The sequence below is a fragment of the Enterococcus montenegrensis genome, assembly GCF_029983095.1.
Lineage (GTDB): Bacteria > Bacillota > Bacilli > Lactobacillales > Enterococcaceae > Enterococcus_C > Enterococcus_C montenegrensis.
The window spans coordinates 956,200-1,040,000 of record NZ_CP120467.1; the positions used below are offsets into that span (position 1 = coordinate 956,200).

Consider the following 83,801-nt stretch of genomic DNA (forward strand, 5'->3'; position numbering starts at 1 on the left):
AAGCAGTAATCACAAAAGTGCTGAAGTAGGAAGTCTCTCACTTTACATGAAAGGCGTCTGTAAAATTTCGATTTTAGCTCTTGAATGAATGCTGCTAATGATAATTTTTGGAGGGGTATAAAATGACAAAAAATGTACTAATTATGGCGGCGAACGGTCAGATTTCACAAATTATTGAGCAACGGATTTTAACAGAAGCACAATTTTCCGATGTTCACTTGACTTTATTCTTGCGTAAAAAGTCTCGCTTAAATCAACTTGTTAATAATGAGCGAGTGACATTGATTGAAGGCAGTCTCGACAGCATGGCAGATATCCAAGCAGCTGTAGCCGGTCAAGATATCGTGTTTGTGGGTGTGGTGGATCAAACAGCGGATAATCATCAAACGCAATATGTTGTGGACGCCATGAAAGCAGCCGGAGTCGAGCGCTTGATTTATACAAATGTCTTGGGAATCTATAATGAAGTGCCCGGTGAATACGGTCGGTGGAATCAAGAAACCATTGGAAGTGGCTTGCCATCCGCGTTACGCTCCGATGAAATTATGGCAACTTCCGGCTTAACTTATACCACATTGCGCCTGCCATGGCTGAATGATCGGGATATCAAGTATGACATTACCCATAAGGATGAACCCTATCTAGGTGTTTCTGGTTCCCGGGAAAGTATTGCGGATGTGGTTTTACGAATTGTCGCGGATCCTAGTTTCTTGGCAAATGATAGTGTGGGGATTGCCGATCCGGATACGCAAGGCGAAGATCGACCAGTTTATTAAGTCCAGTTAACGTTAGAGAGGAGCGGTGATTCTTATGTCTAAGAAGTCATTGATTATTTATTTTTCATTATCAGGGAAGACGCAACAAGCTGCAATGCAACTACAGCAAAAAACGGCTGCAGACTTGTATCAATTACAACCCGTAGAACCTTATTCAACCAACTATGATGATATCGTTACTCGAGGGGAAAAAGAAAAGGATCAGGAGATTATGCCGGCGATTTCCGGTGAGTTGCCTGACTTCACCCAATACGATCGCATTTACGTGGGGTATCCAAATTGGTGGGATCGGCCGCCGATGATTATTCACACCCTCTTTGCCCAACCAGATTTCACTGGTAAACAGGTGATTCCCTTTGCGACGAGTGCCTCTAGCCCTTTATCTGCTACCATGGCAGAAATGAAGAAACTAATCGAATCTGCTGGAGGAAGCTTTGTTGAAAATGAATATTAAGGAGCAATCAATACGATAATGGGTTGCAAGTGACAGTAATACTGAGGCGGAAAATAGCATCATCTGATAGATTTTCATAGACGCTAAAAAAGAGCCGTAATCGTAAGCGAAAAATACGATTATGGCTCTTTTTGTTTATTAGGGAATCCTAGTCCATCTGGCTGACGATGACTAAGGACTTAATTGCCTCCCGCTTATCCATTGCCTCATAAGCCGCTTGGATATCATCCAAATTAAATTGCTTATTAAAGACTTTCCCCGGTTCAATCTCGCCTTTTAAGACGACATCGAGGAGGATTTCTTTATCATAGGTAGTAACTGAAGCAACGCCACCTCTTAGTCCAATGTTTTGTCAGAAAAGGGCACTGGTATTCATTTCATTTTTTTGTGGCACGCCTACACGACCAATTACCGCTCCGGTACGACATATCTTTGCGGCAGTATCCATGGACATTTCCGTGCCTACACATTCCAACACGGCATCTGCACCATCGTTATGAGTAAGTTCCATTACTTTAGCAATCCCTTTATCTCCACGCTCAGCAATAATATCTGTAGCACCGAACTCCCGGGCTAATTTTTGCCGCTCTTCGTATTTACTCATGGCGATGATCCGCGTTGCTCCAAGCAATTTAGCTCCGATAATCCCGCAAAGACCAACGGCACCGTCGCCAATGACAACTACGGTGGACCCCTCTACCACTTCAGCTGATTTTGCAGCATGGAAGCCTGTGGCCATGACATCGGCTAAAGCCAAAAAGGAATTCAATATAGTTTCAGAATAATCGGCAGGTTTTCCAGGGATTTTAATTAGTGCCCATTGTGCATTGATAAAGCGCAGGTATTCGCCTTGATAACCACCATTTGCACCAGCTTCTCGATTTGTACAATTGCCATCAAAACCAGCTTTACAGGCAGCACATTCCCCACAGCCGTGAGTGAATGGGACGATGACAAAATCACCAGGTTTGACTGCAGTTACTGCGGCACCGACTTCTTCGACAATCCCGATGGCTTCATGACCAGTCGTGCTGTTGGGTTCTCTTTTGGAGATGCCGCGAAACCACCATAAGTCAGATCCGCACACGCAAGCTCGGACAATCTTGATGATGGCATCCGTGTCTTTTTCGACAACTGGTTTTGCTGTTTCTTTTATTGCCATTGTCCCGGGTTCAATAAATGTTGCGACTTTCATAAGAACACTCCCTATATTGTTTTTAGAAATACATTGCGAAAATCTCTTCTTTTATTGTACTCCATGGAGTTCACTTTAAGGCAAGGCTAATAAGCTGGAATCTAGCAGAAAACTATTTCGAAAATGGAGATCGATGTGTGAGATTCCATGGATAGATTTTTTTATTTTGACTATAGTCAAAGATTGAGGTTAACAAGAAACGGGATTTATCAGGAAAATATAAGAGAATACGGGCTTATGATCGTTCTTCCATCTTTCTCCAGCAAAAAGCTTGCCCTAGAGTCCGCTCTAGGGTTTATCATGTTTGTAAGAGATTGAGGAGGTCATGATATGAATATCAAAAAAGCCGCAGAGATGTTTGATTTAAGTGTGGATACGTTACGCTACTATGAACGGGTTGGGGTGATTCCCCCAGTTCATCGTAACAAAAGTGGTTATCGTGAGTATTCCACTAATGATCTAAACTGGATTTATCTAGCCAAAAACTTGCGGAATGCCGGTTTATCGGTGGAGTCTCTCATTGAGTTTGCCAATTTAGCTCAATTGCGAGGAAAACAAGATGTGGAAGAATCTCAAAAACAGATTTTGTTTGATCAATTAGAAGAACTGGATCAAAAGATTACGGAAATGCAAGAAGTCAGAGAGTTACTTCTTTATAAGTATCAAGTAACCGTTCGGGATTTAAAAGAAGCTGTCAACAATGTAGAAGATAAGTTTTTGACGGTAGATGAGTTGAGGACGTTCTTGAACTATGGCATTGTCCATGAAGAATTACCTATGTCAGTTCTCTTTCATGTTCTATTCTATACAGGCTGTCGCGTTAGTGAGGCACTTGCTTTGCAACCAGAAGATATTGATTTTCAAAGAAATGAAATTCTCTTTTATAAACAGACAGCGGTTAAAGGAAAGAGTAAAGAGTTTCGTATTGAAACTACTAAGACAGTTAGTTCTGCTAGACGAGTGCCGGTAACACCATTGGCGATGGAAAAACTAAAGCAATTGATTCGTGCTTTAGCTGAGATGAGAGGGCATCATCGCTTTATTGTGGATGGGACTTATTTATTTGTTTATCTAGATGCTAGTAAACGTGGGGTGCCTTATCGCAGGGAATATGTAAATGATCACGTTAAGCGGTGCGTGGAGCGGTCAGGGATTGGAAAGTCATTCCATACTCACTTAGCTCGCCACACAATGGCTAGTCTAGTAGCCGAGTATTGTAGTTGGGATGTCTTGAAGGATCGATTAGGTCATACGGACAAAACGACTTCAAAAATCTACCGTCATTTGACTAATAATGAAAAGGTAAAACCATTACTTGCATTTCGTTCTTTGGAAGACTAAAACACGGTGAAAACACTGGTATTATAGGATTCCTAAAAGACCAATTTTTAATAAAGTAGTCAAAGTGTAGTCAAAGGGAATAAAAATCGTTATATAGTAATGCTTTAGCGACTTTTCACAAGTATCAAAGAAATCAGAAGATAAGAAAGCAAAATTCTGTCTATCAAATTTCGAATGTGAGAAGTCCTTGTCTATCAAGGGCTTTTTTTTTACTCTCTTTTAGTATAAATTTTTTTTATTCCAGATTTCCTCAAGGTTTCCGCTTTTGACTACATACGCAGTCAAAAAGGTAAAAAACAATCTGGAATGATCTGACAACATTTTCAAAGAAATACAAAGTGAGAAAAAATTTGAGTTTTTTTCCTCCTACATTTTTATTGAATTTTTTAGTTGAAGTTCAAAATTCTCTATTTCTAAATTGTTAGAAATTCGCGTAAAGGGCTCATTAGAAAATATTTCGACATAAAACTAAAAGTATTTCAAGACTGCTAACTAAACTTTTTTTGAATTTTATTTTTACAGTATAAGTTTTCCATTTGAAAAAATTTTATTGAATTAAAATCTTCTAAAGATGATTTGATTGTATGATAATCTGTTCTTTTCAAATCCTCTTGACTTAATGTTCAGGTTAAGGAATATGCTATTAGTCAAGTAGGCGATGAAATTTGTCTGTTTTTGATGGATTAGTAGTCAGGCGCAAAATAGATTCCTTTAAATAGAAATGTATTACCAGTGTGGGGCAGATATGGACTTTGAGCGATCACCTATAAACATCCTATTTCAGAATAAATAGTTATGTGTCTTACATCAAGCAAAGCATCATTTTTGCTGGCTTAAAAATCTCAGTAACTATCGTGAAAAGTGAATACTGCGACAATTAATAAAAAAGGGCATCAATGCAGACGAAGTGGCCGAACCAAACTTTTTTGCTAATACTACCGCAGTGGCTGCATTAACAGTGAATAATGCGAAATATACTGATTTTATTCGTGAAAAGACAAAATTAATCGTTTCAAAAGGCAGTATGATCGTAAGAAATGGTAGAGGTTTTATATGTTTGAATTTTGCAACACCTAAGAATCCGCTTTTGGATGGGTTAATCCGATTGGAGATTGCTATTAATTCGTATGAAGATTCCCTAAGTTGATAAGAAAAAGATGATGAAGGAGCGAAGCTATGAAGAAGGTAATACTATTAGTATCAAGTATTTTGTGTCTTGTAATGCTAGGTAGTTGTGGTAGTGAAATCTCAAAAATAGGAGGGGAAAATGAAGACATGAAAATTGGAACAGCAAAAAGGACAAAAAGAGAGAGAGGAAAAGAAGATAAATATTTAGTCGCGTATTTTTCTTGTACAAACAATACGAAAACTGTTGCTAATCGCTTAGCTGAAACGTTATCAGCTGATATTCATGAGATTCAACCAGAAGAGAATTATACGGCAACCGATTTAGAGTACAATGATCCAAAGTCACGATCTAGTATTGAGCAGAATGACCCAAATTCACGGCCAAAATTATCTAGTCAATTGAATGATGTCTCGCAATATAATGTCATTTTCTTAGCATATCCAATCTGGTGGGGGAGTGCCCCAAAAGTGATTTATACTTTTTTGGAGAGTTATGATTTTACAGGGAAAACCATCGTTCCTCTATGTACGTCGGGAGGTAGTGGAATCGGTTCAAGTGGCGAGGAGCTTGAGAGCATTACAAATGATCAGACGAATTGGTTATCTGGAAAACGTTTTGATAAAAATGTTTCAACTAAAGAACTTAAAACATGGTTCTCAAAGCTAAATATACCTAAGAAGACAAGTCAAGTTACGGATATTAGTAACTTTAATCTAGAGCATGGCAAAAATGGAAATGCTTCATCTATCACTTTAAATAGCGGCTACAAAATGCCAGTAGCTGGAATTGGAACTTACAGCTTAGAAAACGAAGAATGTGAAGATGCAATTTTGTCTGCATTGGAGAGTGGTGTTCGTCTGATTGATACAGCTTATATGTATCGTAATGAGGAAGCCGTTGGTAATGCAATTCGTAAATCAGGTATTCCGCGTGAAGAAATTTTTGTCATCACTAAAATTTATCCTAGTCAATTTGATAAAGCGAATCAAGCAATCGATGAAGCAATGGGGAAATTAAACATTGGCTACGTTGATTTGATGCTTTTACATCATCCAGGAGAGGGTGACGTTAAAGCATATAAAGCAATGGAAAAAGCTGTAAAGGACAAGAAAATTCGTTCAATAGGATTATCTAATTGGTATGTAGAAGAATTGGAAGAATTTTTGCCTCAAGTTGAAACAACTCCCGCCTTAGTTCAAAATGAAATCCATCCATATTATCAAGAGAAAGAACGCTCACCAGTAAAATGTTGTTGTTCAATGATCTTTTTCATATTCATTCCTCACTTTATTTTTTATAATAAACTTTTTTGATACAAAAACTGCGAATAAAACAGTGGTGATGAATGAGAAAATAATTTCTCTGACCATTTTTGCCGCTTTCTTCTCCAATAGTTGTATCACTGTATGGTCACTCTAGCACTTAAGGTCAAGGTTAAGTCAATAGAAAAAAATGAATCTCTTTAAAAAATCAATGTATATTCTATTGAGCCTTATAGGTTGACTTAATCTAAAGGTTAAGTCTTAGAATGAATAGCAGAAGAAGAAATCAACTGTTGAAAGCAGAAGAAAAAGGAGAAAAAAGATGTATTTAATCAATGTTTCTATCAAGGAAAAACCTTCGGATCCATCAGCAGCAGAACATTTGAAGGAACACCAAAACTGGTTTGGAAAATATTTTGATGAAGGAAAATTTTTGATGGTTGGACCATCAAAAACATATGAACTATCGGGAGTTATTCTTGCACAAGTTAAAAATCGTGAAGAATTAGATCAAATTCTTTCAGAAGATGTTTACTTTCCCAACGATGCTACTTATGAGGTAAACGAATATGTGCCATCTAGAATATCTAAAAACATTACTATGTTTGAAGGTAAATAGGAGGAAAAGAAATGACAACAATACAAGATAAATTGAAACTACCTCAAATTGCTTTAGGTGCATGGGCTTGGGGGGATACAAAAAATGGTTATTTTGGAAATGAGTATACAGTTGAAGATTTTCGTCCTGTTTTTCAGAAAGCAATGGCTGAAGGACTAAATTTATGGGATACCGCAGCTGTTTATGGGATGGGGGCTTCTGAACAGATTTTAGGAGAACTTACAAAAGATATTCTTCGGAAAGATTGGATTCTTTCAACTAAATTTACACCACAAATTGCGGATGAAACATCTGAGGCTGTTACACATATGTTTGCTGAAAGTATGGAGCGCTTAGGGACAGATTATGCAGATATTTATTGGATTCATAATCCAGCAGATGTAAAGCGTTGGACGCCGCAAATCACTCCTTTAGCAAAGGCTGGTAAAATTAAATTCATTGGCGTCTCTAACCATAATCTAGATGAGATTAAAATGGCGAAAGAAATTTTAGAAAATGAAGGGTTGAAATTATCGGCCATCCAAAATCACTTTAGTCTTTTAAATCGTTCATCTGAGGAAGCGGGAATAATTGATTACTGCAAGGAAAACGATATTGCATTCTTTTCTTACATGGTTTTAGAACAAGGCGCACTATCAGGAAAATATGACAGAGATCATTTATTTCCAGAAGGTAGCGAAAGAGCAAAGTCATATAATCCTTTTATGACGTCATTAACTCCATTGATAAGTGAGATGAAAAAAATTGCTGCAGAACATCAGGCAACTGTCGCACAAATCGCTACTGCTTGGGCAATAGGAAAAGGGACTATTCCAATTATTGGAGTTACTAAAGTGGATCAAGTAGTGGACGCTGCTTTTGCGACAACCATTTCCTTACAGATTGAAGAAATCAATAAACTAGAAAAATTAGCTTCAGAAACACGAGTGAGTACCATTCGTGAATGGGAAAAAGATATGAATGAATAAATAAGTAGGCAATAATAGGAGGAATAATCAATGAGTAAAATTATGATTCTCGGTGCAAATGGTGCGATGGCACGATTAGTTACAGAAAAGCTATTAAATGAAACGGATCATCAATTGGTTTTATTTTTAAGAAATGCAGATCGTCTAAGTCAATATAAAAATAATAATCGCGTACAATTAGTTGACGGAGATATCTATGACACGCCAATATTACTTGAAGCCATGAAAAATGTTGATATTGTTTATTCAAATCTAGGTGGTGTTGATTTAGACGAACAATAATGCGCTTGTAAAATTGGCAAAGGATACCTTTGGCAAAATCGATGTGATTTTCTTAAATGCAGGCTTAATGCCGAACTCACCATTATCAGAGCTAAAGACAGATGAGTGGAATCGTATGGTCGATGTCAATTTGAAAGGTGTTTTAAATGGAATTGCTTCAGTGCTTCCAACTTTTAAAGAACAAAAATCAGGTCATGTTATTACCACATCATCAGTCGCGGGTCTAAAAGCTTATCCGGGCGGAGCAGTTTATGGCGCTACAAAGTGGGCAGTACGTGATTTAATGGAAGTATTGCGCATGGAGTCTGCTCAAGAAGGTTCGAATATTCGGACGGCAACAATTTATCCTGCAGCAATTCAAACAGAGTTATTGGATACCATTACGGATACCGAAACTGAAAAAGGAATGTCTGCAACGTATGAAAAATATCAGATTGGGCCAGAAAGTATTGCAAGTATCGTTGCATTCGCCATTGATCAACCAGAAGATACGAATGTTAATGAGTTTACTGTTGGACCAACTAAACAGCCTTGGTAATAAATTCAAATTATTTTTCATAAAGTTATGATTATGAATCCGCAAGATTGTTTAAGTCCAACAGTCTTAGCGGATTTTTTTGTTATCCCCAAAAATATTGATTTCAGAAATGTATTACAAGTCCTTCAAGATGGAACAGTCAATTCTTTCAATGGTGGACGCGATGATCTCAAAAAAGATAATGATTCTTCTGTAAAGTTCGTCGTGCGAAATTGTACTACTTGCGCGCTTTACACGGGAAAGCTGCTCGTATAGAACCCTTATTCTATAAGGGTTCTTTTTTTACTTTGTTAGTCCCTATTATTAATCCTTTACTTAGCTAAATAAAAGACATTTTTAAATACACAAAAGAATACGAGTATAAAAAGTTAGTGGTAACAAACTTTTTATACTCGTATTTCAAATAAGTCTAAATTCGTTTATCAATTAATCCAACCAAAAAGCCGTCGGAAATTTTATCTTTACGTGATTCATGGACTAACATGAATTTATTGGTGACTTTAACTAATGGGTTGTCCACCTCTTCTGTTAGTGGAGTGTTGGTGCCTTTGATTAGGGCGATGGCCTGTTTATAACCCGTTTTGTTTGTTTCAATTGGACTGTAGTGCAAGGTTGTGCCAAATAGCTCAATTGCAGTTCCTTTTTCTAATAAAAAACTTTCCATTAATTGGGCGTCGTAAGTATTGTTGACAATGTCATAACGATGCCCAACAACTAATAGCGCATCGGTTACAGCGACGATGACTTCACTGCCTTGATGAAATTCAATTGCGGTAATGGCGTGGTTGTGACCGGCTCCAGAACCAAATTGAATCGATAGGCCAGCAAAAATATTTTTTCTAACCCAATCAAATTCTGGCAATGCTTCAATAGCTGGTACTGATGCGATATATTGATTACCAGATTCTGGTACACCAATCATGTTCTTTTCTTCCATTGCTTGAATCATGTTGCTGAAATCATGTTCTGTGATAACGCGGCCATAAGATTTGAAAGATGAATCTTTTACTGTTTTCATTTCGTAACCCCTTTCTTTTTTCATTTTTATTTTACTACTTTTTGTTTGTATTTGCATTATTTTGTTTTTTTTGGTTTGAATATAGTGTGTGAAGTGTTTGTTTAATTGCTGTTTTCTGAAAAATGATGAAGATTTTTATAATTCATATCGTTAACAAGATCGACAGTAAAATCATCTAAATGATAAACAATTGATCATTCTGTTTGTCATTCACCATTCCACGGGATACTCACTTTTTATAATAGATTCATCGTTTCTTTGCCAGATAACGTATTTTTTAATAAATTTATGGTTTATTTTGTCACTGCGGCTTTATCTAATAGTATGCGTACAGAAACTGTGGTGATACTAGGTATCTTACCGGTACTTTGTGGGTAGGTTCGATCTGTAATTAAAGAACAGAAACGCTTAACACTTTTTCAAAAGAAAAATTGATTGCAATGATTGCAACGATTGATGAAGAAATAAGTAATCAACTAGTTAAGAAAAAATTTTCAAATCGGCTTAATTTATGAAGCTCACTGCGCTTTTAGCAAATTGATTAATGTGAAAAAACCAACCTTTATCTCATGAAAAAGATTATAAAAGCCTGATTTAAAAATAACCCGCTTTATCTTGAAAATGAATTTTTAATTGTGGTTAAAAAAAATAGTACTTTCCCCAAAATTCTCTCAGTTAATTATTCTTGAATTTTATAAGTGAAAAGAATAAACTAGTCCCTGTGAATTTTCAGAAAAATTTCTTTATTTTAAAAAATGAAGCAAAAGGGGCTTTTTTATGGAAGAAAAAACTTTTATGGGGCAACCGCGAGGGCTAGCGACATTGTTTTTCACTGAAATGTGGGAACGATTTAGCTACTACGGTATGCGCGCAATTCTACTTTATTATATGTATGATGCCGTTACAAATGGCGGCTTGGGTTTGCCTAAATCAACTGCAGTTGCTATCATGTCGATTTATGGTTCGTTAGTTTATATGTCGAGTATCGTGGGAGGCTGGATCTCTGATCGATTGTTGGGATCCCACAAGACAGTATTTTATGGCGGTATTTTTATTATGTTTGGTCATCTTGTCTTAGCAACGCCTTTTGGTTTAGCAGCACTTTTTATTTCGATGATTTTAATTGTGATTGGCACCGGGATGCTCAAATCAAATGTTTCCGGTATGGTGGGCCATCTTTACTCCAAAGAGGATTTACGCCGCGATACAGCATTTTCCATTTTTTATATGGGGATTAATATCGGTAGTCTGATCGCCCCGCTTGTGGTGGGGACGCTAGGACAAAATGTTAACTACCACTTAGGTTTTTCAATTGCAGCAGTGGGGATGTTCTTTGGTTTAGTCCAGTACCGTATCCAAGGACGCAAAACTTTAGCAAATATTGGCGTTAACGTTGCCAATCCATTAGTCGGCGCCGAACGGACCAAATTTTTCCGCAATTTGGTTGTGGCTGTAATTTTAGTTGGCATCCTTTTTGGTGGAGCGTTTATTTTCAACCGTTTGGATGTTGATTTCTTTATTGACAGTATTAGTGTTTTAGGAATATTGCTGCCGGTCTATTACTTTACGACGATGTTACGTTCAAAAGACGTTACCGCTGATGAAAAGAAAAAAGTTTTAGCCTATATCCCATTGTTTTTATCCGCGATAGTTTTTTGGTCACTAGAAGAACAAGGCTCATCAATATTGGCACTTTTTGCGGCGGATCGTACCCAATCTACCATTTTTGGCATCGCGATTCCGGCTAGTCTATACCAAACCTTAAATCCGTTGTTCGTCGTATTGTTGACGCCAGTTTTTGTCGCTCTATGGACAAAGTTAGGTAAAAAACAGCCAACTACAGAAGTGAAATTTGCGATTGGCTTGATCTTAGCAGGGCTTTCCTTTGTATTGTTGATGTTTCCAAGCTTAATTTTCGGCGTTGATCATAAAGTAAGCCCAATGTGGTTAGTAGGGAGTTTCTTTATTATGATTGCCGGTGAGATGTGCCTTTCACCGGTGGGCTTGTCTGTCACGACCAAATTAGCGCCAAAAGCTTTTGAAGCGCAGACCTTGGCTATTTGGTTATTAGCAGATGCTTCTTCACAAGCAATCAATGCGCAAATAACCCGTTTTTATTCACCTAGCACAGAAGGAAGTTACTTTGCGATTGTTGGTGGGGTAGCCGTTGTTGTAGGAATCCTACTTTATTGTGCTAAAAAACCAATTCGTCGGTTGATTGGTAATATTCATTAATAAAAAGACTGAAGAAATCCCATAACTTAGAGCAAAAGTATTTAAATCACCATTTTTACTTGTGATAAACTTATCCTTTCTTATCGATTTACAAAAGTACGTTGTCAGTTTCTTTAAAGAGGCTGGCAATGTGCTTTTTTTATTTAAATACTAGCTTTACAGCTATTTGTTTTTCCAAAAAGGGGCTGAGAAGGAAATTTTCCTTAAGAAATTCTTAATATTTATTGCTGTTTTTTTATTACGTGAAAATTTCTGTTTTCCTAAAAGAAAAGCTATTTAATTAACTCTTTAATAATTTCTTAATACGTTGACAAACAGTAGCTTGATAGGAATAAAGGAACCTTTTTAATTCAATATTATTTGTTTTATATCATTTTTCTTCAATATTTTTTTGTTTTTTTATTATGAAAGCACTTTTTCTTAGATACACTTTGTTTAAGCTTTTTTTCAGAAAATGCTATGATTTTTATAGAAGTTAACAAAAAGTAAACGTTTGAAATTCTTTTAAAAAGGAGGGGTATATCATGGGATTTATTTGGTCGTTAATTGTTGGTGGTGTAATTGGAGCGATTGCTGGTGCAATTACAAATAAAGGTTCTTCAATGGGACTAATTTTAAATGTACTAGCAGGATTAATTGGCTCATCAATTGGTCAAGCTCTATTTGGCACATGGGGTCCTGTAATCGGAGGAATGGCAATTTTTCCATCTTTAATTGGTGCAGTTATCTTAGTTGCGGTCGTATCATTTTTTGTCGGTAAAAAAGCAGCCTAAAAGGAAGTGATTGTATGCGAAAAAGTACAAAGGTAGTTTTACTTTTAGTAATCTTTTTCTTATTCTTTCCCCTTTTTCACACTTTGATTACAACACAATATGTGGCAGGCTGGTCTTTTGTACTACGCCCTTTTACAACGTATCCACTTATTGGTGATGCCATGGGGCAATTTTTATTTTGGTCGGCAGCAGGTTTGTTAATTTTGCTGATTATTAGTATTTTTGTGATTATTTTCTTTCCTAAAGTTAGTAATGAATTGGAAATTAACACTGAAAATGGAACGTTGACAATCCAAAAAAAGGCAATCGAAAGCTACGTATTAACAGCAGTCAAAGAGGAACCTTTTATTGCTAATCCATCAGTTAAAGCTGTGATTAAGAAAAAGAAAATTAAAATCTACGTTAGTGGTCAAATGCGCAAAGTCTTTCAGACTACACAAAGACAACAAGCGCTTGCAGATAAAATCAAGACCGATTTAAACCAATTATTTGGTGCCAAACAGGAAATCGTAACGGATGTAATTTTCAAAGATTTTCGTGATCAAAAACACGAAAACGATGAGCCAAGAGTTCTATAGGAGGGATAATGATGAAAGAATTAGCAGCACAATATAAATATCCTTTGATTTGTGGAGCCCTTGGTTTATTACTGGCAATATTAATTCTTACGATTGGTATTTTAAAGACATTATTGTTAGTAATATTTACTGCAATTGGCTTATATTTGGGTTTTTATCTGCAATCAATTGGTTTTTTTGAGCAATTCCGCTCAAAGCGTTAAAAAATTTAAGTGATTAAACCGCAAGTTCGGTTAACAAATATTTAGGAGGAATTTAACATGGAAAACAAAACACCAGGTATGAAACCAGAAACAAAACCGGTACCACCAAAACCACCAGTACCAAAAGCTGAGGGGATTAAAGGTGAATTGACTTTTGATGACAAAGTTGTTGAAAAAATCATCGGTATCGCTCTTGATGAAATCAGCGGTTTACTAACAGTAGATGGTGGTTTCTTCTCTAATATTGCTGGTAAATTAGTGAATACAGACAACCCAACTTCTGGCATTGATGTTGAAGTTGGTAAAAAACAAGTGGCAGTAGATCTTTCCATTGTAGCTGAATATGGCAAAGACATTACTTCTATCTACAATCAAATCAAAGAAGTCGTTGCCCGTGAAGTGAAAAATATGACAGGATTAGATGTTATTGAAGTTAACGTTGACGTTGTCGATGTGAAATCAAAAGAACAATATGAAAAAGATTCTGTTACTGTTCAAGATCAGCTATCTGACGCTGCATCTGCTACAGGTGAATTTGCTTCTAAACAAACTGAAAAAGCAAAAAATGCTTTAGGCAAAGCCGGAGATAAAGTCAGTGATGGCGCGCAAGACGTGAAAGAAAATGTACAACAAGCAAGAGAACCACGGGTAGAGTAGCGACTTACCTTTTTAAATTAATCCGACAAATCAGCAAGTTTTATACTTCTGATTTGTCGTTTTTTTTGTTTTTACAAGATAAAGCATGAAGGCTTTATTTATATGCTCGTCAAGTTAATATTTGTTTAACGTTCTCATTTGGCGTAACATAAAAGAAAGGCATAAAAAAGGAGAGCCGTGATGGGGGAGTCGACAGAAAATTTTTGGGATAAAATTTTAGAAGAAATGATGAATAATATTCAAGATCCAAATGAGTTCAGTGGTAAAATTGGCATGTCAGTCGTCTTATTACTACTGTTAATCGGTTTGGAGTGGCTTTTTCATCAGCTTTGGCGCAAAATTATTGAAGATGTCAAAACGTTAAATATCGTGGGAACAATTACACGTTTTTTATTGCGTTTTTTATTTTTAATTAGCTTAACGCGCCTGTGGTTAAATGCGTTGGATACATTATTAATTGTACTGATTTTTATTGGTCTAGTTCTTTCGTTGGCGATTAAAGGATTAATCAGTAATGTGGCCGGTTGGTTTTTAATTGTGAATAAGCATCACTTTAGAATGTATGATCGAATTGAAATTGGTAACGTTAAAGGTGAAATCATCTCTGTTGGCATCTTATATTTTACACTCATGGAAATTAGTCATTGGTTTGACGCAGAAGCCCCTACAGGCCGAACTGTCAAAATTCCCAATAGTAAAATTTTGACAGAAGCAGTTTACAATTATAATGAGATGACGCCTTTTGTCTGGAAAGAAATCAGCTACAATTTGGCTTTTGAAAGTAATTGGCAACTGGCACAAAAAATTATAGCTGCATCTCTTTTAAACTATTATGAAAATTTTGAAAAAGAATACTTAGCAGATGAGCTGTTTAAAAAAGCTGTAATGAAAAAAATGCAGTTGTTTGACGGTGAATTAAAACCAGTTCAAATTGTTGATGTCACAAAAGACGGAATTGTATTAAAAGTTCGCTATATTGTCTACTATACAGAGGGTACTTACGTCGCAACACAATTGCACCAAGAAATATTACAAGCATTTCAGACTGAAAAAATTGAAATGGCTGGTAGAAGAATCTATTTTACCCAAGGAGAGAATACAAATGGTTAAACCAACGATTACGATGAAAGATTTAGACAAGATAGATATCCGTGTAGGGAAAATTGTTAAAGTTTTTGATATTACTGCCTCTGATAAGTTAGTGGGTTTAGTGGTAGACTTCGGTGAATTCCAACGAACCATTTTAGTGGGGATGAAAAAAGAACGAGAAAATCCCCAAGCAGAAATTGAAGGCAAGCAGGCATTATTTGTCGTTAATTTGGCACCCAAGCTGATGTTTGGGATTGAATCCCATGGGATGCTTTTTGATATAGGCTATACCAATAAAATTACGCCGGTTTTAGCAATACCAGAAAAAGAAGTTCCCAATGGTACAATTGCTGGTTGAATACAGTTTTACTAATAAAGAGGATAAATTAAAAGGCATCAGGTCAAACTGGCATTTTAATTTATCCTCTTTATTTTTAGCGTGATTTTAAAGTTTGCTCCCAAGACTGGCTAAATGTGGGTGAGTCTCCAAAATTAAACCAGCCGTTTCTTCGATTGAGCGATTTGTGACATCAAATGATTGGATACCATATCTTTGGTACAGTTCTTTTGCATAGCGCATCTCGTTTTGAATACGGGTTTCGTCGGTATAACTGCTACCATTGGTAAGACCCAAGGCATAAAGTCGAGAGTGACGGAATTTTTTTATATATTGGGGATCGGCCATTAAGCCAACAATCTTTTCTTTAGGGACTTGTTCTAATTCTTGCGGTAAACTCACTTCTGGAATTAGGGGCAAATTGGCAACTTTAATCGACTGGTTGGCCAAATACATGGAAAGTGGTGTTTTTGACGTTCGAGAAGGCCCTAGAATAATTAAGTCTGCTTTTAAAAAGCCTTTGGGATCTTTACCATCATCATAACGAGAAGCAAAGTTAATGGCATTCATTCGATAATAATATTGATCGTTTAATTGACTAACCGTCGAAGGGTCGCTGATTGGTGCTGTATCTGTCAAGGTTTCGAACATGTGCAAAATGGAGTTTAAAAGCTCTTGATGTTGTAGATTATTTTCCTGACAAAAGCTTTTGACTTCATTAGCTAACTCATCTTGAATAAAAGTAGTCAGGACTGCACTCTTATTTTCTTTTGCTTCTGCTAAAATTTCCTTTAGCGTTTGTTTATCACGAACTAAAGGATAACGTTTCAAATCAATATCTTTTCCGCGAAACTGTCCGGCGGCAGCATTGGCTAAAACTTGGGCAGCATCACCTGAGACATCTGAAATAACTACAATCGATAACTTTTCCATCGGCTTACTCCTTTATATTTTCAATTAGATAATCGTGAATACGGGTTTTGGTAATTTTACCTACAGCAACTTTGGGATTGCTTTTTTTTAGTACCGGTAGCGAGTCAACGTGCAGTGTGCGCAATTTTTCTGCAGCAGTTAAAAGCAGATCATCTTCAAAACAAGTACTAATTTGCGGGAGTCGCGTCATGACCACTGTTACGGGTGTCTTATCAATCATCTTATTTAATGAGGCCCGTAATAAATCTTTGCGGGACAATAAACCGACTAATTCGTGGGCATCGTTTACTACATATAAGGAACCGACATCGTACATGAAAAGGGTGGTAATTCCATCGTAAATCGTACTTTCTTGTGAAATATTTAAAGGGGGAATCATAATTTCTCTCACAGGTACCGCGAGTAATTCCTCCAAGGTTTCACTCTGGTTTATTGGTCCAGCATAAACATAGCCAACTTTTGGACGTGCTTGCAAAACACCTGTCATAGTCAAAATGGAAAAATCATTTCGTAAGGTGGCACGAGATAGACCAAGAATTTCAGCAATTTTTTCTCCGCTGATTGGTTGGTTTTTCTTTACGATTTCAGTGATTGCTAATTGTCGCTGAGATAATTCCACCACAATCCCTCCAATCTTTTATAAAATACTATCTTTTGATTTTATCACTTTTTATGCAGGTGTGACACATTATAATTATATAGTGTAACTAAATTAATTAACAGTATATCACATATTTTTGTTGACAAAATATATTTCCAAAGGTATAGTCGTTTTATATTAAATAGTATATCACTTTGGAGGTAATGGTGTGACTAAATTAACGTATCGTTTTCAAGAAGGTAAAAAAGAATGGAAGGATCTTTTGGGCGGCAAAGGCGCTAATTTATGTGAAATGACAAATCTTGATTTACCAGTGCCAAATGGATTTATTGTTAGTACAGATGCATGTAAAAATTATTTAGCTCAAGAAGAAAAAACACTATCAAAAGGCTTGATAGCTGAAATTAATTTTCAAGTAAAAGAATTGGAAACGCTAACGAATAAAAGTTTTGGTATAGGTGTTAATCCGTTGCTAGTATCGGTTCGTAGTGGTGCGAAATATTCGATGCCAGGAATGATGGATACAATTTTGAATTTGGGGTTAAATGATGAGACAGTTTATGCACTAGCTGAAATTACCCAAAATAAAGATTTTGCTTTTCAGTGCTACTGTCGCTTCATTCAAATGTTTGCTGATGTTGTGTATAATATTCCAGCTGAAAATTTTGGAGCAATTCCAACTGGGACAAAAGAAAAGTCAGATTGGGAAACTATTATCTCGAATTACCAAAAGATTTTTGCGCATGCAACAGGGCGAAAATTTCCTCAAGATGCCTTTGAACAATTACAAATTGCCGTGGAGGCAGTTTTTTCCAGTTGGAATAATCAACGCGCCAAGGTATATCGTCGTATTCACAATATCTCGGATAATTTAGGCACTGCGGTTACCATTCAACAAATGGTTTTTGGTAATTACTCTGAAAATTCTGGAACTGGGGTGATGTTTACCCGCAATCCCGCCACAGGAGAAAAAGGCGTATATGGGGAGTACTTACTAAAAGCGCAAGGAGAAGACATCGTCGCAGGAATTAAAACCCCCGAACCAATTTGTACGCTCCAAGAAAAAATGCCAGATGTATACGCTGAATTAATTGAAATTGCTATGCAACTTGAAAAGCATTATTGCGACATGCAAGATGTTGAATTTACGATTGAAGCAGGAAAATTGTATATGCTGCAAACTCGCAATGGTAAACGCACACCCCAAGCGGCAGTTGCAATCGCCTACGATTTAATGAAAGAAGGCGTAATCAGTGAAGAAACATTGATTAATCGCCTTGATGAAGAAATGATTGCGCAATTGATGCATCCAAGTTTTACCAATGATGCTAAAAAGAAAGCAGCAATTGTTCGCGGTTTACCGGCAAGTCCAGGAGCTGCGGTGGGTCAAGTGGCTTTTACCGCGAAAGCCGCAAAAGAAATGTCTGATAAAGGCAGCCAGGTAATTCTAGTCCGTAATGAAACTTCCCCAGAAGATATTGAAGGTATGAGTGTCAGTGAGGCTATCGTCACAGCTCGTGGCGGAATGACTTCTCATGCAGCAGTTGTCGCTAGAGGAATGGGAGTATGCTGTGTTGTAGGGTGTGAAGACTTGCAAGTCGATGAAGAAAAAGGGGTTGCTAACTTTACCGATGGGATTTTAAAAACAGGTGATTTTATTTCAGTAGATGGTAGCAGCGGTCGTATTTATTTAGGTCAACTGGCTTTAAATGAGGCCGAAACTTCAGCGGTTTTAGAAAAAGTTTTGAAAATCTGTGATGCCCATACCACAATGGCTGTCTATGGGAATGCTGAAACACCGCGAGAAATAAAAGAGGCACTTTTAAAAGGAGCAAAAGGAATTGGTTTAGCACGCACCGAGCACATGTTTTTCCAAAAAGAACGCCTCAAGATGATGCGGCAATTAATATTAGCTGACGATCGTTCTCGCATGGATGAAGCACTAGGGTATATCAAGGAAAAGCAAAAAAGTGATTTTCGTCAAATGTATCAAATTTTAGGGAAATTGCCTTGTACAATTCGTTTATTGGATCCACCATTACATGAATTTTTACCTCGAGATAGATCAGAATTGCGTGCAATCGCCAAAGAGTTGAATTTGAATGGTCAAGAGGTAATCGCCAAAGTAAAAAGCTTAGCAGAGGTAAACCCAATGTTAGGTCTGCGGGGTGTACGCCTAGGAATTACCTGTCCGGAGATTTATCAAATGCAAGTAGCAGCGATTATGGAGGCGGCACTTGAAATATCTGCGCAAGAAAAAATTACCATAACGCCCCACATCATGATTCCTTTAGTGGGGACAGTCAAAGAATTTAGGATAGTAAAGGACAGTTGTCAGGAAGTTATTAACGGCTTGTTTGAAAAAACAGGAACAAACTTGCCTTTTGAAATTGGAACGATGATTGAAATTCCTAGAGCTTGCCTGATTGCTGATCAATTAGCAGCAGTAGCAGATTTCTTCAGTTTTGGGACAAATGACTTAACCCAGCTGACTTATGGTTATTCAAGAGATGATGCCCATAAATTTTTGCCAACATATACGCATCAGGAAATTTTGCCAAGTGATCCTTTCCAACATTTAGACCAAGAAGGCGTAGGAAAATTAATGCGTTTTGCTTCAAAAAATGGCAAGCAAGAAAAAGAATCTTTGTTAGTTGGAGTTTGCGGAGAGGTGGGGGGAGATCCAGCGTCTATTGCTTTTATCCAAACCTTACCGGTGGATTACGTCTCTTGTTCACCATTTCGAATTCCTAACGCCCGTCTCGCTTGTGCCAAGGCTGCAATTGCAAATAAAAAACAACTTATAAAATTGTAGCTTGAAGGCTGTCGTAAGATAATACAAACCCGCCACTTTTATAGAGGCGGGTTTTTTAATTATCAGGAAAGTATCCCATTTTTTACGCACATTTTCATAGAATCTTTTTGGAATTGAGAATAATTTATAAAAAATCCCAATCTCAAAATTCGATCCGCTTTCATAAGTCGTAATAAAAGACAGATGAAGTAAACTAACTTATAATAAGTAAATCGAAATTCTTTTTTAAAGAAAGTAGATAATCTTAACGTGATGTTAGAGGAATTATTTGGGGGTATTCGATGACTACTTTATTAATTATTGCTGTATTGGTGGTTTTTGCTGCACTGCTTTATGTGTTTTGGCGCCAACAGCAAAAACACTTGAAATTTTCAACCCGCGTCTTTGTGGCATTGTTTGCTGGGATTGTTTTTGGCGGACTATTGCAATTAATTTTTGGCACAAAAGACGCTGTGACCGCTGGTGCTTTAGAATGGATTCAAATTGTCGGGAATGGTTACGTAAGCTTATTACAAATGTTGGTTATGCCACTTGTCTTTGTTTCAATTGTGTGTGCTTTTACACGCATGAAAGAAAGTAACAAGCTAGGAAAAATTAGTTTTACCGTCTTGGCAACGCTCTTAGCAACAACAGCTGTTGCGGCGTTAATTGGTTACACGAGTATTGTGGTATTCAATTTAGATGGCGCCTCTTTTACGCAAGGTGCAGCTGAATCTGCTCGCATTGCTGAATTGGCACAACGCCAGACACAAGTGGAAAACTTATCAATTCCACAACAGATTCTATCTTTTATTCCAACTAACGTTTTTGCTGATTTAGCTGGCACACGGGCAACCAGTACGATTGGGGTTGTAATCTTTTCGGCATTTGTCGGTGTTGCTTATCTTGGTGTAAAAAGAAAAGCGCCAAAAGAAGCGGAATTTTTTGAAAAGTTGATGGACAGTCTTTACAAAATTGTCATGCGGATTGTAACTTTGGTTTTACGCTTAACACCATATGGCGTTTTTGCCTTAATGACCAATGTATTGGCTTCAAGTGACTTTGCGGCAATCGTTAACTTAGGCAAATTTATTTTGGCTTCTTATAGTGCATTAATTGTCGTGATGTTGGTCCATTTACTTGTATTAAGTTTTGTCAAAGTCAGTCCAGTTACTTATTTGAAAAAAGCATTGCCAGTTTTAAGTTTTGCGTTTACTTCACGTTCATCTGCCGGTTCAATGCCATTAAATATTGAGACACAAACCAAGGCATTTGGAGTGGATGATGCCACTGCGAATTTTGCTGCTAGCTTTGGTATCTCAATTGGACAAAATGGTTGTGCGGGAGTTTACCCGGCGATGTTAGCAACAATTGTTGCACCAACTGCCGGCATTGATATTTTTAGTATCCAATTTGTCTTAATGTTAATCGCCGTGGTGACGATTAGTTCCTTTGGTGTTGCCGGAGTTGGTGGTGGCGCTACTTTTGCTTCGTTGATCGTCTTAGGTGCATTGAATTTACCGATTGCTATTGTTGGTTTGGTTATTTCAGTAGAACCACTTATTGATATGGCTCGGACAGCAATTAATGTCAGTGATGCGATGGTGGCAGGAATTGTCACTTCCACAAGAATTAAAGAAATTGATCGTAGCGTCCTTGAAAATCCAGACGCTGTTATTGATACCCAAGCATAATAACAAAAACAGTAAGGAAAACGCGTAAAGTTAAAATAGAGAACTCTATTTTGTCTTTACGCGTTTAATCCTTACTGTTTTATTTCGTTTTAATAAAAATGTTTCACAAAAAAATATTGCAATCTACTTAAATGTAATAGATAGCAGAATTATCATTGTCTTATCGAAGATAAATTAAAAGCAAGTTTCTTTTCTTGCGGAGATGTTTCACAATAGGCCAATCTTTTTCCACAATTAAAAAAAGGTATTAGAAAAAATGGGGGAATCCGAGTGGAAAAAATTTAAAAAGGATTGTTTCCTGAATATCTTTTTGCTAGAATGGAAAATCAAGCCGAATTTCTTTTTTGTAACAAATTGGTAGAAAATAATTTTTATTGAAATTTTTTGGCTAAAAAAGTGATAATATTTCTTTTTTATCTTTTTTAGAAATTTTACTTTATGCTCTATGATATAATGGCAGTGTTTTTAAAAGGTAGTACCAATTGTTAGCAACTATCTTTTAAAGCTAGAGAAGAGGTTATACGATGTACAGAAGAGAACTCCTAAATGACTGGGATAAAAAAATTATGGAATTTCTCCGTTTTCTGACCCAAAGAGGAAATCGTGCTACTAAAAAAGCAGTCGCGCAAAAATTAGCACTGACAAGACCAACCTTGTTGAAACTAGTGGCAGATATTCAAGCAATTTTTAAGGATATGGAAGGGTTCCAACTGACTGCTTCCAACTATGAATATTATTTACATATTGATTTAACTCAGAATTTAAGTTTTATTACAAAATATTTGATGCAATATTCCCGTAAGTATAAGATTTTAAAAGAGATTTTTTTCGTGAAAATGTGAATGTTAACTATTTTTGCGATTTAAATGGGTTAAGTATGGCAACTTATTATGCTGAGGTAAAGGAACTGAATCAATTATTACTTGAATTTGATTTGGTTATTAAAAATAATCAAATTCAAGGTTCTGAATTGCAAATTCGTCATTTTTTCAGTTCTCTTTTTTTTCATACACTTCCTGTTACAAAGATTGAACAATTACAAGAGCAGTTGTTACCGACCGCGTTTATTTCTGATTTAGAACAATGCTTAGAAATTCGCGTTAATCATTGTTTTTTACATGAATTGACCCTCTACTTATGGGTCGTGAAAATTCGCAGTGAACAAGGAAAAGATCAGCTAGCCACTGAGGCTGATTTTGTGGCGGAAATCCGCAACCTAGGTAATCGGGAGAGCTTTATTAGTGGCGTGCAGGAGATGTCTAGTTTTGGCATTTTAAAAAATTTATGCCATAAGCATTTAGTTTATTTTCCGACCCAAAAAAATAGTGAAGTGAGCCGCTTGATTTGCTTTTTCATGAGCCATCATTTTTCTTCTTCGGATTCTTTATTGTTCAGAGAATTAAAAGATCTAGGTCGAAGACATAACTTTGTCAGCTTTCGTTTTGTGCAAACATTTCTTTTTCTATCAGAAGCTACCTCAACTAAAAATAGTTATGTCGTCTATAATGTAATCAAGTCGATTTGGCAAAATATTTTGCTAAAAGGACAGATTATGATGGATCAAGCTATCTTCTTTAATCGCTATTTAGAGGAATTGGAAGCTATTAATCAAAAAAAACATTTTGATGGGATTGTTTTGCAATTAGAAAGTTACTTTCCAGAATTATTTTTTCATCAAAAGATCACCGATCCGCTACGGGGTGATTTAGGACGGGCCTTTTTATATTTACAAGAAGAAAAAGAAGCCTTGTATCATGTGGGGATTTATTATGTCGGCAACCAACTTTTGGCCCGGCAGATGACGGAATATTATCTGTATGAGCTGAATAAGTATCCCAATCTATATGCCACTGCTTGGAATAGCAGTAGTGACTTTGATATCGTATTAAGTAATTATGAAATTGGTGATTTAATTCAAAAAGAACAATTGTTTTATATTAATGTTTCTCATCCGGAGTTGAATATTCAAGAAATTTTGAAATATGTAAAAACAAAACAAAAACGGGTAGGGTAAAAAAGTTAGGCTAAAATTAGTAGGATAAAGCTCCTAGCACAAATAGAATTCTCTTATTGGCTGTATATCGGCTAAATTTCATTTAAATACTTGTGATAATTGAGAAATCCAAAAGCGAAGTTTTATTGTCTGAGCTTTTGGATTTTTTAGTAGCTTAAAAATAGTTTCCCGATTTTTCTAATATTTTTACAGGGGTGTAAAAAAATCAGAACTTTTATTTCTATTAAATTGTTAGAATTTTATTAGATAAGGGGGAGTTATATGAGGAAAACAAAATTTACGAAAAAAATGATTTTAGATAAAGCCGCAAAGTTTGTTCAGACATATGGCTTTGATGAATTGACGACCCGTAATTTAGCCGACTATATGAAAATGAGTACCCAACCAATTTACAAACAATTTGATTCGATGCATGATTTAAAACAAGCATTGGTCATCAATTATTTTGCCAAAATTAATCAAAGTTTTGAAAAAGTCGATTATGCGAATGGTTTAGCCGACTTTGCCTTACATTTTGTCGTTTATAATCAGAAATGTTATGAATTGTTTTTACATATCTTTTTTTATCCCAAAAAAAGAGCACAACTTGTCGTGCGATTCAAACAATTTCCCAACAATTCTTTTATGATTTGATTCAAGCAGACCCCAAATTATGCCAGTTATCTACAAGTCAGCAACAGCAGTTACAAGAGCAGTATTTTCTACTTCTAATTGGAAGTGTGCTGACCCATCGCCGTTTCATTGAAGTGCAGCAAGAAAAAGTTATGTTGTTGCAACTAAATGATTTAGTAGACAATCTAACCCAACATATCGCCAAACAAAATTGATGAAGTCTTTTAGTAAAGTAGAAGTAGCCAAATTGTAATAATGGCTATCTGCTAGCTAAAAGGCTTTTTTATTGTGGTAAAAAAATCTCATAAAGGGGGATTTCTTTACTATTATTTGATGGAGGATTGTAAAATAGCTGTATTTTGCTACTCTGAATAAAGAGAGACGAAATAAATGGGGTTAGGGGCGATTTGATGAACTTAAGGTCACTACTGAGTAAAAGCATGCTACGGCATTTACACTTATTAGAATTACTACATGAAAGTCAATATGGACTACCAACAGATACGCTAATAAAGGAATTGCAATGTTCATTACCAGTCTTATTAAACGATATACGTCTAATTAATGAAGAACAAGATATCGCACAAATTGAGAAATATAAAGGATTACATCAGCTTAAAATGCAAAAATCATCCTCCGTTAGTCGTTTGTATGCTGAATTTTTGCGGCGATCCTCGGAGTTTCAGATTTTTGAGGCTTTATTATACGAGCAGCACGATAATATTACCGAACTGGCAGGAGAATTATATTTAAGTGTTTCCAATACGCAACGTTACTTGAAAAAAATTCAAGCTGCTCTAAAAGAAATCGGCGTTGAATTAAAACATCGCCCTTTACGCTTGGAAGGAAAAGAAAGTACTATTCGGCAACTCTATTATCGTTATTTTTCAGAAAAAAATTATCAATTGGAAATTAGTTTGCCAACCCTTACAAAAGAGCAACAAAATCTGTTGATCGACTTTGTAAAAGCGTTTCTTCAAAAAAATGGTTTTTTACAAAAACATATTTTTGTTCATCGTTTGGTTTATAATTTATACATTAGCTTATGGCGGATTAAAAATCACCATCATTTCTCAAAATGGCAATTACAAAATGAAGGTATTGCATTACCAACAGGAAGTGTGGCAACACAATTTCAGCAGTTGGTTTTTCAAGCTTTTAACTTTGCTTATGATGAGCAAAATTGCAAAGATTCATTTTGGCTTTTATATAGTGACAGCTTAATTTTGAACACAAATCAATTGGCAGCAATTTTGCAAAATAACGAACGTGGCAAGACTCATTTTGCCATTCACCAGCAACTGGTTGCCAAGTTTAGTGGACTGTTGACAAAACCCTTAACAAAAGAGGAACAAATAGAGCTTAGTTGTATTTTGCAAAATTTTTCTTTTCTCTATGCAACTGATGGTACTTGTGTAAATATTCTTCGTCTTGATAAAAAAGATTTCGTTGTCGCAATGGCAAAAACATATCCCTTTGGTGTAGAGAAAATTAAACAATTAGTAACAGATATTGCCACGAGCTATCATTTTTATTTTGAAAAAGACTTCATTATTGCTTATGTATACTGGCTTATTACCTTTGTACCAGATTGGATGGAAAAAATAAAATTAAGTCACAAGAGACTTAAGATTTTGCTGCTTTCGAGTTTGTCGCCTACCGCAGAAAGCTATTTAGCTATGCAGATTACCAAAAAAATTTATGGTAATTTTGAAATAGTGCAAGGAAATCAAGCCGAAAAAGACTTCATGACAGAAATTAGCCACTATGACTTAATTTTAACCACAGAAGATGTGAAACTAGATGATAATTTGGCTGTGCTACATATCGACTCGTATTTGTCTTGGCACAATATTTTTTTAATACAAGAAAAAGTCAGTGAATTAACTGAAAATATGACCGAACTAGCGGAAAAGGTGTCTTAAAAAGTGTTTTAGCGGTAAAAAAGACCGAATTATTTTAAAGATAGCAGTGGCTATTTTTAAATTATTCGGTCTTTTAAAAGCATACCAGTAATATTTATTTCAATTGAAAATCAAGCGTGACAGGATTGTGATCAGAATAAGCAAAATCTGTATCTACTACTGCGACATTTTTAACCGCAATATTATCTGAAACAATAAAGCCATCGATCAAAGTCACGAAGGTGTGGCCTCTTTTATAAGCCTCATTTAAATTTCGAGCAGAAGGAACTTTGGCAGTTGCTAAATTGTTTACGGGAATATGAAATCCTTTGGGTAACTTGTCTTTTGGAAAAGGATGCGTCCAAGTCAAAGGCGTTTTGGCAGTGCCAAAAACCGCAGGAGCATCTCCTAAAATATCGTGATTAAAGTCGCCGGCAACTAAAACGTAATTGCCTTTTTCATATTCTGTTGTCAAAAAATCTGTGAGTTTTTTTAATTGTGCATTTTGAATAGCTTTGTTTTTGGTATATGCTGATAAATGAATGTTAATTAAGACTAATGCTTTACCATTTTTGACAGGAGTTTTTGTTACTGTAAAGGCACGGTCATAGTCTAAAATTTTTGTGACGCCTTTATCAATGGGCAGCTGGTAGCGTTTGGCCTGCATTAATGAACTCTTACTCAACGTAACTAAGCCAGATTTTGTTTTGCCAATGGGCTCAGAAAAAGGGTAGAAGAGATAAGGTGAGTCATAGTTTACCCCATAGACACTATTATAGTTACCAAATTTTTGTTGGAGCAAATTTACTTCGTTAACGTGATAAGAACGATCACCATTTTCGTCAACTTCTTGATAGAAGACTAAATCTGGCTTTTGTTTTTTTACGGATTTGGTAATTCCTGCCAGATTTTTATAAACAATCCCTTTATTATCAGCCCGGGATTGTGTCCCGCCATCCATGAAGAAACTGTAAGTCGGTGGATAAGAAGCGTAGCCAATATTATACGTTAGTGCGCGGTAATTTGTGTTTGTTGCTAGGGTTTTCTCTTGCTGGGCTTTGACATTTAAATTTACATTATCGGCAATACGATGATAACTCAAAAAGACATACCCTAAATATCCGCTTACTACTAAAAGAAACGTGCCTATGAGTAGTAAAATTATTTTCAACCATTTTTTCATTTTCTTACCTCCTGGTAGTTATCCTACACAAAATCATAAAAACTGTCACACGATTGAATTTACGAATTATTTTTTAGATTTTTTTTACTAGAGTTAACTTTAATGAAGTATTTTCAAGCAGTTTGGGGTATAATCCCCAACAAGAGGTGATGTGCGTGGCTTGGACGAAAGAAGAAAAAATAGCTGCTTATGAATTATTATTACTGCAACAAAAAGGATTACTTGAAATCGAGGATGATCTATTGGCAAATCTCGCCAATTCTTCTGCTTTATTAAAGGAAACTTTGCCGGATACTGTATTTTCTGGCTACTATCTTTTTAAAGATGATCAGTTAATCTTAGGACCATTCCAAGGGCGCGTTTCCTGTACCCGCATTCAAATGGGGAAGGGTGTTTGTGGTGAAAGCGCTCAAAAACGACAAACAATTATCGTAGCCAATGTGAAAGAACATGAAAATTATATTTCCTGTGACTCTGCTGCGCTGTCTGAAATTGTCGTGCCTTTGGTTAAGAATAATGAATTGATCGGAGTCTTAGATCTTGATAGTAGTAAAACAGGTAGCTACGATGAAATTGATCAAAATTTTTTAGAGGAATATGCACAACTACTAATGCAATAAACAAAGTAGCTAAAAGAAAAATTACACAGACGATACGAAGAACAATTCATTAAAAATTAATGCTTTTCAATTTTTATTAGTTTAAAAAACTCTGGATAACAGTCTTTACGAGCTGTTTTCAGAGTTTTTTTGTCTTTTTTGTTAAAAATACTTGGCAGTATAATTAAATAATGGTATATTTATATTATAAAATAATGAAAATAAGGTTATAAAAGGAGAGACAATGAACAGAGATAATATTAGTTTAGGTCATGTATATGAATGTAAACCAGTCGGACTACAACGTCGTGTTATTGGTGAAGTTGTTAAAAAATTGGAGAATTGTCTAGTATTAAGCGTTGAAAAATATGATTTGGTTGATCATGATGAAATTCAAGAACGCTTTGGGAAAGTTGTTGTGAAATACTCAGAGGTTTATGGCAAAGCTGAAGTAGAATGTTTCTTTAGTTAAGTCAAACTAAGATTTTTAGAAAAAACAGGAGTCTAAAAATCAAAAAAGGACTTCAAAAAGTAGCTTGTAAGAATACGCTGCTTTTTGAAGTCTTTTTATAGTTTAGCCTGCGATAGTTAAAGAGGTGCCATACACCTGAGCTAACTTTTTATTTAAGACAACAAAGAATAGATCCAGTTAAAAGGGATAAAAAATAGTTTTTCCAAATTAAAGACCTCCTTTTTTATCATTTTAACATGCAAAGGAATTACATAATGATGAACTTTTTTTACAGTTTGGCAAAAATTAAGACAAAAGTGACAAAAATATAACAGCGGATAAATCATTTTTTACGGGACAATCAGTATGAAATAGTGCACTAAGTTTAACGTAAATTTAGTTAAAGAGATTAATCTTTGCAAAAAAATATTTTTTGTTTTGTCATGTTAAAATAATTGGACTATTGGTATCATTAAACTGGCAGAGAAACTGAAGGAAATATTTGTTTTTTTATCAAATTTGACATTTTTAAGTAACCGGTTTACCATAACGGATATAAAAACGCTTTAAAACTGGGAGGACAACACAGGTGAATGCTCCAAATCTTATATTTGATGTAACTTTTTTGGATGAAAGCATGGGCTACACAAAAGAAATACTATTAATTGATTTGCAAAAAATGGGTTTTAAAGGAATCACTATTCACCACAAAATGCTTGAAGAAGTAACAAAAACAGATGAAATAAAAAAAATAGCGGCCATGGCACAAAAATTAGGATTAAAAATTAGTTATGTTATTGAAGATGAATTGTTTAAAATGGGCCGGTTAAATAAAATGGTGCCGCATTATTTAATGGAAGCTAAAAATTTAGGAGCAACAGAGCTAATTTTAACTATTGGTGACTATAGCCCAGCTGGATTAAAAGCCCTTAGAAAATTAGATTCATTGGCCATTACAATTACAGTAACCAACGATCAAGCTTATCCATCAGGAAGACTCGATAAGATTGCAGAGTTTCTTTTAGCAGTTAAAGTACTTCCTATTAATCTAGGCTATCTGTTTAATCTTGGAAATTGGCGTTTTGTTGGAGAAGATGAGCAAGTTGCCGTAGACATGCTAAAAGAGTATATCACAGAAATTTTTTTGCAAGATGTTACATATATTAATGAATTACCGGTCATAACAACACCAGATTGTGGCTTTGTTGACTGGCGACAAGTTTTGCGCTGCTTACCAGCCAATGTAGATATTGTTCTTTCGTTTCCAACTACTTCTCTTGCTGAGATTAAAAAAGTGAGAGACCTAGTGCTGGAGCATAACGCTATTCCTTCAGTGGAAGCGAGCTAGAAAAATTAGTTTTCATTTTATTGTTAAAAATATAATCATCTATATAAACCATGCTTAAAAGGAGTTGATCTTCTTTTGAGCATGGTTTTTTTAAGGGCGTCGACTTTATAATCATGTTTCATTGATATGACAAGCGCCAAATAAAAATGACTGGCAGATTAAAAAAAGAAGTGCAAAACCACTTTTGTGATTTTGCACTTCTTTTATGGAGACGGCGGGAGTCGAACCCGCGTCCAAACACATCGCCACCCAAAAGACTACGCTCATAGTCCGCTCTTTTGAAATTCGCTTAGTAAAACGCCGAGAGACAGGCTTTTTACGTTGCTAGTCTGATAATCTCTGCTAAGTTTTACAGACGGAAAAACTTAGTGTATCCCACTAAATTTGAGACCCTTACCCGAGCACATGGGCGATGCCGGGAGGATCTACGCTAACTGTTTTTAGGCAGCTAAAGCGTAAGAGTTTTCGTTTTTAGCAGTTATATTTAACTGTAACGTTTTAACGTAGCCGTAACCTACGAAGCGCCATTCGAGCTCGAACTATGCCTGTCGAATCCGTAACGTCCCCCAAAATAAAGGGCATTACAGCAAAGATAATTATAACATGAAAGCCAGACTGTGAAAAGTCTGGCAACCTTTTTTACTAAATTAATTCAAAATGTTTTAAGGCGTGGACAATGCCGCCTTCGGTATTTTTTTTCGTAATAAAATCAGCTTTTTCTTTTAATACGTCAACTGCATTACCCATGGCAATTTTAATATCACAAGCCTCAAAAAGAGCTAAGTCATTGGGGCCATCACCAAAAGCGTAAGAAGGAACGTCAGTTAATTGTAGTTTTTCTTGCAGAATTTTTACAGCGTTACCTTTTGAAACAGTTTTTTTAACAGTATCAAGAGAAAAAGGGGTATTGCGATAAAAATTCAGTTGTGGAAATTGGCTCGTGTAATAGGTGTCATTGTCTTGGCCTAAGACAAGGAGCATGTTAACAGGTTTGATTAAATAACCTTCTGGATCAATAGGCGGAACAGGGGTGTGGATAAAGTCATAGGCACCTAGTAAAAATTCATTGTGCGCATTACACCAGATTTCCTTTTCATTGTAAAAAGAAATAACATCGTTGTTTTCTTTAACGGCATCGTAAACTTCTTTAATTAGTTCTTTATCATATACATCTGAAAAAATTATATCACCAGCGACGCGAATAAAGGCGCCATTCATAATAATATCACTATCGATATTGGCTTCTTTCATAATCGCTGCAACTTCAACTTCAGTTCGTCCGGTTGCGATTACCGGTAAGATGTTGTTTTCTTTTAATTGTGTCATGGCTTCTTTAATTTCAGGACGGACTTGCGATTTATCATCTAGTAAAGTACCGTCTAAATCAAAAAAAGCAGTGGCTTTATAAGTCATTTGCATTTCTCCTTTTTTTGCGAGTTGAATAAAGCTGAGGTAGATAACAAGGCATAGGTCATATGTTTTAGTCAAACTACCAAAAAATAAATTAATCTTCCTTATCACTTTAGCAAAATAATCACAGGCTTACTAGTAATTTTACTGGAAAAGTAAGCGAAATAGAAAATTGGAGTAGTTTTTAGAAAGTCCATTTATAAATGGATTTGATAGTGCCATTTAACAGTTATTGGCGCATATAAAAGGCAACAGTCAAATGTAAAGTGTGTTCTTTGTATTTTTCTTAGCAAAGGGTGAAAAAATCGGCAAGCTTGCTTGAAGAAAATGTGAAGTTGTTGGTCTTGCTTATAAATTTCAGTTATACTATGGGCAAGGAGTGAAGCAGTTGTGATTTTTTTATACGTTGGCGTCATTATGCTGGTTATTGGCTTTTGTTTCTTTTTATTTCCAGCGAAAAAGCCAAATCCAATTTATGGCTATCCCTCAATTTTAGCAAAGAAAAATGTTGGAAATTGGCGGTATGCTCAGAAAATAAATGGGCTTTTTTTATTAGGGATTGGCTTGTTTTGTACATTGATTGGATATTTACTAAAAGAAACGGGGAATACCAATTATTTTATTGCGGAAATGCTTTTAATTCCATTACCGATTATTGGTGTTTTTGCTGGAACAGAGGAACTGTTACAGCGTTTTGATCGTCGCCATACAGCAAAAGAGAAGGAAAGGTAGGGGACAAAAATGAATATTTTAATGATTGAAGACAATGAAGCTGTTTCAGAAATGATGCAGATGTTTTTTCTAAATGAAGGTTGGGAAGCAACTTTTAAATACGATGGGCAAGAAGGCTTAGACGCTTTTTTGGCGCAACCTGGACACTGGGACATGATTACCTTGGATTTAAATTTACCCGGTTTAGATGGAATGGCAGTGGCGCGGGAAATTCGTAAAATTTCCAAGACTGTACCGATTATCATGTTGACGGCTAGAGACTCAGAAAGTGATCAAGTGATTGGCTTAGAGATGGGGGCAGATGATTATGTGACCAAACCCTTTAGTCCATTGACTCTGATTGCGCGTATGAAGGCTTTACATCGCCGTAGTGAGTTGGCGGAAAAAGTAGCTACAGAAAAAGATGATGATGAGACTTTTGATATTGTCACAAAACACTTCAAAATGAACACGAAAACCAGAGAAGCTTATTTAGATGATACGCTGATTGACGGATTGACACCAAAAGAGTTTGACTTACTTTATACTTTAGCGAAAAAACCGCGTCAAGTTTTTTCACGGGAACAGTTACTGGAATTAGTTTGGGATTACCAATACTTTGGGGATGAGCGCACAGTAGACGCTCATATTAAAAAATTGCGTCAAAAAATTGAAAAAGTAGGACCACAAGTGATTCAAACGGTCTGGGGTGTTGGCTATAAATTTGATGATTCTGGGGTGGCATAATGCGCTACCTTTATCAGCAGTTAATGGCTTTTTGGGTCGTAATTGCCGTAATTTTATTAATTGTTGGTATTTCTTTTACCCAATTGACCAAACAGACCATGGAAGATAATAATTATCGGCAATTATTCGGTTACGCGGAATCGGTGGCTAAAACTGCGCAAAACTATGCGGAGTTGCCCAATGCTGGGGCTACAACGCCAGATGAAAGTCTTCATAATTCTTTGATGTTTACAGAACTTGCGTTAAATCAACAAGACGTTAATTTTGTTTTTGTGGATAAAAGTGGCAAGTCTACCTACCCCACGAATGCTAACGTTCATTTTTCGATTACCAAAACGCAGTGGACGGCGTTAAAAGCTGGCGAGCGACAGAAAAAAACTTCAGATACCAATGTATTTGGTGAACATGAAGTTACCTCCTATGCTATGGTTCCTTTTAATTTAGAAGGGGAATTTTACGGTGCGCTAATTGTGACGCAGCCGGCAAAAAACATTTCAGATAGCGTGAACGCAGTTACCTTGAACTTGTTTAAGGGTTTTATTATTTCAAGTGTGATTGCATTAATCATCAGCTATTTTTACGCTAGTATGCAGGTACGGCGGATTAATCGCATGAAAAAGGCGACTAAAGAAATTGCCAGTGGAAATTTTGATGTACAGCTGCCCGTTCACGATAAAGATGAATTTGATGAACTAGCAGATGATTTTAATAAAATGACGGTTTCTTTAAAGGAATCACAAGAAGAAATCGAACGGCAAGAAGAGCGGCGTAAACAGTTTATGGCAGATGCTTCTCACGAAATGCGTACTCCGTTAACTACTATTAATGGTTTACTAGAGGGGCTAGAGTACAACGCCATTCCTGAAAATCAAAAGGGAAATGCAGTCCGTTTGATGAAAAATGAAACAGAACGCTTAATACGTCTCGTCAATGAAAATTTGGACTATGAAAAAATCCGGACCAATCAAATCTCAATTGTAGTCAAAAAATTTGATGGTACCGAAGCTTTAAAAAATATTTTAACCCAATTAGAGGCTAAAGCTGAAGCGGCAGGAGATAAACTGCACTTTGAGGTTAAAGAACCCATCGAAGTGTATGCTGATTATGATCGTTTCGTTCAAGTGGTGGTTAACATCATTCAAAATGCCATTCAGTTCACGCAAGATGGCGATATTTATGTGAATTTGAAAAAAGGCTACTTAGAAACGATCGTAGAGATTCAAGATACTGGCATCGGCATGACCGAAGAACAACAACGTAACATTTGGGATCGTTATTACAAAGCAGATCCTTCTCGAAAAAATCGTAAATTTGGTGAATCGGGTTTAGGTTTACCAATTGTCCAACAGCTGGTGCGTCTTCATAAAGGGACCATCAAAGTTGAAAGTAAATTAAATGAGGGAACGAAATTTACCATTACTTTCCCAGATGTTGAAATTGTTGACGATACGAAAGAAAAATAAAATAGGAGTAAATCCCCCTTGAAGCTTTTGCGGGATTTACTCCTATTTTTATAACTATAATTATAACGACTCGAAACGTATAAAATTTTTATAGCAACAAATTTCTTTGCGTTAAATTATCTAGCTTATCCTTTACAAATTAGCTTTTATTGATCATAAGCCGAAAATTCAAAAATTTAAGTAGCAATTATAATTTCCTTACCTTATGACTAAAAGCTGCGGATATTATTAAAGCCTTATTTAATTTAAAACAAGTAGAACTGTAACTTACAGTTCTACTTGTTTTAAATTATCGACTAATGCCTCATCGGTCGTAAGAAGATAGATTACCAAGTCATCTTTTTCAATCAAATCGCGAAAAAGGTTGAAGAGTTGTTGACGTTGCGGGATATTTAAGGCGGTGGTGATATCTTCAAAACAGATAAATTTATTATTTGCTAATAAAGCACGAAAAAGCTGTAACTGAATGATTTCTACCATAGTTAAGCTTGCGACTTCTTTGTTTAAAAGTCCAGCGGTGATTTGAAGTTCTTTGGCTAAGGGCAGCTCGGTAATTTTTTGTTTATAAAACTTATTGGGAAAGCCCATTAATAGATTTTCAGTTATCGAAAGGTAAGGAATAAAATCAGGAGTTAAGCTGATTTTGCCAACATCTGCTGTGAGACGTTGTAATTCTCGCTGAAAATTTTGCTGGGCTTCTGATAACGTCCTACCATAAAAAACTTTAAAATTTTGTTGGCTAATTTTTTCCATAAAAACACTTCCTTTACTTTACATGAATAGCCTTTGCGCAAACTAAATAAGAATTATTGACTTCAATAGCTTCTTAATGATGGAATCATGACGAATCAATTTATGCTCTTTTTTAATAAGCGTATTTTGGTTAATAAAGCCCCAAGGGGTAACCCAATACCAAAGTTAATTAGCAATAAAAGTAACGTTTGCCAAGCTGTTTTAGTAAAAATCTGTAGCCAATCACGATTGCTAATGAAAACTGTCTGAATTAAAAGCGGGTAGTCCTTTGGTAAGCGGACTCCAAATTTTATATTATTATTTAGATTTGCTAAATCATTGGATCGAATGATTTGTGCAGTATGGGTATGAATCAATTCGCAAAGGCGTTGTACTAGTGGCTGGAAAATCAAAACAAGGCAAATTAGACAGCCAACAATGAAAAGCGCGGGTAAAACAAACTCGTAAGCAATTTGCAATGCAACTCGTAAATGAGAGCGACCTGAAGTAAAAAAAGTCTGTAGTTCTCGTTTGCGGCGAGTAAAAGCATGACCAGAAAACAAGAAGGTAAACAGCGTTAGCAAACTGACTGTTCCTAACACCACCAACCAGTAAATATTTTTCATTTGTGTAAAGAAAAATTGGAGTGAGGCGCTCCATTGTTTATTTTCATTAATTGGGTTGTTGGCAAGTAAATCTTGGAGACCATAGTAAATGGCCTGAGCTGAATTGACTAAACACAGTGCAAAAAATAGTGCGACAGTCAAAAGAACTAGTACGATAAAATAAGGAAGATAGATTTTTTTATGGTAACGTAAACTGGCAACTGCATAATGAACTGTCCGCATCTTTTTCACCTCATAAAAAATTATACGAGGTGAGTTTGAATAAAGTATGAAGTTGTTTTTGCAAAAAAAAGAAGTTCCGGTTAAAAACCGAAACTTCTTTTTATAAATTATTTATGACCTTCTGCTTCGTATTGTTTGTAGGTCTTAGTTTGGTATAAATCTTGAGTTGATTTATTCCCGTGTTCGGAATAGACACTAGTTGATTTATTCCCTAATTTGCTTTCTTGTTTGCCTAATTGATCCAAAGCATTTTTATAGTTGAATTTTTCAGGATCTAATTCTTTTAAGTTACTACCGGTATAAAAACGTAGCAGATCACCATTATTGATCTGATCAGAAGTTGCTAATTGTTTCCCAACTTCATCTTTCCATTTTGTAACTTGTGTTTTCAACTGTTCATCTGGAGCAGTAATCGCTTGAGCAGTTGCGTTATCGTATAGCGTTCCACCGTAATAAGTGTATTTGTCAGTAACAAAATCACCATCTCGGAAAGCTACAAGTTGTTCGTGTTGTTTTGAAAGTAAGTCTTGACCTAGTTGAATGTAATCTTTGGTATCCACACCCAATAAGTGTAACAAGGTTGGTAAGGCATCAACTTGACCACCATAAGTATGGTTAATACCACCTTTTGATTGACCAGGGATATGAATCATATAAGGAACCCGTTGCATTTGAGCATCGTCGTAACCTGTCCATGTTTCTTTATCTTTACCTAATAGTTCAGCTAAGTTTTTATTCCGTGAAGTTGAAATACCATAGTGATCACCGTATAAAACAATTACAGAGTTATCATATAAGCCACTAGCTTTCAAGTAATGGAAGAATTCTTCCACTGCGCGATCCAAGTAGTTAGCTGTAGCGAAGTAGCCGTTAATTGTTTCATCGTTTGTATCCGCCATTGGGAAACCTGCTTCATCATTTGTAAATTGTGAGTAAGGGAAGTGGTTTGAAACGGCAATAAATTTTGAATAAAACGGTTGTTGCAATTGTTCCAAGTATTTAACAGATTGTTCAAAGAATGGCTTATCATGTAAACCGTATTGGAATGAGTTACTGTCATTTACATCGTAGTAAGAAGCATCAAAGAAGTTTTGATAGCCCCAACGTTTATACGTTTCATTTCGATTCCAGAAAGTTCCGGCATTACCATGAAAGACGGCACTGGAGTATCCAAGTGTTTGATTTAGAATGTTTGGCGCAGATTGGAAAGTATTTTTTCCACCTAATTGGGTCATCAAAGCACCTTGATTTAAACCAAATAATGAGTTGTCCATTAATGTTTCAGCGTCCGAAGTTTTTCCGGCCTTCACTTGATGGAAGAAATTATCAAAGCTAAAAGTACTCTTGCTATGATATAAACTGTTGATAAATGGCATTACTTCATGTTCTTTACCTTCAGCATCTTTTAATTTGTAGTCAATTAAAAATTGTTGCGTACTTTCTAAATGAATGTAAATAACGTTTTTGCCTTTGGCCATCCCAAAGTATTCACTATTTGGTGCTGCATAATGACTTTTGACATAGCTTTGGGCTTCTTTCATGTCATTGGCACTTGCTTGGGCCCGAACTTGAGAAGCTTGATAGGTTTGAACACCGTCATAAACGGTAAAAGCGTTAATCCCTAAATATTTGACCAAATAATCACGAGAGAATGTTCGCGTTAATAATTCTGGGCGATCAACTTCAGCTAAAAATAAGTTACCAGAGAAGATCATCACAGATAACGTGGAGATAGCAAATGCCATCCGCGCGCGAACGGGACGATCATCCATCTTAATCTTTTTAGCAAATAACATGGCAACAAGTACCAAGATATCAACGAAGTAAAGTAAATCATAAGGGCGGAACAAGCGAATGGCACTTTCACCTAAACCGCTAGCAACTTTACCAGCTCCAAGCATGGTATTAATTGTGATAAAGTCGGTGAATTCACGGTAATATGAAACGTTAGCAAAAAGCAATAACGACATCAAAAAGTAAATCACCATCATAGTTATATAAGAAGCTTTTGTGCGTCTGACATATAATGCAATGGACAACAAGAATAAAGTTGTCGCGATTGGATTAATGAATAAGATGAAGTATTGACGCATACTTTCAATGCCTAAGTTAAAATCAACAAAATAGGCAAAAATGTTTTTGGCCCAAAAAAGAACGGCTAATAAGGTAAAGAAGCCCAGCCGTTTATTTAAGAAAGCGGGAGTTTTAATATTTTTCACTGTTTTATCCTTCCTTTTCCAAGTCTGCTTTTGCAAGCTGTAATGAAAAAATGAAAATATACACTGTTTACATTTTACTAATCTGATTTTTTTCTGTCAATTGAAATTGTGATAAGGCCAATTAATTAAGTAATTCTTTAACTTCATAAAGCACAGACAAATGCTGTTATTTTTGCTATACTTTTTTTGAAAGAAGAGCAGGTGAAAGTATGAAAATTCAAATGAATAAATTCGGCGTTAAAAAATTACGCCAACACTATCCATTAATTCAAGCAGATGATATTGCCACAGATCTAAAAATGAAATCCGGCTGGGTGGACTTTATGGATCAAAAAGGCAATTTTTTGGCCAAGGGGTATCTTGGTAAACAAAATAAAGGTATCGGTTGGGCGCTAACTTGGCAAGAAGAAGCCATTGATCACAGGTTTTATACTCAGGTATTTGCTAAAGCCAAGGCAATTCGCCAAGCATTTTTTAATGACGAAAAAACGACGGCATTTCGCATTTTTAATGGTGAAGGTGATGGGCTAGGGGGGATTACAATCGAGTGGTATGACCATTATGTTGTTTTTTCTTGGTACAACGATACTTTATATGAAGAAAAAAATAAAATTGTCGCTGCCTTTAAAGAAATTTATCCGGAAGTTTTAGGCGCCTATGAGAAGATTCGCTTTCACAGTGAGCTGCCAGAATCGCAACATGTATATGGCAAAAAAGCACCAGAACCGTTAATTGTAAAAGAAAATTCTGTCAATTTTGCGACCTATTTAAACGAAGGGTTAATGACAGGAATCTTTTTAGATCAGCGACAAGTACGGGGCCTTTTAGTAGATGGTCTAGCAGCTGGAAAAACGGTTTTAAATATGTTTAGTTATACAGGAGCATTTTCAATCGCGGCAGCTATGGGGGGAGCGCTTCATACAACAAGCGTTGATTTGGCCAAGCGTAGTTTGCCAAAAACAAGGGAGCAATTTGAGGTAAATGGACTTGACTTAGCAGCACAAAAAATTCATGTGATGGACGTTTTCAATTATTTTTCCTATGCTTTAAAAAAAGGGTTGAAATACGATGTAATTGTCTTAGATCCGCCAAGTTTTGCCCGCAATAAAAAACAGGTTTTTAAAGTAAAAAATAATTACGGTCAGTTAATTGCTGACAGTCTGCCAATTTTGACGGATGAAGGAATCATCATCGCCTCTGCCAATACGGCTAATGTTACCTTAGAGAAATTCCAGCAGATGATTGAAAAAGAGTTTGTTACTGCCAAGGTTGACTACAAATTATTGGACATCAAACGTTTGCCAGCTGATTTTCATATAAGCCAAACATTTTTAGAGGGCAATTATTTGAAAGTTTTAATTTATCAAGTGAAACAATAACAGACCTCAGTTACGGCTGAGAATGAAAATGAATGTTAAAAGGGGCGAAAAAAATGCAAGTTACGTTAAAAAATGTAACCTTTGGTAAGGGCGTGCCGAAAATTTGTGTGCCACTTACCGGTAAAGATAGTCAAACACTCTTAGCACAAGCACAATTGGCAGCAACTTCAGTTTGTGAAGTAGTAGAATGGCGTGTGGATTATTTTACAGACTTTTCAAATCAAAGCGCTGTATTAGAAGTTTTATCTCATCTTAAGACAGCGTTACAAGATAAAATTCTCCTATTTACTTTCCGAACATTAAAAGAAGGCGGAAAAGCTGACTTATCGTTACGGGAATACCAAAATCTTTATGTTGCGGTAGCCGAAAGCGGCTTGGTTGATATTGTTGATGTGGAATTGGAGCGAGCTGAGTTTTTAGGCCGAGGCTTTTTAAATCAGTTAAAAAAACAAAAAACAGCACTGCTTTTGAGTAGCCATAATTTTGACAAAACGCCAGCTGATGGAGAATTAGTCATGAAATTAGGCGTAATGCGCCAATTTGATGCTGATTTTGGAAAAATTGCGGTAATGCCCCATTCTTTAAAAGATGTATTGCAAATTATGGGCCTTTCTCAAAAAATGCAGGGCTTAGCTAGTGTACCGCTTATTTTAATTGCCATGGGGGATTTAGGTAAAATTACGCGGGTTGCAGGTGAGTTGATGGGGTCAGTCATGACATTTGCCGCATTAGAAGAAAGTTCTGCACCAGGGCAAATCGATATTACAGAAATGTCCCGAATTTTAGCGGCTTTGTCACTAGAGGAGTGAGTTGTTGTGGCAAAAAAGAAAGTAGTTAAAACGAATGCTATTCGCTTGGTGGAGCAAAAAAAGATTGCCTATCATGAGTATTCTTATGAGTGGAGTGAAAATCATTTAGGCGCAGCAGAGGTAGCGACAAAATTAGGTCAAAACCCCGCTCAAGTTTTTAAGACGTTGGTAGCCATCGGCAATAAGACCGGTGTAATTGTCGCAGTAATTCCAGGTAATCATGAGCTGGATTTAAAAAAACTGGCTAAAGCCAGTGGCAATAAAAAAGTTGACATGCTACATTTAAAAGACTTGGAACAAACAACGGGCTATATTCGAGGTGGTTGTTCGCCAATTGGCATGAAAAAGTTGTTTCCAACTTTTATTGATCAAACAGCAAAAACATTTCCTACTATAATAATTTCTGCAGGCAAGCGTGGCTTGCAACTGGAAATTGCTGTGGGGGATTTAGAAGGGTTAGTACAAGGAGAACTTGTTGATTTAATCGAATAGATAAATAACACGATATCAGACTTATCCCGAGTTCAAAAAGTTAGAGCAAAAATCTAACAGCTTGAGTTTGAGATTTTTACACACCTGACATCGTGTTTTTTTGTAAGCCATCAGAAAAGTATGAAGTTTTCACATGAATAAATCACCTGATGACAACAGGTTGTTTATGTCTAGTTTTGCAAACGACCTCTTTTTTTCCTTAACTCTCCAAAAATTTCGCACTTATTTTAGCGTTAGGGGAAGTTTACGCACTTTTCTGATTAATATTTTTGCCAGCTGGCAACTTCTGCTGCATTTTTGCCAGCTACATGGCCTGTACATAAAGCAGTTGTAATATTATAGCCACCTGTATAACCGTTGACGTCCAATACTTCACCGGCAAAAAATAGTCCTTGGCAAAGTTTACTTGCTAAAGTTTTTGGAATCACCTCTTTTAAATTTACGCCACCACCAGTAACAAAAGCACGTTCCAGTGCAAAAGTACGAATAATGGGAATTTCAAAATTTTTGGCAAGTAAGACTAATTTTTCCAATTGGTCTACGGTCACTTTGTCAGCAGTCATATCATTTAAATCTAATTGATTAAGAAAAAATTGCAATAGGCGTTCTGGTAACCACTGTGATAAGGCATTCTTTAAGCTCTTTTTCGTTTCCAATCGTAAGGATAAGTCCGCTAACAGCTCTGCATTGGTTTGTTTAGGAAAACAATCCAAGCAGACTGGAACATGTGGGGCGCCGTTACGCAGTTCTTGATTTATTGCATAGGAACAGCGAAGAGCAGCTGGACCAGAGAGACCAAAATGCGTAAAAAGTAAATCCATTGTATGACTCGTTACAATTTTTTTGCCCGCTAAAACACTTAATTTAACGTCTTGTAAGGATAGACCCTGCAAAGTTTTGCTTTGAATAAATGCAGCATCTGAAATTAATGGAGCCTCAGTTGGAAAAAGAGGGGTAACCGTATGTCCGCAGGATTTGGCCATTTTATAACCATCCCCGGTAGAACCAGTTCCAGGATAGGTTTTACCGCCAGTTGTAATAATGATACAAGGTGCGTTAAATTCTTCTTTATCACAACGAATCCCATAAACTTGTGTGTCATCATGAACCAACTTGGTAACGCTAGTATTAGTTAAAACGGTAACGTGAAGGCGTTTTAACTCTTCATATAAGGCATCGACAATTGTTTTAGCGCGGTCGGTAACAGGAAATACCCGTCCGTGATCTTCTTCTTTTAGCGCTACATTGCGACTGCTAAAAAATTCCATAATATCAGTATTGTTCCATTGTGCAAAGGTACTATATAAAAATTTTCCGTTACCCGGAATGTGGGTAATTAAATCATCAACGGGGCGATTATTTGTCACATTACAGCGACCGCCGCCGGTTAAGAGCATTTTTTTACCCAGGCGTTTGTTTTTTTCTACTAATAAAACTTCTGCATCATTTTCAGCTGCACTAATGGCAGCCATCATGCCAGCCGGCCCTGCTCCGATCACAATTACATCGTAATTTTTTTCCATGATTTCACCTCTGGCAAAAGTGTAGCATAGTTTTTAAGTTTGTTCTATTATCAAATAATTCTGACGATAAGGACGTTTTTTGGTAAAATAAAAACGTGACAAATATTTTACTTGGAGGGAAATTATGACAAACGCAAAAGAGTATATTCAACAAGTCCAACAAAGTCTTCACGAAAAAGATCGTGATCAAACAGAATTTTTACAAGCTGTAGATGAATTTTTCTCAACCATTGAGCCTTTTTTAGCAGAACATGATGAGTATCAAAAAAATAATTTGCTACAATTGATTACGTTGCCAGAACGCGTAATCCAATTTCGTGTACCGTGGCAAGACGACAACGGAAATTGGCAAGTAAACCGTGGTTACCGGATTCAATTCAACTCGGCGTTGGGACCATATAAAGGTGGCTTGCGTTTTCATCCAAGTGTGAATTTAAGTATTTTAAAATTTTTAGCTTTCGAACAAATTTTTAAAAATAGTTTGACAGATTTGCCAATCGGTGGTGGTAAAGGCGGTGCTGATTTTGATCCTAAAGGTAAATCTGATAATGAGATCATGCGTTTTTGTCAAAGTTTCATGACAGAACTTGCCAAACACGTTGGCCCAGATACAGATGTTCCAGCTGGAGATATTGGTGTTGGCGCTAGAGAAATTGGTTACTTGTTTGGCCAATATAAACGCTTAAAGCAATACGATGCTGGGGTTTTAACTGGAAAACCCTTGGAATTTTGGGGAAGTAAGGGGCGGACTGAAGCAACCGGTTATGGTGTCGTTTATTATGTCAAACATTTATTAGAAGATAAAAAAGACAGCTTTAAAGATAAAACAGTTATTGTTTCAGGGAGCGGAAATGTAGCGATTTATGCGATTGAAAAGCTAATGGAACTTGGTGCAAAAGCCGTGACTGTCTCTGATTCTAGTGGCTATGTTTATGATCCAGAAGGCATTGACTTAGACTTATTAAAAGAGGTCAAAGAAGTTCAGCGGGAACGTTTAACAGCTTATGTTAAAAATCGTTCGAATGCGCAATATTTTGACGGAGAATCAGTCTGGGATAGTGAAGTTAAAGCAGATATTGCCCTACCATGTGCTACGCAAAATGAAATTGATATTAAAAAAGCAAAATTAATGGCTGATAATGGCGTGAAGGTAGTCGCAGAAGGTGCCAATATGCCATGTACGATGGAAGCTGCGGAATATTTTATTGAACAAAATATTTTCTATTGCCCAGGCAAAGCAGCTAACGCTGGCGGGGTAGCCGTTTCAGCGTTAGAAATGGCGCAAAATTCACAACGCCAACAATGGAGTAAAGAAGAAGTTGATCGCCAGTTGGATGCGATTATGCTAAATATCTATCAAAATTGTCGCGATACGGCGGAACGTTACGGTAAGAAAGATAATTTAATGATGGGAGCCAATATTGCCGGTTTTGCTAAAGTAGCAAAAGCAATGTTAGCACAAGGACTTGTCTAAAGCTGGCAAACAGGTTGGTTTGTTGCGCTTTTCTTACAGTAAGTTACTTGAAAAAAAAGCATAAAAAACGTAAAGTAATACATGTATTAAATTTATCCATTTCAAGGAGGAGCTTAAATGTCACATATTAAATTTGACTATTCAAAAGTAGCACCATTTGTGAATGAACATGAATTAGGCTACATGCAAAGTCAAGTCACTGCAGCCCATGAAGCATTGCGTAACGGCACTGGTGCTGGAAGTGATTTCATCGGTTGGGTTAACTTGCCAACAGAATATGACAAAGAAGAATTTGCTCGCATTAAAAAAGCGGCAGAAAAAATCAAATCTGATTCAGAAGTATTAGTCGTTATTGGGATTGGTGGTTCATACCTAGGTGCCCGTGCGGCCATTGATTTTCTAAATCACTCATTTTACAACTACATGAATACAAATGACAAGTCAGCTCCACAAATTTTCTTTGCCGGCAATTCAATTTCTTCAACTTACTTGGCTGATTTAATTGAAGTTATTGGCGATCGTGATTTCTCAGTTAACGTTATCTCAAAATCTGGGACGACAACAGAACCAGCTATTGCATTTCGTGTTTTCAAAGAATTATTAATTAATAAATACGGTCAAGACGAAGCAAACAAACGTATTTACGCTACAACAGATAAAGAAAAAGGTGCGGTTAAAGTTGAAGCTGATGCGGAAGGCTGGGAATCTTTTGTAATTCCAGATGATGTTGGCGGACGTTTTTCTGTTTTAACTGCGGTGGGCTTATTACCAATTGCTGCTAGTGGCGCCGACATCGACGCTTTAATGCAAGGTGCAGCAGATGCGTCTAAAGATTATGCTTCGGATAAATTAGAAGAAAACGAAGCTTATCAATATGCTGCTATGCGTAATATTTTGTACCGTAAAGGTAAAGTCACTGAATTACTAATTAACTACGAACCAGGTATGCAATATTTCTCTGAATGGTGGAAACAGTTATTCGGTGAATCTGAAGGGAAAGACCAAAAAGGTATTTATCCTTCTAGTGCTAACTTCTCAACTGATCTACACTCATTAGGGCAATACATTCAAGAAGGACGCCGCAATATTTTTGAAACGGTAGTTAAAGTTGAAAAACCGCGTAAATCAGTGAAAATCCCCATAACAAAAGAAGATTTAGACGGATTAGGCTACTTGCAAGGTAAAGAAGTTGACTTTGTGAATACAAAAGCCTTTGAAGGTGTTTTATTAGCCCATACAGATGGTGATGTGCCAAACTTATTAGTAAAAATTCCAGAAATGGATGCATACACATTAGGCTATTTAATGTACTTCTTTGAAATCGCTGTTGGTATTTCAGGTTACTTAAATGGTGTTAATCCATTTGACCAACCCGGAGTAGAAGCCTACAAGAAAAACATGTTCGCACTCCTTGGAAAACCTGGCTTTGAAGAATTATCAAAAGAATTGAACGAACGTCTATAATCAGAAGACAAAAAAGACGGCTGCTAAAATGCAGTCGTCTTTTTTTGTCTGGTTACGAGCTTTTGAGCAATTAACGAGTAACTACGCGTCTTCTAAAACAACTGCTGTACCCATTACGGTTGGTAATGCTTTATCGGTTAGCGCAAAGCTTATTCCTAAAACAGCATTTGCTCCCAGTATCTCAGCACTTTTTTCAATATCTTTTAGCGCTTGATCTAGATATGTTGAGACGGCGGCAACAGCTCGAACTGGACGTAGTTTATCGTCAAAACCGTATACAATGCCCAAATCTTTAACTACTTTTTTACCGGGATAATACGAAAGGGTAGATGTAATCATTCTAAATCGCTCCAAACATAAGTTTTTAATTAGTGTAACAGATTAAAGAAAAAGTATCAGTAGCTAAAATAGAGGAAAAAAATATCATTTGATTTACAAACCGTGTTTTATATTTTGTCGATCAGCTCTTTAGGTTGTCATCTTGAATGCATTTGATTCTAGCGGCAGCTTTTGATGTTAATAAATCGTGATGCTAAAAGCAAATAACGTGGACGACAGGAATAAAACCTGCCTCTCAAAAAAGATAACTTATCGTCGCAAGTTACCTTTGAATAAAGCACCAAAACTCGCCCACTAAAAGAATAAACTAAAGATCGCTAAAAAACTTAATTCCTCCTTAAATCTTACAAAGTTATCCCAGAGGTGACAATTGTGTTAGGAAAACTAAGTCTAAAGTACGATACTTCTCTACTTGCAACCCGTTATGATAAATACATCAAGAAAAACAATTAAAGGAGTTGCAAATATATGTTAAAACGATTAATCAAAGGTGTAGTAGGCGTATCCGTAATTTTAGGTGTGTTAATTGGGGGCGCGGTAGTATTTTCAGATGATGCTTCTGGGGAGTTTGCTCAAATAGTTGATCGTGTGAATCCTTTTGTTAAAGAGGGGAATGTCTATGTGAAGACTACGCAGCCTGAAGAAGTAAATGGATACGGAACGGCTCGTTATCGTCAAGTGGCTGCTGATGAAAAAGGTAATAAACGCACAATTGAATTTTCAGGAATCTCAGAATTAAAAAAGGGTCACTATTTGAAATTGAAAAATAAAGGGGCTTTTGTCAAAACCTATGAAGAAGTCAAAAAAACCGATATTCCGCAAGCAGCCTTGGCTGTGATTGAGTGATGCTGAGTAAAGTAGCCAATATCGAGTAGATACTAACTAACAGGATACTTTAATCCTCGTGAAGTTTTAAATCATACGAATAAAAAAAGCTCCCAAAGCCGCAATTTTAGGCTTGGGAGCTTTACGTTTATAAAGACCGTTTCAAATTATTCTGGCGTGCCAATAACTTTAATGTAGTCATCAACATTTTTTATTTGCATATGTTTAATAACCAGTTGATTGCGTTGGTTGCGTTTGCCAGTGACTTTTAGTGTGTATTTATTATTAGGTAATCGAAAAATATAGTTAGAAAGATAGCGATCTTTAATAATTCCTTCGGTAATTTCACCATCTTTAGCCAATTTGATTAAGGATAGGCGCATAGGTTGTTCTTGTAAAAGGACAGTTTTTACTAGCAGCCCTTCGAATTCTTCCATTTTTTTTCACCTCATCTAAAATGTTCTTTCATCATTATAAAGGTTTTTGCACAATCCTGCATGAAAGAAGTTCAAAGAAAAATTCAAGTAAAAAAATATCTTACATGTATCATGTAAAATTAATAATGAACAAACTAGAATCAAGCTAAAATTAGCAGCTAAAAATTAATTCTGAACCTTCATTTTGGCTAAAAAGTGTTAAATTTTTTGTTGCAGTTTTAAAAAAGATAGCGATAATACTATTAAAAAAACAGCTCCCAATGGGAACTGTTTAGTATTTTATTTAGCAGGAAGATTAAGCTTCTTCTTCGCTACCTAAAAATTGTGTGACTAATGCCGCTAATACGCCACCGACAACCGGTGCACATAAGTATACCCAGTAGTGACTTAAAGCAGTACCACCAGCAAAAATTGCCGGACCAAAACTACGAGCAGGATTTAGAGATCCCCCCGTTAAGTTTAAGGCAACAATAATTAACAGTGCCAAGACAAGACCGATGGCAAAAGATGCTAACGCACCACTACCATATTTTTTACTAGTAGCCATAATAATAACAAAAATAAATAAGAAGGTAATTAGTGTTTCGACACCAAATGCCATACCTGCGCTAATTTCACTAAAGTCTGTTTGACCGTAAGAACCAGCAGGAACCTTCAACGCTTTGCCAAAGATACCGACAAAGAATGAAGCGACGATAGCACCAACAAATTGACTAATGATAAAAAAGATTGAATCTTTCCAAGAAACCCGTTTGTTAATTGCCATTGCAATGGTAACAGCAGGATTAAACAAGCCATTTGACAACGCACCGTGACCGACTGCTAAATCCATAATAGTAATCGTCAACCCGAATGCTAAACCAATCGCAAGTGGATCTGTTTTACCAACAACAACAGTGGCGGTTCCGACAAAAACCAACATGAAAGTGCCCATAAATTCACCAAAGCATTTTCTGAATAAAGCCATATTTTTTCATCTCCTTTCTATAAAGTTAATTATAGTAATAAAGTGGACGGCTGTAAAAAGATAGGCCCTATATACAAAAAAGAGAAGATGTGTTCAAATTAAAAGAAATAAATTCCGTGTTGTTTTTATTTATAGCGATAGTTATTTTTTAAAAAGTGTTTTCTAATTTAATTTTTGAAAAAAACATTCTTCTTTTACTATAATCTCTATTAATATTGTTTCATTTATAAATTGGTATTGGTTTTGATTGAAAGTGGGGAAGGAAGGTGAAAGACGGTTTGAGAAAAATTAATATCTGGGTAAGTAGCTTTATTTTGAGCTTTTTATTATGAAGTAAAAAAGAGAATAAATTATATTAGAAGTAAAATTGATAAAAAAATAATTTTGGTCTATATCGGAAACAAAAGAGTGGGAAAAATTAAAAAAATAAACAAAAAGCGTTTTCAAATTTAATTTTTTCTGTTATGATATACCTGAAATTAAGTGAGGGAGGTGTTATTAATGGAAGTAGAAGTTGGGAAAACATACTTATGCAAACCAGTCGGATTAACGAGCGAAGTCGCAGGCTTTGTCGAACATACATATACGAATACAGTCTTGATTTCAGTTACAGAATGTGAGCGTTGTGATCGACCTAAAGTGATTGAAGCGCAAAATCGCTTGTTGGTACGTTATGAAGATATTCGAGATATTGCGGTTGTAGCCTAATAAATGACAACTTTCTAGTCACGACTAGGAAAACAGGAATTGTCATTTTAAAAATTGAGTACAGTATGACTGCTGTATTTCATAATTAAAAAGGCAGCTGCGCCAAAGTTAGTTTGACTTTTGGCGCAGCTGCCTTTTTTTGCTTTAAAAGCAATCTGTAGGGTTAAGATAGAACTTTTCAACACGGCTTTTGAGCTTATTTACTTAACCAACTCCGATAACAAAGTTTAATAGCTTATCAGAATAAGTGACTTTAGTTTGTGCATCTTTAATAGTTTGATTTAACGTAGCCATTTGATCAGTAATAATGCCATCTACTTCGTAAAAAATCATCCGACTCATATCCTCACTACTATTTGGCGTCCAGACAAAAACCTTCTTGCCATCTTCTTTAGCAGAGGAAATGAAATTATGATTAATCGTCGAATATTCCATCGTTAGGAAATCTGCTTTTGTAATTGGTGGTCCTACCACGTTAAAAGGTAAAATATAGCCAACAGTAAGTTGAGGTACCTGTGTTTTCAAGGATTCAACAATTGAAAAAGATAGACTTTGCAGCATATGATGGTTTGAAACAATTTCATTTTGATACTTTTTCAAAAAAACTTGAACGATTGGTGCGGTATCTTTTTGTTGCGTCTTAATTTCGACTAATAATTTTTGGTTCAGGCGTTTTGCTTCCGCCAGATAAGAATCAAAAGTAGGGATTTTCGCAGTTTGATCATTTTCTTTTAAAGTCACTTTTTGAATTTCAGCAAGGGTCATTTTTTCCGGTGCTTGATTGACACCCCCTAAATTTTTCAAATTAAAGTCATGGATAACAACAAATTGATGGTCACTTGTCATTTGGATGTCCATCTCGACATAATCAGGATGTTGGCTTTGACTGGTTTTTTGTAAAGAAGCCAAGCTATTTTGAACACCATTGCCATCATCTACGCCACGATGGGAAATTGTAAGTGGAATTTTCGTAATTTCTTGATTGAGATAATCCATGTTGTACAAGCTAACACCAACTCCAAAAAAGACTGCAATTAAAATGAGTAAGGTATTTTTAATTCCTTCAAGGCGCGGATTAGGTAACGATTCTTGATAAAACCATTTAGGGATTTCTGGCAAGAAGCCTTCGTCGTTCATAAAATCGATAATAATATAAAAAATTCCAACCGTTGATAAAACCAAATTGACAAGTAAAAAAAATTGGAGCAACGTCATTGCAAAAACTGCACTAATTAACGCATAGTCGGGGAAAAATTCTTCAATCAAGGCTTGTGCTCCTACCACAATGGTAAAGCTAAGCCCGGTTATTAGTAAAATTGCACCACCAATAAATAAAAAACGACCAATAATGGCAAAAAAGCGCCGTTTTGTAATCAAAAAACTTTCCTTAAAGGCATCTCTAAAGGGACGATCACGTAAAATCATCTCTGGTAAAGCAAAGATTAAACGAATACCGATATAAATAAGAACAAGATAGCCCAAAACAAAACCTGAGATAATTAACAAACGGTTGGTAAAAATAAAATCCATAATAAAAGCAGGAATTTTAATGCGTGCTAATAAATCAGAATTAAAGCTCAAACCACCGATGGGTAAAATTAGTAAAAAGTAAAAAAGAAAAAAGATAAAAACGCTAGGCCGCAATTTTTTTAACTGAATCATCGTCATCCGTAACAGCTGTTTCAACGAAACGGGTTGCTTTTTCTCAATGAAGTACACACTTAAAAGTAAAAAGGTAAACTCAAAGAAAACCAACAATAAAATTAGCAGCAAGATGACCACTAATAAAAAAGTAACTGCTGGGTGTTGTGTCGCAATTCCACCTAAATTATCATAGGATAAATAATGAATCGCACCGCGTTTTAAAATAAATTTGGTTGAGCTGCTTAGAAGGGGAATGACAACAAATAAAATGAAGCCATGCATTAATAAGACATCACGAAAGTAAACATTTGTTTTGACTAAAAAATCCCAGGTATTTTTTACTGACTCTTTTAAATACTTCATCTTCATCACCTATCTCTATTGTAGCGGAAAAACAACTTTCAACAAAGAAAATAGAGCGGGTAAAAGTTAAATTGCAGATAAAAATGCCCCACTCAGAGTTAAGCTAAGTGGGGCATTTTTATTTCTAGCCAAGCAGTCCAGTCAAAAATGAACCGCCATAAATTAAAGCCATGCTGTATAAGAAAATAGATAGTGGTTTTGCTAATAAAATAATCCAAACGTATTTTTTAACTGAGATATTGGTAAGGCCGGCCATTAAACAAAGGGCATCATCAGGCGCAACAGGTAAGAAAATGGCTAGGGCAAACAATTTTTCAAAGCGGCTTTGATTATCTAACCAGCCAATATATTTATTATAAGTCTTGTCACTGATCATGCTTAAAATAAATGGTTTCCCGTAACGGCGTCCTAAAAGGAAAATAATGATTGAACCGATACAAATGCCCACATAATTGTAAACAAAACCAGCAAAAGGTCCAAAGATCAACACGCCTGCGGCACTAGAAATACCGCCGGGGATAATCGGAATGACAACTTGTAAAATTTGTAAGAGAATGAAGATGATCGGACCTAAAATAATCGAGTCACCGACTAATCCTCTTAGAGCGTTGATATCTTTAAAGACACCTAAATTGATAAAATATATCGTTAAGGCAATTGAAACTAAAATGCCTATAACAGAAATCGTATTAATAATTTTGCGAGAAAGAGCGATACTCATGGTCTCATCTCCTTTGTTTGATATACTAATATTATACAAGGAATTTTTTTATTTGCCCTGTGTTTTGACTGACAAAGAACAAACAAATTTGTAAGTTGGCTAATAAGTTTGAACCAACTGTATTATAAGAGCTTTTAATAAGAAAAGCTATCCTACTGAAGGCTGATTTATAAAAATTAAAGATTATTTGTTGCTTTTTAAATGTGTTTCTAGTTTACAGCTAAAAAAAATAGGTGTACACTCAGTTTGTCAAAAGTTTCGGTTAACCTAAAAAATAATTGAGTTGCATAGAAAAGAGTGATGAGATGAGTCATAAAAAAGAAAAATTAATTGAATACGCAAATGGACCAAGCTTAGAGGAAATCAATAATACAGTTGAGGTCCCTAAAAACGCTAGTTTCTTTCGCACACTGCTCGCTTATAGTGGGCCGGGTGCTTTAGTAGCTGTAGGCTACATGGATCCTGGTAATTGGATTACTTCAATTGCTGGTGGTGCAGAATACAAATATGCTTTGTTAAGTGTCATTTTATTATCGAGTTTGATTGCGATGCTGTTACAAAGTATGGCAGCAAAATTAGGAATTGTTACCGGACGCGACTTAGCCCAAGCAACACGGGAACACACATCGAAAAAGACCGGGTTTGTTTTATGGATTATTACTGAATTAGCGATTATGGCAACGGATATCGCCGAAGTAATTGGTGGTGCGGTGGCATTACAGTTATTATTTGGTCTACCTTTAATCGTAGGGGTTTTAATTACTACATTGGATGTTTTATTATTGCTATTATTGACGAAACTAGGTTTTCGAAAGATTGAAGCGATTGTTGCAGTTTTAATCGCAGTTATTTTCATGGTTTTTGCCTATGAAGTTGCGTTAGCACAACCGCAGCTCGGTGAAGTGTTACGTGGTTTTATTCCAGATCCCAAAATTGCCACCGATAAATCGATGCTTTTATTGGCATTGGGGATTGTCGGCGCAACTGTTATGCCCCACAACTTATATTTGCACTCCTCTATTTCACAAGCCCGTAAATTTGACCGCAACGATGAGGAAGAAAAAGCCAGAGCAATTAAATTTACCACTTGGGATTCCAACATTCAGCTGACTGTAGCTTTTGTAGTCAACTGCTTATTATTAGTATTAGGTGGAGCATTATTTTATGGGACAAACAGTGATTTAGGAAAATTTGTTGATTTATATGATGCTTTAAAAGATCCAAGTATCGTAGGAAATATCGCAAGTCCACTTTTAAGTACGCTCTTTGCTGTTGCGTTACTTGCTTCTGGTCAAAATTCTACTATTACCGGAACACTTTCAGGGCAAATTGTGATGGAAGGTTTCATTAATTTGAAGATGCCATTGTGGATGCGTCGAGTAGTAACACGTTTGTTAGCAATTGTGCCCGTTATTATTTGTGTCATTTTATATGGTGGTAGAGAATCTGCAGTTGAAGATTTGCTACTTTATACGCAAGTCTTTTTGAGTATTGCCTTACCGATTTCAATTATTCCATTAACAATTTATACGAGTGATAAAAAAATCATGGGTAGATTTGCTAACCCAACATGGATGAAAATTTTAGCTTGGGTGATCGCTATTGTTTTGACCGTTTTAAATCTGTTTTTAATCTACAGCACATTAACAGGTGCAAATGGGTAGAAAGGTGAGGAGTAATGAATACTTTTAAGTGTATTTTAGTAGCAGTAGATGATTCGAATGATTCAAAAAAAGCTTTTGAATATGCGTTAACATATGCAATGGAGCATCAAGCCTCTTTGACGATTACAACTATTTTCGAAATTAATCGCTTGAATGTGTACGAGTATCTAACGCCTGAAACAATTGCGCTGCATAAGCAAGATACAATTGCAATCGCGGAAAACTATCGTAAACAAGCATTAAGCAAAGGAGTAAAAGAGGCAACGGTTGTGGTCGATGAAGGAACACCGGCAACAGTTATTTTAGATAAAATTTTACCCGCGGTAAAACCAGACTTACTAATTTGCGGTTCCAAAAGTAAACCGAATCATGCCCCGCTAGTTTTAGGAAGTCAAGCTGCTTTACTCGCAAAAGGAGCAAGTTGTTCAGTTTTAATTATTCGCTAAAATAAAGTTGTGATAAAAACCACGATTTAAACGCCATTTATTTGTAATAAAATGGCCCACGTCTGCTGGTATAGCCGTAATAAAAAAGGTGAGACAAAAGTAAACTAACTTTTGTCTCATCTTTTTTTGATAGAAGGATTAAATTTAAACACCAGTGTTTCAACGAGTGATGTTATCATAAAGCCTGCGGCAATCGCACCGGCAGTCATAATGACAATTTTTAGATTATCTAACGATTTGGCAGAATCACCTAACACCAATTCACGAATGGCTTGATAAGCAGGACCGCCTGGAACTAGCGGCACCAAACTGGGGATGTTGAAAATAATCATCGGCATTTTAAGACGCCGCGAAAAAAAGATGCTGAAACAGCCAATCGCAATGGCAGCGACAAAGTTAGAAAAGCCTAATCCTTGCGCGTTTTGTCGTAATAACCAATACACCATCCAGCCGATGGCACCGGTTAAACCTGTTGCTAATAAGGAACGTTTGGGGATATTAGTGATAATACCAAAAGCTACAGTACTGATAAAACTAAAGAAAAAATGAATGCCATATAAGATCATGCGATACCACCTCCAAATAAAAGCAGCGTGGTCGCAATTCCAACACCAATAGCAGCCGCAATAAATAAAGCTTCAATCCCCCGAGCAACCCCGCTTAGCAGATCCCCTGATAAAATGTCACGAAATGAGTTCGTGATGGCTACACCAGGGACTAAAGGCATTACCGCTCCGATTATAATGTGGTCAACATTGCTGGCTAATCCCAGCTTTACACATGAAATAGCCAACGCACCAATAACAAAAGCTGCAACAAACATATCTAAAAAACGCATTTGTAACCATTTTTTTACATAAATTCCTGCGATAAATCCAAGACAGCCAATAAAAAACGTGGGGGTAAAATCTTGCCATGTCCCGCCAAAGATATACATTAAAGTACAACTAACAAAACCTGCTGCTAGCACTTGCCAAAGTAAAGAAAAACTCGGTGTGTCACAGTTCACACGTTTTAGTCGTGCATTTAACTCGTTTAAAGTAATCTTTTTAGCTGCAAATTCGCGGGAAAGATGATTGACGGCGACAATTTTTTCTAAGTTGATGGAACGTTCATGTACCTCTTCTAATTGAGAAAAAGAAGAATTACGTATACTCATAAATAGGCCAGTTGCCGTAACATAACTAACAGTGTTAGAAATCCCAGCGTTTTCTGCGATTCGATTCATCGTATCTTCTACACGATATACTTCTGAACCATTCTCCATCATAATTTTACCCGCCATAAGACAGGTACTTAAAACAAGCTCTTCTTTCATTTGTTTACCTCATTTGTAAAGTTGCTTCTATTCTATCATTTCGTTGTTTGAATTGCTTTTAATTTTTATTAGGTGAAAAGTTTTTTTGCCGTTTTATTCAAAAACACTGATAAAGAAATATCAGAAAATTGAGAAATTTTTGTTTTAGCTTAAAATAAATTAATATAGATTTAATAAAAATAACGGTTGTAATAGTTTGTGAAATGTCTTATTATCTTTTTAAGATATTTTATGTCATAAATTTATTGTGAACTGTTGGTTAATTTGGTATCTCTCGTTATCGTACGAATTTTTTTCTTTAAGATAGATAACTATTTTTGAGGTATATCATTTCCCAAAAATTCTATTTTTGTTTACAATAAACTTATGAATGATAAATGTTATTATAAAGGAGAGGTGACTTTCTATGCGTCGTAAGGTTTATACAAAAGATCAAATATTGAAAGCCGCTTATGAAGTTATTTCAAAAGATGGCTTCAGTAAGTTTACAGCCCGTAACATTGCTAAAAAAATGGGGATTTCAACCCAGCCGATTTATTTAGAGTTTAAAAATATGCAAGATCTTAAAAACACTTTGGTTGAAACAGTTATGCGTGATTTACAAGAAAATGTCTTTCCGATTAAGCATACAGGAAATCAAATTGTTGACTTGGGTTTGAATTACATTAATTTTGCCCAAGAAAATCGTAATTTGTATGTTGCCTTATTTGTTGATGAATATGGCGGCGGCAAAATGATGCACGAGTTTTCATATGAATACTTCAAAAATATGGTGGCAAATTGCCCAGAATATGCTGACTTGTCTGACGAGTACATCAAAGCACTTCATGATGGGACTTGGATCACAGTGACAGGAATTGCTTCTTTGATGTCTTCTGGTATTATTCACCCTTCTCAAGAACAAATTGGTGAATTAATTCAATCTGCTGTTGATGGTATTTTGAAAATGGAGGCTCCAGAAAAAATTTTTAATGGGGAAGGCTAGTTTACTAGTGAAAAATCACGCTTATAAAAGAAAGATGCGTCTTAGCTGTTCATAATACTTTTTCTTTCAAAGGCAGGCTGTTTTTAAAAGGAGTAGTCCATGACAGTTAATTCGCGTTTTTTTATGAGGTACATCTTAATTGACTTTTTTTCAATTTTGACGAAAATAAAAGAAGTAGCCCATGGAGAGTTGGCAGAGCGGTAATGCACTGGACTCGAAATCCAGCGAGCCGGTTTACACCGGTGCACGGGTTCAAATCCCGTACTCTCCTTATCTTGATTTTGTAAAGTGTTAGAAACCCTTATCTGAAGGCAATCAGTGGGTTTCCAACGCTTTATTTTTTTGTTTTGACTGCATTTTGACTGCATTTAGTCACTCATGACCTTCGCAAACACATTTGGAACCTCTTTTTCCATCTTTTTTGTAACATGAGAGTAGAGGTCTAACGTCACTTGAATTGATGAGTGGCCTAAGCGTTCCGAGATTACTTTAGGACTTACTCCAGCTTCAAGAAGTAGGGTTGCGTGAGTATGCCGGAAACCGTGGATAGTAATTTCTCGTAGTTTGTTTTTGTTAATAGTTTGAAGCATCCAAGTTCTTGGTTTGGAAAGTTGAATAAAAGAGTTGCTTTCTTGGCCAGAAAATACTAATTGATTTGGTTCCAAAGTGTTATGGCCAAACTGAAGCATAAGTGCCTTTTGTTCTACTCTCCATCTTTTTAGAATAGCAAGAGTTTGATCGTCCAATGCAACCGAACGATTAGAATGTTTTGTCTTTGGTGTTTCTAAATAGAGACGTTTATTTTTTCCTCTAGCGAGTGTTTGTCGTATATGAATACATTTGTTCTCAAAATCAACCGAGCGCCATTCTAAGCTTGCTGGTATAAATAAGAGCACTGGCTACAAATATCTGAAGGATGCTCATTTTATGGCTGAATACAGAGCTTTGAGACGAGAAGCTATGCAACAGTCACCGCTAACTACAGAAGGCCTCGGAAGAAGCTGTGGCTGTTTTAAAAGAGGTCATGCTGGACAAAGAAGCGGCTCCGAATGCCCGAGTTCAGTCAGCGAAGAATGTGCTGGACATTGCTTATAGGTCGATTGAGCTGAATGACATCCAGGAACAGCTGGACGAGCTGAAGCATACAGTGGGGGAAGCCTATGAAAAGGAATAGCAGTCTTCAAAGGCAGATTGAAGTCCTCCGTGGACAAGTGAACCACTGCTTTTCGCAAACGTGTGTTTATCCTTAAACGTTTCTACGGGTTGAATGCTGCTCAGATTTCTAAGCAAGTTGGGAAGTGGGGGAAGGTGATCACTGAGGAAGTAGATGTTGCAGCAGTTGCCTTCTGTCAGTCTCTGGGGATTCTGGAATAGATAGCTGTTGTTTGATATAATAAGTTGTCGGAAATATTACTTAGCGGTTGGAGGTGGCGGAGGCTTCGTGCTTCCGCTTTCTGCTATTCTAGGAAGGAGCCAGTGTGATGAATCTTAGACCATATTTTGAAAAGAATGTACGGATTGTTTATAAAGATGGCGAGGTAATTACCGGTTTCGTGAAGACTTACACCCCTGCAATTGATACCGAGGAAGAACTTTATGATGAGATTGCCTTGATTGGTACAAAGTACGGGGGCTTAAACGAAGTTGGCGAAGAGGAGATAGAATCCATTGAGATCATTGAATAGCTCTTTTGACGAATTTACGTTCGCCTGTTATCAGTGGTTTGTGGTATAATTTTGTCATAATCCTTTTAGATTATATCCGTTTGGTGGGCTTGGGAAACGCTTGTTTTCTAAGCTCACTTTTGATTTAATTGTGTTAACGGATATAAATAGCAGAAAGAAGGATTATGATGACATTAATTATTTCTAAAATGATTGTTCATAAACTAAATATCAACAATTTACGCCCTGTTTTGAATGATACATGCATTGATTTAAGTAATAAGGACTTGCAAGAAGCATTACCTTTTTTTCAAAAACATATTATAAATTCTAGAAAACAAGGGGCTATGAAAAGATGTCAGTTTGCAGATATTGAAGACAATTCAATTCGAAAATCCATGACTAAAATTATCGAAGCTCAAGATACTGATGAGCTTGATGGAATATTTATTGAAGAATCACGCTGGCTAACACAAAGATTGGCGGAGCGAATAAGACACTCATCATCTCGAAGTGATGGATCTCTTTTTGTGATACTGTACCAAGATAATGAAAAGAAATTTGTTGGGTTACTTAAGATGGATCCAAATGATGGTGTTCAAGTAAATGCCGATCTATCGATTACGGTACGGAGAGATATGCTGCCTTCGATTAATGAAAAGCTTCATAAATCGGCATTGATTGAGCTTAAAGAATATAGGGAAAATGAATTTCATCTGTTTGTTTTAGATAAGCAAAAAGGGATTAACGAGGCACGGTATTTTATGGAGTATTTTTTAAATGCCAAAGAATTATCCTCAGATAAAAACATGACCAAGTTTATTCAAAGCGAAATTGTCAACTCCTTTGATCAGTTAATAGAAATAGCATCTAAACCTAAATTAAATAGTGAATTGAGAAAGCGATTTTTGGAACAAGATAAGTTTGATATTGATACCGATTTAGAGCCTATTCTCAGACCACTATTGAAAGAGCCTTTTAGAAATCTTGACCTAGCAGAGAGCATAAGTGATTTTAAGGACAAGATACTACAAGTGTATCCAGATGCTCAGTTCACTTTTGTTCCGGATGAAGGAGTTGTAAAAGAAGTGATTTTTAGGACACCTAACAAAAATGTGGAATTTAGATTTTCTCCTACTCTTACATTTGAAGATGATTACTTTATTGAACCACGGCCAAACGGTGATGTTATAGTAACTTTGAAAAATGGAATTGGAAGCGAATTAGAACAAGTCCACACTAGGAGGTAGTAAAAATGCAAAATCAGATACTTAATTTTGTTGAAAAATATAACGATAAAGTTGTAACTGATGTTGCTCGTAGGATGGAATTGAGATTCATTGTTCCGGTTAATGAATTAGATAGTATTGACTTCTTAAACAAATCAGAGATCGTTAGCAACTCATTTATTTATGACTCTCTCGATCCTTTCGTTGGAAATGTAGCAGAGTTTATCAAATCGTTTGGAGACAACGGCTACAAAGAAGTCAGCAAGGAAGTACAAGTGACTGTGACAATAAAAAAGGACAAAATAGAATTCGATTTGATAGACAATTTTTACTTTTTCTTAAATCATGCTAATTTCTTTTCCGCTATTCCGGATGTTAAGGTTAATAATTCTTCAAAAAAATTAATTGTGCTATTAGTTGGAGAGAACTTGGAGTTTGAATCAAAATTTATTCATATATTTAATTTTGAACAATTCTCCAAAAATCTTACGACTGCGTTTAATGATGATATTGATGAGGAAGAACTCTCTGAATTGGAGGTTCTTAATTCAGTTTTCAAGAATAAAAAGTTAAATAATTATTTAGATTATCCGATATCTTGGATATCTATATCGGATAATACGCAGGCTAGGCCTTTATTTAAACATGCTGTGTTAGAAACTTTTTTTTCAATTGTAAGCAATACAGTAGTTTCTAAAACTAAATTCATAATTCGTGGTTATAAAACCGTTCATTTGGATATTTCTGGTAAAAAAGAAGTATCTGGAGAAGTTTGTAATATTATTGGAGAATTAATGAAGTTTATAATAGATAAACAGAGAAACCATGATAAGCTATTACTTTTAAGAAATACATGTACTTTGTATATGGATAGTGACGAAGATATTGCTGGTTTAGAAAAGAAAATTTTTGAGATAAAGAAGAATGTAGAATATAACTTTAATGCTTATATCCAAGACAAAATAAAAATATTTTTGGATCAAAAAAATCAGCTGCTACAAGAGTTTATTAGTACAACAAAAAAAATTGAGGAGCTTACTAATTCGCTAGTCAGTCAAATACGAACCGTCTTATTGAGCCTGTTAGGAACTATTTTTATTGGTTTAATAAAGGATATAAATAATAGTAAGTCTTCCGCAATGCTAAATTTAGTTTTACTGAGTTATATATTTTTCTTTGTTATACAATTAATTATTGTTATATATCAAAATCAGCAGCAACAGTCTTTGTTGAACAGTTTGAAAAGATACACTGAAGAATTTGGAAAAATAGAGACCAGTATAGAAAATGATTATTCTTTTTCAAGCCTAAAAAAAAGATATTTGGATAAATCAGTAGGCATTTATAATACTTATAGATGTTGGACTATCGTCCTTATGAGTGTACTTATTGTTTTGTTTGTATTATTATTTTTTTCAAATAGGTTTGTTAAATTTTCAATACCAAAAGATATAATAAAGACAATAATTGGATACTAAAATGAAATTAAAAACCGTCCACAAAGTGAACGGCCGCCCCACGTTAGATGAGAAATTTTGACTGCAAATTGACTGCATTAAAAATAATTATGTGAAATTACATGAGAGTATCTCGGATAAATTAAGTTTGAAAAGCGCATTTTAACAATCAGAAAAAGTGCTTAAATACAGCTCTTAATCTCGTACTCTCCTTAAAGATTACGCTAGGCAAAAGTTATTTTGACTTTTGCCTAGCGTTTTTTGTCGTAAGATATGTTTATATAGTTTTTTACTGACTATAATCTTTTGCAAGCTTTTATTTGAACGTGTTAGGGTGGTTGATTAAAACAAATGCTTTCCCAAAAGTGTTTGTGATATGCTTGCTTTTTAGTACCGTTTTTCAAAATAACAAATCAGATGGAAATTATAGTTTTAGTGTAGCAACTTGTTTTTTATTTAATTATTTGTGATGAGGAATTAGAGAGCTATTTGCTCCTTTTTTTCGTTGCTTTATGTAAAATTTTTTTACGATTTTTTTTATTTTTACTTTTTTTGAAATAAGGTTGTTGGTAATTTATTTGCGATTGATTAAAAAAGTGTTAAAATAAAAATAGAAAAAGTGGGATGAAATAATCAAGGAGGGATTAAAATGAATCACAAAGAAAATCAGATAGAAACGGATTTGACGAAAGAAGATTTGCGATATTTTAATGCTTTTGCCAATGTTCCGCTATCGCAAGCAGAGTATTCAGATTTTAAACAGCTTAAAGACGCCATTACAGGAAATGAAGAGAGAATTGTGGTGAAAGGAAAACTTGCATTTATGTTGCTAATTAGTGTTGTGCCATTATTTCCATTTATTAAAGCATCTAAAATGATTACTTCTGTGTTGCAATCTGGAGATGACTGCAATAGTGCCGAGCTGTTGATGAAGTTAGCTAAACGTAACAATGATGCTCACGGCATAGCTAAAGAGATGTACACCAGTTTGGCTTTGGTGGGAAATGCAGTGATTCGTTTGGGTGGGCAGACGGTTAACGTCTTAGCCCACGAATACGATTTGACATACAGTGGTGATATACAACAACGAGATTTCAAATTTATTTTTGAATTAAAACCTGTTGCTGCAGAGATTTGAAGTGGTAAATGAAGTGAATTTGAAATGAAAGACTTAAATGAGAAGTGATAGTTTTTATACCGCACACATTTTTTCGTGCATGGCGGGAAAATAAAACTTTAACCAAACTCATTTTGGTCTTTTTTTATTTCACTAAAAGTGTTAGATATCTATATAATAGAAAGAAAACAGGAGGCAATTATGCGTAGAAAAGATCGCGAAGTTACAGAAGTAGCAACAATAAAGCAAATAGTGGCCCAATGTTTGGTTTTACGTTTGGCAATGACGCAAGCAGACTACCCTTATATTGTGCCCGTTAATTTTGGTTATGAATGGTCAGGAGAAAATGATTTGACGCTTTTTATTCATGGTGCAAAGACAGGGCTAAAATTGGCGTTGCTGGCTAAAAATAATAAGATTGGTTTTGAAATGGACTGTGGGCAGCAACTGCTCATAGATGAAAAAAAACAATCCTATTCTTATGCCTACCAAAGCATAATTGGGACCGGAGAGGCATTGATTTTAACCGATGAAAAGAAAAAGAGAGCGGCGTTACAAAAAATTGTCACGCATTATGACCCAAAAAAAGAAGTGGTAATCTCTAACAAAGCGCTAAATGCCACAGCGGTGATTGCAATTAAAGTCAATAGCTTGACTGCAAAAGTCCACACGCCATAAGTGTGGAAAAAAGCAATAAAGTTAGTAGAAAATACATGCTGCTTTTAAGACAGCGGGCTAATTTTTTATAAAATATTAAGAGAAAGTAAAAAACTTTTTTGGATAAAAGGGCATTTGGTAAATTCAGTCGTAGGATTATTAATTTTATGTTATGATAAGTCCTGGTTTGTAGAAAATGAAATTTTAATAATAGGACGTGAAAATATGTGTGGCATTGTCGGCTTTGTGAATAGCAAGGATCAAAAACAAGAAATTATTGAAGATATGATGGATCGCATCGTCCACCGTGGTCCTAATAGTTCTGGTAAATATACAGATAAAAATGTAGCGTTGGGATTTCGTCGGTTGTCAATTATTGACTTAGAGGGCGGCTCACAGCCTATTTATAATGAAGATCGTAGCAAGGTTATTATCTTTAATGGTGAAATTTACAATTTTCAACCTTTGAGAGAACAATTAATTGCCGCTGGACACGTTTTTTCTACACATGCAGATACAGAAGTATTATTGCATGGTTACGAAGAATGGGGTGCTGAACTTTTACAAAAAGTACGGGGAATGTTCGCTTTTGCCATTTGGGATATTGAAAAACAAGAATTATTTGGTGCCCGCGATCATTTTGGGATTAAACCGTATTATTATGCTGAAATGAATGGTACGTTTATGTTTGGTTCAGAAATCAAGAGCTTTTTACCTCATCCAGATTTCAACAAAGAACTAAATACAGCCGCTTTAAAACCTTATATGACTTTCCAATATTCACCATTAAACGGTGAAACATTCTTTAAAAATGTTTACCGTTTACCAGAAGGACATTATTATACGTATAAAGACGGTAAACTAACAATTAAAGAATATTGGGATGCTGACTTTACGAAAAAAGATGACCATTCAAAAGAAGAATGGGTAGAAGAAATTGATAAGACAGTTGAAGCTTCAATTGCTGCTCACCGGATTGCCGATGTTGAAGTGGGAGCCTTTTTATCGAGTGGGGTTGACTCAAGTTATGTGACTTCGGTTTTACGTCCGGATCATTCCTTTTCGATTGGGTTTGATGACAAGACCTATAACGAAGCGATTGAAGCACGCAAGTTAACCAAAATGTTGGACTTAAACAATACAGCAGCTGTTATTGATGGCGATATGTCCTTTAAGGCATTTCCATTAATTCAATATCATCTAGATGAACCAGATTCCAACCCATCTTGTGTACCCCTTTATTTCTTGGCGAACCTAGCTTCACAATCTGTTCGGGTAGTACAATCAGGGGAAGGAGCAGATGAATTATTTGCCGGTTACCAAACATATGGTTTCCATACCAATTCTAAAATGGTACGCGTTTTTGCCCAAGGATTAAAAAAATTACCAAAAGGGATGCGCTATTCTATTGGTCGCAAGTTTGGGAAAATGAGTAATTTCCATGGTCGCATTCATTTGTATGAAGCAACCGCACCAGCACGCGATTTCTTTATTGGCCATGCTAAAGTTTTTGAAGAACAAGAAGCGGCTAGCTACTTGCAGCCAGAATTTCAAAATGCGCCTTCTGTCAAAGAAATTATGAATCCTCACTTTGATCAAACAAAAGGAATTGAAAGTGAAGTTAATAAAATGCAATACGTGGATGTCCACCAATGGATGCCAAAAGATATTTTATTAAAGGCAGACAAACTTTCTATGGCCAGCTCCCTTGAATTACGAGTGCCACTGTTGGATATCGAAGTGATGAAATTAGCACAACGCATTCCTGCAAAATATGTAATGAATCAAAACAATACTAAGGATGCTTTCCGCCAAGCAGCTAATCGTCACTTGCCAGAAGAATGGGCAAATCGGGAAAAATTAGGTTTTCCTGTGCCAATTAAAGCTTGGTTAAAAGAAGATCATGGTTATGAAGAAGTTAAAGCGTTGTTTACGGCTGATTTTGCTAAACAATTCTTTGATCAAACAAAAATCATGAAATTATTAGACGATCATCACGAAGGTAAAGCCGAAGTACAACGTAAAATTTGGACAATCTTTACTTTCCTAACTTGGTATAAAGTTTACTTTATCGATGAAGAAATTCCTACCGCAAAAGCAATTACTTACGAAACACTATAATGAAAAAACCAAACGTAAAACTTTTCAAAAGGCGCGTCTAAAAGTCCAACTTTTAGGCGTTGCCACTTGAAAGGTCAAGCGTTTGGTTTTTTTATCTGACAGATTTGCAAATTTTTGCTTATGACTTATGGCTAGGGAGTCCCTTAACTTTTCTAATTGTGATAAAGCTTAAGAGCGGTCGCAAAGTTTTTTATTTTAAAGGCGCATCACTTATACCGATATCGACAACGTGCAAATTACCACAGGCGTTACTTCCTGGTGAGACGGTGAAGCCAGTTTTCTTAAATTGAAAGGTGATTGTTGTGTCCGCACGAATAAATGCACCTAGGGAGCTACCTGTTGAAGCATCAATGCCAGAAGGGACATCAATGGCTACGATGGGTAATTTGCTGTTGTTTATTTGCACGATAACATTTTTTGCCTTTGTGCTTAGCTCGCCTGTAGCGCCAATCCCTAAGAAACTATCGATGATGATTGTAAAACCTAAGAAAGTTTCTAAGTGGTGTAAAATAGGAATTTGATAATATTGGCAAATATTATATTGTTGTCGGCATTCTTTTGTTAGATGATCTGAATTTCCGGCGAAATAAATCGTAACATTTTTGCCGGCAAGGTGAAGTAATCGCGCAAGTGCAAAACCATCGCCGCCATTATTGCCACTGCCACAGAGTATGAGAATTTGCGAAAGGTCATTCTTTTCATTTGTTAGTTTTGCAAAGACTGCCAATGCGGCTTTTTCCATGAGGACCATGCTAGGAATACCGATCGTATCAATGGTGTATTGCTCACAGGTCTTCATTTGTTGTACGTTCACTAATTGGGTCATAGTAATTCCTCCTACTTTTTATCCTTTAGCTAGATTGTAACGAAAACGTGGCTTTTTTACCAAAGAAGTCCTTATAAGCGCCGCTTTCTAAAAATAGCTAAACTTAAGCCAATAAATAAAAGGATAAGGAGAATAGCCAGCATAACACCAGGCCAATAGGGGGTAAAATCACTTTTACCGGTCAACCAATTAAGAGAATTAGTACCCAAGATAAAAGGATTGTAATGGTCTATTTTCTTAAAGATACCACTCAAACTACTAATTAAATAAAAGACTGCGACGATCAAAAGACTTTGGCCCATATTTTTGGCCAAGCTAGAGGCGAAAATAGTAGCGGTTAAAATGATGCTGCCATATAGCCAAAAACCAAAAAGTGGTAACAAAAGATGCGGGCTTTTGCCATCATTAAAATAATATGCAGTGTAGCCCAGATTGGTCACAAACGACAGAAAAAGCGTAAAAGTCCAAATAAAAAAGAGATATAGTGCTTTACTTATTACCAAAACAGAACGGGATAATCCTTTTGTGATAAAAGGAATAAGCGTGCCTTTTTCAACTTCAGTACTGATTATACCCGTTGATAATAAGACGATTGCCAATAAAAGAAATTGTGGCAAATTTTTATAATACTGTGTCCAACTATCAATAGAAGTAGATGCAGGTAAGGTGATAGTCATTTTTTCTGGTAGTAATGAAGCCATCATATCTGGCATAATTTTGGCTAAAAAAGGCGATAAAATACCAACAGCAAGAGCAATGATAAATAAAATCGGAATTTTTTTAGTCCGCCAATTAGCAAAAAATTCTTTAGCCAGGAAAAGTTGGAGTTGTTTCATTTTGTCACCACCTTTAAAAATATAGCTTCTAATGTTGGCTCGACTAGTTTAAATTCCAACGGCACTAGGTTTAATGTAGCGACTCTTTTGATAATTTGTAAGCCTAAATCTTCTTGCGGTAAACTTGGTAGGACGAGTTTTTGCGCGACTTGCTGCCAGTCTTGTGGATTTTGCTTTAAAAAAAGAGCCGTATCAGCGGGACTTTCAAAGCGTAATTCATAGTGATTAGGCTGAGCTGTTTTAATTTCTGCTAGTGGGCCAGTTAATTGGATTTTTCCGTCATTTAAAATGGCCACATGATCACATATGGCTTCTACATCAGCTAAAATATGAGAAGAAAATAAAACTGTGGTTTCATTTTTTAAACTTGCTAGAATGTCTAATACTTCTTTGCGTCCTAATGGATCGAGGGCGGAAGTTGGTTCATCACAGATTAATAACTGCGGTTCATTTAAGAGAGCTTGGGCTAAACCTAAGCGCTGTTTCATTCCCCGTGAGAAGCCACTAATTTTTTGATTTGTTGTTTGTAAACCAACTTTTGTTAGTAAGGAGGGGATTTTCAGCTGCAGTTCACTTTTTGACATACCGCTCGTACGACCGCATAAACTTAAATATTCTGTAGCCGTGAGGTAATCATAAAATGCGGGCACATCGGGAAGGTAGCCGATTTTTTGATTGGTTGTGGTATCGCCGTATTTTACTGTCTGTCCGGCAATAGTAACAGAACCACTATCAGCAGCTAAAAGTCCTAAAATAATCTTCATCGTGGTTGTTTTTCCGGCCCCGTTTTCACCAACAAAGCCAAAAATACTGCCTTTGGGGATGGTGAAGCTTAAATTATCAAGAATAAGGTTACTACCAAATTGTTTTTTTACATTTTGCAGGGTTAACATGGAAGTCATTTAATCTTCTCCTTTACCAAAAGCAAAATAGACAATCGGTCCGATAAAAGAAAATACAGCACAAATAATAATCCAAACAATTCGATTACCAAATTTGTAGTGGGGATGTTTTAATACGTCGATAATAGCGTAAATTGCCAGGCCAAGTTGTAAAATAATCAGTGGTATTAAAATAGGTAAATATTCGTGGACATTTAATTGCATGTAAATCACTCCTTATTTAGTTAGATTATTTTAATTGTATAGTTTGTATTAATAATTATAATACAAACTATACAAAGCTGCAAAGAAAAAAGGTTGGGAATTCTCATTCTGAAAATTCCCAACCTTTTTTTCTCTAGAAGTCTTAAATAGCAAGGTATTTTTCCAAATAATCTGCTAAACCATCTTCATCATTACTTTTAGTTGTAATATCATTGCTAATTGCTTTTGCTTCAGGACTCGCATTTTTCATTGCGACGCCCCAACCTGCGTAATCAAGCATCTCCAAGTCATTATGCTCATCGCCAAACGCGATGATATCTTTTCGATCGATTGCCATAGAATCAGCGATAATTTCAACACCCCGCGCTTTTTGAATTCCTTTGGCTACGATTTCCAAAATTGCATTAGGACCACCCCAAGTTCTAACGTCAATGTAGTCAGAAAACTGCGCTTTTAAGGTATCTGAAACCGTTTGTGCCAATTCAGTTTTGGTTTGAATCAACATCGAAGTTGGATTTGATTTTAGATTTTCTAACAAATTATCAGGGGTTGGTTTCTGATTATCAAAGAGATATTCACTGCCAAAATCCAAACGATCGACGTAGAATGTATCGCGATTTTCAGCGGCAACAAAATCTAATTGAAGATCATTTTTTTGTTTTAAAATTTCAAAGACAATATCGCGGCTAAAGAGTGTTTCAGATTCTGCAGCCCACTTTGTATAAGGCACGTGGACTAAAGCACCATTAAAATTAACCATTGGCGTATTTAAAGCCAATTGGTGATAAAACTTCTCACTAATGCGAAATGGGCGACCAGTCGCAATGCTGACGATGTGGCCAGTTGCCATCGCTTTTTTTAAAACAGCTTCAGTTTTAGGACTAATTTGGGATTTAGCGTTTAAAGTTGTACCATCTAGGTCAATGGCAATTAGTTTTTTATTCATATATATTCTCCCCTCGTATAAAAGATACGCTGTTTTAGTTTAACATATTTTATATTTTTCACAAGCGGACTGGTTCATAACAAAGATACCTTTAAAAAAAATTAGCGAAGTGAAATAAAGGAGTAGATAATTCGTTTTCATAGTAAAACACGAACATTATCAAGGCGCTGATCAAAAAACATCGAGAAAAAGATTGTTTTATTTTTGCTGAGAAATTATAATCAGTCTTTGTTGGATGATAAATCCGAAATATGCCCTTATTCTTTTGTAGGAGTGAACATTTTAATGGAAAAGTTTTTTAAATTGAAGGAAAGTAACACAAATGTTTCAACGGAATTTGTCGCAGGTTTAACGACTTTCTTTGCGATGAGTTATATTTTATTCGTAAATCCGACGATTCTATCAGCTTCTGGTATGCCGTTTCAAGCGGTGTTCCTTGCGACAATTATTGCGTCAGTAATTGGAACTTTAGTAATGGGACTTTTTGCCAATGTGCCATATGCACAAGCACCTGGGATGGGGCTTAACGCCTTTTTCACTTTCACGGTTGTTTTTGGCCTTGGTTACACGTGGCAACAAGCCTTGGCGATGGTCTTTATTTGCGGCTTGATTAATATTTTTATTACGATTACCAAAATTCGTAAAATGATTATCCACGCAATTCCAGAAAGTATGCAGCATGCTATTGGTGGCGGAATCGGGATTTTCGTTGCCTATGTTGGGTTGAAAAACGCGAACCTTTTGAGCTTTAGTGCGGATTCTGCAACCATTACAAGTAGTGTTGTGGAAGGGGATAAAGCCGTTAACGTTACGATGAATGGTGGGATTGTCCCAGCTTTAGCTAACTTTAATAATGCTCCGGTCTTATTAGCTGTTATTGGATTAGTTTTAACGACGATTTTAGTCGTACGTAATGTTCGTGGTGCTATTTTAATTGGGATTGTGGCAACGACAATTTTAGGTATTTTCATGGGTGTTGTTGATCTTAGTGCAATCGATTGGAAAGCTAATTCTTTAGGCAGTTCCATTAACGAGTTAAAAACCACATTTGGTGCGGCTTTTGGTAGTGAAGGTATGCAATCACTGTTTCGTGATGCTGGTAAAATTCCACAAGTTTTAATGACGATTATTGCCTTTAGTTTATCCGATACTTTTGATACGATTGGGACATTTATCGGTACTGGTCGCAGAACCGGAATTTTCTCGAAAGAAGACGAAGATGCTTTAGAAGACAGTCGTGGTTTTAACACCAAAATGGACAAAGCCTTATTTGCAGATGCGATTGCAACTTCAATTGGTGCGATTTTTGGTACGTCAAACACGACTACTTATGTCGAGTCTGCAGCCGGGATTGGTGCTGGTGGACGGACTGGTTTAACATCTGTTGTTGTGGCTGGTTTATTTGCAATTAGCAGTTTCTTTTCACCTTTAATTTCTATTGTACCTGCGCAAGCGACAGCACCGGCTTTAATCTTAGTTGGGGTCATGATGATGGCTTCTTTCAAAGATATTGAGTGGACTGATTTAGAAGAGGCAGTACCAGCTTTCTTTGCTGCAATTTTTATGGGCTTTTGTTACAGTATTTCTTACGGTATCGCAGCTGGCTTCATTTTCTATACAATTGTGAAAGTAATTAAAGGCAAATTTAATGAAATTTCTCCAATTCTTTGGGTTGTAGACATTTTATTTATCTTAAACTTTATTATTTTAGCTGTAATTGCTTAATTAAAAATTACTATCTCATTTATAAGATAAAAATCTAGGGAAAAAGTCGTTTCGGCTTTTACTCTAGATTTTTTTGTCGATTAATTCTTTAAAAATATTTCATAGAAGATAAGCGAATTCATTAAAAAATTGCTGTCTTTTTGCCACATATCTTGGCTTTCCAATTCACCTCTTGTGGAAAATAGGCTATAGTAGTAATGAAAGAGGGTTGACTATGAAGTTAGATTGGAAACGAAATTTATTTATCTCGTGGATTGGGTGTTTTTTTACCGGTGCTAGTTTTAGTTTGGTGATGCCCTTTATTCCTATTTATATTGAGCAGTTGGGCACACCCAAAAATCAAGTAGAATTGTTTGCTGGTTTGGCAATTTCCGTTACAGCCTTTGCCTCGGCCATTGTTGCACCTATTTGGGGGAATTTGGCAGATCGCAAGGGTCGCCGCTTAATGATGATTCGTGCTGCAATTGGGATGACGTTTACGATGGGCTCGTTGGCTTTTGTACCTAATGTATACTGGCTTTTGATTATGCGGTTTATGACGGGGATTTTATCAGGTTATATTCCGAATGCAACGGCATTAATTGCCTCCCAAGCGCCAAGAGAAAAAAGTGGATGGGCACTTGGAACATTGTCTACTGGTGCAGTTGCGGGGAATTTAATCGGTCCATCAATGGGAGGCGCGTTGGCTCAGTGGTTTGGTATGGAAAATGTATTCATTATTACCGGGACGGTTTTAGCAATTACGACTATTTTAACGATTTTCTTTGTTAAAGAAGACTTTGTACCAATTGAAAAAACCGACTTATTGACTGTTAAGCAGATATTCAACCGAGTCTCTAACCTTCAAGTATTGATTGGTTTATTTATCACTTCGTTAATTTTACAAGTTGGGGTAACGAGTATTAGTCCCATCTTGACGCTTTATATTCGCCAATTAAGTGGCGATAGTAGTAACATCTTATTTGTCAGTGGCTTAATTGTTTCAGTCGCTGGTGTTTCTGCTATTATTTCTTCGCCAACGTTGGGAAAATTAGGGGATAAAATTGGAAATCAAAAAATTCTACTCTTTGGCTTAGTACTGTCCTTTATTTGTTTTATTCCAATGGGATTTGTTAAAACACCGTTTCAGTTAGGTGTTCTACGTTTTATTCTCGGTTTTTCAACCGGAGCTTTAATGCCTTCTATTAATACGTTGATTTCAAAAATCACACCACCAGAAGGCGTTAGTCGAATTTACAGTTACAATCAAATGTTTACAAACTTTGGTCAAGTACTAGGCCCAATGGTGGGTTCAACAGTGGCACACGGGATGGGGTATCGTGCTGTTTTCTGGGTAACCAGTGGTTTTGTGTTCTTAAACATTTGTTTGTCGACTTTTAATTTTCGCAAAGTTTTAAACAAAAGACTTTAGTCTGATTAATTCAGCTGAAAAGCTATTTATAAAAAAGTTATTCATAATAAAAGGCTGTGATACGGCTTTTATCACAGCCTTTTAATTGTTTGTTGCAACGAAAGCCAGGATTAAACTTCAACAAAAGTAAATTTGTTTAATGAAGCAAAAGAAACAAAAAAAGATTGCAACAAACTGCAATCTTTTTGAGTCAAGTTGTGTAAAAGACACAACTGTTTGCTTATGCGTGTTTCTTTTTGGGCGTAGCCACTTCGGCAATTAGGATAATGATAACTCCTAAAATTAGGGAAATGATTGAGCTAAGTTTAAAATCATAAGTGCCGCTGTTTAAAGCACTACCCAGGTAGCCAACGACTTGACCTAAGATATACGTCCAAAACAAAGTAACCAAATATTTCATAGCAGACACCTCTTCTCTTGCTCATTTCTCGATTACAGTTTACCATATTTTTCTTGAATGTAAAGTTTTCAAGTGTTTTCAAAAAGGAGGACATACAGTGCTGCCACAATTATATACCGTGACTGCTTATTCTTTGTTGCAAAGTACAATTGAGATAAATCGGCTCGTGCAAACGGCTAAACAAAGAGGCTACGATACATTAGGAATATGTGATCGCAATGTCTTGGTTGGAGCAGTCACTTTTTATAACGCATGTCAGCGTGCGGGTCTAAAATCAGTGATTGGTTTGCACTTAGATTACTATTCACCTGTTCAAGCAGGTGAAAATGAGATCTTATTATTTGCTAAAAATTTTGCTGGTTATCAACAGCTAATGGCTTTAAGTAGTCAAAAAGAAATCAATGGTCAAGTTGATTTGACTGATTTTGCTCCACTAGATAATTTATATGGTGTTTTACCACTAAGAAATGAAGTCGATTACTTTTTTTCAAAAGATGTTGCTAAAGCAGAGAACCGTCTTAATTTTTTTCAGGAACTATTTCCTAAAGAACAATTTTTTTATGGTGTTTCTCCTCAAAAACAATTAGCGGAAGAATTGGTGCATTTTTATCTTCAACAAGGCGTAGCACCTTTTGCTATTAATGAAGTAAATACAATTGATCCAGCGGAAAAAGCAGCAATTGCAGTAATGCAGCACCTAAAAGGCGGCACGCAAATGCAAGATATTGCCGAATTGGAGCAAGGAAGTGGCGAATACTTAGTTAACGCAAGTCAACTAACGGAGTATTTTCGCCAGAACCAACCGCAAGCATTAGAAAATGCGCAAAAAACTGCAGCGGTTTGTAGTCAGTTTGAGCTACCCTTACACCAAAAACTATTGCCCCACTATCCTGTTCCCCAAAATAGACCTGCTGCTGAATTTTTGCGACAGTTGTGTGAAACGAAGCTGAAACAGCGGGTTGAAAATATCACGGCTGAATACAAACAGCGCCTTGACTATGAATTGCAAATTATCCACCAAATGGGTTTTGATGACTATTTTTTAATTGTTTGGGATGTAATGGATTTTGCTCACCGTAGTAATATTGTGACAGGTGCAGGCCGAGGTTCTGCGGCGGGATCCCTCGTTGCTTTTGTATTAGCAATTACTGATGTTGATCCGATTGAATACGACCTGTTGTTTGAGCGCTTCTTAAATCCAGAGCGCTACACAATGCCAGATATTGATCTGGATATTCCCGATAATCGCCGAGATGAAGTGCTACATTATGTGAAAGAAAAATATGGCACTTTTCAAGTAGCCCAAATTGCTACATTTGGTACAATGGCTGCCAAGATGGTCCTTCGAGACGTTGCTCGGGTTTTTGGTTTATCACAAAGTGAGGCCAATCGATGGAGCAAGGCGATTCCAAATACCTTGAAAATTACGCTAAAAAAAGCACTGGAAGAATCCAGTAGTCTGCGGGATCTGATTGCATTAAGTGAGCGAAATCAGCAATTGTTTGAAGTTGCTTTAACATTGGAAGGACTACCGCGCCATGTTTCCACCCATGCTGCCGGGGTAGTGATTAGTGATAAAAATTTACTGCAATTAATTCCTTTACAAGCTGGAGCCAATGATATTTTATTAACGCAGTTTACCATGAATGATGTGGAAGCTGTCGGCTTATTAAAAATGGATTTTTTAGGCTTACGTAATCTTTCCATTATTGACGATACGCTAAAGGGAATCAAAAAAGTTACAGGGGATAAACTTTCGCAAAAAGATATTCCCCTAACTGATGAGAAGACGTTGAAGCTTTTTCAAGCAGGCAATACATCTGGAGTCTTTCAATTTGAATCCGCTGGGATAAAAAATGTCTTACGTCGTTTAGGTCCGGAAAATATTGAAGAAATTGCTGCAGTCAACGCCTTATATCGACCAGGTCCGATGCAAAATATCGATCACTTTATTAAGCGGAAAAAAGGACAAGAAAAAGTAACTTATTTGGATGATAGTTTGATACCGATATTAAAAAATACCTATGGCATTATGGTTTACCAAGAACAAGTTATGCAAGTTGCAGCCAAAATGGCAGGGTTCACCTTGGGACAAGCCGATATTTTGCGCCGCGCCATCAGTAAAAAGAAAAAAGATGTTTTAGATGAAGAACGGCGCCATTTCGTTAAGGGCGCTGTAAAAATGGGACATAGTAAAACAAAAGCCAATGAGGTCTACGATTATATTGAACGATTTGCTGATTACGGCTTTAATCGTTCTCACGCTTTTGCTTATTCTTTTGTTGGTTTTCAAATGGGCTTTTTAAAAGTGCATTATCCGGCGCCTTTTTTTGCCGCCTTACTTCACTCCGTTCGCAATAATACTGCTAAAGTCAAAGAATATTTAACAGAGGCGAAAAAACAAGGAATTAGAATTTTGCCGCCTAGCATTAATGCCAGTGGTTTTAGTTTTTATTTGGTGAACAATCATGAAATTCGTTTTGGGTTAAGCAGTATTAAAGGTACTCGTCGTGACTTTATTGCCGCAATTATCGCGGAACGAAAGGAGAATGGTCCTTTTCAATCACTGGATAATTTCTTGTATCGCTTGCCAGCAAAGTGGCTTAAATTGGATTTAATTCAGCCTTTGGTGGAGATTGGTGCTTTCGATGAGGTTGAAAAAAATCGACGACAACTTGTAACAGGCTTAGACAGTAAAATTCAAAATATTGAATATAGTGGCGGCAGTATGGATTTATTAGATATTATGGCGTTAAAACCAACTGAAATTAGTGATTATTCGTTGACTGAGCGCTTGAATTTAGAAGAACAATATTTAGGTGTTTATGTTTCCGGACATCCGACTGAAAGTTATCCTGTATTAAAAGCTGCGCGTCAAGTACAGCTGATTAGTGAACTACTACCTAAACAAAACGTGCATCTTCTTTTATACGTTCGAGGAATCCGCGAGATTCGCACGAAAAAAGGTGAGCAGATGGCCTTTGTGGAGGCTAATGATCCGACTGGCGAAGTTTCTTTAACTATTTTTCCGAATAGTTATCGTCATGTGCGCCAAACTTTTGCAGTCGATGACGTCGTCTACGTTGAAGGAAAAACTGAAATCAGCACCTATAATCAAGAGATGCAAGTAATTGCAGATCAAATTGTGTTAGCCAAAAAAATTAGCGACATAAAAAGTGCACCAACTTGCTATATTCGTCTAACTGGTATAGCTGATACAGACAAGCAACTATCAGCCTTGTACGCTTTAATTAAACAAGCGCCAGGAGCAAGTAAAATAATTCTTTTTTATGAAAGTACTGGAACAAAAAAAATACTAGCAGAAAAATATCAAATTGCGGAAAATCCTGTTGTAACGCAAGACTTGAAGAATATTTTTGGTGAAAATAACGTAGTTTTCAAGTGACTTTCAGTAAATTTTACTTTTCGCTTTCAATTTTTTCAATTTTCTGCTCGTATCTCAAGACATTTCCATATTTTAATGGTAAAATGGACAACGTGGTTAATGCCAAAATGGTATTATTTAGGGGAACCTAAAAATATTTTAATGAGGTGAAATTGTAGATGAAACGCATCGGAATCTTAACCAGTGGCGGTGACGCACCTGGTATGAACGCAGCAGTCCGTGCGGTGGTCCGTAAAGCAATCTTCGATGGTATCGAAGTATACGGAATCAATTATGGATATGCCGGTTTAGTTGCTGGTGATATTCGCCGTTTAGACGTTGCTGATGTTGGGGATAAAATCCAACGTGGCGGGACTTTTCTTTATTCAGCCCGCTATCCAGAATTTGCTACTAAAGAAGGACAATTAAAAGGTATTGAACAGTTAAAAAAATTCGGCATCGAAGGCTTAGTGGTTATCGGTGGGGATGGTTCTTACCATGGAGCAATGGCCTTAACACGTCATGGCTTTCCTGCTGTGGGAATTCCTGGAACAATCGATAACGATATTCCAGGTACAGATTTTACAATTGGTTTTGATACAGCAATCAATACCGTCTTAGAATCGATTGACCGCATTCGTGATACAGCGACTTCTCACGTTCGTACTTTTGTTATTGAAGTAATGGGCCGTGGCGCTGGCGATATTGCATTATGGTCTGGTGTTGCTGGTGGTGCAGATGAAATCATCATCCCAGAACACGAATTTGATATGGCTGCCGTTGCAAAACGCATTCAAGATGGCCGCGACCGTGGTAAAAAACATTGTTTAATCGTTTTAGCAGAAGGTGTTATGGGCGGCAATGAATTTGCTGATAAACTTTCTGAATATGGTGATTTCCATACGCGTGTTTCTATTTTGGGCCACGTTGTACGCGGGGGCTCTCCAAGTGCTCGTGATCGTGTCTTGGCAAGTAAATTTGGCGCTTATGCAGTAGAATTGCTTGAACAAGGAAAAGGCGGTCTATGTATTGGCATCGAAGACAATAAAGTTGTTGCCGCTGATATTATCGACACACTTGAAAACAATAAACACAAACCTGATTTGAGTCTATATGACTTAAACAAACAATTATCATTCTAATTGACAGCTACTAAAAGTTAATAAAACAGCAATGTCTGTTTTAAATAAAGGAATAGGAGCGTTTACGTAATGAAGAAAACCAAAATCGTTAGTACGTTAGGACCAGCAAGTAATAGCGTGGAAATTATTTCACAATTAATCGAATCTGGAGCTAATGTTTTCCGTTTTAATTTCTCTCATGGTGACCATGAAGAACAATTAGGCCGGATGAATATGGTAAGAGAAGCAGTGAAGAAAACTGGTAAAGATGTCGCTATCTTATTAGATACAAAAGGGGCAGAAATCCGGACTACTGTTCAAGATACAACTGAAGCAGACTTCGGTCGTGCCGGTTATATCCAATTCAACGTTGGAGATACAACACGTATCGCGATGGATCCAGAATTAAAAGGAACTAAAGAAAAAATTGCTGTAACTTACCCAGGCTTGTTCGATGACGTTCACGTTGGTGGTCACATCTTATTCGATGATGGTTTAATCGACATGGAAATCACTGAAAAAGACGAAGCAAACCGCGAATTAATCGTCGTAGTGAAAAATGCTGGTATGTTAGGTTCAAGAAAAGGTGTTAACGCTCCTGGCGTTTCAATTAGCTTGCCTGGTATTACTGAAAAAGATGCAGACGATATTCGTTTTGGCCTAGATAACGATATTGACTTTATCGCGGCTTCATTTGTCCGTAAAGCACAAGACGTTCTTGAAATTCGTGAAATTTTAGAAGAAAAGAACATGACACATGTTCAAATCTTCCCTAAAATTGAATCACAAGAAGGTATTGATAATATCGATGAAATCATCAAAGTTTCAGATGGTATTATGGTCGCTCGTGGTGACATGGGTGTTGAAATTGCGCCAGAATTAGTACCAATGGTGCAAAAACGTATTATTCAAAAATGTAATGCTGCTGGTAAAGCTGTTATTACAGCAACTCAAATGTTAGAATCTATGCAACAAAATCCACGTCCAACACGGGCAGAAGCTTCTGACGTTGCGAATGCTGTCTTTGACGGTACAGATGCAACAATGCTTTCTGGTGAATCTGCAAATGGTGACTACCCAGTTCAAGCAGTAGCTACAATGGCTCGTATTGACGTTGAAGCTGAAAAAGCTTTATCAGAATTAGGTTCATTCCAAATCAATGAATTTGATAAAACTGATGTTACTGAAACAATTGGTTTATCTGTGGCTCGTGCAGCGAAAAACTTAGGTGTTAAAACAATCGTTGCTGCAACTGAATCAGGTTATACAGCTAAAATGATTTCTAAATACCGTCCAGATGCAGACATCTTGGCTGTTACATTTGACGAACGTACAAAACGCGGTTTAATGCTTAACTGGGGGGTATTCCCAACAGTTGCACAAAAACCAACAACAACAGATGAAATGTTCGATTTAGCTGCTAAAAAAGCTGTTGAATTAGGTTTTGCTAAAGAAGGCGAACTAATCTTAATTACAGCCGGTGTACCAGTTGGCGAACGTGGAACAACAAACGTTATGAAGATCCAATTAATCGGTTCTAAACTATTAGACGCACAAGGTGTTGGTGAAAGAACGGTTGTCGCAAATGCAGTTGTCGCTAAATCAGCTGAAGAAGCAAATTCTCGTGCTAAAGAAGGAATGGTCTTAGTTGTACCAACAACTGACAAAGATTACATGCCTGCATTTGAAAAAGCTGCTGCAGTTATCGTTGAAGAAGGCGGCCTAACTTCTCATGCTGCTGTTGTGGGTATCGCAAAAGATATTCCAGTTATCGTTGGTGCTGCTGATGCAACAACAACAATTCAAGATGGTGAATTAGTCACTGTTGACCCTCGTCGTGGTATTGTATACCGTGGTGAAACAACAGCTATCTAAGAAGCTATTTAGCTCTTTATTACTAGAACGAAGTAGTCTAGGCTACTTCGTTTTATTTTTTGAAAAGGTGTCAAGAAAATTTCATTGACAAGCTAAAATACTCCCTGTATAATAGCTTTTGTTGCTTAGAGGTGATAAAAATGAAGTGGTCTTTATTGGAATTAAACAAATACCATGAAACGCCGTTAACTTTTTCAGAGACATTGGATTTGAAAAAAGAATTAATGAAACGGGACAATCAAATACTAGATATCACTCCCATTGAAGTAAGTGGGCTTGTTACTGTATCAAAAAGTGATTATCTTATTCATTACACACTGAAGGCGACGTTGACGCTTCCTTCATCAAGAAGTTTAGACCCAGTTGATTTACCACTGGATTTAGTTGTTGACGAAGTTTTTATGACGCCTGAGCAGTTGCAAATGCGGACTGAACTGATTTCAGAAGAAGAGGTCTTGCTTATTGAAGGTCAGACAATCGATTTGGATGAATCAGTGGCTGACAATATCTTGTTAGCAATTCCGTTGCAGGTTTTAACAAAAGAAGAAGAACTCTCCAACCAAATGCCTGCTGGGCAAGATTGGGAAGTCATCTCTGAAGAAGACTATCTGCAACAAAGAGAAACAGCCGCACCCAAAATTGATCCTCGTCTTGCGAAATTATCAGAACTGTTTAATACAACAGAAGATGATGATAAGTAAGATTGGAATAAATAGCAATCTATTTATAGCTTGCTTTTCATAAACAAGGAGGTGTAACAAATGGCAGTACCAGCTCGTAAAACATCTAAAGCTAAGAAAAACAAACGTCGTACTCATTACAAATTGACTATCAACGGTTTGAACGAATGTCCAAACTGTGGTGAATTGAAAAAAAGCCACCACGTATGTGCCAACTGCGGTTACTACGATGGCAAGGACGTAACGACTAAAGAAGCATAATTCATTTTTTTGAGAAAATGAATGAAGAAAACCCGCAAAGCTAACCATGGAGCTTTGCGGGTTTTTATTTTGTATTTTTAAAATTACGAGCAAAGACAAAGCAAGAAACAATAGTCGATTTTTGGCTGTGTTGTATTTTATTTACCCCATTGTAATTTATAGCCTCCTTTAGTTTGAAAGCAAGGCTTTTTACGTTATAATAGAAAAGATTAAAGCTACTAGGAGGAACTCAAAATGACAAAACAGCAAATTGGTGTTGTCGGCATGGCCGTCATGGGGAAAAACTTAGCCCTAAATATTGAAAGCCGTGGCTATTCAGTAGCGTTGTTCAACCGAACAGCTGCGAAGACAGAAGCGGTAGTAAAAGAACATCCAGATAAGAAATTTAAAGCGACGTATACAATTGCAGATTTTGTCGAAGCAATTGAAAAACCACGCCGGATTTTGCTAATGGTTAAAGCAGGTGCGGCAACAGATGCGACAATTAAAGAATTATTACCTCATTTGGATAAAGGTGATATTTTAATCGACGGTGGCAACACTTTCTTCAAAGATACGATCCGTCGAAATGAAGAATTGGCTAACTCTGGTATCAACTTTATAGGTACGGGTGTTTCTGGTGGCGAAGAAGGCGCCTTAAAAGGTCCTTCTATTATGCCTGGCGGACAAAAAGAAGCGTATGACTTAGTAGCACCTATTCTAGAACAAATCTCTGCTAAAGCAGAAGATGGTGCGCCATGTGTAACCTATATCGGACCAAATGGTGCAGGTCATTACGTGAAGATGGTTCATAATGGAATTGAATATGGTGATATGCAATTAATTGCCGAATCTTATGATTTAATGAAAAATGTGTTGGGACTTTCTGTTGCTGAGATGGCTGACATTTTTAAAGAATGGAATGAAGGGGAACTTGATAGTTATCTAATTGAGATCACCGCGGACATTTTAACAAGAAAAGATGATCTTGGTACAGGCAAACCAATTGTCGATGTTATTTTAGATGCTGCTGGTAATAAGGGTACCGGTAAATGGACAAGCCAAAGTGCATTAGACTTAGGGGTGCCACTACCGCTCATTACGGAGTCTGTTTTTGCGCGCTATATCTCTGCTTACAAAGAAGAACGGGTAGCTGCAAGCAAAGTCCTACCTGCTCCAGCGAAATTTAACTATCAAGGCGATAAAAAAGAATTGATTGAAAAAATTCGTGAAGCTTTATACTTCAGTAAAATTATGAGTTATGCACAAGGTTTTGCGCAATTACGTACCGCATCAAAAGAATACGATTGGGACTTGCCTTTTGGTGAAATTGCTAAAATTTGGCGTGCGGGTTGTATTATCCGTGCCCGTTTCTTGCAAAAAATCACCGATGCTTATGACCATAAACCAGACTTAGAAAACTTGTTACTAGATGATTACTTCTTGGAAATTACCAAAAAATATCAGCAAGCCGTACGCGAAGTAGTCGCTTTAGCAGTCCAAGCAGGTGTTCCTGTGCCTACATTTTCTTCGGCAATTGCTTACTTTGACTCTTATCGTTCGGAACGTTTGCCAGCAAATATTATCCAAGCGCAACGGGATTATTTTGGGGCACATACTTATGAACGGACAGATAAAGAAGGAATTTACCACTACAGCTGGTATCATGAAGAATAAGTAAAAAACAATGAAAATTTGAATAATTCTAATTTGTTTATGGGAAAGACTGTTGGTGTTTTTGAAAATATCAACAGTCTTTTTTTATCTTTAGCGAATAAAAGTGGTATCTCGTGTGACTTTTGACGATTATTAACCTACTAATAAGATTTTCAGATACCTCTTTTTTCTTTCATAGTTTCATGGTAAAATGACTATAGTATTTTAATAAAAAAACAACTATTTTTTATTACAAAAAAATATAAAGAAAAGGGATCTAAAACCAAATGAGTAATATTTTAATTATTGAAGATGAAAAGAACTTAGCTCGTTTTGTTGAACTAGAGTTGACGCACGAAGGGTATCATACTGAAGTTCATTACAACGGACGGACTGGTTTAGATGCAGCACTAAATAATGACTGGGATGCAATTTTGTTAGACTTGATGCTACCAGAATTAAACGGTTTAGAAGTTTGTCGCCGTGTGCGCCAAGTTAAAAACACACCAATCATCATGATGACAGCGAGAGATTCTGTTATTGATCGCGTATCTGGTCTTGATCATGGCGCAGATGATTATATTGTAAAACCTTTTGCAATTGAGGAATTACTAGCTCGTTTACGTGCATTACTTCGCCGAATTGATATTGAAGGGGATAAAAATGTCGCAAAACAAACGACTATTACTTATCGTGACTTAGTCATCGAAAAGGAAAACCGTGTCGTTCGTCGTGGCAATGAAGTAATTGAATTAACTAAACGAGAATATGAATTACTATTAACCTTAATGGAAAATGTGAATGTTGTTTTAGCCCGCGATGTTTTATTAAATAAAGTTTGGGGATATGAAACAGAAGTCGAAACAAATGTAGTCGACGTGTATATTCGTTATTTGCGTAATAAAATTGATGTTCCTGGGGAAGAAAGCTACATCCAAACTGTCCGGGGAACTGGTTATGTGATGCGCTCGTGAGCAAAAAAAATAGAACTTTTAACAAAGAACTGAAAGGCCCATCCTTAACAATTAAGTGGGCCTTTGCAAGTTCTTTCTTTATATTTATCGTCTTTACGATTTTTGCGGTTATTACCTATAAGTCTTCGATTAACTTAATCGTAGCTAAAGAACGACACAATGTAGAAGAAGTCATTTCAGAGGTCACTTCCCGCTTGGCTAATGGACAAGAAGAATTGACAACGCAAAGTGCCTATTTTGCGATTGCAAAAATTTCCAATGAAGATCGTACGCCTGATGCTATTTCCCATTTAGATGGCGATATTTTACAACTTGATCAGTTTGTCTCAGAATTAGGGCAACCCGAATTAAACTTGTATGTCTACAACTTGAAAAAAGAGCCCATTTTAAAAACTCATGAAAATGATTTCGAATTAGTGCAGACAAAACGTAAAGAACCAACTATTATTACGATGAAAGGTTCAACTGGCTTTTTATCCATTCATCCAATCTTTTCCAAGGTGACAAGAGAAAAAATTGGTTATGCACAAACTTTTTATGAGTTGTCTTCTTTTTACGAAATTCGCAGTAAGCTATTATTAACTTTAATTATTTTAGAAGTAGTTTCATTAATTTTATCTAGTTTCTTAGGCTTTTTTTTGTCGACGTATTTCTTGAAACCATTAAAAGTTTTGCGCGATACAATGGATACTATCCGTAAAGATCCAGAATCTGATGCATATATGCCTAAAATTGACACCGATGATGAATTAGCAGATTTGGCGGATATTTTTAATGATATGTTAGAGAGGATGCGGATGTACATTGAACAACAAAAGCAATTTGTTGAAGATGTTTCCCATGAATTGCGAACGCCAGTAGCGGTTATAGAAGGACATTTAAGTATGTTGCAACGCTGGGGAAAAAATGAACCTGAAATATTAGATGAAGCCTTGAATGCAAGTCAACAAGAAATTAGTCGCATGAAAAGCTTAGTTCAAGAGATGCTTGATTTATCTCGTGCTGAACAAGTGGAGCTTCATTATGCAAATGAAGTAACGCAAGCAAAAGAAGTGACGTATCAGGTCTTTAATAACTTTAAAATGCTGTATCCAGAATTTACCTTTACGTTGGATGATGATTTAACAAAAGAAGAGACGTTAGCAATTTATCGCAACCATTTCGAACAAATTATTATTATTATTTTGGATAATGCCGTGAAATATTCAACTGAACGAAAAGAAGTACACTTAAAAATTGGAAAAAGTAACCAATTTTTTGAAATTGATATTCAAGACTTTGGCGAAGGCATCTCGGAAACAGACTTAGAAAAAGTTTTCCATCGGTTTTATCGTGTTGATAAAGCCCGTGCGCGCACAAAAGGAGGCAACGGCTTAGGTCTTTCTATAGCCAAGCAGTTAATTGACAGTTACAAAGGTGAAATTGTGGTTGATAGTGTTGTAGGACAAGGAACGGTGTTCAAAATATATATTCCAATTAAATAGTTTATTTCATGTGATAATTTTTCTATGGAATACCTGACTAGATATAGCTTTTTGCGGTTATGCAATAAAAGTTATATCTAGTCGGGTATTTTTTTGTCGTGAGATCTATTTGTTAGATTACGCCTTTAAAAAAATAGAAATCATTCCATAATTTTATGCGAATGATTTGTGAATTAAGAGGATTATTGTACGTCATTTGTTAGATGGAAATGCTTTATACGTCTGGGTTATGATAATAAAATTCGGTCGTGAAAAAAATCAAAATTTATTAGTGTTTTTTGTTGCTTTTTGGATTTAGAATTGCTATATTATTATTTGTTCCGAACAAATGCTATGTCTTAAAAAAAGTTAAAACTTTTACTTGACGTGCTAAATTGGGCATGATATTCTAATAAAGTTGTTGCGAATGAGTTGTTATTTACAACTAACAAAACAGTTCGAAAAAGTTGTTGACATCTGATTTTTAAGATGTTAAACTAACGAAGTCGCTGTTATTAAAAAGCAGGTTATTGAAATATCATTTCAAAAAGTTTTTAAAACTTTTTGAAAAAACAGTTGACAGAAAATAAGTCAGCTGATAAGATATAAGAGTTGCTGAAACATTTCAAAAAGCAATCAACTGCAAGTTAAATAAATACATTTAACTTCGCAAGTAGACCTTTGAAAACTGAACAAAGCAAGCAAACGAACCAATGTGTAGGGCGCTTTTTTATAGAAGCAAACAACATGCAAGCAATAGCTAGCAAAGTTAATTTTTATTTGAGCTTAACAGTCTATGACTGTTCAAACACTTTTTATGAGAGTTTGATCCTGGCTCAGGACGAACGCTGGCGGCGTGCCTAATACATGCAAGTCGAACGCTTCTTTTTCCACCGGAGCTTGCTCCACCGGAAAAAGAGGAGTGGCGAACGGGTGAGTAACACGTGGGTAACCTACCCTCAAGCGGGGGATAACACTTGGAAACAGGTGCTAATACCGCATAACAATACCAAACACATGTTTAGTATTTGAAAGGCGCTTTTGCGTCACTTGAGGATGGACCCGCGGTGCATTAGCTAGTTGGTGAGGTAACGGCTCACCAAGGCCACGATGCATAGCCGACCTGAGAGGGTGATCGGCCACACTGGGACTGAGACACGGCCCAGACTCCTACGGGAGGCAGCAGTAGGGAATCTTCGGCAATGGACGAAAGTCTGACCGAGCAACGCCGCGTGAGTGAAGAAGGTTTTCGGATCGTAAAACTCTGTTGTTAGAGAAGAACAAGGATGAGAGTAAAATGTTCATCCCTTGACGGTATCTAACCAGAAAGCCACGGCTAACTACGTGCCAGCAGCCGCGGTAATACGTAGGTGGCAAGCGTTGTCCGGATTTATTGGGCGTAAAGCGAGCGCAGGCGGTTTCTTAAGTCTGATGTGAAAGCCCCCGGCTCAACCGGGGAGGGTCATTGGAAACTGGGAGACTTGAGTGCAGAAGAGGAGAGTGGAATTCCATGTGTAGCGGTGAAATGCGTAGATATATGGAGGAACACCAGTGGCGAAGGCGGCTCTCTGGTCTGTAACTGACGCTGAGGCTCGAAAGCGTGGGGAGCAAACAGGATTAGATACCCTGGTAGTCCA

The 83,801-nt window shown here is 36.4% G+C and carries 77 protein-coding genes, 1 tRNA gene, 1 rRNA gene, 1 other RNA gene and 4 pseudogenes (1 of these 84 running past the window's edge); 59 read left to right on the plus strand and 25 right to left on the minus strand.

Annotated features, from left to right (window positions below):
* Window positions 1-122: 122 nt before the first annotated feature.
* Both P3T75_RS04675 and P3T75_RS04680 read left to right on the plus strand, forming a co-directional pair.
* Window positions 123-776, plus strand: coding sequence for an NAD(P)H-binding protein (locus tag P3T75_RS04675; RefSeq protein ID WP_010740261.1), 654 nt, complete (start codon window positions 123-125; stop codon window positions 774-776).
* Window positions 777-810: 34 nt separating this feature from the next.
* A complete protein-coding gene (locus tag P3T75_RS04680; protein WP_010740260.1) occupies window positions 811-1,230 on the plus strand; it encodes a flavodoxin in 420 nt (139 codons plus the stop codon).
* A 148-nt stretch (window positions 1,231-1,378) separates the two neighbouring features.
* On the opposite strand, the pseudogene P3T75_RS04685 reads toward P3T75_RS04680, so the two are convergent.
* A pseudogene (locus P3T75_RS04685) lies at window positions 1,379-2,425 on the minus strand (zinc-dependent alcohol dehydrogenase family protein).
* Between the two features lie 387 nt (window positions 2,426-2,812).
* Between P3T75_RS04685 and P3T75_RS04695 the strand changes: the two are divergent.
* The 8 genes and pseudogenes from P3T75_RS04695 to P3T75_RS04730 all read left to right on the plus strand — a co-directional run.
* A pseudogene (locus tag P3T75_RS04695) lies at window positions 2,813-3,766 on the plus strand (tyrosine-type recombinase/integrase); the annotation flags it as partial.
* A 943-nt stretch (window positions 3,767-4,709) separates the two neighbouring features.
* Window positions 4,710-4,913 (plus strand): plastocyanin, encoded by a 204-nt coding sequence (locus P3T75_RS04700; RefSeq protein WP_282462335.1) that lies wholly within the window; start codon window positions 4,710-4,712, stop codon window positions 4,911-4,913.
* A gap of 29 nt (window positions 4,914-4,942) precedes the next feature.
* Window positions 4,943-6,208, plus strand: a complete 1,266-nt coding sequence (locus P3T75_RS04705; RefSeq protein WP_282462336.1) for a flavodoxin — start codon at window positions 4,943-4,945, stop codon at window positions 6,206-6,208.
* A 271-nt stretch (window positions 6,209-6,479) separates the two neighbouring features.
* On the plus strand, window positions 6,480-6,776 hold the full coding sequence (locus P3T75_RS04710; protein ID WP_282462337.1) for a YciI family protein: 297 nt from the start codon (window positions 6,480-6,482) through the stop codon (window positions 6,774-6,776).
* Window positions 6,777-6,787: 11 nt separating this feature from the next.
* Window positions 6,788-7,744, plus strand: coding sequence for an aldo/keto reductase (locus tag P3T75_RS04715; protein WP_282462338.1), 957 nt, complete (start codon window positions 6,788-6,790; stop codon window positions 7,742-7,744).
* A gap of 30 nt (window positions 7,745-7,774) precedes the next feature.
* Window positions 7,775-8,026, plus strand: a complete 252-nt coding sequence (locus P3T75_RS04720) for an NAD(P)H-binding protein (RefSeq protein ID WP_407649832.1) — start codon at window positions 7,775-7,777, stop codon at window positions 8,024-8,026.
* Window positions 8,027-8,030: 4 nt separating this feature from the next.
* Window positions 8,031-8,564, plus strand: a pseudogene (locus P3T75_RS04725) (SDR family oxidoreductase); the annotation flags it as partial.
* Window positions 8,565-8,758: 194 nt separating this feature from the next.
* Window positions 8,759-8,887, plus strand: a pseudogene (locus tag P3T75_RS04730) (50S ribosomal protein L19); the annotation flags it as partial.
* An 86-nt stretch (window positions 8,888-8,973) separates the two neighbouring features.
* On the opposite strand, the gene P3T75_RS04735 reads toward P3T75_RS04730, so the two are convergent.
* Window positions 8,974-9,582 (minus strand): DUF4867 family protein, encoded by a 609-nt coding sequence (locus P3T75_RS04735; RefSeq protein ID WP_282462339.1) that lies wholly within the window; start codon window positions 9,580-9,582, stop codon window positions 8,974-8,976.
* Window positions 9,583-10,359: 777 nt separating this feature from the next.
* Between P3T75_RS04735 and P3T75_RS04740 the strand changes: the two genes are divergently transcribed.
* The 7 genes from P3T75_RS04740 (at window position 10,360) to P3T75_RS04770 (ending at window position 15,475) form a co-directional block, all read left to right on the plus strand.
* Window positions 10,360-11,817 (plus strand): peptide MFS transporter, encoded by a 1,458-nt coding sequence (locus P3T75_RS04740; RefSeq protein WP_230709116.1) that lies wholly within the window; start codon window positions 10,360-10,362, stop codon window positions 11,815-11,817.
* A gap of 524 nt (window positions 11,818-12,341) precedes the next feature.
* The gene (locus tag P3T75_RS04745; RefSeq protein ID WP_173103316.1) at window positions 12,342-12,590 is read left to right on the plus strand and encodes a GlsB/YeaQ/YmgE family stress response membrane protein; all 249 of its coding nucleotides are present in this window, start codon (window positions 12,342-12,344) and stop codon (window positions 12,588-12,590) included.
* Window positions 12,591-12,604: 14 nt separating this feature from the next.
* Window positions 12,605-13,168, plus strand: a complete 564-nt coding sequence (amaP, locus tag P3T75_RS04750) for an alkaline shock response membrane anchor protein AmaP (RefSeq protein ID WP_206904737.1) — start codon at window positions 12,605-12,607, stop codon at window positions 13,166-13,168.
* 11 nt (window positions 13,169-13,179) lie between these two features.
* Window positions 13,180-13,371 (plus strand): DUF2273 domain-containing protein, encoded by a 192-nt coding sequence (locus P3T75_RS04755; RefSeq protein WP_206904723.1) that lies wholly within the window; start codon window positions 13,180-13,182, stop codon window positions 13,369-13,371.
* A 57-nt stretch (window positions 13,372-13,428) separates the two neighbouring features.
* Window positions 13,429-14,028 (plus strand): Asp23/Gls24 family envelope stress response protein, encoded by a 600-nt coding sequence (locus tag P3T75_RS04760; RefSeq protein ID WP_206904721.1) that lies wholly within the window; start codon window positions 13,429-13,431, stop codon window positions 14,026-14,028.
* A 180-nt stretch (window positions 14,029-14,208) separates the two neighbouring features.
* The gene (locus P3T75_RS04765; RefSeq protein WP_282462340.1) at window positions 14,209-15,138 is read left to right on the plus strand and encodes a mechanosensitive ion channel family protein; all 930 of its coding nucleotides are present in this window, start codon (window positions 14,209-14,211) and stop codon (window positions 15,136-15,138) included.
* Window positions 15,131-15,475: a tRNA-binding protein gene (locus P3T75_RS04770; RefSeq protein WP_230709110.1), complete on the plus strand. Its 345-nt coding sequence runs from the start codon at window positions 15,131-15,133 to the stop codon at window positions 15,473-15,475. The genes P3T75_RS04765 and P3T75_RS04770 overlap by 8 nt, the downstream gene beginning before the upstream one ends.
* An 87-nt stretch (window positions 15,476-15,562) precedes the next feature.
* Here P3T75_RS04770 and P3T75_RS04775 read toward each other — a convergent pair whose 3' ends face one another.
* Window positions 15,563-16,387 (minus strand): pyruvate, water dikinase regulatory protein, encoded by an 825-nt coding sequence (locus P3T75_RS04775; RefSeq protein WP_206904710.1) that lies wholly within the window; start codon window positions 16,385-16,387, stop codon window positions 15,563-15,565.
* A gap of 4 nt (window positions 16,388-16,391) precedes the next feature.
* On the minus strand, window positions 16,392-17,006 hold the full coding sequence (locus tag P3T75_RS04780) for a helix-turn-helix transcriptional regulator (protein ID WP_282462341.1): 615 nt from the start codon (window positions 17,004-17,006) through the stop codon (window positions 16,392-16,394).
* Between the two features lie 190 nt (window positions 17,007-17,196).
* Between P3T75_RS04780 and ppdK the strand changes: the two genes are divergently transcribed.
* From ppdK to P3T75_RS04815, 7 genes are all read left to right on the plus strand, one after another.
* Entirely contained in the window at window positions 17,197-19,803 is a 2,607-nt protein-coding gene (ppdK, locus tag P3T75_RS04785; RefSeq protein ID WP_282462342.1) for a pyruvate, phosphate dikinase, read from the plus strand.
* 281 nt (window positions 19,804-20,084) lie between these two features.
* Complete coding sequence (locus tag P3T75_RS04790) at window positions 20,085-21,476, plus strand: L-cystine transporter (protein ID WP_282462343.1); 1,392 nt, start codon at window positions 20,085-20,087, stop codon at window positions 21,474-21,476.
* A 524-nt stretch (window positions 21,477-22,000) separates the two neighbouring features.
* Window positions 22,001-22,318, plus strand: coding sequence for a hypothetical protein (locus tag P3T75_RS04795; RefSeq protein WP_282462344.1), 318 nt, complete (start codon window positions 22,001-22,003; stop codon window positions 22,316-22,318).
* Between the two features lie 35 nt (window positions 22,319-22,353).
* Window positions 22,354-23,490, plus strand: a complete 1,137-nt coding sequence (locus tag P3T75_RS04800) for a helix-turn-helix domain-containing protein (RefSeq protein ID WP_282462345.1) — start codon at window positions 22,354-22,356, stop codon at window positions 23,488-23,490.
* A 261-nt stretch (window positions 23,491-23,751) separates the two neighbouring features.
* On the plus strand, window positions 23,752-24,123 hold the full coding sequence (locus P3T75_RS04805; protein WP_282462346.1) for a TetR/AcrR family transcriptional regulator: 372 nt from the start codon (window positions 23,752-23,754) through the stop codon (window positions 24,121-24,123).
* Window positions 24,120-24,317, plus strand: coding sequence for a hypothetical protein (locus P3T75_RS04810; RefSeq protein ID WP_282462347.1), 198 nt, complete (start codon window positions 24,120-24,122; stop codon window positions 24,315-24,317). The genes P3T75_RS04805 and P3T75_RS04810 overlap by 4 nt, the downstream gene beginning before the upstream one ends.
* Window positions 24,318-24,512: 195 nt before the next feature.
* On the plus strand, window positions 24,513-26,027 hold the full coding sequence (locus P3T75_RS04815; protein WP_282462348.1) for a helix-turn-helix domain-containing protein: 1,515 nt from the start codon (window positions 24,513-24,515) through the stop codon (window positions 26,025-26,027).
* Between the two features lie 94 nt (window positions 26,028-26,121).
* Here the strand turns inward: P3T75_RS04815 and P3T75_RS04820 are convergent, their stop codons facing one another.
* On the minus strand, window positions 26,122-27,189 hold the full coding sequence (locus P3T75_RS04820) for an endonuclease/exonuclease/phosphatase family protein (protein ID WP_282462349.1): 1,068 nt from the start codon (window positions 27,187-27,189) through the stop codon (window positions 26,122-26,124).
* A gap of 149 nt (window positions 27,190-27,338) precedes the next feature.
* On the opposite strand from P3T75_RS04820, the gene P3T75_RS04825 reads away from it, so the two are divergent.
* The 3 genes from P3T75_RS04825 (at window position 27,339) to P3T75_RS04835 (ending at window position 29,587) form a co-directional block, all read left to right on the plus strand.
* The gene (locus P3T75_RS04825) at window positions 27,339-27,809 is read left to right on the plus strand and encodes a GAF domain-containing protein (RefSeq protein WP_206905317.1); all 471 of its coding nucleotides are present in this window, start codon (window positions 27,339-27,341) and stop codon (window positions 27,807-27,809) included.
* A gap of 223 nt (window positions 27,810-28,032) precedes the next feature.
* Entirely contained in the window at window positions 28,033-28,260 is a 228-nt protein-coding gene (locus tag P3T75_RS04830) for a hypothetical protein (RefSeq protein WP_206904693.1), read from the plus strand.
* 568 nt (window positions 28,261-28,828) lie between these two features.
* Complete coding sequence (locus P3T75_RS04835; RefSeq protein ID WP_282462350.1) at window positions 28,829-29,587, plus strand: hypothetical protein; 759 nt, start codon at window positions 28,829-28,831, stop codon at window positions 29,585-29,587.
* A 203-nt stretch (window positions 29,588-29,790) separates the two neighbouring features.
* Here the strand turns inward: P3T75_RS04835 and ssrA are convergent.
* Window positions 29,791-30,154, minus strand: a transfer-messenger RNA (tmRNA) gene (gene ssrA / locus P3T75_RS04840).
* 75 nt (window positions 30,155-30,229) lie between these two features.
* Window positions 30,230-31,000, minus strand: a complete 771-nt coding sequence (locus P3T75_RS04845; protein ID WP_282462351.1) for a Cof-type HAD-IIB family hydrolase — start codon at window positions 30,998-31,000, stop codon at window positions 30,230-30,232.
* Between the two features lie 387 nt (window positions 31,001-31,387).
* Here P3T75_RS04845 and P3T75_RS04850 point away from each other — a divergent pair, with 387 nt between their 5' ends.
* The 3 genes from P3T75_RS04850 to P3T75_RS04860 are packed head-to-tail and all read left to right on the plus strand — an operon-like array spanning window position 31,388 to window position 33,918.
* Window positions 31,388-31,729, plus strand: coding sequence for an SdpI family protein (locus P3T75_RS04850; RefSeq protein WP_206904688.1), 342 nt, complete (start codon window positions 31,388-31,390; stop codon window positions 31,727-31,729).
* Between the two features lie 9 nt (window positions 31,730-31,738).
* Entirely contained in the window at window positions 31,739-32,455 is a 717-nt protein-coding gene (locus tag P3T75_RS04855) for a response regulator transcription factor (protein WP_206904686.1), read from the plus strand.
* Window positions 32,455-33,918, plus strand: coding sequence for a sensor histidine kinase (locus P3T75_RS04860; RefSeq protein WP_282462352.1), 1,464 nt, complete (start codon window positions 32,455-32,457; stop codon window positions 33,916-33,918). Before P3T75_RS04855 ends, P3T75_RS04860 begins: the two co-directional genes overlap by 1 nt.
* 267 nt (window positions 33,919-34,185) lie before the next feature.
* Here P3T75_RS04860 and P3T75_RS04865 read toward each other — a convergent pair whose 3' ends face one another.
* The 3 genes from P3T75_RS04865 to P3T75_RS04875 all read right to left on the minus strand — a co-directional run bounded on the left by P3T75_RS04865 (window position 34,186) and on the right by P3T75_RS04875 (window position 37,717).
* A complete protein-coding gene (locus P3T75_RS04865) occupies window positions 34,186-34,671 on the minus strand; it encodes a hypothetical protein (protein WP_230709056.1) in 486 nt (161 codons plus the stop codon).
* Between the two features lie 95 nt (window positions 34,672-34,766).
* Window positions 34,767-35,498: a hypothetical protein gene (locus P3T75_RS04870; RefSeq protein WP_282462353.1), complete on the minus strand. Its 732-nt coding sequence runs from the start codon at window positions 35,496-35,498 to the stop codon at window positions 34,767-34,769.
* A gap of 107 nt (window positions 35,499-35,605) precedes the next feature.
* On the minus strand, window positions 35,606-37,717 hold the full coding sequence (locus tag P3T75_RS04875; protein ID WP_230709055.1) for an LTA synthase family protein: 2,112 nt from the start codon (window positions 37,715-37,717) through the stop codon (window positions 35,606-35,608).
* 209 nt (window positions 37,718-37,926) lie between these two features.
* Between P3T75_RS04875 and P3T75_RS04880 the strand changes: the two genes are divergently transcribed.
* Genes P3T75_RS04880 through ybaK form a run of 3 tightly spaced genes read left to right on the plus strand, consistent with a single transcriptional unit; the run spans window position 37,927 to window position 40,397 of the window.
* A complete protein-coding gene (locus P3T75_RS04880; RefSeq protein ID WP_282462354.1) occupies window positions 37,927-39,096 on the plus strand; it encodes a class I SAM-dependent rRNA methyltransferase in 1,170 nt (389 codons plus the stop codon).
* A 53-nt stretch (window positions 39,097-39,149) separates the two neighbouring features.
* The gene (gene aroD / locus P3T75_RS04885; RefSeq protein WP_206904673.1) at window positions 39,150-39,905 is read left to right on the plus strand and encodes a type I 3-dehydroquinate dehydratase; all 756 of its coding nucleotides are present in this window, start codon (window positions 39,150-39,152) and stop codon (window positions 39,903-39,905) included.
* A gap of 6 nt (window positions 39,906-39,911) precedes the next feature.
* Window positions 39,912-40,397, plus strand: coding sequence for a Cys-tRNA(Pro) deacylase (ybaK, locus tag P3T75_RS04890; protein ID WP_206904671.1), 486 nt, complete (start codon window positions 39,912-39,914; stop codon window positions 40,395-40,397).
* A gap of 260 nt (window positions 40,398-40,657) precedes the next feature.
* Here ybaK and P3T75_RS04895 read toward each other — a convergent pair whose 3' ends face one another.
* Window positions 40,658-41,920: a BaiN/RdsA family NAD(P)/FAD-dependent oxidoreductase gene (locus P3T75_RS04895; protein WP_206904657.1), complete on the minus strand. Its 1,263-nt coding sequence runs from the start codon at window positions 41,918-41,920 to the stop codon at window positions 40,658-40,660.
* 124 nt (window positions 41,921-42,044) lie between these two features.
* On the opposite strand from P3T75_RS04895, the gene gdhA reads away from it, so the two are divergent.
* Together gdhA and P3T75_RS04905 are read left to right on the plus strand one after the other, a co-directional pair.
* Window positions 42,045-43,394 carry an NADP-specific glutamate dehydrogenase gene (gene gdhA / locus P3T75_RS04900; RefSeq protein WP_230709048.1) on the plus strand — a complete coding sequence of 450 codons (1,350 nt, stop codon included), beginning with the start codon at window positions 42,045-42,047 and terminating at the stop codon, window positions 43,392-43,394.
* Window positions 43,395-43,511: 117 nt separating this feature from the next.
* Window positions 43,512-44,858: a glucose-6-phosphate isomerase gene (locus tag P3T75_RS04905; RefSeq protein WP_282462355.1), complete on the plus strand. Its 1,347-nt coding sequence runs from the start codon at window positions 43,512-43,514 to the stop codon at window positions 44,856-44,858.
* 81 nt (window positions 44,859-44,939) lie between these two features.
* Here P3T75_RS04905 and P3T75_RS04910 read toward each other — a convergent pair whose 3' ends face one another.
* Window positions 44,940-45,197: a heavy metal-binding domain-containing protein gene (locus P3T75_RS04910; RefSeq protein WP_206904649.1), complete on the minus strand. Its 258-nt coding sequence runs from the start codon at window positions 45,195-45,197 to the stop codon at window positions 44,940-44,942.
* A 468-nt stretch (window positions 45,198-45,665) separates the two neighbouring features.
* Here P3T75_RS04910 and P3T75_RS04915 point away from each other — a divergent pair, with 468 nt between their 5' ends.
* Window positions 45,666-46,043: a YxeA family protein gene (locus P3T75_RS04915; RefSeq protein ID WP_282462356.1), complete on the plus strand. Its 378-nt coding sequence runs from the start codon at window positions 45,666-45,668 to the stop codon at window positions 46,041-46,043.
* 146 nt (window positions 46,044-46,189) lie between these two features.
* On the opposite strand, the gene P3T75_RS04920 is transcribed toward P3T75_RS04915, so the two are convergent.
* Window positions 46,190-46,459: a hypothetical protein gene (locus P3T75_RS04920; RefSeq protein ID WP_016171648.1), complete on the minus strand. Its 270-nt coding sequence runs from the start codon at window positions 46,457-46,459 to the stop codon at window positions 46,190-46,192.
* 295 nt (window positions 46,460-46,754) lie between these two features.
* Complete coding sequence (locus tag P3T75_RS04925; protein WP_206904644.1) at window positions 46,755-47,426, minus strand: MIP/aquaporin family protein; 672 nt, start codon at window positions 47,424-47,426, stop codon at window positions 46,755-46,757.
* Window positions 47,427-47,927: 501 nt separating this feature from the next.
* Here P3T75_RS04925 and P3T75_RS04930 point away from each other — a divergent pair.
* Entirely contained in the window at window positions 47,928-48,134 is a 207-nt protein-coding gene (locus P3T75_RS04930) for a hypothetical protein (protein ID WP_206904641.1), read from the plus strand.
* Between the two features lie 204 nt (window positions 48,135-48,338).
* Here P3T75_RS04930 and P3T75_RS04935 read toward each other — a convergent pair whose 3' ends face one another.
* Together P3T75_RS04935 and P3T75_RS04940 are read right to left on the minus strand one after the other, a co-directional pair.
* A complete protein-coding gene (locus P3T75_RS04935; protein WP_282462565.1) occupies window positions 48,339-50,141 on the minus strand; it encodes a glycerophosphodiester phosphodiesterase in 1,803 nt (600 codons plus the stop codon).
* Window positions 50,142-50,265: 124 nt separating this feature from the next.
* Complete coding sequence (locus P3T75_RS04940) at window positions 50,266-50,862, minus strand: TVP38/TMEM64 family protein (protein ID WP_206904635.1); 597 nt, start codon at window positions 50,860-50,862, stop codon at window positions 50,266-50,268.
* A gap of 305 nt (window positions 50,863-51,167) precedes the next feature.
* On the opposite strand from P3T75_RS04940, the gene P3T75_RS04945 reads away from it, so the two are divergent.
* Window positions 51,168-52,526, plus strand: coding sequence for an Nramp family divalent metal transporter (locus P3T75_RS04945; protein WP_230709041.1), 1,359 nt, complete (start codon window positions 51,168-51,170; stop codon window positions 52,524-52,526).
* A 14-nt stretch (window positions 52,527-52,540) separates the two neighbouring features.
* A complete protein-coding gene (locus P3T75_RS04950; protein ID WP_282462357.1) occupies window positions 52,541-52,972 on the plus strand; it encodes a universal stress protein in 432 nt (143 codons plus the stop codon).
* Window positions 52,973-53,088: 116 nt separating this feature from the next.
* On the opposite strand, the gene P3T75_RS04955 is transcribed toward P3T75_RS04950, so the two are convergent.
* Together P3T75_RS04955 and P3T75_RS04960 are read right to left on the minus strand one after the other, a co-directional pair.
* A complete protein-coding gene (locus tag P3T75_RS04955; RefSeq protein WP_282462358.1) occupies window positions 53,089-53,538 on the minus strand; it encodes a threonine/serine exporter family protein in 450 nt (149 codons plus the stop codon).
* Window positions 53,535-54,290, minus strand: coding sequence for a threonine/serine exporter family protein (locus P3T75_RS04960; RefSeq protein WP_282462359.1), 756 nt, complete (start codon window positions 54,288-54,290; stop codon window positions 53,535-53,537). The genes P3T75_RS04955 and P3T75_RS04960 overlap by 4 nt, the downstream gene beginning before the upstream one ends.
* Window positions 54,291-54,696: 406 nt before the next feature.
* Between P3T75_RS04960 and P3T75_RS04965 the strand changes: the two genes are divergently transcribed.
* Entirely contained in the window at window positions 54,697-55,275 is a 579-nt protein-coding gene (locus P3T75_RS04965; protein WP_206904619.1) for a TetR/AcrR family transcriptional regulator, read from the plus strand.
* Between the two features lie 183 nt (window positions 55,276-55,458).
* Window positions 55,459-55,546: transfer RNA gene (locus P3T75_RS04970), tRNA-Ser, on the plus strand.
* Between the two features lie 97 nt (window positions 55,547-55,643).
* Here the strand turns inward: P3T75_RS04970 and P3T75_RS04975 are convergent.
* On the minus strand, window positions 55,644-56,171 hold the full coding sequence (locus tag P3T75_RS04975) for a site-specific integrase (protein WP_282462360.1): 528 nt from the start codon (window positions 56,169-56,171) through the stop codon (window positions 55,644-55,646).
* A gap of 128 nt (window positions 56,172-56,299) precedes the next feature.
* Between P3T75_RS04975 and P3T75_RS04980 the strand changes: the two genes are divergently transcribed.
* The 7 genes from P3T75_RS04980 to asnB all read left to right on the plus strand — a co-directional run bounded on the left by P3T75_RS04980 (window position 56,300) and on the right by asnB (window position 63,520).
* Window positions 56,300-56,449, plus strand: a complete 150-nt coding sequence (locus P3T75_RS04980; RefSeq protein ID WP_282462361.1) for a hypothetical protein — start codon at window positions 56,300-56,302, stop codon at window positions 56,447-56,449.
* 307 nt (window positions 56,450-56,756) lie between these two features.
* The gene (locus P3T75_RS04985) at window positions 56,757-56,960 is read left to right on the plus strand and encodes a hypothetical protein (protein WP_282462362.1); all 204 of its coding nucleotides are present in this window, start codon (window positions 56,757-56,759) and stop codon (window positions 56,958-56,960) included.
* A gap of 167 nt (window positions 56,961-57,127) precedes the next feature.
* Entirely contained in the window at window positions 57,128-58,189 is a 1,062-nt protein-coding gene (locus P3T75_RS04990; RefSeq protein WP_282462363.1) for a nucleoid-associated protein, read from the plus strand.
* A gap of 5 nt (window positions 58,190-58,194) precedes the next feature.
* Window positions 58,195-59,646, plus strand: a complete 1,452-nt coding sequence (locus P3T75_RS04995) for a hypothetical protein (protein WP_282462364.1) — start codon at window positions 58,195-58,197, stop codon at window positions 59,644-59,646.
* Between the two features lie 628 nt (window positions 59,647-60,274).
* Window positions 60,275-60,763 carry a hypothetical protein gene (locus P3T75_RS05000; protein WP_206904617.1) on the plus strand — a complete coding sequence of 163 codons (489 nt, stop codon included), beginning with the start codon at window positions 60,275-60,277 and terminating at the stop codon, window positions 60,761-60,763.
* Between the two features lie 180 nt (window positions 60,764-60,943).
* Window positions 60,944-61,420 carry a pyridoxamine 5'-phosphate oxidase family protein gene (locus P3T75_RS05005; protein WP_282462365.1) on the plus strand — a complete coding sequence of 159 codons (477 nt, stop codon included), beginning with the start codon at window positions 60,944-60,946 and terminating at the stop codon, window positions 61,418-61,420.
* A 204-nt stretch (window positions 61,421-61,624) separates the two neighbouring features.
* Entirely contained in the window at window positions 61,625-63,520 is a 1,896-nt protein-coding gene (gene asnB / locus P3T75_RS05010; protein WP_282462566.1) for an asparagine synthase (glutamine-hydrolyzing), read from the plus strand.
* Window positions 63,521-63,710: 190 nt separating this feature from the next.
* Here the strand turns inward: asnB and P3T75_RS05015 are convergent, their stop codons facing one another.
* From P3T75_RS05015 to P3T75_RS05035, 5 genes are all read right to left on the minus strand, one after another.
* Window positions 63,711-64,346 (minus strand): NAD(P)H-hydrate epimerase, encoded by a 636-nt coding sequence (locus tag P3T75_RS05015; RefSeq protein WP_282462366.1) that lies wholly within the window; start codon window positions 64,344-64,346, stop codon window positions 63,711-63,713.
* Window positions 64,347-64,417: 71 nt separating this feature from the next.
* Window positions 64,418-65,182, minus strand: a complete 765-nt coding sequence (locus P3T75_RS05020; RefSeq protein ID WP_282462367.1) for an ABC transporter permease — start codon at window positions 65,180-65,182, stop codon at window positions 64,418-64,420.
* The gene (locus tag P3T75_RS05025) at window positions 65,179-66,084 is read right to left on the minus strand and encodes an ABC transporter ATP-binding protein (protein ID WP_282462368.1); all 906 of its coding nucleotides are present in this window, start codon (window positions 66,082-66,084) and stop codon (window positions 65,179-65,181) included. The genes P3T75_RS05020 and P3T75_RS05025 overlap by 4 nt, the downstream gene beginning before the upstream one ends.
* The gene (locus P3T75_RS05030) at window positions 66,085-66,288 is read right to left on the minus strand and encodes a PLD nuclease N-terminal domain-containing protein (RefSeq protein ID WP_206904599.1); all 204 of its coding nucleotides are present in this window, start codon (window positions 66,286-66,288) and stop codon (window positions 66,085-66,087) included.
* Window positions 66,289-66,430: 142 nt separating this feature from the next.
* Complete coding sequence (locus tag P3T75_RS05035; RefSeq protein WP_206904596.1) at window positions 66,431-67,234, minus strand: Cof-type HAD-IIB family hydrolase; 804 nt, start codon at window positions 67,232-67,234, stop codon at window positions 66,431-66,433.
* Window positions 67,235-67,519: 285 nt separating this feature from the next.
* On the opposite strand from P3T75_RS05035, the gene P3T75_RS05040 reads away from it, so the two are divergent.
* Together P3T75_RS05040 and P3T75_RS05045 are read left to right on the plus strand one after the other, a co-directional pair.
* On the plus strand, window positions 67,520-68,959 hold the full coding sequence (locus P3T75_RS05040; protein WP_206904595.1) for an NCS2 family permease: 1,440 nt from the start codon (window positions 67,520-67,522) through the stop codon (window positions 68,957-68,959).
* 214 nt (window positions 68,960-69,173) lie between these two features.
* On the plus strand, window positions 69,174-70,370 hold the full coding sequence (locus P3T75_RS05045) for a multidrug efflux MFS transporter (protein WP_206904593.1): 1,197 nt from the start codon (window positions 69,174-69,176) through the stop codon (window positions 70,368-70,370).
* Between the two features lie 220 nt (window positions 70,371-70,590).
* Here P3T75_RS05045 and P3T75_RS05050 read toward each other — a convergent pair whose 3' ends face one another.
* A complete protein-coding gene (locus P3T75_RS05050; RefSeq protein WP_206904591.1) occupies window positions 70,591-70,770 on the minus strand; it encodes a YjzD family protein in 180 nt (59 codons plus the stop codon).
* Window positions 70,771-70,867: 97 nt separating this feature from the next.
* On the opposite strand from P3T75_RS05050, the gene dnaE reads away from it, so the two are divergent.
* From dnaE to P3T75_RS05095, 9 genes are all read left to right on the plus strand, one after another.
* Window positions 70,868-74,176, plus strand: coding sequence for a DNA polymerase III subunit alpha (dnaE, locus tag P3T75_RS05055; RefSeq protein WP_282462369.1), 3,309 nt, complete (start codon window positions 70,868-70,870; stop codon window positions 74,174-74,176).
* Window positions 74,177-74,334: 158 nt separating this feature from the next.
* Window positions 74,335-75,297: a 6-phosphofructokinase gene (gene pfkA, locus P3T75_RS05060; RefSeq protein ID WP_173103274.1), complete on the plus strand. Its 963-nt coding sequence runs from the start codon at window positions 74,335-74,337 to the stop codon at window positions 75,295-75,297.
* Between the two features lie 69 nt (window positions 75,298-75,366).
* Window positions 75,367-77,151 (plus strand): pyruvate kinase, encoded by a 1,785-nt coding sequence (pyk, locus tag P3T75_RS05065; RefSeq protein WP_206904587.1) that lies wholly within the window; start codon window positions 75,367-75,369, stop codon window positions 77,149-77,151.
* A gap of 140 nt (window positions 77,152-77,291) precedes the next feature.
* Window positions 77,292-77,852 (plus strand): YceD family protein, encoded by a 561-nt coding sequence (locus P3T75_RS05070; RefSeq protein ID WP_282462370.1) that lies wholly within the window; start codon window positions 77,292-77,294, stop codon window positions 77,850-77,852.
* Between the two features lie 60 nt (window positions 77,853-77,912).
* Window positions 77,913-78,092, plus strand: a complete 180-nt coding sequence (gene rpmF / locus P3T75_RS05075; RefSeq protein WP_010753256.1) for a 50S ribosomal protein L32 — start codon at window positions 77,913-77,915, stop codon at window positions 78,090-78,092.
* 234 nt (window positions 78,093-78,326) lie between these two features.
* The gene (gene gndA, locus P3T75_RS05080; protein WP_206904577.1) at window positions 78,327-79,748 is read left to right on the plus strand and encodes an NADP-dependent phosphogluconate dehydrogenase; all 1,422 of its coding nucleotides are present in this window, start codon (window positions 78,327-78,329) and stop codon (window positions 79,746-79,748) included.
* Between the two features lie 266 nt (window positions 79,749-80,014).
* Window positions 80,015-80,701 carry a response regulator transcription factor gene (locus tag P3T75_RS05085; protein WP_016171674.1) on the plus strand — a complete coding sequence of 229 codons (687 nt, stop codon included), beginning with the start codon at window positions 80,015-80,017 and terminating at the stop codon, window positions 80,699-80,701.
* The gene (locus P3T75_RS05090) at window positions 80,698-82,185 is read left to right on the plus strand and encodes a HAMP domain-containing sensor histidine kinase (RefSeq protein ID WP_206904574.1); all 1,488 of its coding nucleotides are present in this window, start codon (window positions 80,698-80,700) and stop codon (window positions 82,183-82,185) included. The genes P3T75_RS05085 and P3T75_RS05090 overlap by 4 nt, the downstream gene beginning before the upstream one ends.
* A gap of 792 nt (window positions 82,186-82,977) precedes the next feature.
* A 16S ribosomal RNA gene (locus P3T75_RS05095) occupies window positions 82,978-83,801 on the plus strand; it runs 736 nt beyond the window's last position.

Excerpts from the sequence above, each read along its gene's own strand:
- P3T75_RS04675 (WP_010740261.1), top strand. The coding sequence starts at position 123 with ATGACAAAAAATGTACTAATTATGGCGGCGAACGGTCAGATTTCACAA.
- P3T75_RS04680 (WP_010740260.1), top strand. The coding sequence starts at position 811 with ATGTCTAAGAAGTCATTGATTATTTATTTTTCATTATCAGGGAAGACG.
- P3T75_RS04705 (WP_282462336.1), top strand. The coding sequence starts at position 4,943 with ATGAAGAAGGTAATACTATTAGTATCAAGTATTTTGTGTCTTGTAATG.
- P3T75_RS04710 (WP_282462337.1), top strand. The coding sequence starts at position 6,480 with ATGTATTTAATCAATGTTTCTATCAAGGAAAAACCTTCGGATCCATCA.
- P3T75_RS04715 (WP_282462338.1), top strand. The coding sequence starts at position 6,788 with ATGACAACAATACAAGATAAATTGAAACTACCTCAAATTGCTTTAGGT.
- P3T75_RS04720 (WP_407649832.1), top strand. The coding sequence starts at position 7,775 with ATGAGTAAAATTATGATTCTCGGTGCAAATGGTGCGATGGCACGATTA.
- P3T75_RS04735 (WP_282462339.1), bottom strand. The coding sequence starts at position 9,582 with ATGAAAACAGTAAAAGATTCATCTTTCAAATCTTATGGCCGCGTTATC.
- P3T75_RS04740 (WP_230709116.1), top strand. The coding sequence starts at position 10,360 with ATGGAAGAAAAAACTTTTATGGGGCAACCGCGAGGGCTAGCGACATTG.
- P3T75_RS04745 (WP_173103316.1), top strand. The coding sequence starts at position 12,342 with ATGGGATTTATTTGGTCGTTAATTGTTGGTGGTGTAATTGGAGCGATT.
- amaP (WP_206904737.1), top strand. The coding sequence starts at position 12,605 with ATGCGAAAAAGTACAAAGGTAGTTTTACTTTTAGTAATCTTTTTCTTA.
- P3T75_RS04755 (WP_206904723.1), top strand. The coding sequence starts at position 13,180 with ATGAAAGAATTAGCAGCACAATATAAATATCCTTTGATTTGTGGAGCC.
- P3T75_RS04760 (WP_206904721.1), top strand. The coding sequence starts at position 13,429 with ATGGAAAACAAAACACCAGGTATGAAACCAGAAACAAAACCGGTACCA.
- P3T75_RS04765 (WP_282462340.1), top strand. The coding sequence starts at position 14,209 with ATGGGGGAGTCGACAGAAAATTTTTGGGATAAAATTTTAGAAGAAATG.
- P3T75_RS04770 (WP_230709110.1), top strand. The coding sequence starts at position 15,131 with ATGGTTAAACCAACGATTACGATGAAAGATTTAGACAAGATAGATATC.
- P3T75_RS04775 (WP_206904710.1), bottom strand. The coding sequence starts at position 16,387 with ATGGAAAAGTTATCGATTGTAGTTATTTCAGATGTCTCAGGTGATGCT.
- P3T75_RS04790 (WP_282462343.1), top strand. The coding sequence starts at position 20,085 with ATGACTACTTTATTAATTATTGCTGTATTGGTGGTTTTTGCTGCACTG.
- P3T75_RS04795 (WP_282462344.1), top strand. The coding sequence starts at position 22,001 with ATGTACAGAAGAGAACTCCTAAATGACTGGGATAAAAAAATTATGGAA.
- P3T75_RS04800 (WP_282462345.1), top strand. The coding sequence starts at position 22,354 with ATGGCAACTTATTATGCTGAGGTAAAGGAACTGAATCAATTATTACTT.
- P3T75_RS04805 (WP_282462346.1), top strand. The coding sequence starts at position 23,752 with ATGAGGAAAACAAAATTTACGAAAAAAATGATTTTAGATAAAGCCGCA.
- P3T75_RS04815 (WP_282462348.1), top strand. The coding sequence starts at position 24,513 with ATGAACTTAAGGTCACTACTGAGTAAAAGCATGCTACGGCATTTACAC.
- P3T75_RS04820 (WP_282462349.1), bottom strand. The coding sequence starts at position 27,189 with ATGAAAAAATGGTTGAAAATAATTTTACTACTCATAGGCACGTTTCTT.
- P3T75_RS04825 (WP_206905317.1), top strand. The coding sequence starts at position 27,339 with ATGTGCGTGGCTTGGACGAAAGAAGAAAAAATAGCTGCTTATGAATTA.
- P3T75_RS04830 (WP_206904693.1), top strand. The coding sequence starts at position 28,033 with ATGAACAGAGATAATATTAGTTTAGGTCATGTATATGAATGTAAACCA.
- P3T75_RS04845 (WP_282462351.1), bottom strand. The coding sequence starts at position 31,000 with ATGACTTATAAAGCCACTGCTTTTTTTGATTTAGACGGTACTTTACTA.
- P3T75_RS04855 (WP_206904686.1), top strand. The coding sequence starts at position 31,739 with ATGAATATTTTAATGATTGAAGACAATGAAGCTGTTTCAGAAATGATG.
- P3T75_RS04860 (WP_282462352.1), top strand. The coding sequence starts at position 32,455 with ATGCGCTACCTTTATCAGCAGTTAATGGCTTTTTGGGTCGTAATTGCC.
- P3T75_RS04865 (WP_230709056.1), bottom strand. The coding sequence starts at position 34,671 with ATGGAAAAAATTAGCCAACAAAATTTTAAAGTTTTTTATGGTAGGACG.
- P3T75_RS04870 (WP_282462353.1), bottom strand. The coding sequence starts at position 35,498 with ATGCGGACAGTTCATTATGCAGTTGCCAGTTTACGTTACCATAAAAAA.
- P3T75_RS04880 (WP_282462354.1), top strand. The coding sequence starts at position 37,927 with ATGAAAATTCAAATGAATAAATTCGGCGTTAAAAAATTACGCCAACAC.
- aroD (WP_206904673.1), top strand. The coding sequence starts at position 39,150 with ATGCAAGTTACGTTAAAAAATGTAACCTTTGGTAAGGGCGTGCCGAAA.
- P3T75_RS04895 (WP_206904657.1), bottom strand. The coding sequence starts at position 41,920 with ATGGAAAAAAATTACGATGTAATTGTGATCGGAGCAGGGCCGGCTGGC.
- gdhA (WP_230709048.1), top strand. The coding sequence starts at position 42,045 with ATGACAAACGCAAAAGAGTATATTCAACAAGTCCAACAAAGTCTTCAC.
- P3T75_RS04905 (WP_282462355.1), top strand. The coding sequence starts at position 43,512 with ATGTCACATATTAAATTTGACTATTCAAAAGTAGCACCATTTGTGAAT.
- P3T75_RS04910 (WP_206904649.1), bottom strand. The coding sequence starts at position 45,197 with ATGATTACATCTACCCTTTCGTATTATCCCGGTAAAAAAGTAGTTAAA.
- P3T75_RS04915 (WP_282462356.1), top strand. The coding sequence starts at position 45,666 with ATGTTAAAACGATTAATCAAAGGTGTAGTAGGCGTATCCGTAATTTTA.
- P3T75_RS04920 (WP_016171648.1), bottom strand. The coding sequence starts at position 46,459 with ATGGAAGAATTCGAAGGGCTGCTAGTAAAAACTGTCCTTTTACAAGAA.
- P3T75_RS04925 (WP_206904644.1), bottom strand. The coding sequence starts at position 47,426 with ATGGCTTTATTCAGAAAATGCTTTGGTGAATTTATGGGCACTTTCATG.
- P3T75_RS04930 (WP_206904641.1), top strand. The coding sequence starts at position 47,928 with ATGGAAGTAGAAGTTGGGAAAACATACTTATGCAAACCAGTCGGATTA.
- P3T75_RS04935 (WP_282462565.1), bottom strand. The coding sequence starts at position 50,141 with ATGAAGTATTTAAAAGAGTCAGTAAAAAATACCTGGGATTTTTTAGTC.
- P3T75_RS04940 (WP_206904635.1), bottom strand. The coding sequence starts at position 50,862 with ATGAGTATCGCTCTTTCTCGCAAAATTATTAATACGATTTCTGTTATA.
- P3T75_RS04945 (WP_230709041.1), top strand. The coding sequence starts at position 51,168 with ATGAGTCATAAAAAAGAAAAATTAATTGAATACGCAAATGGACCAAGC.
- P3T75_RS04950 (WP_282462357.1), top strand. The coding sequence starts at position 52,541 with ATGAATACTTTTAAGTGTATTTTAGTAGCAGTAGATGATTCGAATGAT.
- P3T75_RS04955 (WP_282462358.1), bottom strand. The coding sequence starts at position 53,538 with ATGATCTTATATGGCATTCATTTTTTCTTTAGTTTTATCAGTACTGTA.
- P3T75_RS04960 (WP_282462359.1), bottom strand. The coding sequence starts at position 54,290 with ATGAAAGAAGAGCTTGTTTTAAGTACCTGTCTTATGGCGGGTAAAATT.
- P3T75_RS04965 (WP_206904619.1), top strand. The coding sequence starts at position 54,697 with ATGCGTCGTAAGGTTTATACAAAAGATCAAATATTGAAAGCCGCTTAT.
- P3T75_RS04980 (WP_282462361.1), top strand. The coding sequence starts at position 56,300 with ATGCTGGACAAAGAAGCGGCTCCGAATGCCCGAGTTCAGTCAGCGAAG.
- P3T75_RS04985 (WP_282462362.1), top strand. The coding sequence starts at position 56,757 with ATGAATCTTAGACCATATTTTGAAAAGAATGTACGGATTGTTTATAAA.
- P3T75_RS04990 (WP_282462363.1), top strand. The coding sequence starts at position 57,128 with ATGACATTAATTATTTCTAAAATGATTGTTCATAAACTAAATATCAAC.
- P3T75_RS04995 (WP_282462364.1), top strand. The coding sequence starts at position 58,195 with ATGCAAAATCAGATACTTAATTTTGTTGAAAAATATAACGATAAAGTT.
- P3T75_RS05000 (WP_206904617.1), top strand. The coding sequence starts at position 60,275 with ATGAATCACAAAGAAAATCAGATAGAAACGGATTTGACGAAAGAAGAT.
- P3T75_RS05005 (WP_282462365.1), top strand. The coding sequence starts at position 60,944 with ATGCGTAGAAAAGATCGCGAAGTTACAGAAGTAGCAACAATAAAGCAA.
- asnB (WP_282462566.1), top strand. The coding sequence starts at position 61,625 with ATGTGTGGCATTGTCGGCTTTGTGAATAGCAAGGATCAAAAACAAGAA.
- P3T75_RS05015 (WP_282462366.1), bottom strand. The coding sequence starts at position 64,346 with ATGACCCAATTAGTGAACGTACAACAAATGAAGACCTGTGAGCAATAC.
- P3T75_RS05020 (WP_282462367.1), bottom strand. The coding sequence starts at position 65,182 with ATGAAACAACTCCAACTTTTCCTGGCTAAAGAATTTTTTGCTAATTGG.
- P3T75_RS05025 (WP_282462368.1), bottom strand. The coding sequence starts at position 66,084 with ATGACTTCCATGTTAACCCTGCAAAATGTAAAAAAACAATTTGGTAGT.
- P3T75_RS05030 (WP_206904599.1), bottom strand. The coding sequence starts at position 66,288 with ATGCAATTAAATGTCCACGAATATTTACCTATTTTAATACCACTGATT.
- P3T75_RS05035 (WP_206904596.1), bottom strand. The coding sequence starts at position 67,234 with ATGAATAAAAAACTAATTGCCATTGACCTAGATGGTACAACTTTAAAC.
- P3T75_RS05040 (WP_206904595.1), top strand. The coding sequence starts at position 67,520 with ATGGAAAAGTTTTTTAAATTGAAGGAAAGTAACACAAATGTTTCAACG.
- P3T75_RS05045 (WP_206904593.1), top strand. The coding sequence starts at position 69,174 with ATGAAGTTAGATTGGAAACGAAATTTATTTATCTCGTGGATTGGGTGT.
- P3T75_RS05050 (WP_206904591.1), bottom strand. The coding sequence starts at position 70,770 with ATGAAATATTTGGTTACTTTGTTTTGGACGTATATCTTAGGTCAAGTC.
- pfkA (WP_173103274.1), top strand. The coding sequence starts at position 74,335 with ATGAAACGCATCGGAATCTTAACCAGTGGCGGTGACGCACCTGGTATG.
- pyk (WP_206904587.1), top strand. The coding sequence starts at position 75,367 with ATGAAGAAAACCAAAATCGTTAGTACGTTAGGACCAGCAAGTAATAGC.
- P3T75_RS05070 (WP_282462370.1), top strand. The coding sequence starts at position 77,292 with ATGAAGTGGTCTTTATTGGAATTAAACAAATACCATGAAACGCCGTTA.
- rpmF (WP_010753256.1), top strand. The coding sequence starts at position 77,913 with ATGGCAGTACCAGCTCGTAAAACATCTAAAGCTAAGAAAAACAAACGT.
- gndA (WP_206904577.1), top strand. The coding sequence starts at position 78,327 with ATGACAAAACAGCAAATTGGTGTTGTCGGCATGGCCGTCATGGGGAAA.
- P3T75_RS05085 (WP_016171674.1), top strand. The coding sequence starts at position 80,015 with ATGAGTAATATTTTAATTATTGAAGATGAAAAGAACTTAGCTCGTTTT.